Consider the following 115,343-nt stretch of genomic DNA (forward strand, 5'->3'; position numbering starts at 1 on the left):
TTTCTTCGGAATCATCCGTTGTAAAAGCCTTCATAATGATGCTCATCGGCCAGATATAATTCAATCCCACATGAGGGCCTCCTACCCCTTCACCGGCTTTTCCTTTAAAGAAATAAGGATTATTGCCGCTCCATATCATTTTACGGGTATTCTGATAAATCGCATCTTTAAAAGAACAATAACCCAGATAAGGCGCAGCCAGCAAACTGGGTACATTGGCATCGTCCATACAAAGCGCGTTACCAAAACCGTCGACCTCAAAAGCATAAATACGCCCACAAACCGGATGATTGAAAGTACCATACCTACGGATAGCTGCATCCACTTCATCTGCCAATGTTATACATTCTCCGGAGAAGTCCTTGTTTCCATAAACTTTATCCTCTATCTCAGCCAATTGGCGCAATGACACAACCGCAAACATATTAGCAGGAATCAGAAAACCGTATTGTGTAGCATCATCTGACGGACGGAAAGAAGAAACGATTAAGCCGACCGGCTTTACCGGTGCTCCCCATCCGTTGTTAATCTGCGAATCTGTAGGGCGGTCGCAATCGCGCGTAAAGCTATAAGGTCCTAAGCCTTGTTTCCTCTGTTGCTCTTTAAAGGTCTTGACCACCAGCAGCATAGCTTTATGCCAATTTTCATCGAACACAGACGTGTCTTCCGTGTATTGCCAATAATGATAAGCCAGACGAATGGGATAGCACAAAGAATCTATCTCCCATTTGCGTTCATGCAGTTCCTTAGCCATATGTTGTGTATGGTCGGTTTCCCAATAGCTGCCCAACGGCCCGTCGTTGAAGGCATTGGCATACGGGTCTATTAAGATACATTCAGTCTGTCTGTTGACAAGTCCTGCCACCATCAACTGCAAGTCCTTATCTTTCTTCATCAACGGCAGATAGGGCCATACTTGCGCTGAAGAGTCGCGCAACCACATGGCATCTATATCACCTGTAATGACGAAAGTATCTGGTCTGCCATTCTTCACTCTATATCTGACAGTAGTGTCAAGCGTATTGGGAAAACAGTTCTCGAACATCCAACGCAACTTCTCGTCCTTTATTTTAGGCTTTGCTTCTTCAATGGCAGCATCTACTGCCTTCGAAATGAAGTTCCTTTTGCTTGCAGAAGGACGCAACGAAACATATCTCTGGCTGAAAGTCCCGGATGAAGATAATACGGAAGCGGGCTGAAAGGTCATTGCAGCCAAGGCAAGCCCGCCAGTCTTCAGAAATTGGCGTCTTGACATATTGTTTTTCATGATTGATTTCTTCTTTAATAGGTATGCTTACCGGATGTCACATTTATCTTTTTCTCTTTTCCACCATAGAGTACACACAGTTCAAAATCGATATTGGAATCTACTGTAATACGAGGTTCATCACTTGCAGAACGGCGTGCTTCAGCTTTTAAGGAGATAAGCCCTTCGGGACCAAAAGGATAGCGTTCTATGCCGTTAATCTCCGTCAAATTCATATCCCAGATAATCTGCTTTTTGGCATAATCTCCCCGAATACCGATAATAAATTCTATCAATTCAGCAATAGGAGGAAGTCCTGCCCAACCCACAAAATTATCCCTTGCCATAAATCCCGGCTCAGCACTTTCCGGAGCATAATATTCCCAAAAAGTTCCAGTCTTCTTATAGACCTCAAACACCTGGGCATAATGATTCAAACAAATCTCCCGTGCCAGTTTACCATAACCTTTCTGCACAAGGCCCTGCATCACCATGTAATTAGTTCCCGGCCATACGCCACCCTGCCAATAACGGCCATTCTCCTTGTACTTGGGATTATCGGCAGACAAAGAAGGAATACGGTGTTTCCGGTTGAATGTGGCAGGATTATCCAATTCCTTCACCATACGGTCCAACTGTACAGAATCCAATACATCAGTAAACAGAGCCCAATAGGCACCTATTCCCTTGGTTGTACAGAGCGTACCGTCAGCATACTGGTCATAAAGGAAACCGGTCTTTTCATCCCAAAGATTGTCATGGATATATTTTCCCAGCATTTTGGCTTCGTCTTCAAACTCTTCTATCTCTTGCCAACGTTCCAGATAAAAGCCCATCTCAAGTAGTAAATTGGCAGTAAATAATTGCTGTAGGTTTGTATCTAACCAAATCATATGCCCGTGACTGTAGATAGGGCTGTATTCCGACGGAACACGGGGCATATTATCCATGCCGGTCCCCCATCCGCTTGACCAGTAGGTTCCATTTCTCCAAGTATGGTTCAATTTCAACCACTTATAATAAGCACAAAGTACCGGAAATATCTTGTGCAGGCGTTCCGTATCACCAAACTGATGGAAATAGACCATCTCACACCAAGGCATCAAATTCGGTCCGGTACTCACCGGATCATAGCGTTCAAAGCAATCGGCACCATCCGCCTTTATTTCACGGCAAATGAAACCGTCGGGATGCTGCTTGGCGTAAAAGTTGTTCAGCGTATTCTGGAAAGGAAAGAAACGGGTACCATAGCGGGCAAACATCAGAATGAAAGAGGAATCCCACATAAAGATATTACCATTATAAGCTGTATCCAAATAGCTTGAGACAAAACCCGAGCCTGCTTGAGGAGCACGAATATTGCCGATAGCTATTTCCCATGCCTTCCAATACATTTCAAGTTCCTTGTCATGTCCACCCCAAATGGGATTGGGAAGAATCTGCCGAGCTTCTTCGAAGCTTTTCGGCACAATCGTCTCAGGTTTTGCCACACGATACTCATTTTCAGTGACCAGCGGTTCCTTTACATATGTATTTTTATAAGGCAAATGATACTTTTCATCATTGCCACAGCTCTGAGCTTTCAGCAAAGGGAGAGTGGAAAAAGAAAGCAAGCTTACCAATAAAATGTGTTTCAACATAGGAAATAGTTATTTTTTAAATTACAAATTGAGCAGTTTTTTTATCTTGTCAAAGATAGCAGTATTTTCAAAAATCCCTGTAAACTCCTCTGCACCGGGACCAAAAGCATACACTGGTACCATTACACCGCTATGACCACCGGTAGAGAACTTACATACGATTCTGCCTTCTGCCAAATCTCCATCAACCAACGTAAGTCCACCAGTCTCATGGTCTGCAGTAACTACTACCAATGTTTCTCCATCCTTGGCAGCCCATTCATAAATGGCACCGATAGTACGGTCAAAGTCATGTGTTTCCTGCATCAGCAAATCAATGTCATTGAAGTGTCCGTAGTCATCCAGCTGCGAACCTTCTATCATCATAAAGAAACCGTTTTTATTTTGGTCCAGCAATTCGATACCTTTCAATGAAGCACGTGCCAAAAGGTCGCCACGTTCAGCAGGAAGAGGAGTATCGACGGGATAAGGTACGGCAAATACCTTACCACTCTTTATGCCAGCCAATTCATCCCAACTGCGAGGAGTCTGAAATCCTTTATCGCGTAGTTCCTTAAACAAGTCACGTCCATCTTCACGGTTTTCGAAAAGCTTGGCACCTCCACCGAATACATAATCGGCACTGCAATTAACGTAATCTGCTACGATTTCAGCTTCCGCATCCCTATCCTTGTTATGGCAACAAAAATCAGCAGGAGTGGCATCCCACAGACGGCAAGTCACCGCTATACCGGTCGATTTACCTTTAGCAGCAGCCAGGTCTACCAATGATTTCAAAGGACGTCCTTCGGTATCTACACCCACAGAATGATAGTTTGTCTTCTGCCCCGTAGCTATGGCTGTTCCACCCGCTCCCGAGTCTGTAATCAGCTTGTTGGCACAATAGGTTTTAGACAAACCCACTACCTGGCAGTTATCCAAAAACAACTTGCCTCGATTGGCTGTCCAGGCAGAATATACGTGCATAAGACTCATGCCATCACCAATCATCAAGATGACATTCTTTATCTTCTTGCCCTGGGGAGGGGTAATCTTTGTCACCTCATAAGGTTGGTCCAAAACATAGGTCTGTTCTTTATCACGGCGGCTTTGTGCCGATAACTCTACCGGCAGTAGCAAGACTGCCAAGAGCATAACGATACATATTCTTAATATCTTAGTCATAATTATTGTTTTATTATTCAACCGTTACTAAAATAGGGGCATGGTCGGAGAGGAAAGCATTATTCTCTGTTTCAGCCAATACACCATACCTCAAAACTTTCAGTCCATTACGTACAAAAACGTAATCAATCAGCGGACGTTTATCGTAAGGAATCTTTCCGAAATCATGGAAACTCCATGCCGGACCATAAACAATTGCCGATGCCTGGCGTGCATCTGTCAAGTGTTCCGGATTGGAAGGGTCAGTCACGTGTTTGATGACATCCGATTCCGGACTAGCATTAAAGTCGCCCGTTACTACTACGGGTAAGTTACCACTCAACTCATTTACTTTATCCAGCATAAGGCTTATACCTTCACGACGTGCAGCAACACCTACATGATCCAAGTGGGTATTCAATGCGAAGAACTCCTTGCCACTTACTTTATCTTGCAGTTTTGCCCATGAAGCGATACGCTCACAAGCTCCATCCCAGCCCTTGGAACCGGCAACTTCAGGAGTCTCGCTCAACCAGAAATAGCCAGAATCCAGCAAGTTGAAACGATCTTTCTTATACCAGAGTGCACTATATTCACCCTTTTCCTTTCCATCTTCACGACCTACACCGATGACTCCGTATTCCGGCAATCGTTGTTTAAGGTCTTCCAACTGATTATGAAGTACTTCTTGCGTACCCAATATATCCACATCATAAAAACGGATGGCATTTGCCGCGCGGTCTTTACGGTATTGCCAGTTGTCCAAGCTATCTTCCGGATTGTCATAGCGAATATTGAAACTCATGACATTAACGGGCTCTGGTGCAGGTGCCTGCTGCTTCACCTGTCCGCATGATGCAGCGAACAAAGGTAAAAATAACAAAAATAACTTTCTCATAGCATATATATTAAACTATTATTTCACAAATAAAGCCGATGCAGGAATGGGTGCCAACTTCTCGGCAGAAGGCAGTTTCCAAGCCCAGCTCAAATACTCACCTTCATAATCTTCAAAGTAATAGAGCTTGTAAGGATGAAAACCTTTCTTCAGCGCGACCATTCCGGTAGCAGGAATTGCAGCATGGGAAGCATCATTATTGACTACCTGCTCATCGTGAATGTACAAGACACTGCCATCGTCCGAACGGGTCTGGAAAGTATAGACTCCATCTTCGGGAACATTTATCAATCCAGAAAAGATATAACCGAAATGATCCTCCTGCTTAGCACCCTTAATAGAAGGTTCGGGCATGACACCAGACTCCAGCAACGGTGACTTTTCTACATCAGCCACTTTCTGGTAAGTGCCTTCAAAGTACTTATAAGATGTACCATTCTGAGTAGGATTTACAGAAAGAGCAGCCTTCAATTCAGCTTTCGTTGCCGATATGGATAATGTTCTGCTTGAGCGGAGACCTTCCTTGAATCCTTTGGCTTTTATTAAAGTGGTCTTGTCCAGTTCAAAAGGCTGCTCGTACAATACCGATTGCTCTGTGGGCTCGCTGCCATCCAATGTATATCTGATTTCGGCATCCTTGGTTGTTGTGGCCAATGCAACCGTTACCTTATCCATAAACAAGTTCAAATCCTTATCCACATAGGGAATGGAAACGACTTCATCTTTAGTATAGGAATAAGGGGATGCTTCAGAGGAAACACCTCTCTCCATATTCGGCTTGTCGGACAAAGTAAAACGAAGTTCTCCACCTTCCATCAACTGTGCATAAGTAATAAAATTTACATCTATCGGTTGTCCGTTCAATTCTACTTTTGTGATATAGACATTCTTCTTCGGATTGTTGGCAAGGATGGTCAAAGTCTTTCTATTTGCCAGGTTGACAACCGCTTTCTCAAATAGAGGAGTAGTCAGTGCAAATTCATTGCTTCCCGGACAAACTGAATAAATACCCAAGCAGGATAATATATACCAACCGGACATCTGTCCACAATCTTCATTACCAATGATTCCTTCAGGCGTAGGAGCGTACATTTCATGGAGCAGACGGCGTGTCATTTCCTGCGTCTTCCAAGGCTGTCCGACGTAATCGTACAGATAGGCGATATGATGGCTCGGCTCATTGCCATGAACATATTGACCTATCAGTCCGGTAATATCCACTAAATCGCCATGTACACCCGACTCTACTGTAAAGATAGAATCGAGTGCGGTAATAAACTCTTTCTTACCACCAAACAGTTGTGCCATACCGCTTACATCGTGAGGTACAAAGAAGCGATACTGCCAGGCTGTGGCTTCCGTATAGGCACGACCTACCTCAATAGGATTGAAGGGAGTTTCCCAGTTCCCATCCATCCGCTTGGGGCGGAAGAATTTTGTATTACCATCAAAAACATTGATATAGTTCTGGGAACGTTGAATATACTTTTGATAAATATCATCCTTACTCATTTCCTGAGCCATACGTGCAATACACCAGTCATCATAGGCAAACTCCAGCAAACAAGAGATGGACTCTTTCTTTATATTAGAAGGAATAAAGCCATTCTGAATATAGTAATCAGCTCCCTTTTTGTTCTTTTCAGAAGAAACTACCATAGCTTCCAACGCCTTTTCCGCGTCAAATCCTCTAATACCCTTCATATAAGCATCTGCTATAACGGACACTGCATGATAACCAATCATAGTTCCCGTCTCTCCGGCAGAAAGCGGCCAGATAGGAAGTTCACCCGAAGATTCGTAAATGTCCAGAAAGGAATTTATCATATTATTGACCAAAGTTGTATCAATCAAAGTCATCAACGGATTCCATGCACGGAAAGTATCCCAAAGCGAAAATGTAGAATATTGCACTTTGCCTTTTGGCAATTGCCCAATTTCCATATTATGACGGCGGTACTCACCATTGATATCACTCACGACATTGGGTACAACCATAGAATGATACATGGCTGTATAGAAATTCTTCAAGTCGTCCGTATTGCCGCCTTTTACCGTAATAGCAGAGAGAGCTTGTTCCCAAGCGGAACGGGCAGCACTACGCACGGCATCAAAATCGAAACCTATCACCTCGGTTTCCAAATTCTCACGTGCATTCTTTTCACTGACAATGGATAATCCAACTTTGGCTATAACCGGCTCTCCATTACTATTATCGAAGGACAAGCAAGCCTGCAAATCGGTACCGTTCAACTTAACTCCTGCAGAAACCATCTTTTTATTCTGTATAAAGTCTATGGCCTGAAAAGGTTTCGAGAACTGGGCTACAAAATAAACGTACTGATTGTCCGTCCATCCCCTGGTTCTGCGCATACCTGTTATTTCGTTGGCGGCAGTCTGTTCAAGTTCAGCCTCATAAATATATTCGTTATCAAGCAAATGAGTCAAATCTATAATAATAGATGCTTCTTTGCCGGAAGGAAACGTATAGCGGTGCATACCGGCGTGTGCCGTTACCGTCAATTCAGCTTTTATTCCTTCTTCTTTCAGAACAACCGAATAATATCCGGCAGAAGCATCTTCGTCTTTATGGGAAAAAGCCGCTGGCTGGTAAATGCTTTCCGTAGTCAAATCCGGTTTCAGCGTAGTAGGACGAAACAGTATATCCCCAAGATCAATGCATCCGGTCCCACTTAAATGTGTGTGTGAAAAACCTTTTAGAGTCGTATCATTATAATGATACCCCGAACAAGCATCCCAGTTTCCGGCACGCGTGTCAGGACTTAACTGTACCGCCCCGAACGGAACGGTTGCCCCCGGATAAGTATGCCCATGAAAGCCGGTACCTATAAAAGGGTCTACATAGTCTACGGGAGATAGTTCACCGGATGTACAAGAGCAGCAAGCCCAAAAGGCAGTAGTTGCACATATAAGAGTTTTTAATTTCATCAGACTGTATATTTGAAGAGCGCTGCAGACTGTCGGGAATGCCGTCTCTCCGTATATTAAAATGATTTTATGAATAGCCTTTGCAAATGAAAGAAAAAGAAGAAATATCTGCAAGGATCAATACCCGAAAATACCAACCCCTGCAGATTAGACCAATGGCAATGAGGTCTTTTTTTATATTTTATCTCTTTCAGAGAAAATATCAATCATAATGAGGATTCTGTTTTAACTTACCATCAGATTTGGTAATCTGAACCGAAGGATAAGGGAATACGATCATGTAATCCTGATAAGCAATCTTATCCGTATAATCCTCATACTCACCTACAACGAATGTGGAAGCAGGGTCCTGGCGGTTGGCATAATGACGTACGCGCGGACGGGCATTCAATTCGGCAGCAGCCAAAGCCTTTATTTCAGTATTGCCTGAGCGATACCAGCGTTTCAAATCATATAAATGGTCTGTAAACTCAAATGCCAATTCACAACGGCGTTCATGATATAGGTCAGCCATAGTAGCAGTGCCCGTCAATAATGCAACATTGGCACGTTTACGAATGCGATTCAAATCAGCCGTAGCCAAGTCCGCTTTATTAGTCATCAAATAAGCTTCCGCACGGAAAAGTAACATTTCTGCAAAACGGATAACCGGGAAATTAATACGTACCGTCGGCCAGTCTCCGTTTGTATTGATATACCCCTTATTGGCTGCATCTTCATACTTAAAGGGATCCATGTATTTATTAATCATAAAACCGGATTCAATATCCGAGCTTGAATAAAAAGCACGGGATTCACCCAAGAATTGAAATTCCTGACCATACTCTAAAACCGTACGAACCAAACGGTCATTACCAGCTCCGTCTTTCAACATCTCTTCGTAAATATCATAAGACGGCTTGTTCTGTCCCCAGCCATTATATTGTCCCCAGCCTTTGTTCTCAAGGACAACTCCCGGAAACTCCGAACCGCCACCTTGAGAGCCACCATTTCCAGGAATAGTCCAAATATACTCTTTATTCCACCATTTAGAGAAATCAGAAGAGAACAACTCTTCATAAGTACCGGCTAAATCACGTCCGTAAGCAGTTTCCAGTTCATTGACCATACTGATTACATTTCCCCATTGTGTAGCATCCCAAGTTGCCCAATAAGCATAAACTTTAGCTTTAAAAGCTACTGCAGCCGCATCGTGCGCGCGTCCTCTATCATTATCTCCATACTCTTCAAAACGGGGCAAATACTCTATTGCCTTGTCCATATCCGAGATAATCAATTTATAATTATCGATGACCGAAGCTTGCTGAGGAGGAATAGAATTGTCATAGCCACCTTCAAAATCTTCATAACGGACAAAAGGTACCCCTTGTGTATCAAGACCGTAACGATAAGCGATCAAGAAATGAGCCCATCCACGAGTGAAGTAAGCTTCACCGAGACTTCTCTTTTCAATATCACTCAAAGTGGTGCTTTTCCCTTTCTTAAGCAACTCTTGTATTACCCAGTTGGAACGTGCCATCACTTTGTACATAGTATCAAAAATAGTACGCAAAGGGGATTCGTCTCCTGTATATTTCAATGTAGCAAGTGTTGGAAAATCACGGGTCTTTCCCCACACAACGTCGCACGCGGCACCTTGTTCCCAAAACAGTTCGCGTCCATATACAGCTTCCTGATGAAATCTTTCATACAATGCATCTACAGCATCAATAGCCTGCAGGTCATTGGTAAAATAAGTCGTTGTAGTAGCATCTCCCTCTGGTTGCACATCAAGGAAGTCACTGCAAGAACTCATAAGCAATGTGGCAGACATCGCAAAAAATAATATATTTTTTTTCATAATCATTCTTCTCTATTAATTATTAGTAAGTCAATTTTACACCAACAGATAATACGCGAGATACCGGATATTTCAAAGCATCCCAGCCACCACATTCAGGATCCATACCAGAATATCCAGTGATAGTAGCAAGATTTTCACCACTGAAGTACACAGACAAACGGCTGTTACGGTCATTCAAATGAGACCACTTGCGGAATACATCGCTTAAATCATAAGAAAGGGTTACATTCTTCAAACGCAGATAAGAAGCATTCTCCAAATACCAATCAGATGCAGTCGTAAAGTTTCCATTCGGGTCATTCTTTGACAAACGAGGAATATCAGAACCGGTATTTGTAGGACTCCAAGCATTCAATATCTCGCTGGAACGGTTAAAGTTTCCTTCTACATCACTCAACAGCATGTACTTTCCTACATATAAAGCTTTTGCTCCACCTACTCCCTGGAACATGGCACTGAAAGAAAGTTTTTTCCACGTCATTCCCAATGTAAAGGCAAAAGTCGTCTTCGGAGTCGCACTACCCATATACTGACGGTCTGCATCCGTAATTTTACCATCGCCATTATGATCCACAAACTTCAAGTCACCAGCCTTGGCATTCGGCTGAATACCTACCCACTCTTTTTCACCATTATCATTGGTCACATATGTTCCATGTTTAGCATTCCACTCGGCAACTTCTGCATCACTTTGGAACAAACCATCTGTCTTAATCAAGTAGAAGGAATTCAGAGGTTCCCCTTCCGTACTCTGCATCATATAAGGGATGCTACGGAACCTTTTATCATTAGGCCACAAACCCGGATTGCCATCCGCATCCTTCACACCTATATCTGATACCCAGTTCTTTAAATACGAGAAGTTACCCGATACGAAATAAGAAAGGTTTTTGTTAATCTTATCGCTCCAATTAGCTTGAATCTCAAAGCCACGGTTACGCACTTCACCTTGATTGATTAACATGGCATCGAGTCCCATAGTAGAAGGCCACCCCATTGATTGTGTCTGAATCAAATTGAAAGTACGTTTATCAAAATAGTCTAATGATACCGACAAACGGTTTTTAAACATCTCAACATCCAAGCCCAAGTCAGTCTGTTCTGAAGTTTCCCAGGTCAAATCAGGATTTAACGCAGAGCCGTTGTAAATCAAAGTATTCCAGATATTATTTGCCTCAGGACCATATTGTGCTTGTTCTGTCCACGAGCTTTTCTTCAACAAAGCAGACTTATAATTAAGCCCTATAGAGCTCAAATTACCTACACGCCCCCAAGAAGCACGCAATTTCAGCAAACTGATAAAATCACTCTTCTTAAAGAATTTTTCATTAGATATTTTCCATCCAAGGGTCACTGCAGGGAAATCACCATAGTTATTTTCCTTAGGCAAACGTCCAGCATAATCACGACGCCAAGATGCAGTAGCAAAATAACGGTCATTATAAGAATAAGCCAAACGGGCAATCAACGACACATTGGCATCAGGTCCAGTCAAATAGTCAGATGCTGTCACTGATCCTGCATACGCCATGTATTGTAAAAATTCCGATTCATCCGCAAAATCCTTACCCGTCACTTCCAGTCCACGCGTTTCAGAATGATCTGCCGTAGTCGAGAACAAGGCACCAACCGTATGTTCACCGAATGTCTTATCATAAGTCAGGGTATTTTCCGTCTTCCAAGCATCTCTACGGTAAGTAGTTTCTTGAAGATTATTCGACAAAGCCGGTTTACCTACTTCATCACGAATAGGATTGAACTTCTTGTAATGATTAGTCTTCATATTATAAGTAAAACGACTCGTAAACTTCAATCCAGGAAGTACATTAGCTATCTCCAAGCTGGTAGTGCTCCATATGTCACTTATCTTGTCATACAAATTCTCTGCTTCCAATAGACGTACCGGATTTACAGCATCCCCGTGGATATCAGAGAAATTCGAACCATATTTTTCAATATAGGCAGGATCTTCCGTAGTCACACCACCATAACTTCCGTCCAACGGATTATAGACAGTGGCACTTGCCGGCATGTAGATAGCCGAAAGGATAGGTCCTGTATAAGCATCGTTATCCGTAGCTTTGGAACGTTGGGTAGTGTTCTGCCATACAAAATCCTCACTGACGCTCACCCACTTGTTCAGCTGCATTTTACCATTATAACGTAATGTAAGATTCTTCTTGAAAGTATTAATCAAAACACCTTCATCATTATCGTAAGCAAAAGATATACGATTTGAAAAATTATCAGAACCTACATTCAACGCTACGTTATGACGTTGGTAGAAGGCAGTGCGGAAAATCTCATCCATCCAATCAGTACGAGTCGTACCTATCCATGGATTTTTGGTAACATCCCAACCGACTGGAAGCGAAAGTCCTGCATTTTGATGAGATATCTTACGCATCTCAATCTGCTGCTCCGCATTCAGTGGTTCTATCAAATTGGTAGCCTGACGAATACCAAAAGTGCCGTCATAAGTCAACGAAGGAGCACCTTGTTTCGCTTTTTTGGTAGTTACCAACACAACACCACCTGCACCAGACTGTGCGCCATAGATAGCAGCAGAAGCAGCATCCTTCAAAACAACGATACTTTCAATATCATTCATGGATGAGATAGGTGCACCGGGAACACCGTCCACAACCCAAAGTACATTGTCTCCATCTTGTGAGCCTTGACCACGAATCACAATGTTAGGAGAAGAAGTTGGGTCGCCACCATCGGCCGTAATGGTAACACCTGCCAGCTGTCCCTGCAGCATGCCTTCGGTAGAAGTTACCGGGCGAGCAGCCAATTCTTCAGTATTACTTACTACACCCACTGAAGCAGACAAGTCCTGCTTACGTGTATTCGCACCATACCCTAATACAACAACCTCATCCAGAAGTTCTGTATCCTCTTTAAGCACAATTACCATTTGTTTTTCTGCCACTGGTACTTCCTGAGTCACATAGCCGACAAAACTGATTACCAATACGCCGTTTTTATCGGCCGAAACATTAAAGTTTCCGTCAACGTCCGTAATCACTCCATTAGTCGTCCCCTTTACTAACACATTGGCACCAATCACAGGTTCGCCAGTCTGATCCTTTACTGTTCCTTTCACAGAAATCTGCTGTGCATAAGCACCTGCCGACAAGAACAGTCCCAACAATAGGGTCAGAATCGTTCGATAGATTCTAAGATTTACTTGTTTCATGCATTCAAAATTTAAAGTTTATAATATAGAAAATTATAATTCCGCCACAAAGGTCAGAAAGCAGAATTACATAGTTATTACAAAAGGAACAATTCCCTAACAGTCCTTATTTATGCGTAAAATAATATAACTGCAAAATATTTATTATTTTCAATCAAACCGTATAGGGATTATTACTCAAGAAGAGCGGCAGCACCCAATAAACTGGAATCCTTTTGATGCGAAGCCACCACACTCACATTATCCGATATAATCTTGTAGGGAAAACTTTGCATTGTTTGTTCCATAGCATTTTTAAAGAAAGGAAAAGCCGATACAATACCGCCTCCTAAAACAATAGCCTGGGGAGCATAGGCAAAAAGAATTGCCTTTATAAGATTACCCAAATGCCTCCCAAACTCTTTCCAAATCTCCAATGCAGCTTGTTCTCCTTGCTGGGCTTTTTCAGCTACTACCGCACCGGTAGTGCCATAACGTTTAAACAAGAAACTACTGCAATAGTGTTCAAAATCAGAGTCCAAATAAGGAAATGAGCCTATCTCACCGGCTCCCATATATTGCCCACCATACAAACGACGGCCAATGACAACGCCAGCTCCAATTCCGGTCCCGATAGTAACGCCTACCATGTTGGTATAAGATTTTCCTTCGCCGTATAGGCTCTCCCCCAAAGTGAAACAGTTGGAATCATTATTAATGGCAACTGCCACCTTGAATTCGTTCTCCAAAATCTCCTTCAAGTGTATTTCTTTCCAAGAAGATATATTTGCTACATTATATACAATTCCTTTCTCCGGATCAACAATTGAAGGGACACCGATACCGATACCATCTACCTGCTCATTCATCATATTCCGAATAAGCTGGGAAAGCTGGTTTAGCACAGTAGAAGCATCTTGCTGAGCTAAACATGGAACCGACACTTTATTCAAGCAGTTCCCTTTTTCCACTTGGGCTATTCGAATATTGGTTCCTCCTAAATCTATTGACAGTTTCATAGTATATAACATTAAGGTGTTCAACATGTGCAAAATTAAGAAAATGCTTTTTTTTCAGTATTCCCAATTGCGCATATAAATCTTCATTTTGCGCAAACATTACTGCCAATCAAATATTCCACCAAATCTTTTCCTCCAGGTTCACTGACAAAATCGATAAAAACAATACCGCAATTCCGGCTATTCTTTTGTTTTAAATAGTCAGCAATAGGCTTGTTTACCTTATCAGCAAAGACTTTAGGGGTTCCCAAGGGCAGCCCCGTCGCACTTACAAAAGTAATTCCCCACCGACGTGAGGAAACCGGCTCAGCAGACATCCCTTCAATATTACGGACACAAACCCCTACCTTCTTCCCGGCCTCCTCACCCGATTCATATTGATATTCATCTTCGAGCAAAGCCACTCCTTCCTTACCATCTTTATTGCGAAGAGTGAGCAGGCAAGTACTGTCATCCTCCCAACCTACACATGCTGCTCCAGGATAATTATCCATAGCATGATCCCTATGCAGGAAAAGAATCTTTCCACGGCAATCTTTCAGCGTCAATTCAGGGCGAAAGTCCATCACGAAATAACTTTGATACTCAGGGCTGCTTAAAGAAACGGACAGCAGAGAAGCATAATCCCGCAATTCTCCCCCTTCCTTTTTCAAGGAAACAATCAAAGTCTCAGAAGGATATGTTTGCAGAAAGTGTATAAAAGCAGGTAAAACATCATCTTCCCAATATATATCCTGAAAGGCATGACTGTGAAACACCCCCAGTTTATTACCTTTCTTTTCCAAACGGATATCGAAAGCACGGATGCCTTGCCGTAATTGAGCAGGAATATCTGTTGCTTGTGTTTTCAACATATGCCCTCCTTTGATACTACCGCTATCGTGTGAACCAGGAATAGAAATCTTACATATAGGAAGCGTATCATGGAGAATCCTCATCCACTCAGGCCGCAGTGCAACCTCATCCCGCGCCTCCGCACAAGTATCCTGCAATCTGGAAGCTGTAGCACAAACCGGAGCATTCAATAGAAATATGGTCAAAGCTAATACAACAACTGTTCTTAATCCGTTTCTCTTCATAGTATATTGCTTTTAAGTTTACTGCATGCAAATGTAGAGGGTTCATTCTTTTCCCTCATCCTAAATTGCGTATTTAGTTCTTCATTTTGCGCAAACATCGAAAGCAACATATAGTAACATCTGAGCCAAACGTAATGTACCTTTTCATTACATAAATGTACCTAACGAAAAATGCCATACATTCTCCGTACTGCGTATCTCATCCCAGACGAAGCCCTCCCAAGAAAAGGATTTCAACTCCTCAGGACACTCCAGACGGTTCTTGACAATAAAACGCGTCATCTCTCCGCGACACATCTTGGCATAGATAACGACAGTCTTCGGCTGTCCGGCCTTCCAAACTTGAAACTCGGGCGTAATAACACGCACCTCTTGCTCCACCCGCTTCCAGTCGAACAAATCTTTCATTTCAGCACTTGCCAAATTAATGAGAACACCGCCACAGTTTTTAATTTCCTCTATGAAGTAATCCGTCAACAAAGGCTTCCAATAATCAAACATGGATATTCCACCTTTTTCGGGCAAACGGACATCTCCTTCCAAACGATAGGGTTTGATACCGTCCAGCGGGCGAAGCAACCCATAAAGAAAAGAAGTGATACGTAGATGTTCTTGCGCATAACGAAAATCCTCCGCTGAAAAATCTTTCGGAAGAATGCGTTTAAAAACAGCTCCCGTGTAGGCGCAAACGGCTGGCATCGAACGATTCTCCTCCGAACAGAAATCATGAAAACGCAAACGGTTCTCGGCAGCAATTTTGGTATTCACCCGAAGAAGCCTTTCCAATTCGGATACTGAATACTGCGACATTTCCAACGCATTCCGCACAGCCTCCGTTTCGAATTTCGGGACTGTGACTTCGGGCACGACAACAGAGCAGCGCGCTGCCATGGTCTTTGCACAAGAGATAAAAACAAGCATAGCGATATTTTTTAATGGATACAAAAATAAAGTTTTTTAGTGGAGAATACATATACTTATAAAGTTTTTCCGCAGAATTCACCTCCGTTTCAAGAGTTTTTCATACCTTTACACCTTGTTGGAGAAAAGTGCACGTATTGAACCCCTCTACTCCCCCAACATCTTGAGATAGAAAAAGAAAAAATAATATATAAAATGACTCACAAATGGAATTATCAACCCATTACACCCGAACAGGCAGAAGCAAGCCAACAACTGGCCCAAGAATTGGGAATTAGCCCAATATTGGGAAAATTGCTGGTGGAGCGGGGAATAACAACGGCAGCGGATGCCCGGAAGTTTTTCCGCCCCCAACTACCGGACTTATACGACCCATTCCTGATGAAGGATATGGATATAGCCGTAGAGCGCCTGAACAAGGCAATGGGAAAGAAAGAGCGCATTCTTGTTTATGGAGATTATGACGTAGACGGTACCACGGCTGTGGCATTGGTCTACAAGTTTATTCAACAGTTCTATTCGAACATCGACTACTATATCCCCGACCGTTACAATGAGGGGTATGGAGTTTCAATCCAAGGAGTAGACTATGCCGCAGAGAGTGGTGTAGGTTTGATTATTGTATTGGACTGCGGTATCAAAGCCGTCGAAGAAATCACATACGCCAAGGAGAAAGGCATTGATTTCATCATCTGCGACCATCATGTCCCCGATGATGTACTGCCCCCTGCTGTAGCCATTCTGAATGCCAAACGGGAAGACAACACCTATCCTTATGAACATCTGTCCGGATGCGGTGTAGGCTTTAAGTTCATGCAGGCATTTGCCCTCAACAACGGTATCGAGTTCCATCACCTTATCCCTTTACTGGACCTCTGCGCCGTCAGTATCGCATCGGATATTGTCCCCATTATGGGTGAAAACCGCATTCTCGCCTACCACGGTTTGAAGCAGTTGAACAGTAATCCCAGCGTAGGCCTGAAAGCAATCATTGATGTCTGCGGACTGACGGACAAGGACATCACCGTCAGTGACATTGTATTCAAAATAGGTCCCCGCATCAACGCCTCCGGACGTATCCAGAACGGGAAAGAAGCTGTTGACTTGCTTACTGAAAAAGATTTCTCTCTTGCCCTGGAGAAAGCCGGACAAATCAACCAATACAACGAGACACGCAAGGACTTGGACAAGACCATGACCGAGGAGGCCAACAAGATTGTAGCTGACCTGGACGGACTTGCCGACCGACGTTCCATCGTATTGTACAATGAAGACTGGCATAAAGGCGTCATCGGCATCGTAGCCTCCCGGCTGACGGAAATCTATTACCGGCCGGCAGTAGTACTGACACGTACGGATGACATGGCAACCGGATCTGCCCGTTCCGTCTCCGGATTCGATGTCTACAAAGCCATTGAATACTGCCGCGACCTTCTGGAAAACTTCGGAGGTCATACCTACGCCGCCGGTCTTTCCATGAAGGTGGAAAATGTACCGGCCTTTATCGAACGCTTCGAAGAGTTCGTATCACAAAATATCCTGCCGGAACAGACATGCGCCGTCATCGACATCAATGCCGAGATTGATTTCAGAGACATCACTCCGAAATTCTTCAGCGACTTGAAGAAATTCAATCCATTCGGACCGGACAATGCCAAACCCATTTTCTGTACGCACAATGTCTATGATTATGGTACCAGCAAAGTCGTAGGCCGCGACCAGGAACATATCAAGCTAGAACTGGTGGACAATAAATCGAACAATGTAATGAACGGCATCGCTTTCGGGCAAAGTTCCCACGTACGCTTCATCAAGACCAAACGTTCCTTCGACATCTGCTATTCCATTGAAGAGAATACCCATAAGAGGGGTGAAGTGCAGTTGCAGATTGAAGACATAAAGCCGAACTGAAAGCCTCTCCCCTAACCCCTCCCCCACAGGGAGGGGAATAAGAATAGTCTCCTTATATTAAGGAAATGATGAAAATTGGTTGATGCTATAAGATAAGTAATCACTACTATTAGCATAGAGAAGGAAAGAATATCAATTCAACGATAAGAAGTAGCAAGAAAGTTCAATAAGACCATGAGCAGCAGTAGTAACTTCAAAACTCCCCTCCCTATGGGGGAGGGATTGGGGGTGAGGCTTCTGAAGCAATACTGGGGATACGATACCTTCCGGGGAATCCAGGAAGACATCATCAACAGCATTACCGAGGGACGGGACACTTTGGGACTAATGCCCACGGGAGGAGGAAAATCCATCACTTTCCAAGTTCCGGCTCTTGCCAAAGAAGGACTTTGCCTGGTCATCACTCCGTTGATTGCCCTCATGAAAGACCAGGTACAAAACCTGAAAAAACGGGGAATCAAGGCGCTTGCTATCTACTCAGGCATGAGCAGGCAGGAAATCATCGTCACACTGGAGAACTGTATATTCGGCAATTTCAAGTTCCTCTATATCTCCCCCGAAAGGTTCGATACTGAAATCTTCCGCACCAAACTGCAGAAGATGAAAATCAGTATGATTACGGTAGACGAAAGCCACTGCATATCGCAATGGGGCTACGATTTCCGTCCCGCCTATCTGAAGATAGCCGAAATACGCGAACTTCTGCCCGGCGTACCCATCCTGGCATTGACAGCCACCGCCACTCCGGAAGTAGTGAAAGATATCCAGGCCCGTCTGCATTTCCGTGAGGAAAATGTGTTCCGCATGAGTTTCGAACGCAAAAACCTTGCCTATATCGTCCGCAAGACGGAAAACAAGACGGGAGAGCTGTTGCACATCCTGCGCCGTATGCCCGGAAGCGCCATCATCTATGTGCGCAACCGTCGCCGTACCAAGGAAATTACCGAACTGCTGCACAACGAAGACATCACCGCCGATTTCTACCATGCCGGACTGGATGACGCCACCAAAGACATCCGCCAACAACGCTGGCAAACAGGAGAAAGCCGTGTCATGGTCGCCACCAATGCATTCGGTATGGGTATCGACAAACCGGATGTACGGATTGTCATCCACATGGATCTGCCCGATTCCATAGAAGCCTACTTCCAGGAAGCAGGACGTGCCGGAAGGGACGGACAAAAAGCCTACGCGGTCGTCCTTTACGCCAAGTCGGATAAGGCAACACTGCACAAACGCATTCCCGACACCTTTCCTGAAAAAGAATATATAAAGGAAGTATATGAGCATCTTCAATACTATTACCAGATGGCAATGGGAGATGGACAAGGCTGTGTACGCGAGTTCAATATAGAAGACTTTTGCCGAAAGTTCAAGTACTTCCCCGTTCCCGTGGACAGTGCCTTGAAGATTCTGACACAAGCGGGATACTTGGAATATACAGACGAACAAGACAATGCATCCCGGCTACTGTTCACTATCCGTCGAGACGAACTTTATAAACTGAGAGAGCTCGGCGAAGATATGGACAAACTCATCCAAACCATTCTCCGCTCCTATACCGGGGTCTTCACAGACCATGCTTTCATCAATGAAGATTCACTGGCCATACGCACTGGACTCACACGCCGGCAAGTGTATGAACAGCTCATCCACCTAGCCAAGCTACGTATCGTCAGTTACATCCCCCGCAAAAAGACACCATATATAATATACACGCGAGAGAGGGTTGAAATGCGCCACCTGCAAATCTCTCCCGCCGTGTACGAGGAACGCAAAGAGCGGTATGAGAAACGCATAAGTGCCATGCTGGATTACGTGAGCAGCGATACCGTGTGCCGTAGTCGAATGCTGCTACACTACTTCGGAGAGAAGAACGAGCATAACTGCGGGCAGTGCGACACTTGCATCAATTTGAAGAACAAGAAACCTTCCGGCCACCTTTCGGAAAAGGAACTTTCTGAAAAGATTCTTCAAGCCCTATCTGATAAACCACAAACTCCAGCCACTTTGGCAGAACAGATACCGGACGATAAAAACATGCTCATCGATGTGTTACATGAATTGTTGGACGAAGGTAAGGTAATTGCTGTCAACGGAATGCTTCAAATCAAAAAATAATTCATTACTTTTGCCGTTGGAAAAGAATGTCCTGCCGCTGAGAGGAACATCTCTTATCAGCCATGCCCCTCCTTTTCCTTTTTAATTTTTAATTCTTTAATTTTTAATCACCTATGGGATTCTTTAAATCTTTTTTCTCCGGCAAGTCAGACAGTCCGGCAAATGAGAAACAAAAAAACGAGCAGAAGAATTTTGAGATATTCAAGTATGACGGTATGCGTGCACAACGCATGGGCCGTACAGACTACGCCATCAAATGCTTCACTGAAGCCCTTGCCATTCAGGAAGACTTTGAGACCATGGGCTACCTTGCCCAAGTCTACACCCAGACCAACGAACTGGACGAGGCACACAAACTGCTGGAACGTATGACCGAAATAGAGCCGGAACATACCTCCACCTACCTCAGTCTAGCCAACGTATGCTACATGCAGGAAGACTATCCCGCCATGGCAGGAGCGGCAAAGAAAGCTATCGAAATAGAAGAGGGCAACGCCATGGCACACTACCTGCTCGGCAAAGCAGACAATGGGCAAGGGGACGGCATCATGTGCATCGCTCATCTTACGAAAGCCATCGTACTGAAAGATGATTTCATCGAAGCACGTCTGCTTCGTGCCGAAGCACTGGTCCAAATGCAGCAATACAAGGAAGCGATGGAAGACATAGACACCATTCTGGCACAAGACCCGGAAGACGAAAGTGCCATCTTGCTCCGCGGAAAGATAGAAGAAGCTACGGGAAACAAAGAAAAAGCAGAAAGCAGTTATCAGAAAGTGACAGAGTTGAATCCCTTCAACGAACAAGCCTTCCTCTACTTAGGACAGCTTTACATCACCCAAAACAAGCTGGCAGAAGCCATCGAGCTCTTTACGGAAGCCACAGAACTGAACCCTAATTTCGCAGAGGCCTATCATGAGCGCGGACGTGCCAAGTTGCTGAACGGAGACAAGGAAGGCTCTGCGGAGGACATGAAGAAAGGACTGGAACTCAATCCTAAAGAGATACAGAACTTTAACGGACAATATGGTAACCAACCGGGGGGAAGTACCGGTAATATCCTAGGATTATAACAAATTCAATTATTGCCGCCAATGAAACGAAATTTATTTCTATCAGTACTTTTTGTACTGATGTTCGCACCTGCCCATGCACAGCAAGTGAACATATTGTCCTATAACGTACATAATTGCATCGGTATGGACAAGGAGTACAATTACCGACGCATTGCCAATGTTATCAGTCAAACTTCTCCGGACATAGTCGCCCTGCAGGAACTTGACAGTGTAACGGTGCGCAACAAAGGAATCCATGCTCTCGGAGAACTAGAAAAACTGACCGGAATGCACGGGACTTATGCAGCAGCCATTCCTTTTCAGGGTGGAAGCTACGGCATCGGAATCCTCTCCAGAGAGATACCCATAAAATACAAAATCATTCCAATGCCCGGACGGGAAGAAAAACGTACCCTCATTATTGCAGAATTTAAAGATTATGTATTTTGTGCCACACACCAGTCCCTCACTCCAGAAGACCAGCTCCTTGCCGTACCATTGATAGAAAAAGCCTTGCAAAACGTCGATAAGCCCATCTTTATGGCAGGCGACATGAACTCTGCACCAGCAAGCGCTCCCCAGCTGGAATTGGCAAAACATTTTGCCACCCTCAATGACACAACCTCTTATACTTTCCCGGCAGACCGTCCCAACCGATGTATAGACTACATCTACGGCTATTCCAAGAATGGGTATCGGTTTGACGTACAATACCGGAAAGTCATAGAAGACACCATTTCATCCGACCATCGTCCGGTTCAAGTCATTGTACAAGTTAAAGGGAAATAAGTTAAATTGCTACTATCCCTAAAAAAAACATTGTTTTTTGTTTGTATATAAAAGAAAAGCATTACTTTTGTCACGTAATTCAAAAACAGAGAATACAAGTATGAAGTCATTTACTTATGCATATTACTTCTTTTTTTACTTTTACTTTAGCCAGAAAGTAGAGCGGGAGTTTGTATGTATCAAGTGACAGTGATGCTTAAGGACTGAATAGAGAAACAAGTAAATATACAGAATCCCGCTCCATCGTATGGAAGCGGGATTTTTTTTATAGCATAACCAAGAAAATAAAAATAATGAAAAAGGTAGCCATTCAAGGAACATTAGGCTCGTATCACGACATCGCCGCACACAAGTACTTCGAAGGAGAAGAAATAGAGTTAATCTGTTGCGCCAACTTTGAAGACGTGTTCGGTGCCATCAAAAAAGACAGTCAGACCATAGGAATGCTGGCGATAGAAAACACCATTGCAGGTAGTTTGCTGCATAACAATGAGCTATTACGCCAAAGTGGCGCACAGATTGTCGGCGAGTACAAGCTGCGTATTTCCCATAGTTTTGTCTGCCTGCCCGATGAAGACTGGGATGATATTACCGAAGTCAACTCCCACCCTATCGCCCTGATGCAATGCCGTGAATTCCTGGGACAACACCCCGGAATCAAAGTGGTGGAAGGCGAAGATACCGCCCGCAGTGCCGAAATCATCCAACAGGAACATCTGAAAGGCCATGCAGCTATCTGCTCCAAAGCTGCTGCAGAGCGTTATGGCATGAAGGTCCTGCAGGAAGGTATCGAAACCAACAAACATAACTTCACCCGTTTCCTGGTCGTAGCCGACCCTTGGCAAGTAGATGAACTGAACCGGCATCGCAGCAAGGACGTCAACAAGGCAAGCATGGTATTCACACTTCCCCATACTGAAGGAAGCCTTTCCCAAGTATTGTCTATTTTGTCTTTCTACCGCATCAACCTGACCAAGATACAATCACTGCCCATCATCGGGCGTGAATGGGAATACCAGTTTTACGTAGATGTCGTCTTCGACAATGTACTGAGATATAAACAATCCATTGCGGCCATCACACCGCTGACCAAAGAACTGAAAATATTAGGAGAATATGAAGATGGAAAATCAAACGTGTAGAATAAAGCCTGCCGACCGCCTGGCAAGCGTAAGCGAATACTACTTCTCGAAGAAGCTGAAAGAAGTGGCACAAATGAATGCCGAAGGAATGGATGTCATCAGCCTGGGAATCGGAAGCCCCGACATGCCGCCTTCCGAAAAGACAATCCGAACACTTTGCGAAGCTGCCTGCAATCCGGACGGACATGGTTACATGCCCTACGTAGGTATCCCCGAACTGCGCCGCGGTTTTGCGGACTGGTACAAAAAATGGTACGGTGTAGCATTGAATCCCAACACAGAGATACAACCGCTCATCGGCTCCAAAGAAGGCATCCTGCACGTGACGCTGGCCTTTGTCAACCCCGGTGAACAAGTATTGGTTCCCAATCCCGGCTATCCCACCTATACTTCATTAAGCAAGATTCTGGGTGCCGAGGTCGTGAACTATAACTTGAAAGAAGAAAACGGCTGGATGCCCGACTTCGACGAGCTGGAACGGATGGACATGAGCCGTGTAAAACTGATGTGGACCAACTATCCCAATATGCCCACCGGGGCGAACGCAACACCGGAACTGTACCGGAAACTGGTGGACTTCGCACGCCGCAAGGACATCGTCATCGTAAACGACAACCCCTACAGTTTCATCCTGAACGAACATCCCATCAGCATCCTCAGCATTCCGGGTGCCAAAGAGTGCTGCATAGAATTCAATTCCATGAGCAAAAGCCACAACATGCCGGGATGGCGTATCGGCATGCTTGCCTCGAATGCCGACTTCGTGCAATGGATATTGAAAGTAAAGAGCAACATCGACAGCGGTATGTTCCGTGCCATGCAACTGGCAGCCGCCACTGCCCTGGAAGCAGAGCAAGACTGGTATGACGGCAACAACGCGAATTACCGCAACCGCCGTCAGTTGGCAGGAGAAATCATGCATACCCTGGGTTGCACCTACGACGAAAACCAGGTAGGCATGTTCCTCTGGGGCAAGATACCCGACAGCTGTACAGACGTGGAAGAACTGACTGAACACGTGCTGCATAAAGCCAGAGTGTTCATTACTCCCGGATTTATCTTCGGAAGTAACGGGAAACGGTATATCCGCATCTCCCTCTGCTGTAAGGACAATAAACTGGCAGAAGCATTGAAGCGTATCAAGGACATGAAATAAATGCTTACAAGTAAGAGATGAACACCCTAAAGCCGGAATCCCGTTTACTAAAACTCCACCGGAGATTTACTAAAACGGGAGGAACGATTTAGTAAATCTTCTCCGACGTTTTACTAAATCTCCGGGACCTTGCTCAGAAAGTCTTCTGAAAAGGAGGAAACGTCACAAGGAAGAAAAAGCATAATTAAAGAATATTATTAAACAAATAAAGAATATGGAACTCGAATTAGAACCTATCACATTACCTGGTGTTGAAGACAAACGCCCTATGGTAATAGCCGGCCCCTGCAGTGCCGAAACCGAAGAACAAGTAATGAGCACAGCCAAGCAACTGGCAGACAAAGGCCTCAAGCTATTCCGTGCCGGCATCTGGAAACCGCGCACCAAACCGGGCGGCTTCGAAGGAGTAGGCGTAGACGGCCTTGCATGGCTGAAGGAGGTAAAGAAAGAAACCGGCATGTACGTTTCTACCGAAGTCGCTACAGCCAAACACGTATACGAATGCCTGAAGGCCGGGGTAGACCTGCTTTGGGTAGGCGCACGCACCACCGCCAACCCTTTTGCCGTGCAGGAAATTGCCGATGCGCTGAAAGGTGTGGATATTCCGGTACTGGTAAAGAACCCGGTAAATCCTGACCTGGAGCTGTGGATTGGAGCTTTGGAACGTATCAACAATGCAGGCTTGAAACGCCTGGGTGCCATCCACCGCGGATTTAGCAGCTATGACAAAAAGCTCTACCGTAACTTGCCCCAATGGCATATCCCCATTGAGCTGCGCCGCCGAATTCCCAACCTTCCTATTATCTGTGACCCCAGCCACATAGGTGGAAAGCGCGAACTGGTTGCTCCACTCTGCCAGCAAGCTATGGATTTGGGTTTCAACGGACTGATTATCGAGAGCCACTGCAACCCGGACTGTGCCTGGAGCGATGCAGCCCAGCAAGTCACCCCGGATGTGCTGGATTACATCCTCAACCTGCTGGTCATCCGCAAGGAAACACAAAGCACCGAGAACCTCAGCGAATTGCGCAAGCAGATAGACGAATGCGACAACAATCTTATTCAGGAGCTGGCCAAACGGATGCGTGTGGCACGTGAAATCGGTACATACAAAAAAGAGCATGACATGACCATCCTGCAAACCGGACGCTACAACGAAATCCTCGAGAAACGCGGCTCGCAAGGCGCATTGTGTGGCATGGATGCCGAATTCATCAAAAAAGTATTTGAAGCGATACACGAGGAAAGTGTGAGGCAACAAATGGAAATTATAAATAAGTAATTATTCAATGTGCTAATGTGATTAATGTGCCAATGTGCTAATTGCCATGCGGCATCACAGCGCAGCCAATTAGCACATTGGCACATTAATCACATTAGCACATTGGCACATTAATCACATTAGCACATTGGCACATTAGCATATTAGCACATTAAACATCATGAGAATATTAATACTTGGAGCCGGGAAAATGGGCTCCTTCTTTACAGATATATTAAGTTTTCAGCACGAGACGGCCGTATTCGACGTCAATCCGCACCAACTGCGTTTTGTCTACAACACCTACCGCTTCACCACACTGGAAGAAATCAAGGACTTCGAGCCGGAGCTGGTCATCAATGCCGTTACGGTGAAATACACGCTGGACGCTTTCCGCCAAGTGCTGCCGGTACTGCCCAAAGACTGCATCATCAGCGACATCGCTTCGGTAAAGACCGGACTGAAAAAGTTCTACGATGAAAGCGGCTTCCGCTACGTGTCGACGCATCCTATGTTCGGTCCCACTTTTGCCAGCCTCAACAATCTGAATACAGAGAATGCCATCATCATCAGCGAAGGCGACCACTTGGGGAAAATCTTCTTCAAGGACCTCTACCAGACCATGAAGCTGAACATCTTTGAATATACATTCGACGAGCACGATGAGACTGTGGCATACTCCTTATCCATTCCGTTTGTATCCACTTTCGTGTTTGCAGCGGTAATGAAACACCAGGAAGCTCCGGGCACTACCTTCAAAAAGCATATGGCCATTGCCAAAGGCCTGCTGAGTGAAGACGACTACCTGCTCCAGGAAATTCTCTTCAATCCACGCACCCCCTCACAAGTGGAGAACATCCGTCTGGAACTGAAGAACCTGCTGGAAATCATCAGCAATAAGGATGCGGAAGGCATGAAGAAGTATCTGACTAAAATCAGGGAAAAGATTAGATAAACAATCAACAAGTGTGTGCCCCGATGCCAGAGCACACTCTTGTATCCCAACTAAAAGCTACATCTTTGCCTCCCGAAAGCTGTATCAGAACAACAGCACAATTTTATTCACTTTAATTTTTTTATTCATGGCATCTATCAAGAACAGACCAAAGCTTGCCGCCACGCAAAGCAAGCAGGCAAAGAACAGCACTTCGCCCAAAGCAACCCTACAACCGTTCATGCAAGAAAACATCGACCGTATGCACCGGCTGGGCAAGGTGCGCACCGGCGAGACCTACACTTGTACGCTCAACAGCTTCATGCGTTTCCGCCAGGGAAAGGATGTATTTTGGGAAGACTTCGATGCAGACCTGATGGCTTCCTATGAGGCTTACCTCAAATCGACCGGGGTGGGCATGAACACCATTTCCTTCTACAACCGGATTCTGAGGGCTGTGTACAACCGGGCGGTAGAAAAAGGCTTTACGAAACAAGTGTTCCCCTTCAAGCATGTCTATACGGGCGTAGAGAAAACCATCAAGCGAGGACTACCCATAAACACCATCCGTAACATCCGAAACATGGACTTGTCGCACTGCTGGACATTGGATTATGCACGCGACATGTTTTTGTTCAGCTTCTACACCCGGGGCATGTCATTTGTCGATATGGCTTATCTGAAAAAGAACGACCTGAAAAACGGAGTCCTCATCTATCGACGTAAGAAAACCGGACAACAACTTTGCATACGATGGGAACGGCACATGCAAGATATACTTGAAAAATATCCCATGTCCCAAGAATCGCCCTATCTGCTCCCTATTATTCTAAAAGCAGGAGAAGAAGAAAGGAAACAGTACAATAATGCGCTACATCTTGTCAACAAAAAGTTAAAATTTATCAGCAACTCATTGCAACTTACCATACCGCTCACCATGTACGTCGCCCGCCATTCTTGGGCCACTGTGGCCAAAAGCAGAAACATTCCGCTTTCTGTCATCAGCGAAGGAATGGGACACGACTCCGAAAATACAACGCTGATTTATTTGGCCTCACTCAATACGGAAATCATAGACAAAGCCAACAAGCTCATTTTAAACCTACTTTAAACTTACAGAGGCAAGTACATCTCTTCCCAAGAGATGGATTTGGGCTGCAAAAGTATGATAAGCAGTGGTAAATTCCAAACATTTTCCAAGTTTTTTATTTGAAATCCATGAAATTGTGGAATTGTATATTGAAATGTATATCGGAATGTGGCTTTGTATTTGTGCCATCGCTACATGTTATCATCAATTATCACACTATCCATCTCTTGGGAAGAGATGAATCCTGAAACTACAGTCTGACAGCGCAGACTGTAAATAATATAGAAACTTGAAATACTATTACGCATTGTAATTATACAACAAAAAAACAGTGAATAGTAATTCCGGCAGTATCTATATTTTTGCTGAATACTCTTCATTGTAACTACCAGCGGTATATAGGCTGGGCATACGGAATTTTGTTTGATTCCTTTTAGGAATTTATTGGTAATTTGATAAATCTTTCTCTACAAATAGAGAATAAAATATTAATGACACTAACAAATCTTAAATAATGGGAAAAATGACTTTAAAACTTTATGCGGTTTTGTTTTTAGGTCTTTTCAGCATGGGAGCCAAATGTCAGGAAGTGGCTCTGAAAAGTAATTTGCTATACGACGCCTTTGCTACACTGAACGCAGGCGTGGAAACCGGGTTGGCAGACAGATGGACGCTCGACGTATCCGTCAACTACAACGGATGGACACTCTCGCACGACCGGAAGTGGAAGCATTGGCTTCTGCAACCCGAAGCTCGCTATTGGTTTTGCGACCGATGGGCAGGACACTTCGTGGGAGCACACCTGCTCGGAGGCCAATACAACGTCGGCGGGCTGAAAAACGACTTCTCTTTTCTGGGAAGCGACTTCTCCAAACTCTCCGACCGGCGTTACCAAGGATGGTTCCTGGGCGTGGGCGCGGTATACGGGTATTCCTGGATTCTGGACAAGCATTGGAACCTGGAAGCCGAAATAGGCTTCGGATATGTCTACACGCGATTCGACGCCTACCCTTGCGCCAACTGCGGAACAAAACTCGAGAAAGACAAACCGCACCACTATGTCGGTCCTACCAAGGCCGCGGTAAACCTTGTATACACATTCTAAATTCATCCGGTGGTTATGGACACTATGAACAAATTAGCTAAGAAAATGATTTCTGGCTTGTTATGCCTATGTTACGCACTGGGAGCTGACGGCCAGACACTGACGGACGGACAGATAGCGGTACAAAACCTGGCCGTCTCAAAGCAAGAAGACAAACTATTCGTGGCGATGGACCTCGACATCTCCGCACTCAAGCAAGGAAGCAACCGTGAAGTACTGTTCACCCCTTCGCTCACCCTTGAAGACGACAGCCTCAGCCTGCCCGCCGTACGCATCGCGGGGCGCAACCGTTATTACCACCACCTGCGAAACGCCTCCGACACCGAACGGCTCTATCGCAACGGCGAACGCGATTTGATAGAATACCGCGTGACGGTGCCCTACGAAAAGTGGATGGGAAGAGCCCGGCTCAGCGCCACAGAAACCACTTGCGGATGTTGCGACGCCCCCTTGACCAGCACCGCTACGCCCCTGAGCAAGCTACGGCTGGAAAAGCGCGTGCCGACACCTTTCGTACCCGCGTACGCCTACATACGCCCCAAGGCCGAGCAGAAAATCAACCGGATTGAAGGCTCAGCCTACATCGACTTCCCCGTGAGCCGTACCGAGATACATCCCGACTACCGACGTAACCCGGAGGAGCTGAAGAAGATTCTCTCTACCATCGACGCCGTGAAGAATGATGCGGACAGCAAGATCATCAGCATCAGCATCAAGGGGTACGCCTCGCCCGAAGGGTCGTACAGCAACAACATACGCCTGGCCAAGGGACGTACCGAAACCCTGAAAGAATATGTACGCAAGCAGTACGCCTTCCCCCAATCACTCTTCACCACCAGCTTCGAGCCCGAAGACTGGGAAGGACTGGAGCGCTTCGTGACCTCCTCGCAGCTGAAGAACAGAGAAGGCATTCTGGCACTGATACGCGGCGACCTGGACCCTGACGCGAAGGACCGGAAAATCAAGGCGGCCTATCCCGCCGACTATGCTTACCTGCTGAGCGAAGTCTATCCCGGACTGCGTCATTCCGACTATGCCGTACAGTACGAGGTACGTGCCTATACAGACCTTGCAGAAATCAGGCACCTGCTCAAGAACCAGCCCCAGAAGCTGAGCCTGAACGAAATGTACCTCGTTGCGCAGGAGATGGAACCGGGCAGCGACGAGTATAACGCCACCTTCGCAACCGCCGTGCGCATGTTCCCCGACGACCCCGTGGCAAACCTCAACGCCGCCAACACCGCCCTGCGCCTCGGCGACCTGAAAGGAGCCGAGACTTATCTGGGCAAGGCGGGCGATGCTCCCGAAGCCGTCTACGCACGCGGCATACACGCCGCCTTGCTGAAGGACTATGACGCAGCCCAACCGTTGCTGAAGCAAGCGCTACAGCAGGGAGTGGCACAAGCGGAAGACGCGTTGCAACAGATAGACCGCATAAGACAAGAACTGGCGGAAGACGCGGAATAAAGGAAAGAAAGCAACAAAAACATAACACCCGAATATAAATAAACTCTTAATAAATTATACGCTATGAAAAGAAAGAACTGGAGTATTTTTTTCATTGGTATGCTGGCAATGTGCACCATTGCAGGATGCAGCGGCAACGAACTGAACGGCAGCAATGAACCGGAAGTATACCCGGGACATCCCGAAGATGCCGTATACATGAATGTGAACATACAACTGCCCGTGGGAGGGAAAAATACAAGAAGCTCGACCGACTCCGATTCCGACGACGATTATGGAACCAGTACAGACGGCACGGAAGTAGGAAAGGATTATGAGAACAAGGTGAATGGTGTCCTGATTGTATTGGCGGATGCAAGCAACAACTTCATCGCCGCCGGTGAACACAACTCATTGCCGGTAGTGCGTGAAGGAATCGTCAACACCACCCAGAAAATCAATAAATCCGCATTGGCCGCTTACTATGGCAACGGGACACTTGGGACCGGAAAAGACCAAGTCAATCTTTATGTATTCTGTAATCCGACAATGGAGTTGAAAACAATCTTCGAAAAGTCCGGTGCCGACAGCGAATGGATTGACGAGATTGCCACTCTTGAAGAAGAGCCTGACGGAACTGTCAAAGGAGCAGCTGTTTGGGGAGGAAACGACCACAAGGCAGGCTTCCTGATGGCCACGGCAAGCAGCAAAGACATAAAAAAGTATATTCCGAAGAATTTTACCGATTGGGACAACTTTACGAATGAAAAGAACGCCTTCGATTTCTCGGGCAAAAACACCTTGAGCAACGGCACCAAAATCGGAAACATCGGAAATATCCATGTGGAACGTGTCGTGGCACGCTTCGACTTCAAAGACGGCAGTCCCAGCAAGGACCAAACATACGTCATAGCAGAAAAAGACGACAAGCCTACGCTAAAAGTCAAACTGAACAAGATGGCGTTGATTAACATGAGCAAGCATTTCTACTACCTGCGCCGTGTATCCGATAACGGTCTGGCCGACAACGTGGAAATCTGCGGAACCGAATACGACAGCGGACAAAACTGGAACTTCGTAGTAGATACCGATGCCGAACAAAAGAACGGAGCCATCGACGCAAGCTATCCTTTTGCCGACTACTTCAATTTCTGCCTCGGACACCAGGAAAACAACACTTGGAGTATTGACGAGACAGCCCGCGACCAGTGGTACACCAGTCTGATCAAAGACGTTATCGACAACCAAAATGAAGAAGATAACGATGACGAATGGAACAGCGACCACACGCGAAACGGTTACCGCATCTGGCGTTACGTCACCGAAAACACCATCCCCGGCATAAACAACCAGGAGAACGGCATCAGTACCGGCATCGTGTTTAAAGGGAAAATCCAGGCAACAACAGATGCTCCCCAATCATTGCAAGACGCTATCAACGGAGCAACTGGCGATTCTGACGCCGATGCCATCCTTTACGCTTATTCCAACCAACTTTATGTAAGTTGGAAAGAAGTACGCAAAGCCGCACTTGACGCAACGGCAAACGAGGAATTCAAGAAAGCGGTATTCGGAACACCGAAAAACACTCCGTCAGAAACCGTCTATAGCGATGATGCCGGCAGCCCCGACTACATGTGGAATATATGGTATAATGAAAAGGACCACAAAGATGCAGCCGCCTTGTCGGCTTTCAAGGAAGTAGCCACCAACAATGAACATCAGTTCACCCTCTACCAGTCGAGCAGGGACGAGAATGACGGTGCAGGCTACTACTGCTACTACTTCTACTGGAACCGTCACAACGACAACGGCAACAACGGCGTAATGGGCCCGATGGAGTTTGCCGTGGTGCGCAACAACGTGTATAAACTGTCTGTGGTCGACATCAACCGCCTTGGCCATCCGCGCCTTAGCGAAAACGACCCCGACCCCGTCGACCCCGGAACTCCGGACGAAAAGGGCGACATCTACCTGAAGCTCTCTGTCGAGGTGCTTCCCTGGGTGGTTCGCATAAACGACATTGAATTCTAAAAACACAACAAGTATGCAAAGCAATAAGCGAAATAGATTTTCAAGGTTCGCAGGCAGGGTGCTCGTCGCCCTGCTGGCAGCCGTTGCCTTATCCTCGTGCGAGCGCATCTTTGAAGACCTCGACCCGTGTCTCCACGGCGTATCGCTGCGCTTCGTCTACGACTACAACATGGAGTACGCCAACGCGTTCCCCAACCAAGTGGACTGCCTCACCCTCTATATCTACGACGAGAATGACGACTACGTGGATACCAAGATTGTGACCGGAACAGAGCTGCAAGACGAGAATTACCGGATGAAGCTTGACCTGCCTGACGGCAAATACCATTTTGTGGCATACGGAGGAATCGCATGCGAAAAGAGTTCTTTCACCGTAAACACAAGTACCAAACGCACCGAGCTCAAGACCCGGCTGAACGCCGACTGCCTCAGCCTGCCCGAACGGAAATTGCTGCACGATATGTTTTGGGGAGAACTCACCATGGAAACGGCCGAGTCTTACAACGAAGGCACGGTAAAGATGATGAAGAACACCAACGGCATACGCATCGTGCTGCAGCAAGTGGCGGGAGGCATTGTCAATGCCGAGGATTTCGACTTCGAGATTACGGACGACAACACCCTCTTCGACTACGACAACGACCTGCTGCCGGTGACCGACGTCACCTACACCCCGTGGGTGAAAGGACAGGCACGGACAGGAGCATCCGTCATAGTACCCGGCGTAGCACCCGAACCCATCGAAGTGGCATACGCCGAACTGAGCGTGCCGCGCCTGATGGCCAGGAATTCTCCCAGGCTGGTGGTGAAACGGCATGCCGACAAAGCGACCGTGATAGACATCCCCCTCAACAAATACCTGCTGCTGATGCAGAGCGACCGTTACGACATGGGCGACCAAGAGTATCTGGACCGCGAAAGCCGCTGGACCCTCTTCTTCTTCCTAAAGAACAACGACGGCAACGACAGCTGGTTGAATACATGTATTGTGGTAAACGATTGGGTGGTACGCATCAATGACGTGGAACTGTAACAACTACGGCATGCGTGGCACATAAAAACCGGACTACCCGGCAAACGACTTTCAACAAACCAAGAACAGCTTTTCAAATGGAATTGAAGCATCGACATATCATCGGAATTTGCCTCCTCTGCGGCTTACTGGGAGCTACTTCGTGCAACGATGAATCCATCGTTCAGCAGCCACCCGCCGAGGAGGACAACACCGTGTATCTGGCCTTCCACACAACCGTAGTGGGAGCCTCTACACGTGCCGACGGCACCCCCGATGACGAAAACATCAACCAATTGCGAATCGTCATCGCTTCGAAAGCGAGCGACGATACAGCCGGCGCAAGTGCATGGGAGGTGGAAGAAAACCGACTCATCACCGAGACAAACATACAACTATCGGACGAGTACACTTTCCGGGTGAAAGCCGACTGTCAGAAACGTATCTACCTGCTGGCCAACTGCAACGGACTGGAAGACACGGACGGCACGCCGCTAAACTTCACAAGCACCGGTGCATTCTTGCCCGACGCAAATGGGAAAGCGCTCGTAGACAGCTATGTCTTCGGACTGGGAGACAAAGACGGCGGCTACCAATATGCCACAGCCCTCGAAGCGGGAAACGGCATACCGATGACGTCAGTCTACGAGATAACGATTCCCCCAAAAGACGAGGCGCACGAAGAAGACTTCGCAAACGGCTTTTACCAAGGCATGCCCGAAGTGTTGTACGTGGTACGCGCCGCCACCAAGTTCTCCTTCGCATTCGGCAAAACCGCAAAACGGGCCATCAACGTGACCGGATTCAGCCTGAAGAAAGCCGTCAAAGACCGGATGTATCTGATGCCGCACGCCAACAAAGACGCGAGCGGAAAATACTGGGTGGCAGATACCGGAGACAAGGATAATCCTTCCAAAGCGACATTGACCGGAGAAGGTACCGCCCAAGACTGGATAACATGGATGGTAGCGGAATCGGAAAAGACGGAAAGCGAAGCGATCCAATACCAATGGCTGACCGACTACGAAGTGCCACAGCCCGAAGAAGGAGAAGAGGACGGAGATGTCGCCTATTCATTCAGCAAGGCCATAGAAGTATCTTCCCTCAAAGCAGGAGAAGAAGCAAAATTCACCACACCCGTCTACCTGCCCGAAAGCGACGGCACATTGGCACAAGGCAAGGACGCAAACCTGAAATTGCAGGAGTACGAAGTGACCATCCACACGGAAGAGGGCTTTGATGAAGAGGCGACTGCTCCGGACAGCCCTAAAGTGGCAAGAAGCTACACCGCCACATTGCCGAATCTGGCCTCGCTCTTCCGCAACACGCACGTCAAGGTAAAGGTGAATTTCAAGAACCTTTCCGAGGCGGAACTGGAGTTGGAAGTGGACGTAGAACCTTATTGGGAAGTAGTGCTCGACCCCGTATTCGGGCTGGACGAGAAAGACGACCCGAAGAAACGCTAAACACCGAAGGAGCCTCCTCCGCTTGGAAAAATACCGGAAGGGTTCATTCTTAAACATACATACAAAAAACAGCAACGGATATGAAACGCAACTTTTTGACCTACATACTTTTGTGCATATTGCTCCTCGGCAGTGCCGCCTGCCAGGACGACCCGCTCTACAACGGCGGCGAGACAGGCGAAGGCGAAAGCCTCGTCAGCGCAACCGTGAAGTTCAAGCCCCTTACTCCTGCATTGAATGGAAATACGCGTACGGCAGGGAATGTGATAAAGAATATCGAGGACTTGTGCGTGTTGCTGTATAATGAAAAGGGAGAGTTGCTGAAGTCATATCCGCTTACCGAAGGAACAGGCGAAGGGCAATATCAATTGTCGGAAGATAAAGACAGACCGGATAATAATCCTGACTCGAATCTTCCTCCCGCCGAAGCACAGACGCCCCATGCCGACTTCAAACTGAAAATCCCCTACGGACGCTATCGGATTTATGCGGTGGCCAATATGGAGGACTTGCTTACGAATGGTGACTATTCCGAAGCCATAAAAACCGCAGACGGCCTGAAAAGCATTTCCCTCCAATGGGATAAGGATGAAGTAGCCAACAACAACCAGATGTTCGGCTATTTCACCGTTACCGGAAGCGTGCAGAACGATGAAGTGGCAGTTATAAACCGGGCATCCGTCAAATTGCACGCCTGGCTACGCCGTGCCGCTTCCAAAGTAACCATTGCATACGACGGTTCCAACCTTCACGAGAATGTGTTTATATACCTCAAGTCGGTTACCATCAAGGACATACCTACGGAATGCTATCTGGGCAAGAGAAGCACCATCAACACGGACCCCAAGGATGACATTGAAGATTATGGAGGCCTTATGGCAGATGGCGAAAGCATTACGTATGCCGAAGGAACAAACTACGATGAACATTGGCCGGCACGTATCACGAAAGGCCAATCGTATTATTACTACATCGACAATGCCCAAAAAGGAGTCTCTGTATTGAATACGGAATATGACAGCAAGAAAGCGGAGTATGCCAAACTGGCTCATGGAGAAACCAACGAGGCACTCTTCTTCTATGAAAACATGCAGGGAGAAGGAAAAGACAAACGACAGGACGCAGACGGTGATAAAGAACTGGATGCACCGGGACTGAACAACAAGCCCGAAGATAAATTCTATAAAGACCAAAAGCCCTATGGCACATACATCGAAGTAAAAGCCTACTATGTTTCCAATGTTGACGGCCGAGTGGGCAATGGTGATATCATTTACCGCTTCATGCTGGGCAAGGACGTCTATAAAGACTACAACGCCGAGCGTAACCACCACTACAAACTGACACTGAAATTCAACAAATATGCCAACGACGTGGACTGGCACATCGAATACGAAGAACCTGAGCCCGGTATCGAAGTGCCCAACCCCTATTATATATCCTATTTGTATAATCACTCAATGATGCTCCCACTTAAAATCAGAACGGGGGGACAAAAAATAAAACAGATAGAAGCACGAATCTTAGATAACAGATGGGGTCCAAATAATCCTGCATCGGATTTCGTCTATTGGAACAAGATGGATTTAGCATACCAAAATCAGTGGAATGGTTTTTTATCCCTTCGACAAACAAAAGATTTGAATGTAACAACAAGTTCTAACGAGACCTATTATAAAGAAAACAAAAGAGGAGAGCGTGAGTACATACCTAATGGCAAGACGTTGCCTATGCCAGGTGAGAGCAAAGAGTATGAGACATTTGACAATCAAGGCAATAGTGATGGAAAATGTATTGTAAGGAATGAGGGCGACAGTGTGTTTCATGTCCAATTACCCATGTACACCCGTGCCAAACAATTAATTAAAACAACCGGTTACACCGGAAATAATCCATACGTGGCCTATCAACGCAGATCAGAGGTAAAAATAGTGGTAACATTTACGAATGGTAGCAAAATATCAACAGATGGTACGGATTTCAGTGGGAATCCGCTATTAAATGAAGACAATGCGAATAATCAAAATCCTATCATTTATCAAGTACGGCGTATAGTCAATCCTAAGGGAGTTTGGCGTAGCCATGACAACGACAAAGACTTTCACGTACAGCTGAAACGTCTTCCTAAAGAAAATGCAGAGAGATTTGAGACATTTACTTCAGAAGGTCCTTGGAAAGCGTATGTATATTGTGGAACAGACAATTTTATCAAATTAAGTGACGAAACAAGAGCTTCCACCGATACCATCGGAGGAGAGACTGGTTCTACGATAGATTTTCGTATCAAATTTAATGGAACCTGCAGCCCGCAGGAAAACCGTTATGCCATTATCCGGGTAGAATATCACAATTATACTTGTTATCATCTGATTTTCGTCAGACAAGGAGATGCTCCGGATGACTTATTCGATGGAACAGGAACCAAGTGGCATGCCCATAATCTACGGACAAGTTCGAAGGAAACAGATTCTCCTTTGGAAGAAGGCTCGTTGTTCAAATTCCTGAACTTAGACCAACCGATTGATGCAATGTGCAATAAAAATTCAGAAACTCCTTGGATCGAGATAACACCGGATAAATTTAAGAATAATGCAGATAAGTTACTGATTGCCACCGATAACACGGAAAATAAACAGGAAATCACATGGAGCGCTATAACACCTCCTGACTTTAATCCTTGGGGAGATACTCCACCAGAACCCGCGTTTGACAATCTGGAAATTCACAATGCCCGCATAGCTTCTTTTGAAGATTTTTTAAATCTATACCAAGGAGAAGATATAGCGGAAGGATATGGAGTGCTATATGGGGATGAATCTCAAGAAACTTTGAATCATATAACAGAGGTCTATGGGTACGATTATGAAAATACCCGGCGTGGAATGCGGGGGTGCTTTGTCTACAATAAAAAAAATGGAAAGAACCTGTTTTTCCCCATTGGAGCTTCCGGATATGGTCATAGAAAACAAGATGACACGAAGGGGGGGAATAGCAACTCTAAAGGACCTGGAATACTAAGATATGCTAGTTATCAAAATGCATTCTTACCGGATGCTACCGCAAATAACACGCCTCTCTTTTATGATATATATATGAGGCCGGGAGCAGTTTATTGGCTTAACAAATATTCGAGAAATAAAGGTCATAGTATGGGACTCGATTTTGAATATGTAATAGGGTGGGATTTCAACTACTTTACCTTTGACTTTTTCCCGTATGGGGTGAGTGCTGCAAACACTGGTAAGGATGCTTGCTTCATCCGCTGTGTAGAAAAATAATCAGCGGACATTCAAGGGCTTGTTTAAATTTTGCTTAAAGAAGTTTTCACTCAGTTTCTTTTGAGAATGCCGGACAAAATTTAAACAGGCTCTTAAACTAACAGAGAAAGAAATGAATGACAGACTTTCAATTTTTCTGATATGCCTCATGCTTACCGCCATCAGTGGCAGCATGAACGCACAACAAAATCAGACACAAGACCTGCCCCTGCCTGCCATCCCCGCAACCCTGCGCACTCCCCACGAACGCGCCTCCAACCTCTTGGCACACTTCTGGGACAGCATGTCCTTCGCCGACACCCTGCGCAGCCGCAATCCCGGCTTCATGGAGCAAAACCTCGTCAACTACCTCTCCCTCTTCCCCCATGCACCTGCCGAAGCCCGCACCGAAGCCGTGCACCTGCTAATGCAGCGCGCCGAAGCCGACAAACCCGCCTACCTGCTACTGGCCGAACTGGCCGAGAAGTACCTCTATACCATCGGTTCGCCCATGCAGAGCGAGGAGCACTTCATCCCCTTTCTGGAAGCCATCGCCCACACCCCCCTGCTGAATGATACCGAAAAGTCCCGCCCCCGCTTCCTCCTCTCTGCCGCCCTGAAGAACCGCCCCGGCACCATAGCCACCGACTTCGCCTACTTCACCCCGGAAGGAGACCACCGGACGCTGCACACCACCCCCTCTGCCCACTGCCTGCTCCTGATGTTCTACAACCCCGATTGCACCCACTGCCGCCAGACCATCGCCCTGCTGCACGACGACCGTCTCTTCAAGCAGATGCTGCACGACGGACTGCTCACCGTGCTAGCCATCAACACCGAAAACACCCCCGAAACAGCCCCGCGTCCCGAAGCCGCCCCCCGTGCCGGAAACAGACTGCCCACAGACTGGATGGCCGGAACCGCCTCTCACACCCTCACCGACAACGAACTGTACATACTCCCCTCCATGCCCACCCTCTACCTGCTGGACAAAGAAAAACACGTCCTCCTAAAAGAAGCACTGCCGGAGCAGGTCCTCTCACACCTTGCGAAAGAAAGCCGAAATCAGTCCCTACACGGAGAATGATTTCAAACCCTCACAGCCTTCACCTTATCACACTTTCGCCCTATCTATCGGCTTTTCCGGTGAAACTTCTTTTCTTCTATGATAAAGAGAAACGGCATCAGCAACCGACAAACCGTCGACACGTGATTCTGAAACACCCTTCTTCGCATCGGACAAGTTGCCGCCTTCAGCACATCGGAGCGCTTTTATCCAAGTGAACGACCAGGGTAGTTCAGGCAGCCGACCCCAGTTATTCGATTGAACGACACCGGTAGTTCACTCGAACGACCAGGGTAGTTCACTTACAAACAGTCGACAGTTCCGAAGAATGCAGGGAAATGTACGCCACCATCTGCCGCCCTACTTCAGAATAGCATAACGATGAACTCTACTCGAAATCACCCCCAAAAAGGCAATAAACTAGAAGGGCTGATGGAAGGAAGAGAAGAAGGGAGAGAAGAAGGTATACGAGCCAGTCGTTTCGAGATAGCCCGCAATCTCAAAACAATGGGAGTAGCTACGGAAATGATTATCCAAGCAACCAAACTGACAACAGAAGAATTTGAACATTTATAGAGAAAAGTCAGAAAAAAATAGTTAAAAATTGGAATCCATTGTCGTTTGTCTTATTTTTGTATGCCGAAATTCTTAATAAATTTACGCTATGAAAAAGAGATACTGGAACATGTTTTTTATCAGCATATTGGCGATATGTACCATTACAAGTTGCGGTAACCCTACTAACCCAAAAGCAGGCGTAAAACAGATGCAATGCCGGACAAACCGGAAGATGCAGTGTACGTGAACGTACAAGTGCAACTGTCCACAACTGATAAAAACACAACAAATGAAAACAATAAAACCGACAACAACAGCACCGGCAATGCCATAACGGGAGAAGAGCACGAAAATCGGGTGAACAACATCCTGCTTGTACTGGCAGATAAAGACAACAAATTCATTGCCTGCGGCGAACAAGTATCACTGACAAACCTCAACAAAGCAAAAGGCACCGTCAGTACCGTCCAGAAAATCGACAAAGCCGCATTGGCTGCCTACTACAAGGCCGACGGGATACTCGATGAAGGAAAAGACAGAATCCACCTCTACGTCTTCTGCAACCCTACAAACGAACTGCAAAACCTCTTTAAAGAGCACTTCATGCTGAAAGAATGGATACACAAAACCGAGAATATAACTGAAGATGCCAACGGCAATGTAATAAGAGGAGAAAGCGTATGGGGAGGAAAAGACCATCAGCATGGATTCCTTATGTCCACCGCAACCCGAACGTGCATTGAAAAGAGAATTCCTAAAAACATAGAATCCTGGAAAAGCCATTTCCAAGAGAGCACACCCTTCCACTTCTCCGGAACAAACCATAAAGGCACCGGAAAAAAAGAGGTGAACAATGAAGGCACCATCCTGGTGGAACGTGCCGTGGCGCGCTTCGACTCCAAGGATGGAAGTAAAAACAAAGACCAAACCTACGTAGTGGGGAATGACGAAGGAAACGCCACCCTAAAAGTGAAACTGACCAAAATGGCTTTGGTAAACATGAGCCGCGACTTCTACTACTTGCGACGCGTGTCGGACAACGGTGCCAATGCCAACGCACAGATATGCGGAGCGGAACATAGCCACGGCCCGAAAACCAATTATGTGGTAGATACGGATGCCGCAATAAAAAGCGGAACCGCCAAAAACATCGATAAAAGTTATCCCTTCAAGGATTTCTTCAACTTCTGCGTCGGCAACTATGAAGGGGGAAACTGGGACATTGACGCCACCGCACGCAGCCAATGGTACACCTCGCAAATTTCAAAGGTTGTCAAGAATAAAGGGAAAGGGTACCACACATGGCGGTATGTAACCGAAAACACCATTCCCGGCATAGAACTGCAACAGAACGGAATCAGCACCGGCATCGTATTCAAGGGGCAAATCATGGCGACCGACAAGGCATCCCGGAAACTGAAAGATGCCATTGCAAATGCCAAGGGAAATCCGGCTAAAGACCCCATCCTTTATTCCTATGCCAATACACTCTACGTGACATGGGAGGAAGTGCGCGAAAAAGCTTTCTTGACAGAGGAGAACAGCAGGTTCTATAAAGCCGTATTCGGAAATGAGAAGAAGAATATCACCATAAAAAGCAATGGGCAAACAGCCGTCTATAGCACAGACAAAACAAGCCCGGACTATCTGTGGCAAAAGTGGCATGAACAGAACATTGGCAACGAAGCATTCCAGGCCAATTTCAGGAAAGCCGCCAAAAAGGCACAGTTCACCCTTTACCAATCGAACACGGACGACTACGACGCAGCAGGCTATTACTGCTATTACTGCTATTACTGCTACTACTTCTGCTGGAACCGGCACAATGACAACAACGACGACACCGTGACGGGACCTATGGAGTTTGCCATCGTGCGCAACAACATTTACAAGCTTTCCGTAACGGGAATCAACCGTCTGGGACATCCGCGCATTTCGGAAAACGACCCCGCTCCCATAACTCCGGACACCCCGGATGAAAAAGACAGTCACTACCTCACACTATCTGTCGAAGTAACCCCTTGGAGAGGTGCATTAATCACCGAAAATCCTAACAGTTGACACCAAAAGAGAAAAAACGCGGCACCGAACACATGGTTCGATGCCGCGTTTTTTTGTCACGTTACATTGGTAAACCTCCTACCACCTCTTTTGAACATACCGGCAATTTGCCATCTTGCCCCATGCCCACAAAAACTGTAGCGCAAAGTACTGTCCACTGGTCACCGTATGTCATCGTACTGCTATGATTGTAGCCCAAACAATGCCCATACTCGTGAAACATGGCCTGACGGGCATAATTATGCGGATTGGCTCCCGGCGCCGTGGCATCAAAGTAAACACCTTTATAACAATAATCGGCCAGACCATAAGTATTGCCTCCACCCAGGCCACCTACTCCGACCACACGTCCCAGTACAAGCCCACCGTGACCGCGGATTCTTTGCCGCAAAGCATCCAGGTCTATCGGATTTCCTCCATTGTCCTTCAGCTTGCCCTCGTAGGCATTCATTTCCACATTGAACTCTTCGGAAGCGAACATGAAAGCCATGTTGAGCGCCAACGCCACTCCGTGACGGCAAAGCAACGGATCCATGTGCCGCCAATACGCATGCCCGTTATCTGCCGAATAAGCGGAGAAACGGATAAACCACTGGCTGTCTATCCGCTCTATCTTTTTCATGAAGGGGTCTTCCGTACGGACAAGCAACGTCACGTCGTCATTGGAGAGTTCCGGCTGTGCCGGAACTGTTATCCGGCGACCGTTCTCCGCTACAAACGTACGTTCCGAACTGACCACCGGCAAGGGGAACGATGCCTCCATAAACGGATAAATGCGGTCGAAACGAGCCAGTTCGAAGAATTCCGTGCTCACCTTGTTGAAACGGCACAGTATCTTGACGCCACTGATGCCAATCGGCGAGAAGAACTTTACAAGCAGCTGATGATCATCGGACACCGACACCTGCAACGGGGCATTCACCCGAAAGGAACGGCGATTGCTATCGTAGAACACCTCGCGCGGTTCGTCGGCCAGAAACATGGTATCCGTCCGGAATCGGGAGAAATCCTCCTCGCGTACATAGAGCAAGCCTTCGCCACTTTCGGGATGGCGGTAACTGATGCGGATATGCGACACGCGTCCGGCTTCTATCTTGCAACCACTGAAGCGATAGACCTGCATAAAGGAAGTTCCGTCGCTACGCTCCGACTCAATCGTCACCCGTCCGGAAAGTGCCTCCCGTCCGGGCAACGAGTAGAATGAACGGCGCTGCGTGATGTTGTAAGCGTCCACTCCTCCGGCACCTGCGTACTCGCCACCGGCCTGAATACCGGCATACACCCCTTGGGCATCATCGAAAGAGACCTCTATGTTGCGGATAAACCGCCACATATAGTCGGACGACACATCCAAATCGACATCTACCCTGCCCACACAAGGTTCCAGGCAGACGGTCTGCATCACCGGAGCCTGCTCCCGGCCGATGTGCAACGCTATCTTCTTATAGAACCAGGCCTCATCAAGCGGTGCCTTTTCCACGTGATTCACCAGCCAGGCATCCGACAGCAGGGCCGGCTCGTCAACCGTAATATCCGATTCCGGATGGGTGGTAGCAAGAAACACCACGGTATAGTCGCCATACCCCAATCCTTCGATGGTCAGTTTGGAGAAATCGGCTTCCAGTTTCTGATACAACGGCTTGATTACTTCGCCCCGTTCGTCGGCTATGGCATACCACATACGGGCTATCGGTTCCGGCTGTTCGCTGCGGGTGCGCACCCCGGCAGTGACATCTGCCTGCAAGCCGAACCGGAAGGTCACCTGCCCTGCGCCGGCCTGTTCAGCGCTGTCGAAGCCAAGCCCGTCCGAAGAGCAGCTGGCCAGCAACGGCAGCAATCCCAAAAGCATTATAATTCTTATAATCTTCATGTCCTGCCCTCCTCTATTTCTTTACACAACGCAAGGACGCGAACGCCTCCATCTGCAATCGCTGTTCGGCAATGACGGTCGAATCTTTTCCTTCGAACTGCATCCAATAGGCCCAGGCATATCCTCCGGGACAACCGTCGCGCTGGCTAGTCCACAACACGGCACGTTTTCCGAAAGAGGGATTGTTGGAGGTCGATTTGTCGCCCTTTCCACCTGCCAAAGGTATGATGAGGTAACGGCCGGTATCTTCCGAAGTAAACTTCACGTAATGTTGTGTTCCGGTGACACCGGTAGGAGTCACCAACGTACCTTCTCCCACATGGAGCGTGGCGGTAATCCGCTCTCCGTTTCCCGCCGTATAAGTACCGGGAATCTCTTGGCCTTTCGGAAGCAAGGAGTTCAGTTCGTCGCGGGTAGGCACTCTATATCCTTCAGGGCAAGGCATGTGCGAATCATTCTGCCAAGGCATGTCGGCAGTCTGGTTGCCCAGGTTGTTAGAAGGGTTATATCCCTGCCAAGGCACATACATATACTTGCGACCGCACTGGAACAAACCGCCGACTGTATTAATCCAGCTGGTGCGGTACATGTCTTCCACCGTAGCACCGTCCAACGGATAAATCTGGTCTTCGAGGTCGCTGCTGCGTGCATTAAAAGCCATCCACACGCTTCCTGCCATCTCTACCGTTTCAATCTGCTTGTCACTCGGAGCCACGCGCACTTCCACGTAGTCATAAGAACCGCCCATAAGTGCATTCTTCAGGTGCACCATGAACGAATACCCCAACCGTCCGCTGCCTTGCGCCGGAACAGATACACTGAAGGAAGAGACAATTCCTTCGGCCTCTTCAGTCACCGCCATGTCGGTCAGCATCACGCCATCCACAACTCCTTCGGCAGATGCAATGTCTATCCGGGTGTCGGCCAGAAACGCCAGTTTCATGCCATCTACTCCCGTCATAGGCACTTCTACAATGTTGTTCTCATAATCTACCGATACCCCCTCGGGGATAACAGACCGGGAAGCATCCAGCAGGATGCGGTGGTCTGTATCGGGCTTGCCGGTCACCGTTTCGCCCTCTTCCCACGGCTTGATTTCGAAAACGCCTTCTACCGTAGCCCCTACGTTAAGTACCGACAATTCATACACCTTGTTGCGTTCTATACGCGGCAATTGCATTTTCAGCCTGATGGGTATTCCATCATACGCACCACGTAAAACTATATGAACCGGATGTATACTTTCAAAAATACGGAACACGTTCGGCTGTTCCCCTCCGAATGCCGGTTCAAACGTCTTCACATATTTCACCGTCTTGTCCGACACGGCAACGCCTTCCTGAAACGGAAAAGTTTCGGCCGGGGCATCTTCCACTATAATCTCCTCAATCCGCGTCTTATCGTCGGCCGTAGTGTTCAGGTCGATACGGGCCACCCCACGTTTCATGCCCACACTGACCTCCGGATTATTGCGCGTCTCGACATCATCTTCCAATTGAACCACCGCCGACATGAAATCCGGAGCGGAATTATCATGAAGCCCTTCGCCAATGGCCATATTACACAATTCCTCTTCGGTCAGTTTCTCTTCCTGAACGGGCAGCTTCACTTCTGAAAGAAAATATAACCGCGAGCCGCTGAGTGCAGAGATGCTGGATGTACCATCTTGTTTCGGATTCAGCAATTGCGTCCTATATAAGCTGCCGCCACTGAACTGAAAAACCGATACCTCACGCAGTTCCCCGAAGGAATCCTCTCCCGAAGCAGTGACACTTTTCACCACCAATGAATAAGTTTGCTGCCCGCTATCTTCTCCGGACGGTGCATCATCTGAGCAAGCGCCCCAAAATAATGTTCCGCACAAAAGGGGAACAAAGATTTTCTTACAAAAAATGTTCATAATACCAATTGAATTTATATAAAAACAAAAATGTCTCCGATACCATTTTCAAAAGCGGGTGCAAAAATATAACTTTTTTCAAGATGAAAATATCCTTTTCATCTTTTTATTACAATCTGTCAACTCCCTTTTCTATCTGCTCTCACCCTTGTACACACTTACCAGATAATACAAGACAGATATATGAAATAATAATTACATTAAACTTCCAGTGCATAAAACAAAAAGACGCCGTTAATTATTTTTAATTTTAGCGACTATATTTTATGATTAAAATACATTTGTATTATTTTTGTATAAATAATACGTAGCAATTAAATTGCCATTAGACAATATGTTGCTTGAAAAATCAGGTCATGAAAGTATTTTTATCTAAAAGATGCATAATTAGCTTATGTTTCATTTTTCTATATTTAAGTTCGGCGTTTGCCACAGCAACCATAGTCGGCAAACACCACAGATTACTTATTATAAACTCGTACAATGAAAGCGCACCCTGGAGCCAAGAACTTATAACTCCCATCCTGCTGCAAACATCTCCTATAGAGGACATCACAGCCGATGTAGTACACATGAACGGGACGTTCATTCGTAATGACTCATTGTATATCCGGATGGAGAATGGCATTTTCGAACGTTTCCAGGATAAGAAACCCGATTATCTTGTACTTCTCGGCAACATGGCTTTTACTTTAAGGGAACGTATTTTGAGTGAGTGGGGAAATATTCCAATAGTATTGGTCGGCAACGAAGACACGTATGCTCCACGGGAATATTATTTCACCGGACGTCCTATACACATTTCCAATGCCATCACATCTCCTCTGGTTGACCTGCGGCCGCAATACAACTTTACTTTTATCGAAACGCCGTATATGTACAAAGAGACCATCGACATGATGGTACAGATGCTGCCAAAAATGAAAACGATTGTATTCGCAGCAGATGAACTCTATCATAACCAAGACTTGGACCGGCTTATTCATGCCTATATAACGTCAAAGTATCCAAACCTCCACTATGAACGCTTAATAGGTAATGAAAGAAACCAAAACGAATTACAGGCATATCTGCTAAATGATGAACCGGAGACGGGTATGCTATTTTCCACATGGTTTTACGAGCGTAAGAATCTACTCGGTTTTCCTACACTCATCAGTGGAGACTTTCAGTTAGTTGCATCATCGCCTCAACCCGTATTTGCATTAAGGAATGCCTATGTGGGTAAAGAGGGGTTTGCGGGAGGATATTTCTATGACCGCATGGAAATGCAAAACGCGCTTTCTTCAGCCCTCAAACAGATATTTGCAGGAGAGGATGCACGGAATATCCCATTTACATATAGCAAGAAATCCTATCCCTTCATCAACTACCAGCAACTGCAGATGGACGGTCTGGACACCACACTCTGTCCTAAGGACTCGGTATTCATCAATAAACCGCTTACATTCTGGCAGAAGTATCAATGGTGGATTATTTGCGGAGTAGTGTTGATACTCTCACTACTTATCATAGCTTTAGTCATTTATCGGTTCCAGCAAAAGAAAATCACCTTGCTAAGTGCCCATGATACCCTTTTACGTAATATGCCGATATCTTATACTCAAATAGAGGTTTTCTTCGACAAAACGGGACAGATAGCAGATATGAGCTATCGATGCGGCAATATTATTTTCAACGACCAGTTTACGCCAACTACCGATGGTTCACAAAAAAATGCCTTCTCCCAAATAGAGCACCTGACACATTTCATGGAAATGGTATTCCAAGAAAAGCAAACGGTAACATTTACTCATTACTTCAAACAAACAAACAGCTTTTACGAATTCATTCTTTGCCCGGCATCCCAAAAACACACTTTGGATGTCTTTGCCGTAGATATTACAGCGCGCAAAGATGCCGAAAACACATTGCGAGAGATTAATAAAAAACTGGAAATGACATTGGGCATAGCACGCATCATACCATGGCGCTGGGATTTAAAGGAGGGTCTGATTTATTGCGAAGCACAAAAGATATTAGACCACATGAACTTTACAAAGGAGAAGAACTCCACAGTCCAAGTAGATATTATCAAGGCGTCAGAATATTTCCGAAAGATACACCCGGAAGACTTCGAACGTATGCACCATGTACATGAAAATCTCATTTCAGGCAAGTTGCAGCATATCAAAGAAGAATATCGTATTATCACCGAAGTAGAAGGGCGAAAAATAACAGATTGGATGGAAACCAACGCAGTAATTGACCAGCGCGACAAAAACGGCTGTCCAATATCGCTTGTCGGCTCCCTTTTACTGATAACAGAACGCAAGAGGCAAGAAGAAGCGCTTATCCGAGCACGAGAAAAAGCCCAAGAATCCGACCGGCTGAAATCTGCATTTCTAGCCAATATGAGCCACGAGATACGTACCCCCTTGAATGCCATCGTAGGATTCTCCAGCCTGCTGACTGCAACCGAAAACGAAACCGAACGCAAAGAGTTCATCAGTATCATAGAAACCAACAACCAGTTGCTATTGCAACTGGTAAGTGACATCCTGGATCTTTCAAAAATAGAAGCAAATACACTGGAATTCAATTATCAGAATGTCGACTTAAATCAGTTGGCAAAAGATGTGGAAAACACTGTACGAGGCAGACTGCAAACAGGTGTTGCCCTACAATTCGTTCCTGAAGTACCAGTTTGTTACGTACAGACAGAACATAACCGTCTCTCTCAAGTCCTCATCAACCTGCTGGTCAACGCTGCAAAATTTACAGAGAAAGGTGAGATTATGTTTGGATACAAAATCCGTGGAGAAGAACTCTATTTCTACGTAAAAGATACGGGCATAGGCATCTCACTAGAGAATCAGAAGAAAATATTTGAACGGTTTACCAAAGTAAACACCTTTATACAAGGAACGGGATTAGGGCTCTCAATATGCAAAAACATTGTCACAAAAATGAAAGGACGCATCGGAGTAGAATCCGAAGGAGAAGGTAAAGGAAGTACTTTCTGGTTTACAATACCTTATAAACCGAAAGAGGCTCAAAAGGAAAATAATCTAACTTTAATGCCTCTTCTGAACGAGAGAAGCAAGGAAAAGCCTATAATCCTGATAGCAGAGGACAACGAAAGCAACTATATGCTGTTCAAGTCTATCCTACAGAAAGATTATGAGTTGGTTCATGCTTGGGATGGGGAGGAAGCCGTGGAACTCCATCAGAAGTTTCATCCGCATGTGGTCATCATGGACATCAATATGCCTAAAATGGATGGATATGAAGCTACTCGCGAAATACGTAAAGTATCCAAAACGGTACCTATCATTGCAGTAACGGCATACTCCTTTGCTTCGGACAAAGAAAAGATTATGCAGAATGGCTTTAACGGATATATGTCCAAGCCGGTTGACATACAAAGATTGAAAGAAAAACTCGACTATACAATCCACGGGAATTTTATGATGATGTAGGGTTCCGGTCTGCTCTTTCCTATATGATATTTTTTGATTATCCAAGAAATATCATGTACTTTTGCACAAGTTAGAAAAGAGACAATGATAGACCAACCCACCATAGACCGCATACTTGATGCCGCACAGATATACGATGTCGTATCAGACTTTGTCACCCTGCGCAAACGCGGTGTGAACTATGTAGGTCTGTGCCCTTTCCACGATGACAAAACCCCTTCCTTCTATGTATCCCCCGCCAAAGGGCTCTGCAAGTGTTTTGCCTGCGGAAAAGGAGGAAATGCAGTGCATTTCATCATGGAGCACGAACAGATGTCTTATCCTGAGGCGCTGAAATATCTCGCAAAAAAATACGGCATTGAAATCAAAGAACGCGAACTATCCAGCGAGGAGAAGATAGCACAGAGCGAACGGGAAAGCCTCTTCATTGTGAACAACTTTGCCCGTGACTACTTCCAGAATATCCTAAAGAACCACGTAGACGGACGGAGTATCGGCATGGCCTATTTCCGCAGCCGCGGCTTCCGGGATGACATCATCGAGAAGTTCCAGTTGGGCTATTGTACCGAGAGCCACGATGCCCTTGCCCAGGAAGCTTTGAAAAAAGGCTATAAAAAGGATTATCTTGTCAAGACCGGCCTCTGCTACGAGACGGACGACCACCGACTGCGCGACCGCTTCTGGGGGCGGGTCATCTTTCCGGTACACACTCTCTCCGGTAAGGTGGTGGCTTTCGGGGGACGTGTGCTTGCCGGCGCCACCAAAGGCGTCAAGGTGAAGTACGTCAACTCGCCTGAATCGGAGATTTACCATAAAAGCAATGAACTGTACGGCATATATTTTGCCAAACAAGCCATTGTGAAACAAGACCGTTGTTTTCTGGTCGAAGGTTATACAGACGTCATTTCCATGCACCAATCGGGCATAGAGAATGTGGTTGCCTCTTCGGGCACAGCATTGACATCCGGACAAATCCGGATGATTCATCGTTTCACCAACAATATGACAGTGCTCTACGACGGTGATGCTGCCGGTATAAAGGCTTCTATCCGAGGTATTGATATGTTGCTGGAAGAAGGCATGAACGTCAAAGTCTGCCTCCTGCCCGATGGTGACGACCCGGACTCCTTTGCCCGCAAACACAATGCGACGGAGTTCCAGGCCTTCATACAAGAGAATGAAACGGACTTTATCCGCTTCAAAACCAATCTGTTGCTGGAAGATGCTGGAAAAGACCCCATCAAGCGTGCCGAGCTTATAGGAAACCTTGTGCAAAGCATTTCCATCATTCCCGAAGCCATTGTGCGTGATGTCTATATCAAGGAGTGCGCCCAATTATTGCACGTAGAAGACAAACTGCTGGTTTCTGAGGTTGCCAAGCGTCGAGAAAAGCAAGCCGAGCAACAAGCTGAGCGAGCAGAACGTGAGCGTCGGTCGGCCAATGCCGCAAGAGCCAATGCAGAAGCGGGGGTCAATGGCAGTCATACTGCAGCTACCAGCCCCGACGCACAACAAGCTGGCTATCCGTCCCAATCACTGCCTGCCGGTCTCCCTTCCGAAACACCTCCACCTTTTCCACCCGAGGAAGAATATGTATCCTTCATCCCGCAGGAGGGCAAGGAGGGCCAGGAGTTCTATAAATACGAACGACTTATTCTGAAGATGGTAGTGCTCTATGGTGAGCGGGTGATGTGCAATGTCACCAATGAAGAGGGGCAGGAAACCCCTATCACTGTAACTGAATATATAGTCAATGATTTAAAAGAAGACGAACTTGCCTTCCACAATCCGCTTCACCGGCAAATCCTGACAGAGGCTGCCGAACGTATCCACAATGAGGGTTTTACCGCCGAACGGTATTTTGTGGCGCATCCCGACCCCGTCATCAGCAAGCTGAGTGTGGAGCTTATCAGCAACCGCTATCAGTTAAGGAAATCACAGATAGAACAAATGGTGACGGACGAAGAACGCCTCTATGAGCTAATTCCACGGTTAATGATAAACTTCAAATATGCCATCGTCTGCGAAGAATTGAAGCATACCCTATTTGCGTTACAGAACCCTGCCATAGCCAATGATGAAACCCAGTGTAACAGCATCATGGAGCGCTACAACGAATTGAACAAAGTAAAAAGCATCATGGCAAAGCGGCTGGGAGACAGAGTCATCCTGAATTTTTAAATTCAATTCGGGGAGTTCTCCGTCAAGAATTATGCCTGATTAAATTCATAAATTCCTCGCGAGTCTTCGCTTGGTTGAATGCTCCGGTAAAATCGGATGTAGTGGTAATGGAGTTCTGTTTCTCTACTCCGCGCATCTGCATGCACATGTGTTTGGCTTCCACAACAACCATAACCCCCAGCGGATTCAGCGTCTCCTGAATACACTCTTTTATTTGGAGAGTCATACGTTCCTGCACTTGCAGGCGGTGAGAGAAAATATCCACTACGCGGGCTATCTTGCTCAGTCCGGTAATGTAGCCGTTAGGAATATATGCCACATGTGCCTTTCCGTAGAAGGGAAGCATGTGATGTTCGCAAAGCGAGAAGAAATCAATGTCTTTCACAATCACCATCTGACTGTATTCTTCTTGAAACTTGGCTGAACGGAGTACCTCGTGCGGGTCCATATGATACCCTTTCGTCAACGACAACATGGCCTTCGCCACCCGTTCAGGTGTCTTCTGCAAACCTTCACGTCCGGCATCTTCACCCAACAGAGTAAGGATGCGGTGATAATGTTCCTTCAATTCATCTAATGAAGGAGATACAATTTCTTCTTTTCCTAACATGATAATTCTTTATAAGGGGATGTTTATCTGCTCTTTCACGATAGAAACTTCCTTGAATACACCAGTAGCCCGCAACTGACGCATCATGGCATCCGCTTCTTCGATACTGCGGAAATCTCCTGCACGGCACAGCCAACGGGGGGGATTGAAAGAGGTATAAACTGTAAGTTCGGGAAAATGTTCCTTGATGCGGGTAGCTACCGCATAAGCTTCGTTCTTGGCCTGACGGGTATTATTCCCTGCATAAACTTGTATGCGGTAACCCGAACTTTTAATCACTTTCTGCTCATCCGAACCGGCAGGAACATACTCCGAACCTATCAATGCCGCAATGCGTGCATCTTGATGGATAGTCACCTTGCCTTGTCCCGGCACATTACGTTCCAGGCTTTTCACAATATTATTCTGCGCTACAGAAATCGTTGCAAAAGCGAAACATGCAACTAAAAGTAAACCAAGCTTTTTCATGAGTCAATATCTTTATATAACGGAAAATGGAAAGCTGAAAATGGAAAACAGTTATGCAGATACGACATGCAATCCATTTTCAACTTTCAGCTTTCAACTATTTAATTAAAGGCATCGATGATACCCTTGAAGTCAGAAACCTTCAAAGCAGCACCACCAATCAGACCGCCGTCAACATCCGGGTTGGCAAACAGTTCCTTTGCATTAGAAGGCTTACAGCTGCCACCATAAAGGATAGAGCAGTTGTCAGCAATTTCCTTACCATACTTTTCAGCAATCAAGGAACGGATGAAAGCGTGGATTTCCTGTGCTTGTTCTGCAGTAGCAGTCTTACCGGTACCGATAGCCCAAACCGGCTCGTAAGCCAAAATAATCTTAGAGAAATCTTCGGCAGACAAAGAGAATACAGAAGCCAGCTGAGCGGCTACCACTTCATTCTGCTTGTTTGCTTCGCGTTCTTCCAGTACCTCACCGATACAGAAAATCGGAGTCAGACCGTTAGCCAAAGCCAATTTTACTTTTTCTTCCAGAATAGCAACTGTTTCACCATAGTAAGCACGACGTTCAGAGTGGCCCAGAATGACATATTTTGCACCAGTAGAAGCAACCATAGCAGCTGATACTTCGCCGGTATATGCGCCTGACTCCTTGTCTGCACAGTTTTCTGCACCTACACCAATCTTGGCAGCATCTACCAAAGGAGTAACAGATGCCAGGTGGATAAACGGAGTACAGATGATTACATCACAGTTAGGCTTTTCGTTAGCCAATGTTTCATTCAGTTCTTTTGCAAGAGCAATACCCTCTTGGAGGGTTTTGTTCATTTTCCAGTTTCCTGCAACAATGTTTTTTCTCATTTTGTTTTATTATTAAAAGGGTTAATGTATTTACTATTTACTATTTGATACTATTGTTGTCTGAGGCGTTGTTTCTCCCGGCGCCTTACGACTAAAATATCGACACAAAGCACCATCATCAGAGGAAGGATGAACCACAGCAACACATAGCCTATTGTTTGTAAGTCACTTTCCTGCTTCTGCTTGCCCAATTCCAACTTGTCCAGGCTATCGGTCAGCACATATTCATCAGGCAGCCGGTTGTCACTCCATTTGTTCAAAATCGTTCCGTCCTTTATCAACAACAAACCGGGATTTGAACGGATAATGGTCTTCAGCGTAATATCATCTGTCTGGCAGAAAGGATATTCCGCTCCGGTCTTGTCACGCCACAACTCTATCTCGTCTTCCGGAGATGAAGTCAAGGCATAAAAGCCATAACCATGCTCCACACTGTAATCGTATATTTCATTGATAAGGTCGATGTTACTGTCGTCCGCTCCTTCTATCCGATGGGCAACCAGCAGAAACGTATATCCTTTATCCGACAGTACGCTGTCCGTTATATCTTCCCATGTATCCAGGCTCATCATGGAAAAATCGTGAATGGGAGGTTCATAACCTTTTTCCTTCAGTATCGTACGCGATTCTACAAACGTCCATGTACTGTCCGGATAGTTGTCCAATGTAAATTCCTGACGCTTTCCTCCTTTTTCCAAAATGAACCGGCTTTCAAACACGCTTGGTTTAGCACCTTCCGGAATTTCCATGCCCGCCTTGATATTCGCTCCAATTCTGTAAGGTCGGAAATCAAGTATCGGCAAATTCTCCAGGCAATAGAAGGACAACGCAAACACAAATAGAAACGTATACATGGAAATCATCCACTCCATCTTCGGAGTAATGAAACGCACCAGTAAATCCTGCCACTTGAATACAGATACTGCCGCCACCAACAATACTACGTTCTTGCCGAAAGTCTGCCAATTGGTCAATATCCACGCATCACCGAAGCATCCGCAGTCGGATACCGGATTCGCCAAAGCCAGATAAAGTGTTAGCGGAGTCATTACAACCATCAGCAATAATGCCAATACAGATGCCACCTTCCGTCGTATACCCAAAAACAAGAAAACACCTACACTGAACTCTATGGCAGACAACGCTATCCCTACCAGCAAGGGCGCATAAGAAGGAAACCAGGAAATCATGCCGAAAGCCGTCAGGTAATCTTGAATTTTATAGAAGAAACCCAACGGATCAACAGCTTTCACAAATCCGGAAAATATGAACAAAGCCCCCAGCAGAAAACGGCAGAGGTTCACCCAAACTTTCCCGACAATATGTTTCTTGTCAATCTCCAAATTCAATCTTAATTAAGCCGAATACGGAATAGTTAATCATATCCATATAATTGGCATCAATACCTTCCGAAACCAAAGTCTCCCCGGACAAGCTTTCAATCTGCTTTGTCCGGTAAATCTTCATCAATATCAAATCCGTATACGAACTGATACGCATACTACGCCAAGCCTCATCATAGTCATGATTTTTGGCAAGCATCAGCTCCAAAGAGGTTTTGGCATATTTGTCATACAGCACCAATGCCTCTTCATTGGTCATATCGGCAGCTTCGGCATAACCAAGTTCCAACTGTATCAATCCTACAATTCCATAGTTGACAATAGCTATGAATTCAGAACGGATGCCTTCGTCTACCAAAGTCACCCCTTTCGTTTCAATACTTCTGATACGGTTGGCTTTGATGAATATCTGATCTGTTACGGAAGACGGACGAAGAATGCGCCACGCCGGACCGTAATCATGAAGTTTCTTAGAGAACAAGTCACGGCAAACCGCAATGACATGTTCAAATTGTTGCTTGGTATCTTTCATTTCCTTTTTTCACAGTGCGCTGCAAAGATAGGAATAATTAAAGAAAAAGAAAAAGAGGGCACTCTAAAATCTATTAAAGTACCCTCTTCTATAGAGATTGTTTACGTTTTTATGAGCAGCGCAATACTTGTCCCGGTCTCAGGATTGTTTTACGCGTAATTCTGTTCAGTTTGCAAAGCTTGTCGATGGAGGTTCCCTGACGTGCTGCAATCCGTCCCAATGTGTCTCCCTTCTTTACCTTATAGAACAGACCTTCACCCGATGCCATGCTACGCGCCGTACCGGAAGAGCCTTTTGTCTTATGGAAAGTATAGGAATCAGCTACGATATCCTGCTTTTCAAAATCAAACATAAGCGCAGGATTGATGGGAATACCCAAGAAACGGGTTTCAAAGTGAAGGTGTGAACCGGTAGAACGTCCGGTATTTCCTCCCAATGCAATCGGTTCGCCGGCTTTTACCAACTGGTTTGTATCAACTAATTGTTTAGACAAGTGTCCGTAAACTGTTTCCAAGCCATTGTCGTGACGAATAACGACGTATTTGCCGTATCCACGACGACCTTGATTCTTGACAACGCGTACTTTTCCATCAAAAGCCGCACGGATTGTATCGCCTACATACACCTTGATATCCAAACCATAATGAGCTCTTCTTCTCCGGGGACGGTAACCGAATACATCTGTGATACGGGTATTGGGAGTAGGCATACAGAAACCGGTCAAATCAAATGTATAGCTCTCAGGCACAATCGCATTGCCATAGGCTTGTACGAATTCGTTGTTCCAGTTGGGATACAAATCCAAACCCGGATACAATGATTGTTCTGCACGTATCTGTTTTTGCAAAGCCAGTGAATCAACACTCTTAAGTTTTCTGTCGATGGGGGCCTGGCGGGCAATCAGGTCTTGCGAGAAAGAATTCAAGCTAACCATTGCCGTCGCAGCCAATAAAGCAGTTTTTATCCAATTAAAATTCATCCGTTTCGTCATTCATTTTGATATCCGTTGCAAGCATCTCGGCAAATCAAACACCACTTGTTCTACGCGAATATCCAGATTGATTTTCAAAAATTCTCCCAAAGGTAACATTTCTCTCTGAAAAACGACATCAGTCATTAACTATTTTTTCGAAGAGGAGAAAACTGTAAAGCTCGCAAAGATGTCTTAATCCCCTATAGATAGGAGATTTACAAGCAAACATGTTTTACAACATAAAATGCAATAAAAGTGCATGTTTAACCGTTTTTTCAGCTAATGGCAGCCCAATTAACGTTCGTTTTTCTCAACGCTTTCAGTTGTCGCCACAAGACCTCGTTCTCAGGCAACATGCCATGTGGATCTGCATCCACCACCGTTTGCGCTACTTCACGGACATATTGCAGCAGTTGTCCGTCACGGGCTATATCGGCAATCTTCAGATCGAAAGCAATGCCGCTCTGCTGTGTCCCTTCCAAATCTCCAGGACCACGTAGTTTCAAGTCTGCTTCCGCTATTTCAAAGCCGTCATTAGTCCGCACCATTATCTCCAAACGCTTCCTTGTATCCTCCGCCAACTTGTAGCCGGTAACCAGAATACAATAGGACTGGTCAGCTCCACGTCCTACACGTCCCCGAAGCTGATGAAGCTGGGACAGCCCGAAACGCTCGGCGTTCTCAATCACCATCACCGAAGCATTGGGCACATTTACACCTACCTCAATCACGGTGGTAGCCACCATTATCTGTGCCTCGCCGGATACGAACAATTGCATCTGAGCATCCTTTTCAGCAGGTTTCATCTTTCCATGTACCTTGCAAACCCTACACTCGGGAAACTCTTCACAAACATGCAGATACCCTTCTTCAAGGTTCTTTAAGTCAATCTTTTCGCTTTCCTTAATCAGCGGGTAGACAATATAGACCTGCCGGCCTTCGGCAATCTGCTTGTGCATGGACTGATACAAGCTTATCCGACGGCTATCAAACTGATGAAGAGTGACAATCGGTTTACGTCCGGGAGGCAATTCATCGATGACAGACACATCCAAATCGCCATAAAGCGTCATTGCCAATGTACGGGGAATCGGGGTTGCCGTCATCACCAATACATGGGGAGGTTGTACATTCTTTGTCCACAACCGTGCCCGTTGGGCCACACCGAAACGATGCTGCTCGTCAATCACAACCAAACCGAGCGAAGCAAAATTCACCGTATCTTCAATGACGGCATGGGTACCTATCAGTATATGTATGTCTCCCGTCAACAAACCGGCAAGGATAGCTTCGCGCCGCTTGCCCTTAACAGAACCGGTCAACAGTTCCACACGTACCTCCATTCCATACAGCAGCTCACGGATGGTTTCATAGTGCTGGTTTGCCAAAATCTCGGTAGGTGCCATCATGCATGCCTGAAAACCATTATCGAGCGCCATCAACATACTCATCAGTGCGACAAGCGTCTTTCCACTTCCCACATCCCCTTGCAGCAAGCGGTTCATCTGCTTTCCTGAGCCTACATCCTTACGGATTTCCTTCAATACCCGCTTCTGTGCATTGGTCAGTTCAAAAGGAAGATTACGGGAGTAGAAAGTATTAAACACTTCGCCCACCCTTTCAAAAATATAACCGCGATATTTCCGCTGACGGTCTTTTGCATACCTCAGGATATTCAACTGTACGTAAAAGAGCTCCTCAAACTTCAGGCGATACTGTGCCTTACGCAATAAATCCGGATTAGCGGGAAAGTGTATATTGACCAAAGCTTCCGTCAACGGCATCAGATGATGCTCGGCAAGTATAGCGGGAGAAAGGGTCTCGGGCAACGGCTCACGCAACTGCTGCACCACCGTATTCATCATCTTCTCGATGGCATGCGAATTGAGAGAACTCCGTTTCATCTTTTCAGTCGTATTATAATAAGGTTGTAACCCCATGGACGACAATTTCAAATCCGAAGCAGAGTCTATATCCGGATGAGCCATATTTATTCTACCATTGAAGAAGGTCGGTTTTCCGAACACAATATATTCCTGATGCACTTTATACTTCCCTACCAAATATTTGATGCCCTGGAACCAAACCAGGTCCACCACCCCCGTACCGTCCGAGAAATGAGCAATCAACCTGCGCTGGCGCCCTTCTCCAGCCGTCTCAAAACTTAGTATTTCACCTTTCAGCTGAATATAGGGCATCGTCCCATCGATCTCCTGAATATAATAAATCCGACTGCGGTCTACATATTTATATGGAAAGTAATATAGCAAATCGTGCAAGGAGTAAATGCCCAATTCCTTATTGAGCACCGAAGCACGCTGCTGCCCGACGCCCGACAAATATTTTATGTCACGCGTGGCTAAATCGAACATGAACCTATCAGAGCTGTGGCTATTTTTAAATCAAAAGGAGTGGTTATTTTAATGTTTTCCCGGTTTCCCGGCGTCAAAAAGACAGATACACCCAATGCCTCCACCACAGAAGCATCATCGGTAAAATGGGGTGTATAGGGCTGCTCGTATGCCGCTTTCAGCAGTTCCGCATCAAAAACCTGGGGAGTCTGCACCAATCTATAATCATCCCTGCCGACAGTCACACTGCTTTCCCCTTCCATACGGCGAACGGTCTCCACCACACCGATTACCGGAATTACGGCCTTTTTCTCGGCCGCCAAGTCATAACAGCGTGCAATCACTTCCCGGGCCACGAACGGACGCACCCCATCGTGCACACCGACCAAAGCAGGTGTCTTGACCAAAGCCAAACCGTTCTTTACGGAGTGGAACCGCGTCTCCCCTCCATCTGCAATGGCATGCGGCAATGAAAAACGGTACTCCCTGCACAGCTGCCTCCAGTAATCCTGCTGGCTGTGGGGAAGCACCAATATTATCCGTATCTCAGCATTGTAGTCATAAAACGCCTCCAGAGTGCGCATCAAAACAGGTTTCCCCCCTATCGGGAGAAACTGTTTGGGGAGTTCGGTCCCCATGCGCAAGCCCTTGCCACCGGCAACAATCAGAGCATACTGAACCATTTATGATTTATGATTTATGATTTATGATTTATGATTTATGATTTTAAATCATAAATCCGTTACGCACATAGCTTCTTTCAGTTCCTGCACCTTCTCTTTGCCTTGCAACAGCTCCACTACGGCCAATGCAAACTCCATGGCAGCGCCCGGTCCTTTACCAGTGATGATATTGCCGTCTCTTTCTACCGGAGCACCCGTACATTCGGCACCTTCCAAATACTGTTCAAAGCCGGGATAGCAAGTAGCCTTCTTGCCTTTCAGCAATCCCAGCTTACCCAATACCATAGGAGCCGCACAAATAGCAGCAATCGGTTTCTGCTCTTGGGCAAAACGCAGTACCAGATTACGCAGTTCTCCACACTTCTCCAAAGTGGACGCACCCGGCATACCGCCAGGCAATAATACAAGCTCTGCATCAAAGAAGTCGCAGTTCACTACATTCTTATCGCACAAGACCGGAACATCGTGTGCTCCCGTCACTATTTCATCAGGGGTTACCGTCACCATTTCTACGTTCAGTCCGGCGCGTCTCATCACATCCACAGAAGTAAAAGCTTCTATTTCTTCAAATCCGTCGGCAAAAAAAACATAAACTGTACCCATAATTGTTCCTCCTCTTATTTTAGATTAAAATAATACGTTATTGTTCCCGTCTGATTGTTCAAGCCGCTTACCGCATTGAAACGGGCTTTCTTGGCAGCATCCTCTGCCGCTTTCCGCAATGCGGGATTGACGGTATTGGTCTGGCGGTTGATGCTGGTTGCTATCACATGTCCGGCAGGGTTCACTGTGATGGTCACCACAACCCTACCTTCATCCTGCACATTATATACCGGCCGCGGCAATCCGCCCTCACCAAGAGAACGTCCGCCCAAATTAAACGAGCCGTAGCCTCCCGTACCCGAAGTGGCTCCGGACGGAGCATTTCCCGTAGGACTTCCTTGAATACCTTCGCCTTCCGTATCGCCTTTACTACCCATTTGGGCACCTTTGCCAAAAGCGCCAGCTACCCGTTTACGGGCAGCTTCCTCGGCTTCCTTACGTTCCCGTTCGGCTTTTGCCGCTGCCAGTTTGCGGGCCTCTTCCGCTTTTTCGGCTTCCGTCTTTTCCGGTTTCTTCACCTCCTCCTTTTTCTTGGGTTCGGCTTTGGGCTTTATGGCAACGGTTTCTTCAGTTTCCTGCGTAATGATGTCCTGCTCCACCGTTTCCTGCACCTGAGGAGCGGTTTCCTCCGGCATGACATCCACCTTTACTAAAGAAGGGTCGGCAGCGCCCAGTGCATCGGGCACCTCTCCCAGCATAACGGGTACACCGCCTTCTTCCGAGGGTTCCGGCGGTGTGAATCCTACCAGTATCAGAAGGGCAATAATGGCAACATGCACCACAAGTGCACCTGCCATACCTATATATTTTCCTTTCTTCTTCCGATTCACCATTGCATTTACAATTTAGCCATGTACAATGTACGATTTAGTTTTCCGGTGGTCGTGTAGCCAGCACCATCTTGAATTTATTCTCGTTTGCAATGTTCAGCACCTTCACGATTTCCCGGTAAGGCACTGTTTCGTCAGCATACAAAGCTATATACATTTCAGGCTCCCTCTCCGCACACGATTGTAGGAAAGGAGTCAATTCTTCAAGCGTCAGAGACAGTTCCTTGTCATTGCCAAAAGCAGCATAATAATTCAGATTCTTATCTATGATGACTCTTGTCAAAGGCTTTGCAGAAGTCTGTTGCTTTCCCTGCGGCAGCAGTACCTTGATAGCATTGGGCGATACCATGGTAGATGTTATCATAAAGAAAATCAGCAGCAGGAAAATCAGGTCCGTCATGGACGCCATACTGAAATTGGGTGATATTTTAGCTCTACGTTTTAACACGCCTTTAAGTTTTAATTCTTAATTCTTTAATTAATCATTTCGCCGGTTCGTTCAACAAATCCATGAATGCCATTGTCTTGGCTTCCATCTTGTTGACCACGCCATCTATCAATGTCACCAGGTAATTGTAGGCAAACATAGCTATGATACCGACTATCAAACCGCCCACCGTAGTAATCATCGCCTCATAAATACCACCGGAAAGCAACGTTATATCAATATTATTTCCGGCATTTGCCATTTGCCAAAATGCACGTACCATACCCGTCACCGTGCCAAGGAAGCCTAGCATAGGAGCGCCACCGGAAATCGTGGCCATAATCGTCATTCCCTTCTCCAGTTTGGCAACCTCAATATTACCCACATTCTCGATGGCAGCCTGCACATCGTTCACCGGGCGTCCCAAACGGCTGATACCCTTTTCAATCATACGGGCCGAGGGAGTATCCACACTGCGACAATAAGCAATGGCAGCTTTCAATTCCCCACCCAAAATATAATCCTTTATTTTATCCATGAACTGAGGGTCTTCTTTCCCCGCCTTCCGGATAACATAATTACGTTCAAACAAGATGTAGAAACAAAGTACGGACATCAAACCCAAGACAATCATAATCCAGCCACCTTTGATGGCCATGCTCCATAAATTCATTTCGTCGGAAGCGTTTACTTGTGTCAGTACCGGATTGGCACCTGCAATAGAGTCAGTCAGTGCCGGAGCCACTTGGGCCAATAACAACATTACATTCATCAGCGAAGACAGTTTTTATATTCCTTGACCGTACGCTCCAATCCCAGATACAACGCGTCACTAATCAGCGCATGCCCGATGGATACCTCGTCCAGCCACGGAATGTTTTGATAAAAATAATTCAGATTCACCAGACTCAGATCATGTCCGGCATTCAGCCCCAGACCTAAGCTGCGGGCCACCTTGGCAGCCTCGACAAAAGGAGCTACAGCCGCTTCCCGTCCTTTGGGATAAGCCGTAGCATAAGGTTCCGTATATAGCTCCACGCGGTCGGCACCGGCTTTGGCAGCATATTCTATCATTTCGGCATCGGTGGAAACAAATACGGAAGTACGGATACCAGCATTGTTGAACTCATCCAACACTTCGTTCAAGAAGTCAAAATGGGTCTTGGTATCCCAGCCTGCGTTTGAAGTCAGCTGTGTAGGGCTGTCGGGCACCAAAGTTACCTGATGCGGTTTCACCTTCAAGACCAAATCCATAAATTCGGGTGCAGGATAACCCTCGATATTGAACTCTGTCCGCAGCAACGGCCGCAAATCATATACATCCTTACGGCGGATATGCCTCTCGTCAGGACGGGGATGCACCGTAATGCCATCAGCACCAAAGTCTTCACAATCCAGCGCTACCTTCACAACATTCGGGACATCACCTCCACGGGCATTGCGCAGCGTTGCCACCTTATTTATATTAACGCTTAATCTAGTCATAATTCGGTTTATAGTTTGGGACAAAAGTACAAATAATAGTTATATATTGGCAGCATTCTGAGAAAAAAATAGCATCTTTGCACTTCAATCCAACAGAATTGATTATGAAATTTGCCATATTCGGAAATACCTACCAAGCAAAGAAATCCTCGCATGCAGAAAACCTCTTCCGGTTGCTCGGACAGCATAATGCACAGCTCTGCATCTGCCGGGAATTCCATCACTTCCTGACTACCGATTTACATTTAAACATACCTGACGCCGAATTGTTTGACGGAGATGATTTCTGTGCCGACATGGTTATCAGCATCGGTGGCGACGGCACTTTCCTGAAAGCAGCCAGCCGTGTAGGAAAGAAGAATATCCCCATATTGGGCATCAATACCGGCCGGCTGGGTTTCCTTGCCGACATCTCACCGGAAGAGATGGAAGAGACCTTCGATGAAATCTACAACAACCACTATAAGGTGGAAGAGCGTAGTGTACTGCAACTGAGGTGCGACGATGAACGCTTGATGCAATCCCCTTACGCCCTCAATGAGATAGCCGTATTGAAGCGGGACAGTTCGTCCATGATCAGTATCCACGCCGCCATCAATGGCGCTCCGTTGACCACTTATCAAGCTGACGGCCTAGTTATCTCCACACCTACCGGTTCCACCGCCTACTCACTCAGCGTCGGCGGTCCGGTCATTGTGCCCCACAGTAAAACCATTGCCATCACCCCGGTGGCTCCACACAGCCTCAACGTCCGTCCCATCGTCATTTGTGACGACTGGGAAATTACACTTGATGTGGAAAGCCGCAGCCACAACTTCTTGGTTGCCATCGACGGCCGTAGCGAGTCCTGCAAAGAAACGACCCAGTTGCACATCTCACGTGCCGACTATAGCATAAAGGTAGTGAAACGGTTCAACCATATTTTCTTTGATACCCTTCGCAATAAACTAATGTGGGGGGCGGACATCAGATAAGCCTATATCACTTCATTCACTCCAGCAGGATAACTTATTTACCTCAGTGGGGAACTCCATTTACCCCAGGATGTAACTACCTTTACCCCGATATGTAACGGCCTTTACCCCGGTGTGTAAAGAGTCTTTCCCCGGCATGTAACGTCTTTTACATAAGGATGTAACAACGCTGTAAATGTAATGTATTGACAATAAGCCCCTAAACCCATCCATCAGTTTACCACTTCTTATACTGCAAATGACTATTTCTGCCATCCTCCTTCATCGTGGAATATAGAATTAAATAATAATCACACAAAGTATATTTTCAGCAAAAAACTTTTAAATAAATAATAAAAACACCACCTTTGTAGTTCATTCTTTCAGAGTCTATGTGGAATAGTACTTTACTATACAAAGACACTACCATTCAGAATGCGTAAATGTAAGATGAATCAATATGCAGAAAGAAAATGATACTTTATTGGTAGCCAAGTTGAGAGAAGGCAATAAATTTGCCTTTGAAGCATTGTACGAAAAATACAGTGCCAGGCTGTACAACACCATCGTCCTTCTCGTATATGACAAATCATTAGCCAAAGACATCACCCAAAGCAGCTTCATGACGATATGGGAAAAACGCAGTAATCTGGATACCGAGAAAAGTTTTCCGGCATATCTATGCACCATCGCACGCAACATGGTATACAAAGAAACCGAACGAAGATTATTACACAACAAATTTGTAGAAAACAAGCTGAAAACAGAAGCAGAGGCTATCGAGGAAGATACGATGGATATGGACGTCTCCATCATTGAAAAACAGATAGAGCAACTTCTGCAAAGCCTGCCAGAAGTTTCACGGGAAGTCTTTCAGCTGAAAAGAGCAGGAAAACTGTCCAACAAGGAAATCGCCTCACAGCTAGATTTGACGGAACGTGCCGTAGAGGCTCATTTCTACCGTACTATGAAACTACTGAAAGAAGAATTACGCAAATTCATCATGCTTTTCCTCTCCTTCTACTTTCTAAATAATTGTTAAAGCACGAAAATCCGTGAGTGTTTTGGCAGGCATACAGATATATACTACAGAACATGGATAAAAAAGACAGTCATATTGAACTTTTGGATCGTTTCTTTCGAGGACTGACCAGCCCTGAAGAAGATGTACAGTTGAAATCATGGATTAAGCAACCGGATTTTCAACAGAAATTTTCCGCATACTATCAGCAATGCTGGGCACTGGCTCCGGACACGATGGACAAAGCCGTACAAAATGAAATGTTCACCGAACTTTTAAGCCAGATAGACGCAAGTTCCACCACGGAAACGAAGGTCCTGAAAACAAGGAACCGTTTCCTGCGTCAGATTGGGCGCTATGCTGCAGTTGCCTGCATCATATTGGCAGTGGGAAGCGGAGCCTATTATGCAGGAGTCAAACGACCGGCCGATGACGCCAATACAGAAGTCACCATGTCCGTATCCAACGGGCAGAAGGCCGACATCATTTTGGCTGACGGCACAAAGGTCTACATCAATTCCGATTCAAGAATTGTATATGACAACGCTTACAACAAGAAAACACGTATAGTCTCCCTGGAAGGAGAGGCCTATTTTGAAGTTGCAAAGGACAAGGAAAAGCCTTTCATCGTGAAAGCAAATGGCATCAATGTACAAGCTTTAGGTACAAGCTTCAACATACGTGCACATAAAAACGATAAATCAGTAGCTGTAATCCTGATAAGTGGAAAAGTTAAAGTAGACGACGGCAGACACGAGGCATATATGAAGCCAAACGAAAGGCTCGTTTGCAACCTGACCAATGGACAGTTCGAAAAAAGCGAGCTTCATCCTAATGCAAACAACTTACTGTGGAGAAGCAACGAACTGGCACTCTATGGTGAATCCTTTGAGGAAATTTGTACCATGCTTACTCGAATGTATAATTGCAAATTTATATTCAAAAACGAAAAAGCCAAACAATATACTTATCATGGCATCATTAAAAACGGCAGTTTAAACAATGTATTGGAATACATCAGCCAAGCTGGCGGCATTAATTACAAAATAGAATCTGACAATACGATTATAATATATTAGCAGTGTAAAAATAGCCCTTTGTATCAACTAAAAACAAAAAGTATATGGAATAGATTTTATAAGATTTCTACCTCAGACACACGACTTCTGGCAGCGACAATAAAATTTAGACATTCGAGAAATATAGTTTCAATACACTCTAACGGCTTAATTAGGGTCAGTCTTTGTCGTGCCTTTCTTAAAGTAAAAAATAATTAACCTGATATGATAAGACATGAGACAAAATAAAATAATTACGCGATTTTCAATATTACTGGGAGTATTGTTCTTCTGGGGAAATAGCTTTGCCCAAATCAGTTTATCTATAAACAAGCAGACTGTCAAGCAGATTATACCTCAAATTGAAAAGACCAGCGGCTACAATGTATTCTATACCGACAAACTACCCAATCTTGATACCCGAAAAGATTTGCATGTATCCAATGTCTCACTTGAAACCACCCTAAAGAAATTGTTCAAAGGGACAAAAATTGCTTTCGAAATAAAACCCAATAAGCAGGTACTACTATTCCAACAAAGCTACAAGCCCTCAGGCAGTAAGAAACAAATACCCAGCAAATTATTGGTGGAAGCAGAAAACTTTGAAAGAAAGGGAGGTTGGGTAGTAGACCAGCAATTCATGGACCTTATGGGATCCCCCTATCTAATGGCTCATGGTATGGGAGTCCCGGTTGAGGATGCTTCCACTACCATATCTTTTCCCGAGAGCGGTACATATTATGTATATGTACGTACCTATAACTGGACTTCTCCCTGGTATGGCGGCAAAGGACCAGGAAAGTTCACTCTAAAAATCGGTAATAAAAAGCTGCCTATAGTTTTAGGGGATGAAGGCAACCAATGGATGTGGCAACCCGCCGGAAAAATTTCAGTAAAGGCTGGGAATAGTAATCTAACATTAAAAGATTTGACCGGCTTCAATGGCCGTTGCGATGCTATTTATTTTACAACAGAAAAAGAGCAACTACCTCCTAACGAAACTGTACAACTGACAGATTTCCGTAAAAAGATGCTGAATATTCCCGCTGAACTGGAACTATACTCCTATGATGTAATTGTGATTGGCGGTGGTATAGCCGGTATGTGTGCAGCTGCAGCCGCTTCCAGATTGGGATGCAAAGTGGCATTAATCAACGACCGTCCAGTGCTTGGCGGCAACAATAGCTCTGAAGTCAGAGTTCACTTGGGGGGCAATATCGGAGTAGGCCCCAATTCCGGACTGGGACGTATGATAAGAGAATTCGGACATTCTAAAGAAGGAAATGCCAAACCTGCCGCAAACTATGAAGATGAAAAGAAGGAGCTTTTTATCGCCAATGAAAAGAATATCACCCTTTATGCCAACTACCGTGCCATATCTGTAAAGACCGATGGCAACAGAATAGAATCTGTCATCATCAAGCATATAGAGAATGGAAAAGAAGTGGAACTGAAAGCACCATTGTTCTCCGACTGTACCGGAGACGGCACCATCGGGTATCTGGCCGGTGCAGACTACAACATGGGACGCGAATCCCGTACCGAATACGGAGAAGAGCTTGCACCGATTCAACCGGACAAAATGACAATGGGTTCATCTGTACAATGGTACTCTGCAGACAAAGGTAAACCTACCCGTTTCCCTATTTTCTCGTATGGTCTGCAATTCAATGAAAAGAATTGTGAAAAAGTGACGATGGGTGAATGGAAATGGGAAACCGGCATGAACTTCAATCAAATCGACGACTTCGAACGTATACGTGATTATGGCTTAATGGTCATCTATTCTAATTGGAGTTTTCTGAAAAATAAATTAAAGGACAACAAGAAATATAAGAACCGCGCATTGGACTGGGTAGCCTATATTGCCGGAAAACGCGAGTCACGCCGATTGTTGGGCGATTATATTCTAAAGCAAGATGATATAGATAAAAATGTCTATCACGAAGATGCCTCCTTCGTCACAACCTGGAGCATCGACCTGCATTTCCCGGATTCGCTCAATGCATCACACTTTCCTGATGCGCCTTTCAAAGCAGCAACCAAACACATCCATATATATCCTTATGCAGTGCCCTATCGCTGCCTATATTCCAGAAATATCGAGAATCTTTTTATGGCGGGCCGCAATATCAGTGTTACCCATGTGGCACTGGGCACTGTCCGCGTAATGCGTACCACCGGAATGATGGGCGAAGTTGTCGGGATGGCAGCTTCCTTATGTAAAAAGTACAACACCACTCCGAGAGGAGTATATCAGAAACACCTACCGGAATTGAAAGCACTGATGAAAGAGGGAGTAGGAAAAAAAGAAGGGATTCCCGATAATCAGAAGTTCAATGAACAAAAATTATTAAAAAAGCCTCGTATATTTGCCATTGAAAAAAACAAGAAGTAAGAAACACGTTGATACTACAATTTAAGTATTAATAAAACACGCATATCATGAAAAATATTCTAACATTATTATTTGTCCTTTTCGGAGGATATTCGTTACACGCACAAGATACCTGCTACGGCCTTCTGAGAAATGACACTTTAACCATCGGGAACAATTTGGTCGAACGTACCTTTTTGTGGAACGGGGGAAATATCATAACTTACCGCCTGACCGACAAGAGTAATGGAAAATCATGGAAGAACCACAGCCTTACTCCAGATTTCAGAGTAACGAAAGATTTGCCGCAACCATCAAACGGTTCACTCAAAGTAGTTCCCGTAAAAGAGACTAAAATATTTCCCGCTTATCTGAAAGTAGAAGTTTCTTTCAGCCTGGAGAAGCTAGATATAAAACGGGTATATCGTATTTATGATGATTGTCCAGCCATAGCCTGCGACACCTATTTAAGAGGAACAGTAAACAGTATTTTCGGAGGCAGAGAAGTTAGTGCAGCCGACCGGAAGAATATTGAATTCGCCGAAGACATGAAATCTAAAGAAGTAACCGCTGTACTAGACCAGTTCCATTTCCAAGGACAACATTGGCACGCTCGCAGCGTGGAATTTTCCGATGTTACCGACTGGCACAACAACCTGGTTTTCGAGAAAGAGATTATTTCCTACCGCAAACTGGGATATCGCGGCAATCTGCTGTTTGCCTTTAATGGCGAGGACAACTGTGGCATCTTCTTTTTAAAAGAGGCTCCCTGCTCTTCGATACAATTAGCCTATCAAGGAAAGGATTTTCTGACCGATTTCGGGAAGTTTACAGTAACCGGCCTGGGCATTACCGAGAAAGACGTGACTCCCGACCGTTGGACCAAAACATACGGATGCGTATTGGGAATATACGGAGAAGGTGAACTGAGCCGACTACAAGCGCTTCGTTCATATCAGAAGAATATACGTACTTACCGGGCCGACCGCGACGAGATGATTATGATGAACACCTGGGGAGACCGTAGCCAGGACTCAAAAGTAAACGAATCCTTCTGTTTGAAAGAACTGGAACGCGCCGCCCGTCTGGGAATCACCCATTTCCAGATTGATGATGGCTGGCAAATAGGTAAAAGTCCTAATTCAGCTGTAGCCCGCGGTTCATTCAAGAACATTTGGGACAATAAAGACTACTGGAAACCCGATCCGCAAAAGTATCCACGTGGTTTGCATCCCATCGTAAAGCGTGGCAAGGAATTAGGTATTGAAATCGGTCTTTGGTTCAATCCCAGCATACAAAATGATTTTGCCGATTGGCAGAAAGATGCGCAAGCACTCATCAGCCTCTATCGCGAATACGGCATCAAAGTATTCAAGATAGACGGGCTCACCATTCCCAGTAAAGAAGCCGAAACAAACCTGTACCGCTTATTCAACAAAGTGCTGGAAGAGACGGACGAGGAAGTGATTTTCAACCTTGATGCGACAGCCAGCCGCCGCGGAGGCTACCACATGTTCAATGAATATGGAAATATCTTTCTGGAAAACCGTTATACCGACTGGCAGAACTACTATCCTTACTGGACTTTGCGTAACCTCTGGATGCTTTCCAAATATGTTCCGGCAGAAAAGCTGCAAATAGAGTTCTTGAACAAATGGAGAAATACGGATAAATATAAAGGAGAAGTCTTCGCTCCAGAAAACTATTCATTTGAATATCTGTTTGCTACGACTTTAGCAGGACAGCCGCTTGCCTGGATGGAAGGTACCAATCTACCCGAGGAAGCATTTACATTACGAGAACATACAGAAGCCTACAAGAAATTTCAGCATGACATGCATTCCGGCACTATCCTACCCATAGGAGATGAACCATCGGGACGCTCTTGGACCGGCTTCCAGTCTCTAAAGAAAGATAGAGGATACTTGATTGTGTACCGTGAAAATCATCCAGAAGGGACTACAGAAGTCGATACCTGGCTGCCAGAAGGTGTCACAGTAAGATGTATCCCATTGATGGGACACGGCAAAGCGATGACAGCAGTAACCGGAAAGAAAGGAAGGCTGGAAATCTCTCTGCCATCAATCAATGACTATGTTGTCTACAAGTATGAAATTAAAAACAAACGCTAAAATAAAGACTGACATGAAAATCACAAGGAGTATACTCTTAATCGCCTTCTTGATGCTGTTTTACCGAGCCTTCGGACAACCTGCCGAACGGCTGATTCGGATACAGATCACTCCCAATCATACAGACTGGCTATATAAGCCAGGCGAAAAAATAAAATTCAGCATTACGGTACTGAAAAACAACGTACCAATTCCTGACACAGAAATTCGGTACGAGATTTCAGAAGATATGATGAAGCCTCACAAAGAAGGCATATTGCAAGCTGAAAAAGGGACAGCCACGGTGGAAGCCAAAACAATGGAAAAACCTGGCTTTCTCCGTTGCCAAGCCTTTGTTAAATATGGAGGACGTGAATACCAAGGGATAGTAACCGTTGGAATCAATCCAGAAAAATTAAAACCTATCACATCATTGCCCGAAGACTTTCTAAATTTCTGGGAAACAGCAAAACTCCAGGCTCAAAAGACACCAATGGATGTACAAATGACCCTTGTACCCGAACGTTGTACAGAGAAAGTGAATGTATTCCATGTGAATATACAGAATTATGAATCCCATACACGCTTATACGGCATGCTGGCTATGCCTAAAGCAAAAGGTCGATATCCCGCAGTTTTAAAGCTACCAGGTGCAGGAATACGTTCTTATGCCGGAGATGTGGAACATGCTGCCAATGGCTGGATTGTTTTCGAAATAGGAATACACGGTATTCCGGTCAACATGTCAGGACCGGTATATACCAATCTCTATATGGGAGCATTAAAAGGGTACCACACGTTCAATCTGGATAATCGGGATAAATACTATTATAAACGTGTATATCTAGGCTGTGTACGTGCCATTGACTTTATTTATTCCCTACCACAATTCGATGGGAGCAATTTGATAACATTCGGCAGTAGCCAAGGAGGAGGATTGTCCATCGTGACAGCTGGACTTGATTCACGTGTCAAAGGACTGGTAGCCTTTTACCCTGCTCTTTGTGACATGGTCGGCTATATACATAACCGTGCCGGAGGATGGCCACACATGTTTAACAAGCAAGAAAATCAGACTGCAGAAAAGGCAAATACAGCACGTTATTATGACGCAGTTAATTTTGCACGCCAAATAAAAGTTCCCGGATTCTACTCATTCGGATATAATGATATGGTCTGTCCACCCACTACTACCTATTCTGCCTACAATGTAATTCAAGCACCCAAACAAATATTAGTATCCGAAGAAACGGCTCATTATGCCTACCCAGAACAATGGGCAGCCGCATGGAAATGGGTCGCTGATTTCTTTCAACAAAACAAATAAAAACTATAAGAATCATGAGAATACTTTTTTTTATTACAACACTGCTTTTCATCATCCCGAACATGTTCGGACAAAAGGAATATCGTCTGAACTCACCGGACGGCAAGTTGGAGGTTACCTTATATATAGGTGACCGGATCACTTACGAGCTGACGGAAGAAGGGCATACATTGGTAGCCCCCTCTCCCTTATCAGTACATCTGGATAATGGGACAGTCTGGGGTAACGGCTCCCATCTTAAGAGAGTCAGTCATCGCCAGGCAAATGAGGTGATTCCCTCTCCTTTCTACAAACGCAGTGAAGTAAAGGATGTCTATAATGAAATGACGTTAAGTTTCCGGGAACATTTCAACCTCATTTTCAGAATGTACAATGAAGGAATGGCATACCGGTTCGCAGCGACCGGAAACAGACCGTTCAGAGTTACAAACGAAGAAGCCGCCTTCAACTTCAACAAGGACTACAAATCGATTGTCCCTTATGTAAAAGATGGCGATAAACAACCGATAGAGGCCCAGTTCTCCAACTCTTTTGAAAACACCTATACACATATAGAGCTATCCGGACTGCCCCCCCAAAGACTGATGTTTACCCCCGTGGTAATAGAGCAGGAAAACGGCCGTAAACTTTGTATTGCCGAATCCGACGTGGAGAGCTATCCGGGCATGTTCCTCATCAACAGGAACGGGGGAACAGCACTCACTTCCGCTTTTGCCGCCGTCCCCAAAACAAAAAAACAAGGCGGGCATAACCAACTGCAAATATTAGTCACAGAGCGTGAAAACTACATTGCTTCCTGCCAGCCGAAAGCCAAACTGCCCTGGCGCATCATTGTTGTGGCAAGAAATGACAAGGAGCTGGCAGATAACGATATGGTTTATAAGCTGGCTGCTCCATCACGCATGAAAGACATCTCATGGATACGTCCGGGCAAAGTGGCCTGGGAATGGTGGAACCATTGGGGAATCAAAGGCGTGGATTTCGAAGCTGGAATAAACAATGAAACATACATGCACTATATCGACTTCGCCTCCCGGCATGGCATCGAGTATGTGATTCTGGATGAAGGCTGGGCTGTCAACCTCAAGGCTGACCTTTTCCAAATTGTACCGGAAATTGATTTAAAAAAGCTCACGGCCTATGCCAGGCAAAAGAATGTAGGACTCATCCTTTGGGCAGGTTACCATGCCTTTGCCCGCGACATGGAACATGTATGCAAGCACTATTCCGAAATGGGCATCAAAGGATTCAAGATTGACTTTATGGATAGGGATGACCAGGAAATGGTAGACTTCCACTACCGGGCTGCCGAAATTGCCGCTAAATATAAGTTGATGGTAGACTTTCACGGCACGTACAAACCTACCGGGCTGAACCGCACTTATCCCAATGTCATCAACTATGAAGCCGTTCACGGGCTGGAACAGATGAAGTGGAGTGACATCCATACCGACCAGGTAACCTACGATGTCACCATGCCATTCATCCGTATGCTGGCCGGACCGGTGGACTATACACAAGGCGCCATGCACAATGCCAACAAACGGTGTTACCACTCCTCAATGGATACCCCAATGAGCCAGGGAACCCGTTGCCGCCAATTAGCTGAATATGTAGTATTTGAATCACCATTGAACATGTTGTGCGACAGTCCCACCAATTACGACCGTGAAGAAGAATGCACGGAATTCATCGCTGCCATCCCTACCGTCTGGGAACAAACAATAGCCATGAACGGAGAAATTGGAAAATACATCACAATGGCGCGCAGGAAAGGAGATGTCTGGTATGTCGGCTCCCTGACCAATTGGGATGCACGTACTCTGACACTGGACCTTTCTTTCCTCGGTGCAGGCAGATGGAAAGCGGAAATGTTTCATGACGGAGTGAATGCCAACCGCCTGGCTTCCGACTACCAAAAGACCGTCACAGACATTCCTGCATCCCGTAAACTGACCGTCAAAATGGCACAAGGAGGCGGATGCGCATTGAAAATATACAAAGAATAATTCATAGGCTTTTTAAACGTTAACTGATACATACGATTTATGAGAATTAAAAGATTAATGATTACTTGTTTGCTCGCAGTGTCTGTACTGGGAGGCAAGTCACAAGCACAAGACTTATTGTCCAATGTTTACGGACGCGACTACCGGCTACTGAATGGGAAGTGGGGAGCCATTGTAGACCTTTATGACCAAGGGGAAAGGATGCAGGTGTACAAAAATAGAAAACCTCAGGACAACAAGCAATTTTACGAATACTCTTTCGACGGAGGTTTGGTCCTGAATGTACCTTCCGATTTCAATTCACAAATGCCCGAATTGAAATTTTATGAAGGAACAGTATGGTACGGACGCTCTTTCGATACCCCAAAGACTGACGGCAAACGTTTGTTTCTCTATTTCGGTGCGGTAAGTTACCGTAGCAAAATATATCTGAACGGGGAGAAAATAGCCAGTCATGAAGGCGGATTCACTCCCTTCCAGGTGGAAATCACAGATAAGGTAAAGCAAAAGGACAACTTCCTGGTGGTGAAAGTCAACAATACCCGCACCACGGATGCCATCCCTGCCATGTCCTTTGACTGGTGGAATTACGGCGGCATCACGCGCGATGTAATGTTGGTAAGCGTTCCACAAAGCTACATCAAAGACCATTTCATCCAGTTGGACAAGGTACAATCCAACCTGATTCGTGCCAAAGTAACCTTATCCGAAGCAAAGCCTGGCATCAACGTGCAAGTCGCCATCCCCGAATTGGGCATCAGACAGAACATGACTACCGATGCCAACGGAATTGCCCGGGCCACTATCAAAACCAAAAAACTGCAACGTTGGTCACCGGATGCTCCAAAGCTGTATGATGTGACCATCACTTCGGAAAGTGACCGGCTCAACGAGCAAATTGGTTTCCGTAACCTTTATGTAAAAGGCGAAGATATCTATCTGAACGACCGGCCCATCTTCCTGCGCAGTGTCAGCTTCCACGAGGAAATTCCGCAACGCCGCGGGCGTGCCTTCTCAGAAGCGGACGCAACAATGCTGTTGTCCGAAGCCAAAGAGCTGGGTGCCAACATGATTCGTCTGGCACATTATCCACAAAATGAATATACTGTCCGCCTGGCAGAAAGAATGGGATTCCTTTTATGGGAAGAGATACCTATCTGGCAAGGGATTGACTTCAAGAATACCGCTACCCGTGAGAAAGCAGGCAGAATGATTAAAGAGATGGTGATGCGCGACAAAAACCGTTGTTCCGTTGCCTTTTGGGGGATTGCCAATGAAACAGCCACTTCCACCCCGCGCAATGAATTTCTGAAACACATGAAACAATGTTGCCTGGACATCGACTCAACCCGTCTGATTACGGCCGCCTTCGATTTGGTACGCTTCAACCGCGAAAGCCGGAACTTTGAGATGAATGACTCCATTATCAACATCCTGGACATGGTAGCCATCAACAAATATATGGGATGGTATCATGACTGGCCACTGGCTCCGGACCAGGCTGTCTGGAATGTAGCTCCCGGCAAACCTCTTTTCATTTCCGAGTTCGGAGGCGAAGCGCTCTATGGCAAACATGGCGACGCGGAAGTCAAGAGTTCTTGGAGTGAGGATTATCAGGCACAACTCTACAAGGACAATCTGGAAATGTTTAAGCATATCCCCAACCTGCGCGGAACATCGCCGTGGATTCTTTTTGATTTCCGTTCTCCCTTCCGTTTCCATCCACACCAGGGAGGGGAATGGAACCGTAAAGGACTGGTTTCCGACCAGGGACAACGCAAAAAAGCATGGTACATCATGCGTGATTACTATAACCAAAAGAAAACAGAACAATGAAGCACAAAATAAAACACTACATGGCTGCCCTCCTCCTGACCTCTATGGTCTGGAGCGGGCATGCCCAAGAAAAGAATGAAATGGACTTGTCCGGTGAATGGGCATTCCAGACAGATGTCATGGACTTCCGGAGAGGTTCACTGGACGTACGTTACTGCCATCGCCTGCAGGAAAGCATCGTTCTGCCGGGAATTACGGATGACTATAAAATAGGCTACAAATCTCCTTACCGCCACCTGGATAGGCTGACCCGTGTCTACGAATATATGGGCCCCGCATGGTACCAGCGGGAAATAGAGATTCCTGCGGCATGGAAAGGCAAACGCATTTTCCTCTATTTTGAACGTACACACTGGCTCAGTTCGGTATATGTAGGCAAAGAAGAAGTGAGTAAAATAGACTACATCAGTATTCCCCACAACCACGAACTGACCCAATGGCTACATCCAGGCAAAAAAGAACTGATAACTTTCTGCATAGACAACCGCTACCAGTACGATACCCATAAATGGGACCATGCCCACTCCGAATTTACCCAAATAAACTGGAACGGAGTATTGGGCGAAATTAAACTGGTAGCTGTAGACCCGGTCTATGTAGATGACATGCAGGCCTATCCGGACATCAAGAACAAAAGCATCAAAGTCAAAATGACTGTCCGCAACTGTACAGAACATACCGCCAGCGGCAAAATATCCTTCCACGTGACAGGAAAGGACTATAGACTACAAAAGGAAGTACCGGTAACAGTGACCGATTCCATTACTTATATCGAGGAAGAGATGTTTTTGGGTAAGGATATCCATTTGTGGAATGAGTTCCATCCCAATCTTTATACGTTGGACTGTAAGCTGACTTCCAGTGTAGATGGCCAATCCTATGCGCATGAGAAAAGCACAACTTTCGGTATGCGCGAAGTAGAGGCCGGTGAGGACCATATCATCCTTAATGGCGAACCCATACACCTGCGCGGTACCGTTGAAAACGCAGTGTTCCCCAAGACCGGCTACGCTCCCGTGGACGATGCCTCTTGGGAACGTGTACTCCGTATCCTGAAAGAATATGGCATGAACCATATGCGCTTCCACTCCTGGTGTCCTCCTGCCGCTGCGTTCCGTATGGCAGACAAGCTGGGTGTCTATCTGGAGGTGGAAATGCCGATGTGGGGTAAAGATGCCCAACCCGATGAGAAGCGCTGGAATTTCTTCCGTCGCGAGCTGCGGGGTATCTTGAAAGAATATGGGAATCACCCTTCCTTCATTCTCTACTGTAACGGAAACGAAATTACCGGCGATTTCAGTTTCATAGAAGAGCTTACCGCCACGGCCCGCCAGTTGGATAACCGCCGTCTATACAGCGGTTCCACAGCCCGCACACGTGTCAAATCAGACCAGTTCTACATTACCCATCAGACTACCAAAGGACACATGGCCATCTACGAAGGACGCCCTTATACAAACTGGGACAAAAACAAGGAACTGGGAGTAGGCCTGCCCATCATCTCGCATGAATCCGGACAGCGGTGCATCTATCCCAATTTCGAGGAAATGAAGAACTTCACCGGCCCCGTACAAGCGCGTAATTTCGAGATATTCCGTGAACTGCTGGACAAGAACCACATGCTCGACCAGGCACATGACTTCTTCCGTGCTTCTGGAGCCTTGACCGCCATAGAGTACAAGGATGTCATAGAAGCCCAGTTGCGCACTTATCTGAAAGGCGGTTTCCAATTACTGTCTCTGAATGATTTTACCGGACAAGGATATGCACCGGTAGGCATTCTCGATCCTTTCTGGAATACCAAAGGGCTCATCACACCGGAAAAGTGGCGCGAGTTCTGTGCACCGACTGTCGCATTGCTCCGTTTCGACAAACGCGCACTTTACAATGATGAAGTATTTGAAGGAAAAGCGGAAATATACAATTATGGACCTGCCCTATTGAAAAACGCAAAAATCAATTGGAGGATCACCGACAGCAACGGTAAAACCCTTAAGAGCGGAAAACTGAAAACACAAACTGTCGGAAAGAACGGGGTATTTCCACTTGGCAGTTTCAGTTATGCATTGGACAATATCACTGAACCACAGAAGCTGACGGTCCATCTTTCTGTTGCACACGTAAAAAACAGCTGGGATATCTGGGTATATCCCCGTCATAGCAACTTAATGCAGTCCACTAGTGAAGTGCTCTACACCACAGTATTCGATGAAAAAGCAAAACAACACCTTGCCGATGGCAAGAAAGTGGTACTCTGCCCCAAACCTTCCAAAGTAAAAGGTCGTAAATCCGTGTTCCACAATCACTTTTGGAATCCGATAATGTTCAAATGGCCTCCTATGACCATTGGCTGTCTGATTCATGACGACCAGCCTATATTCGAGCATTTCATAACTTCCTACCATACTGACTGGCAGTGGTGGGACATTCTGGAAAATGCCAAGGTTATTGAGATGAAAGATGCTCCGGTAGCACTGCGGCCTTTCATACAAGTAATAGACCATTACGACAATAATGAAAAGCTCGGTATTGGTTTCGAAGCAAAAGTGAAGAAAGGCAGTCTACTGGTACTGGCCGTAGATACCCAGAAAAACATCAACGAACGTCCTGCCACCCAGCAATTGCTGGAAAGCATTGACCGCTACGTAAAGAGTGACAAATTCGCTCCGCAAATTACCGTTGACGAGTCCTACATTGAATCATTCTTAAAGAAATAAATAAAGGAAATATGATGAAATTATTCTTGCTTTGGGCTCTTTTGTTGCTGCCGGTCGGGCTGGCAGCAGCACAAGAGATAAAAATGTCACAAACAGCTCCATTGGAACAAGTTTATGGAGAAACAGTAGAAGATGATGCCTTACTGCCCATGAATGAACTGGATATGGATTTCGGCTATGCCCTCTATGAGACAACCGTTGATGTGGAAGAAGAGAATCCCACACTAACTATTGAAAACGTACGGGATTATGCTGTGGTCTATGCAGACGGCAAACTGCAAGGATATTTAAAAGATAGCAGTAAAAGTCTGAAAACCAATCTACCGATAGGTATACACAAACTTAGTATCTATACTGAAAATATCGGACGTATTACCTATGGCCCTGAAATTCTGGACAATTCAAAAGGTATCTACGGCAGCATAACATTGGGAAAGAAAGATTTAGAAGGCTGGAAGATGACCCCATTGGAAATTAAGGAATGCGATGTGGCCGGAATAACTTTCAAAGAAGGCGCCTCCTCCATCCCCTGCTTCCGTAAAGGTTGTGTCACAGTAAGCAACCCGGCACAAGAGACCTTTCTTGACGTGTCCGGCTGGGGAATGGGAGAAGTCTGGATAAACGGGCAATACTTGGGTGCCTACTGGGAAGAAAATGCAGAAAAGACCCTGGAGATACCTGCCGGTGCTCTGATAGCAGGTAATAATGAAATAGTGGTATTTGAACTAAAAAATAACGAACAAGCTTCCATGACACTAACCGATAAGCCTATTTTCAAATAAGCCCTTGCATGTACTTGTTTATATTCCTTAAAAAAACGACCTTTGTGTAGGAGCAGATTCCGAAAAACGTGTCTTATTTAATGAGAATAGCATAATTATATATATCATGAAGAAACTAACATTTATCAGTTGCCTCCTTTTAAGTGGTTGCCTGGCCGGAGCAATGGCTGCAGACAAAAAGCAACCCATCTACAAAGATGCCAAAGCTCCCATTGAGGAGCGTGTGAATGACCTGGTCAGCAGAATGACGCTGGAAGAAAAGGTACAACAACTCAACCAGTACACTTTGGGGCGGAATAACAACGAGAACAATCGTGGTGAGGAAGTAAAAAAAATTCCTGCCACACTAGGCTCCCTCATTTATTTTGATGAAGATGCCAATCTGCGTAACGAGGCTCAGAGAAAAGCAATGGAAGAATCACGTCTGGGTATCCCCATCCTTTTCGGATACGACGTCATTCACGGGTTCCGTACCATTTATCCCATCTCTTTGGGACAAGCATGTTCTTGGAATCCCCAATTGGTAGAACAAGCATGTGCCGTTGCCGCCCAGGAAGCACGCATGTCCGGGGTAGACTGGACTTTTTCCCCTATGATTGACGTGGCAAGAGACGGACGCTGGGGACGTGTTGCAGAGGGCTATGGCGAAGACCCTTATACCAATGCTGTATTCGGTGTCGCATCCATCAAAGGATACCAAGGTGAAGACATGTCCGACAGCAAGCGAGTAGCCGCCTGCCTTAAACATTATATCGGATACGGCGCTTCTGAAGCAGGACGTGACTATGTTTATACGGAAATCTCCAATCAGACTCTGTGGGACACCTATATTCCTCCCTATGAAGCTGGCGTAAAAGCCGGTGCCGCTACTTTAATGAGTTCATTCAATGACATCAGCGGCACTCCCGGAAGCGCCAACCATTACACGATGACAGAAATTCTGAAGAACCGTTGGAAACACGACGGCTTTGTTGTTTCAGACTGGTCTGCAGTACCGCAACTTATTGACCAGGGCCATGCTGCCGACCGCAAAGAAGCTGCCCGTCTGGCTTTCAACGCCGGCCTAGAAATGGACATGATGGGGCATTGCTATGACAGGCATATGGCAAAGCTGGTGGAAGAAGGTAAAATAAGCATGCAACTGGTGGACGATGCAGTAAAACGCGTGCTCCGTATCAAATTCCGCCTTGGACTTTTTGACAATCCCTACACCCCGACATCTACAGAAAAAGAGCGCTTCCTCCTTCCACAAAGCCTGGCTATTGCAGAGAAACTGGCAGAAGAGAGCATTGTTCTACTGAAGAATGAAAACAAGGTACTCCCTCTGGCAAACGGGAACAAGCCAACTATCGCCGTCATGGGGCCTCTGGTAGAAAACTATGCCGAGCTCCTGGGGTCATGGTATGGACATGGACATGCAGAAGATGTCCTCCCCATCAAAAAGGCACTGGATGCAGAATTTGCAGGCAAGGCTGAACTGATTTATACCGAGGGTTGTGATTTCGACGGTAACGACACTTCCAAATTCAGTGAGGCACTGGCTGTAGCCCGGAAAGCAGATATCATTCTACTCTGTATGGGTGAAAAGAAAAAGTGGAGTGGCGAAAACGCATCGCGTTCCATCATAGAACTGCCTGCCATTCAAGAGGAATTCATTGCTGAAATGAAGAAAGCAGGCAAACCGATTGTTCTGGTACTGGCTAACGGACGTCCTTTGGGACTCTCTAAAGTGGAACCTCTCTGTGACGCCATCGTTGAAATGTGGCAACCGGGAGTACCTGGCGGTAAACCATTGGCAGGTGTCTTGTCCGGCCGGGTAAATCCTTCGGGCAAGCTTTCCATTACTTTTCCACGTTCCACCGGACAGATTCCAATCTATTACAATCAGCGCAAAACAGCCCGTCCACAAAGTGGCAAATATCAAAACATCCCCTCTACCCCACTGTATGAATTCGGATACGGCTTGAGTTATACCACCTTTAATTATGGTAATATCAACTTGCCCAAAGAAACCATCAGACGCGGTGAAAAGTTGGTAATGGAAATCCCAGTCACCAATGTAGGCAAACGTGACGGTGCAGAAGTGGTGCATTGGTTTATCTCAGACCCATTTAGCACGATTACCCGTCCATGCAAAGAGTTGAAGCACTTCGAAAAACAACTAATTAAAGCAGGTGAAACACATATATTCCGCTTTGAAATAGACCCGATGCGTGATCTTGGTTTTGTAAATGCCAATGGTGAACATTTCCTTGAAAATGGAGAATATTATGTAATAGTGAAAGACCAGAAAGTAAAATTCACGGTTATAGATTAATCTTCTTTTTATATTGCAGGCCATCCTCCTTTCATCATTCTAAAAGACAGATGGCCTGCAATTTCTATTTTAGAACAAATAAGTATACTGTTCTCCTAAAAATTTCTTGATATGCTTCAAGGCTTTGGTTATTTGGGCCTCCACCGTCTTGACAGAAATACCCATTTCCCCGGCAATTTCTTGATTAGTCTTCCCTTCCTCCCTACTTTTGCGATAAACCTGCCCACATTTGTCTGGAAGGGAACAAACAGCTTCTTCAATCAATCGATTCAGTTCTTCCATCTCCACCGAAGTATCAGCAGCAAGAGCATATCCATATTCTTCTCCTCCCTCGATGGGAACCGTATCCTTTTCATCGCGTAAAGCATTCAGGCAACGATTACGTGCAGACTGGAAAAGATAAGCCTTGAATGAGATTTTAAGAGTCAAGTCGGCCCTACCCTCCCACAAATTCATAAAGATAGAAAGGGCCAGTTCTTCTATCTCCTGCTTGTCTCTCAGATAAAGGGACATGAAGCGGCAGAGTGAAACAAAATAAGTATCGAAAAGGTGCTTGAAAGCCTTCTCGTCATCTTGTTTGATTAACTGTAACAATAGGATATCATCTTCTGCAGGCATATCGAAGTTATATTAGATAAGGGCTTCTTGAGCGGCAAAGATACTAATATTATTTGTTCCTCGAAATTTATTAAAAAAATAATTGGAATCGGAATAAGGGTTAAACTCAAGTGATGTGTCATATAAGTGAAGGCCTATAAAAACATCGTGATCATGAAAAAAAGTGTTCCTTGGAATTTAATCATTCCTAAGTTGAAACAGGAAATTTCCGCAGACGAAGAGCGGCAATTGGAGACTTGGTTACGCAGCAGTAACAACGAAGCGTTATTCAAGGAATTGCAACTGTTATGGGAAAAAATTCAGGCAAATGTAGAAAACTACACGCCCAATACCGAATATTATTGGAATGAACTTGTCAACCGTATGCACGCCAGCGAGCCTAAGCAGACTGCAAAACCTGCAAAGAAACGCTTCGAACTGAAACGGATATACCGCTACGCAGTAGCTGCATGTATAGCTGTTGCCATCGGTTGCTCATTCTACATAGGATTCCTTAACGGACAGCCTGAAGCCATGCCGCAGTTATACTCTAATTTGTCGGGTAAGTCTAAGGTTCTCCTTCCTGACGGAAGCGAAGTATGGATGCATACAGAGACCTCTTTGCAATACGAATCACAAATGAATAAGGATGAGCGTATCGTAAATGTAACTGGTGAAGCTTACTTCGATGTAGCACACGATGCAGACAAACCTTTTATCGTGCAGACAGAAGGTATGCGTATCGTAGTTCACGGAACCAAATTCAATGTCGATGCATTCCCCGGTTCGGAAAATACATTGGTGAGTTTGGTAGAAGGGTCCGTCTCTTTGGAAACCGAGACAGAGAACCGTTTCCTCAAACCGGGCGAAACAGCTACTTTTAATCGGAAAACCCTGACACTTAAGGTAGAAAAAGATGATGTACATTTTGCCTCTTCGTGGGCAAATACACAACTCGTATTCAGAAACCGTTCATTGGGAGACATTTGCAAACTGCTTTCTAAATGGTATCGGGTAAAGATAGACGTGGATCCTACATTATCCAATAAATATTTCTATACGTTTACGTTGCGTAGCGAACCGCTGGACGAAATACTCCGCATCATGGCACGCATCCAACCTATGAAATATACCTTTAACGAAGAGAATGAGTTGACAATTTCGTTTGCAGACACAAAACAAAAAGTAAAATGAAACAGTAACAAAATTAAAAACTTATGCCAAACAAATGAGAAATGCACATTATTTAATAATTAACGAAAAGTAAACACCTACATTAATCTTTAAATTTAAGACAATTATGAATATAAGAAAACAACTCATCATTCTTATACTGGTATTTCTATGTGCCCCGGTTTCTGCACAAAAGAAAGAGAAACTGATCACACTGAAGTTCACAAATATCCCATTATCAGAGGCTATGCCAAAAGTGGAAAAGCAAAGCGGATACACTTTCTTCTATGAATCGCAGCAAATAGACATCAAACAGAAAGTCAGCTTGAATGTTAAGAATGAAACTATTAATAAGACAATAGCAGCCTTATTGAAAGGGACCAATGTTAAATTTGAAATCGACGCAACACACATTATTTTATATACCGGAAAGAATAACAAGGCAATATCCGGACAACCACAGAACATCTCTGGTACAGTAATTGACGAAAGTGGTGAACCGATTATCGGAGCAAATGTCATGGTGGAAGGAACCAGTACTGGTGTCATTACAGATCTTGACGGAAAATACACAATCAACGCACCGGCAGGGAGTAATCTCAAAATCTCCTATATCGGTTATGTGACACAGACTGTAAAAGCTGGTAGAAACAGTACCGTAAAGTTAGTGGAAGACAGTAAAACACTGGCAGAAGTCGTGGTAATCGGCTATGGTACACAGCGTAAGTCCGACCTGACTGGAGGTCTGGTATCAGTAGACCAGAAGAAACTGAACATGATAAATAGCAGTAACTTGATGGACCGTCTCGCAGGACAAATTCCGGGCTTAAGCGTAACTACTGGTGATGCGAAACCGGGGGCAGACCAAACCCTCCGTGTACGTGGTGAAAACTCATTAAGTGCTGACAATGCACCGCTCATTGTATTGGACGGTATTCCTTACAATGGTTCTTTGAGTGATATTGACCCAAACATCATCGAAAGCCTTAGTGTCTTGAAAGATGCTTCCGCAGCAGCTATCTACGGCTCACGCGGTTCCAATGGTGTTATCTTGATTCAATCAAAGAAAGGCAAGAAAGGTGCACCCCAAGTTACATACAAAGGGCAGTTCAGAATGTCGCAACCCCAACAGACTATTGATGTGATGACTCCAGACGAATACATCACATTTAAACAAGACATTGCACGCCTGAAAGATGGATGGAGCGGAGACCAATTGGCTCCTGAGAATATTCTGAGTGCCAGCGAACTTATAAATTACAAGAAAGGCGTTACAAACGACTGGCAGGACTATATTTTCCGCAATGCATTTACCATGGAACATCAAGTAGGCATTTCCGGAGGTACTGAAAGCACCACTTATATGGGGGCAGTTTCCTATCTGGATCAAGAAGGTGTAGTCTACAATTCTGCGATGAAACGTTACAATATCAATTTGAATGTCACACAAGTATTAAACAAATGGCTGACTATTGGTATACAGACCCAATTTATTCAAAGAGATGGCGGTGGTATAACCCCGAATATTGAACATGCTGTAAAGCAAAGTCCTTATGGTATCTACAAAGATGAAAACGGCAAGTATTATGAAGAACCTATGGACCAATCCCTGATTATTAACCCGATGGCCAATGTCAATGCCGACCAAGATCAAACAAGACGTAACTTCTTCATCAACACCTATGCTGACATTCTGTTGCCGGTAAAAGGTCTTTCAGCCCGTACAACCTTTGGTTACAACTATCGTAGCGACTTTACCGGCACATACTATGGCCGTGACACCAAAGACGGTAGAACAGCCAGCGGAAAAGCCAGCATCAACAATGAACACTACTGGGATTACACTTGGGAAAATCTGCTCAAATATAATCGTGAATTTGGCAAGCACCGTTTCGACGCTACAGGTTTGTTCAGTGTACAACAAACTCAGAAAAAGACTTCCAAGTCAAGTGCCGAAAGTTTTGTAAACGATGATTCCAGTTATCATAACATCAATGCAGGTGAAAAGAATAAAACCGTAAGTTCTGGTTTATCAGAAACCTCGATGCTGTCTTATATGCTTCGCTTGAATTATTCATATGCAGGAAAATATATGTTGACCCTGACCGGACGTTCCGACGGTTATTCTGCCTTCGGTGCAAACAACAAGTATGCATTCTTCCCGTCAGTGGCTGCTGCATGGAACATTGCTTCCGAAAGTTTTATGGAAAATACACAAAACTGGCTGGACCAATTGAAGCTCCGCGTATCTTATGGTTCTAACGGTAACCAAGCCATCAACCCCTATCAGACATTGGACCGTCTGCACCTCACAAACTATATCTGGGGTGACGGTGGAGCAGGTGTCAACGGTGCTTATCTGGCCAACGACGGTGTCGGAAATCCGAATCTAAAGTGGGAAACAACCCAAACATTCAACGTCGGTATCGACTATTCATTCTTCAACGGCCGTATCAACGGTAACATTGAAATGTATGTCGCCAACACAAAAGACTTGCTGATGAAACGTACTGTTCCTATCATGAACGGCTATAAAACCATTTGGGATAATGTGGGTAAAACACGCAATAAAGGTGTTGAATTTACCTTGAACACCGTCAACATACGTAATAAGGACTTCGAATGGAGCACCGGAATCATCTTTTCACTGAACCGTGACAAGATTGTAGACCTACGTGGTGACAAAAAAGATGATATCACCAATAAATGGTTCATCGGCAAACCCTTGCGAGTTTACTACGACTATGACGTCGACGGCATCTGGCAGGAAGGTGACAAATTCACCTATACCGCAGCAGACGGTACAGAAAAAGAGATCCAAAAAGGTGCCAAACCAGGTTCTGCCAAAGTGAAAGATGCAGACGGAAACGGTTATATTGACTCCAATGACAAAGTTATCATCGGTTCAAAGAATCCAAGCTTCCTCATGTCTATGAGCAATACATTGACTTACAAGAACTTTTACTTGTCATTCCTACTGAATGGAACCTTCAAAGTTACACGTGAGTTGAACGAAGCCAATATCGGAAGTTGGAGTTACAACTTATACAACTATCTGCATAATGCCGATTACTGGACACCGGAACACACCAATTCCAAATATGCTTCTCCAGCATATAACAACTTCGACGGACACAGCTATTACAAAGACTTTACATACATCCAAATAAAGAATATCACTTTAGGATACAATTTTGAAAAGAATTTTGTAAAGAAATTGGGACTGAGCGGTTTGGGAGTCAATATCAGTGTGGAGAATCCTTATACATTCTGTGACATACGCAGCGTATTGAACTATGACAACAGTTGGTTTGCCTCTTACCCGACTGCACGTTCCTACGTACTTGGACTGAACTTATCATTCTAAACTTACTTAAATATATATACAATGAAAAATTATATATCAAAAGCAACTCTAGCTCTGTTAGTAGCTCTGTCTGCTACCGGTTGCTCTGACTTTCTGGATGAGAAACTGAAAAGTGAACTAGCTCCGGACAACACATATACAAGTTCCTATGGTTTCGAAGTAGGTTCTACCGGACTTTATGCCGAAGCACGCTCTGAATACAACACTTGGGGTGAAAACGGTGCCTTCATGCACAATGCCGCTTGCCCTTACGAAGCATTACAGATTGCCACTGACCTTGCTACCATGGGTACCAAAGACGGTTCTATCCAACCGTTCGGTTTCTTGACATTAACTCCAAATACCGGTATTGTAGGCTCCTACTGGAACTGGGCTTATAGTCTGATTGCAGGAGCCAATGAGATGTTGAAATACTCGGAAATAAACACGAACTGGGATAATAGCACAGACAAGGCGCTCTATCAGGCAGAATCACGTTTTTTCCGCGCCTATGCATACCGTACATTGGTTTATCTGTATGGAGACGTTCCTTATGTAGACAAGATTCAAGATCAGTTCAGAATCGATTTTACCCGTACACCGAAGGAAGAGGTTATTGCCCACATGGTAGAAGACCTTCAGTTTGCTGTCGAGAACCTGCCTACTGACCCTGATGCCGTAAAAGTCGGCAAGCTGACCAAATGGGCGGCAGAACACTTACTAAGTGAGGTTTACTTGATGCAGGGTGATTATGCAAAGGCTGAAACTGCTGCAGAGAATGTCATCAACAGCGGATATTTCCACTTGATGGAAGACCGCTTCGGTGAAAAGGCAAAAGCAAACGGCGATGTGTTCTCCGACCTATTCGTTGAAAACAACCAAAATCGCACATCCGGCAATATGGAAAGCATTTGGGTCATGCAGTTTGAATATAACACTACTGGTGGCGGTACAAATTCCGATGACTGGACACGCCGTGCCTGGGAACCCAAATACTTCGAGATTACCGGTTTTGTTTTGGCAGACTCACTGGGTGGCCGCGGCTTGTCGCAATTGGTACCAATGAAATGGTGGATTGGAGAAGATACCGGTTTCTTTGATGAAGAAGACATTCGTAATTCCGAATACAACATCAAACGTAACTGGTATTACAACAACGAGAACATGCCCGACCTTTATGGTAAAAAAGCCACGATTACAGACGAAACATGGTTTACCACCTTCCGTCTTTATCCGGCTCTGACAAAATTCTTCTATGGCCGTTCCGAAAACCTTTCTTTGACCGGTTCCTACCGTGACCGCATGAAGTTCCGTTTGTCCGAGACTTATCTCTTACTCTGCGAAGCAAGGTTGGGGTTGAACGATATTTCAGGTGCCCGCGAAGCAATCAATGTTGTACGCCGTCGCGCACATGCTCCTGAAATTACGGACAGTGAAATGACCATGGACTTCTTGCTGGACGAACGTATCCGCGAGTTGGTAGGTGAAGAATCACGCCGCTTTACCTTATGCCGTACCGGCAAATTATTGGAGCGTACCCGCAAATACAATACAGAATCGGGGCCCGTTATGCGTGATTACCACACATTATGGCCGATTCCTCAGAGCATAATCGATTCAAATACGGGTGCAGAATTCCCGCAAAACGAAGGATATTAACAGCACAAAGACAAAATAAAACACGAATAAAGGTAAAAAGATAGTTTTCAAGATTCTCATAAAGGGAATTGTCCGCGTCCATTGAGAACAAAGGCAATTCCCTTAATTTTATCAATAAACAATCATGAAGATACACAGACAATTAACAGCAGCAGCCTTTCTGTTTATCAGTATGGCAATCATGGCACAAGTGCCATTCAGCAAAAAGGAAGTAAAAGAGAAAATGAAGCAAGTGGCAGACTGGCAAATTTCCAATCCTAACACTGCCCACGAACACCACGACCTGGATTGGACCAATGGAGCACTTTATGTAGGTATGGTAGATTGGGCTAAACTGGCAGAAGAGGAGTACAATGACAGCACCTACTATCAATGGCTCTATAAAATAGGAAGACGAAACTGCTGGCAACCCCATCAGCGGTTGTACCATGCAGACGATATAACCGTTTCCCAATCATTCATTGACTTATACCGTAAATATAAAAAAGAGGAAATACTGGCTCCTACCCTGGCACGTACGGAATGGATTGTCAACCATCCATCCAACGGTACATTCAAACTGGAGTATGGTGACAACAAAACCCTAGAACGCTGGACCTGGTGTGATGCCTTGTTTATGGCCCCCCCGGTTTATGCCAAGCTATACCGTGAAACCAACAACCGGAAATACCTCCAATTCATGGACAATGAATACCGGGCTACCTACGAATACCTATTCGATAAGGAAGAGAACCTTTTCTACCGCGATTGGCATTATTTCGGTAAAAAAGAAGCCAATGGCAAAAAGGTGTTCTGGGGACGTGGAAATGCCTGGGTACTGGCCGGTCTGGCAGAAGTATTGCAGGAGTTGCCCAAAGGCTTGATGGAACGCGCTTATTACGAAGAACTGTTTATCCGGTTATGCACACGTATCGCCGGATTGCAGAACGAAGACGGTTATTGGCATGCCAGCCTTCTGGATCCGGCTTCTTATCCTTCTCCCGAAACCAGTTCCACCGGTTTCTTTGTATATGCGTTGGCCTATGGCGTAAATGCGGGACTCTTGAGTGAAGACGATTTCATGCCAGTCATTATAAAAGGCTGGAAGGCACTGACCGATGCTGTAGATGCAAGCGGTAAACTTGGCTGGGTACAGCCTATCGGTGCCGACCCCCGTAAAGTGACGCGTGACATGACAGAAGTTTACGGTGTCGGTGCGTTTCTTGCAGCAGGATGCCAGATATACAAGATGGCTGTAGATACGGAAGCTGATTATATAAAAATCTGGCCAGACAGAAAAACCATGCAGGGAAACCCTTTAAGTGGTTGGGTTGTTTATGCAAATGAGAATGTCAGCGATGACTTCTGGAAGAAATACGACCATATCTATGTACCGGAAAAAGGAACAACCGTGAAAATCTCCGATTATGCACGCGCACTCTATATCCGTACGCATTGGAGTACCTTCAATCCCGCCGAAGGAGTCTACGGCTGGGATACCAACGAAAAGTTGAAAAAAGTAATTCAAGGGGCACTCGACAGAGGTATGCGTCTCTCTTTCCGTGTAGTTGTCGACAGCCGCGACCGAAAAAATGAAGCCACTCCGGCCTATGTATTCGATGCAGGAGCCAAATACTATACAGACAATGGAAAACGCTCTCCCTATCCTGATGACCCTATCTTCCAGGAGAAATATGCAAAGTTCATAGAAGCATTTGCCCAAAAATACAATGATCCTGACCTGGTGGAATTTATAGACGGCTACGGTCTTGGCAAATGGGGTGAGGCACACACTATGAAGTACATTGACCCCAAGAACCGGGAAGCTGTGTTCAATTGGATTACAGACCTCTACGTCAAACACTTCACCAAAGTACCTTTAGTTATCAACTACCATCGTTGGATGGGTGCAGGCAAAGACTGGGCAGGTGAGGAGAATTTTGATCCCGATAGTAAACGCTTGTTGGACAGCGCTTGCGAGAAAGGCTTTTCCTTACGTCATGATGCTTTCGGAATGAGAGAGTATTACGGCCAGTGGGAGCGAAACTATGTGAAACCTTGGATTATGAAACGCCCGGTTCTACTGGAAGGTGGATGGATTGTGAGCAAGCACCCTTATCACAATGACCCGAGCGGTTACAAAACAGCCAAAGATGTGCGTATCGGAGAATTTGAAGACGGTCAGGAAGCTCATGTCAACATGATGGATTTCCGTGTAGGAGACGAAACCATGAGTTGGTTCCGTGATGCCTATCCTTTGGTTGAGCGTTTCATCTCCGAAGGAGGTTATCGTTTATATCCCGATTCCATTGTAGTTCCCAAAGAAATGAAGAGTGGTTCAAGAATAAAGATAGTACATCGCTGGAACAACTTAGGCTGGGGATATTGCCCAACCAATATACCACAATGGAACCAAAAGTATAAAGTAGCTTTCGCATTATTGAACCAAGACAATCAAGTAGTCTACTCTTATCTGGACAACAATACTGATTTATCCGTCTGGATAAAAGGCTATCCCACTTCCTATGAGTTCACTCCCAAACTTCACGGGGTAAAAAAAGGAACCTATACCTGGGCAGTAGCTTTAGTCGATACAACCAAAGGCAATGGAAGCAATGTTAAGGGGCTGGATATCTCTGCCAAGGGAACCTTCACTAATTCTGGTTGGTTAAAACTGTCAGAAGTAACTGTAAAATAAATAAGACACCCCATCGACTTTATAAACAAGAGGCTGAATTCAAGATTGAATTCAGCCTCTTGTTTATAAAGTCCAATCCATCTATTTCTTTTGCGGCAACCTCTTCAGCAAGTGGTCCACCGCCGCTTTCAGCTGTGCATCTTCTCCCTTCAAAACAGCTTCCGGTTCATTATAGACCAGGATATCAGGCTGCAACGTGCGGTTCTCCAGATAGTTGCCCTGCATATCCATGCAACCTACCTGCGGAATACCGAATACAATACTTGGATCGATCTGGCTTTCCCACCAGACAGCAGTCATGGTTCCTGCCACGGGAGCACCTATCAGCTTACCGATACCCAACGTCTTGTACACAAAAGGAGTACCGTGGGCATTGCTGTAATTATCCTCGCAAACCAACATACACGAAGGTTTCAGCCATCTATCAAAAGGATCGCTGCCGATGTACTGGCCGCGCGGCACAAAGCGTTCATACTCCTTGCCGCTAAGTAACGTCGCTACTTGTTCGTGCAGCCATCCGCCTCCGTTATGGCGGGTATCCACCACAACAGCCTCTTTCTTACGACTGCTTTCGCTCAACAAATCGGAGTAAATCTTACGGAAGCTCGGACTATCCATACCTTTGATGTGAATATAAGCAATGCGCCCACCGGAATATTCATCCACCTTCTTGCGACAGTTTTCCACCCAGCGCTTATACAACAGCTCATTCTGGGCACCGTAAGATATGGGCTTCAAGGTTTCTTCAAACCGCTTGCCGGTAGCAGGATCATAGACCGAGAGAATCACCTTGCGCCCTGCCTTACCTTCGAGTAACGGGAAATAATCGGCACCTGCCTTAATGGCAACACCATCCACTTTTTCGATAATACACCCCGATTTGACATCCGTCTTTTTCTTCGTCAATGGACTTTGAGCTATAATTTCTTTAATCTTCAATCCATCGCCCGCATAAGCTTCATCATAGAATACACCCAAAGCAGCCGTAGGAAGTGCTGCGCCCGAAGCATAATAACGTGCTCCCGTATGAGAACCGTTCAATTCACCCAGCATCTCACTCAGCATTTCCGCAAAATCGTAGTTATTGTTGATATACGGCAAGAAGCGCTTATAGGTTTCTTTGTATCCGTTCCAGTCCGTACCCTGCAAGTCTGCCACATAGAACTTATCATTTACCTGCTGCCAGATGTGGTCGAAGATATATTCACGCTCACCGTAAGGACGGTAATCGAAGAAAGCCTCAAATTCAATTGGAGAAATCTTGCTGCCTTCAATCTCTATCTTCTTCATTCCGTCGCGGGCACAAAGGAAGATATTCTTCCCTTCCTTGTCAGGCTGCAAAGCGCCTGCACCTACTTTCTTCAAAAGAACTTTTGTAACATTCTCTTTCAGATTGTGCTCCCAAAGATCGTACCCATCCTCAAAAACAGACAGATAATAGAGTTTATCCCCTTTAGCAGAAAGCATGGCATCTGCCATATGCGAGGAATTGACGGTCAGGCGTACAATACGGTCAAAGCGGTTTGCGAGATCGAACTTCAACGGCTCTACCTTTTTCTCCTTATCTTTGTCGGCATCCTCTTTTTTCTTCTTGGCATCCTTTTCGTCTTTCTTCCCGGCTTTTTCCTTCTCTGCCTTCTCCACTTCCTCAAGCAAAGTGGTTTCTTCCTTGTTCATCAAGAAACGGTCGTATGCTTCAGCATCAAAGAACATGATATAAGTATCGTCTTCGGCTCCCCAACTGCCGTGGCTGCGATACCCCGCACGGTCACTGGTCCAAATCATGGCTTTTCCACCCAATACCCATTTGGCATTGCCATCGTTGTATCCGCTCTCGGTCAGGTTCACCATTTCACCCTTGCCATCGGCATTCAGCAGCACAACATCTTTGTTGTTCCATCCACCTACACCGATATAGTCCGAAAGAATCCATTTGCTGTCCGGACTCCACTGAAACCACTGGTCACCGTCCGAATAAGAGTATTGATACTTGCCATCCATAACGGTACGCACATCCTTTGTCTTCAAATTGATGACACGGATGGTGCTGCGGTTTTCGAGAAAGGCAATCTCTTTACCGTCAGGGCTGTATTGGGGTTGGAAAGAAGCGGCATCCGAGTTTGTCAAGCGTTCTTCCTTCAGCTCTGTGGCATAGGTAAACAGCTTTTCATCCTTACGCACAATCGTCGAAGTGTAAAGTTGCCAAAGCCCGCCACGTTCGGAAGCATAAACCAGTGTCCGCCCATCGGGGGCAAAGTCTACGGTACGTTCCTGACAAGGAGTATTCGTTATCTGCTTCGTAGTCTTATATTCCACTGAAGTGACGTAGACATCGCCGCGCAAAACGAAAGCCACTTCCTTACCATCCGGAGACACTGCCATTTCCGTGGCACCGCTACTCTTAATCTGGCGGATAATATCCTTGTCGTTTCTGTCGGAAACAATGCTGATGTTCACCTTTTGCGCTTCTCCACCGGGAAGCAGGGTGTAAATCTCACCATCAAATCCATAGCACAACCTTCCGTCCGTAGCGGCACTGAGATAGCGTACCGGATTTTTGGTATAGTGCGTCAACTGCACGGCCTTCGCATCTCCGGGAGTACGTCGGTAGATATTGAAAGAGCCGTTTTCCTCACTCAGATAGTAGAATGTTTTTCCATCAGGAGCCCAAACCGGTTCACGGTCTTCTCCTCCGAAAGTGGTCAGCTGGCGGTACTGCGGTTCTTTTCCCGGAGTATACATCCAGATGTCACGGGCAATGGGCGATACGTGATGTTTACGCCAGTAGTCCTCGTAACCTTTCTTATCTTGATACAACATCGCTCCCTCCTTATTGATGGAGATGCACTCCATAGGCATGGACGAAATCATCGTCGGGCGCCCTCCCTCCACTGATACTCGATAGACCTGATTGAACTGCCCGTTAGAGGGAAAGACAACAGCCTCGGCAGACGGCATGATGCCCGCAGAGAACAAGACATGTCCGGCTTCTGTAAAAGCAAGCGGCGTTTCGCTTCCCGAGTGGGTAGTCAGCCGTCGTGGTTCGCCTCCGTCTTTGGCCACAATGTAGACGTCCAGGCTTCCCATACGGTCCGAAGCAAAAGCAATCCGCTTACTGTCCGGACTCCATACCGGAGCCGTATCATATGCAGGATTGGTAGTTATCTGCATGGCACGTCCACCGGCAACCGGCACCGTATAGATGTCTCCTTTATACGTAAAAGCAATGGTGGTCCCATCGGGAGAGATGACACTATGACGCATCCACAGCGGAGCATCCTGCGCAAAAGTAAAACCAGCCAGGCAAACGGCAGCAATACCTAATAGTAGTTTTTTCATAATGATTCTTGTTTTTGGAGAATAAAAAAAACCTCACGACTTTTCCTTTCGGAAAAAGACCGTGAGGTTTGCTTATCATTTTAAGTTACCCTCAATTAGAGAGCACCTACTTCCTTCAAAGCGGCATTTGTCTTGTGAACGGCAGCAGCGCTGGCAGCAAATTTAGCTTTTTCGTCAGCAGTCAGTTCCAGTTCAACGATTTTCTCGATACCGTTCTTGCCAAGGATTACGGGAACACCGATACAGATGTCTGATTCACCGTATTCTCCTTCCAGATATACTGAACAAGGAATCATCTTCTTCTGGTTGTGGATGATAGACTCAACGACATAAGCGCCTGCCGCACCCGGAGCATACCATGCAGAAGTACCCAGCAACTTAGTCAGTGTAGCACCACCTACCATAGTAGAAGCTACCACTTCGTTCAGTTTTTCTTCGCTCAGCAGTGTGCTTACCGGCTGTCCTTTGTAAGTAGCCAGACGAGCCAACGGAATCATGGTAGTATCACCGTGACCACCGATAACCATGCCTTCCACTTCGTTGGCGTTGCAGCCCAAAGCCTGAGACAAGAAATATTTGAAACGAGAGCTGTCCAAAGCACCACCCATACCGATGATACGGTTCTTCGGCAAGCCCAGAGACTTCAATGACAGATAAGTCATGGTATCCATCGGGTTGGAGATAACCACAAGGATAGCATTCGGAGAATATTTCAAGATGTTCTGTGCAACCGACTTAACGATACCTGCATTAACACCGATCAATTCTTCACGAGTCATACCCGGTTTACGGGGAATACCGGAAGTAATCACTACAACGTCGGAGTTGGCAGTCTTCTCATAATCGTTGGTACAACCTACAACAGTGGTGTCGAAGCCCAGCAGTTGAGCAGTCTGCATCATATCCATTGCCTTACCTTCTGAAACGCCTTCTTTCACGTCCAGCATTACCACTTCGTCAGCCACTTCATTAAAGGCTAACACATTAGCGCATGTAGCACCTACGTTACCTGCACCTACTACGGTTACTTTTGACATAATTTCTAAAGTTTTTTGTTTATAAGTGTTCTTTAAAGATGACGCAAAAGTACAGCGAACTTCGTAATTAGAGAAATATTTCCGTAATAATTTTAGTTAAATACACATTTAGCCAATGATTAGTGGACGATGATTAATGATTAATGATTAATTTTGCGGACGATTAATGAATGTAGGACGAATAATCAGCCACCAACCATTAATCACTTAACCATTAATCATTATCAAAAATGGCAGTTAAGAAGAATACACTTCTCATCGTGGCAGGCAGCCTCCTTATCTTATTATTAATAGGAGTTACCATTCTGCTGATTTCCGAAAAGCAAACCAACAAGGAACTGGTGATGGAATTCAATCTGGATAAAGAAGACCTTGAAAATCAATACACAGACTTCGCCAGACAATATGACGAACTGAAGTTGACAGTCTCCAACGACTCCCTCTCCGTACTCTTAGAGCAGGAACAATTGAAGACCCAACGTTTATTGGAAGAACTCCGCACCGTGAAGAGCAGCAATGCCACCGAGATACGCCGTCTGAAGAAGGAACTGGCCTCTCTCCGCAAAGTCATGATAGGCTATATCAACCAGATTGACTCGCTGAACCGCCTGACTGCTCAACAGAAGGAAATCATAGCCGATGTCACCAAGAAGTACAACGCCGCTTCCCGGCAAATCAGCAACTTGTCCGAAGAGAAGAAGAACCTTACCAAGACCGTGACACTTGCCGCCCAACTGGACGCCACCAACATCTCTGTGCAGCCCACAAACAAACGCGGCAAGACTGCCAAGAAGGTGAAAGACATCGTGAAGTTCAAAATAAACTTCTCCATCGTGAAAAACATCACTGCAGAGACCGGCGAACGTACCCTCTACATCCGCATCACCAAACCGGACAATGACGTGCTGACCAAAAGTTCCTCGAACACCTTCCCATACGAGAACCGGGAACTGGTATATTCCATCAAGAAGTATATAGAATACAACGGAGAAGAGCAAGCCGTCACCGTATATTGGGATGTAGAAGAATACCTCTATGCAGGCACCTACCGCGTAGACATTTTTGCTGACGGTACCCTTATCGGTTCGCAATCATTCAGCTTGAATTAATACAAAAAAATCTAAATTATTTTGCAATATCATTGAAAGCCTATACATTTGCATCGTTGTTTATGCAATTATTGTTGCTGTATAAACAACAGATTCATCACCTTAATTAATGTATAGCCCAATGAAAAAGTTCTTCTGTTTCATCTGTTTGGCATACCTATCCTTCCCCATGAAGGCCCAGGAAGCATTAAGCTTGGATAGTTGCCGTGCATTGGCAATCTCCAACAACAAAGAACTGCTGATAAGCCAGGAAAAAATCAACGCCGCCCACTATCAAAGGAAAGCGGCATTTACTAATTACCTTCCCAACATTTCGGCCAGCGGCGGATATATGCGCAGTCAAAAAGAGTTGTCCATCCTCAGCGACGCTCAGAAAGGAGCCTTGTCCGGTTTGGGTACAAGTCTCAGCGGACCGTTACAGCAGGCTGCCCAAGTCATCGTACAGCTTCATCCAGAACTGGCAGGCCAATTGCCGGCTTTAGGACAAAGCCTGGTAGGTGCCCTCGACGGTGCAGGCCAATCCTTGGTTGACGCCTTTCGTACAGACACCCGCAATATGTATGCGGGCGCACTGACCTTGACCCAACCCCTATATATGGGCGGCAAGATACGTGCCTACAACAAAATTACCAAATACGCCGAAGAGCTGGCCCGCCAGCAGCACAACACCGGTATGCAGGAAGTAATCCTGAGTACAGACCAGGCATATTGGCAGGTAGTGTCCCTTGCCCATAAAAAGAAGCTGGCAGAAGGTTATCTGAAACTACTGCAGAAGCTCGACAGCGACGTTGACAAAATGATTGCCGAAGGCGTTGCCACCAAAGCAGACGGACTCTCCATCAAAGTAAAAGTGAATGAGGCCGAAATGACCCTGACCAAAGTAACCGATGGCCTGAGCCTTGCCCGGATGCTGCTGTGCCAATTGTGTGGTCTCGACCTTTCCACTCCCGTCATGCTCACAGACGAACAGAAGGAAGACCTGGCTCCCACTACTCCGGAAAACGGTGCCATCGACATCAACAATGTTTATGCTACCCGTCCCGAAGTGCGTAGCCTGGAACTTGCCACGCAGATTTATAAGCAGAAAGTAAATGTCACCCGTTCGGAATATCTTCCTTCCATAGCACTAATGGGCAGCTATATGGCAACCAACCCTTCCGTCTTCAACAGTTTTGAGAAGAAGTTCAAGGGGATGTGGAATGTGGGTGTCATGGTGTCGGTACCCATCTGGCACTGGGGCGAAGGCATCTATAAAGTAAAAGCAGCCAAATCGGAAGCACGCATCGCCCAATACCAGTTGGATGACGCCAAAGAAAAGATAGAGCTGCAGGTCAACCAGTCGGCTTTCCAAGTGAACGAAGCTGCCAAGAAACTGACCATGGCCGAAAAGAACCTGGAAAAAGCCAACGAGAACCTGAGATACGCCACACTTGGCTTTGAGGAAGGCGTTATACCTGCCAGCAATGTGCTCGAAGCGCACACCGCATGGCTTTCTGCCCAATCGGAAAAGATAGACGCACAGATTGACGTAAAACTGACGGAAATCTATCTGAGAAAGGCAACGGGGGAATTGACAATTGATAATTGATAGTTTCTTCAATCGTAAATAGTAAACAGTCAAATAGTAAATAATATGTTGGATACAAAATCACAAAACAGTAACATGTTGTTGGCATTCCTCACGCTGACGGGAGTGATTGCCATCGTTGCCCTTGTAGGTTTCTTCATGTTGCGTAAAGGGCCGGAAATTGTGCAAGGACAAGCAGAAGTAACGGAGTATCGAGTATCGAGCAAAGTGCCGGGACGTATTCTGGAATTTCGTGTAAAAGAGGGACAAAGCGTACAAGCCGGAGACACCCTTGCCATTTTGGAGGCTCCGGACGTGCAGGCCAAACTGGAACAAGCACGCGCCGCCGAATCGGCAGCCCAAGCCCAGAACGAAAAAGCTCTGAAAGGCGCCCGTCGGGAACAGATACAAGCTGCCTATGAAATGTGGCAAAAGGCACTGGCCGGACTGGAGATTGCCGAAAAATCCTACACGCGTGTGAAGAACCTGCACGACCAAGGCGTGATGTCTACACAAAAGCTTGACGAAGTTACCGCCCAACGCAATGCAGCCCGGGCTACAGAGAAAGCCGCCAAAGCCCAGTATGATATGGCCAAGAACGGTGCGGAACGCGAAGACAAAGCCGCTGCCGCTGCCTTGGTGGAACGCGCCAAAGGAGCTGTGGCCGAAGTTGAATCGTACATCAAGGAAACTTACCTGATTGCACAGACTGCCGGTGAGGTATCCGAGATATTCCCAAAAGTAGGCGAGCTCGTGGGCACGGGTGCTCCCATTATGAACATCGCCATTCTGGACGATATGTGGGTAACCTTCAATGTACGCGAGGACTTGCTGCAAGGGTTGGGTATGAATACCGAATTCGAGGCGTTCATCCCTGCACTCAATAAGAATATCCGCCTGAAAGTGTACTATATGAAAGACCTCGGCACATATGCCGCCTGGAAAGCGACCAAGACTACCGGCCAGTTCGACCTGAAAACATTCGAAGTAAAAGCCGCTCCGCAAGAGAAGGTGGAAGGACTGCGTCCGGGAATGAGTGTTGTATTGAAGAAGTAAAGGAGTTATGAGTTATTGGAGAGGATGATGGAAAGAAATAAGAAACATACGGCTTTGTGGAATGTAGCAAGACGCGAATGCCGCCGTCTTGTTTCCCGCCCGCTCTATCTGTTCTGTATGGTGATAGCACCGTTGTTCTGCTACATATTCTTCACCACGCTGATGGACTCCGGGCTTCCTACGGACATGCCCGTAGGTGTGGTGGACCAAGACATGAGTGCCACTTCACGCCAGCTGATACGTAACTTGGACGCTTTTGAGCAGACAGCCGTCGTCGCCCGCTACCCTACCGTCAACGAAGCCCGTACCGCCATGCAGCGCGGAGAGATTTACGGTTTCTTCTACATTCCCGAAGGTACCTCTGCCAAAGCGCAGGCCGGACGGCAGCCCAAACTCTCTTTCTATACAAACAATACCCTGCTCATCGCAGGTTCACTCCTCTTCAAGGACATGAAGATGATGAGCGAATTGGCATCCGGTGCCGCAGCACGTAGCACCCTATATGCCAAAGGAGCTACCGAGGAACAAGCGATGGCCTTCCTCCAACCCATCGTCATAGATACGCATCCACTCAATAACCCGTGGCTGAACTACTCCGTATATCTGTGCAACACCTTTGCACCGGGCGTATTGATGCTGCTTATCTTCATGGTAACCGTCTATTCCATCGGAGTCGAGATAAAAGACCGCACCGCCCGCGAATGGCTGCGCATGGGCAACAACTCCATCTGGATTTCCCTTGCCGGCAAACTGCTGCCGCATACCGCCATCTTCTTCCTGATGGGAATATTATATAATGTATACCTCTACGGTTTCCTCCATTTTCCCTGCAACAGCGGCATCCTGCCGATGCTGCTTGCCACCCTTTGCCTGGTGCTGGCATCGCAAGGCATGGGAATATTGATGATAGGAACCCTGCCTACCCTGCGTCTGGGACTCAGTTTCGCTTCCCTATGGGGCGTACTCTCTTTCTCCATGTGCGGATTGTCATTCCCTGCCATGGGCATGCACCCCGTATTGCAGGCATTGGCAAATCTGTTCCCCCTGCGCCACTATTTCCTGATTTATGTGGACCAGGCACTGAATGGATACCCCATGATTTACTCGTGGGTCAACTACGTAGCGCTGCTTATTTTCATGATGCTCCCGTTCCTTATAGCCCATAGGCTGAAAGGAGCGTTGGTTTACTATAAATACATGCCCTAATGAAAGACCTGACGTTCAGACAGAAAGTGATACAAGGCATTCATGACTTGTTCTATATATGGAAACGGGAATTCGGCACCACCTTCCGCGACCAGGGCGTGCTCATCTTCTTCGTGCTCGTTCCGTTGGTCTATCCGTTGATATACGCTTTCATCTATACCAACGAAACTATCCACGAAGTGCCCACTGTCGTGGTGGATGACTCACGCTCCTCGTTGAGCCGCGAATACCTGCGGAAAGTGGACTCCAGTCCCGAAGTGAGCCTCGTGAGCTACTGCGCTGATATGGAAGAAGCCAAACTGATGTTGAAGGACCGCAGGGCATACGGTATTATCTACATCCCCTCCACCTTCAGCGACGACATTGTACGCGGTAAGCAGACGCAGGTCAGCATCTTCTGCGACATGAGCGGACTGCTGTATTACAAAGCCTTGCTGACTGCCAACACCAACGTGTCGCTCGCCATGAACGCAGACATCAAAGTGGAGCGAAGCGCCAATACCACCGACCGCCAGGACGAAATTACCGCCTACCCGATAGAGTATGAGGATGTCGCCCTCTATAATCCGACCAACGGATTTGCCGCTTTCCTGATTCCGGCAGTATTGGTATTGATTATCCAGCAAACGCTGCTACTCGGCATCGGCTTGTCTGCCGGGACGGCACGCGAGCAGAACCGCTTCCGCGACCTGGTGCCTATCAACCGCCACTACAACGGCACACTACGCATTGTGATGGGAAAAGGGCTGAGCTACTTCATGGTATATTCACTGGTATCGGTATATATACTGTGTGTGGTTCCATGGCTTTTCAGCCTCAACCAAATAGCGATACCCGGTGTCCTGACTCTGTTCACCCTGCCCTACCTGGCCGCTTGTATTTTCTTTGCCATGACAGCATCCATTGCCATCCGCAACCGCGAAACGTGCATGCTGCTGTTCGTGTTCACCTCCGTGCCGCTGCTGTTCCTCTCCGGCATTTCATGGCCGGGAGCTGCTATGCCCGCTTTCTGGAAGTACTTCTCGTACATCTTCCCTTCTACCTTCGGCATCAACGGCTACGTACGCATCAACAGCATGGGAGCCACACTCAATGAAGTCTCTTTCGAGTACCAAGCACTATGGATACAAACGGGCTTCTACTTCATCACCACGTGCCTGGTATATCGCTGGCAGATATTGCAGAGCAGGAAACATGTGATTGAAGAGTATAAGAAGCATAAGAGTATAGAAGCGTAACACATTGTTCCAAGCCTACGAAACAAAGTGTTCACATGCGTTTGAACACTTTGTTTCAGCGTATCAGAACAATTTGTTCCAATATATAAAAACAGTTTGTTCACCATATTGAAACAGTCTGTTCCCTTATAGGAAACAGACTGTTTTGTTAAAGGAAACAAATAGTTGCCCTACAGCATCGGCAAGGCAGCAAACAGACAAACGGTTGTAATACCTAATTACGGTCGCATGTGTTTCTCCAATATCGGGTAAAGTATCTCAGCATACCTCATAAAGCCCAAATCGGTAAAATGAATGCCGTCTACTGTAGCCTCCCCGTCGTGGCCGATGATGTCACGGGAAGCAAGGAAATAGATGTTTTTCTCTCCACGTTGCTTCAAAGAACGGAAAAAGGCATTCAATGTCTCATTCTTGCCCTTTACCTCCTTGGCAATCCTGGTGTCAAAAGGAGAGTGGGTAAAGAGAGGGTCTTCCACGAAAAGGACAGGCGTATCGGGATGCTTGCTGCGGATGATGGTATAGAATTTGTCAGCACGCTCCTTCATCTGCTCTACAGTGGCATTGGGTACGAAGTCAAGGACAAACATGGAAGCATCTACGCCAGCTATGACATCAGCAATCTCCAAATCGAGCAAGGCATTGCCACTAAAGCCCAGATTGATACACTCGCGATTGAGCCAACGTTCCAGAATATTGGTATGTGCCATACCCGGACGAGAAGCACAACCACCCTGCAAGATACTGGTACCATAGAACACCACCGGTTTCTCGCGTTGCGGCAAGTCCACTGCCGGTTGAGTAATCTCGGCAAGAGAATCCACTCCGATAGAAAGTGAAGTAACCCCGTCATATAAAGAAAGGTACAAGAGATATTCACGCTCCTCAGGCAACATATTGCTTACAATAGTTGCCTTGTTGACTTTGCCCTGCGGACGCCCGCTACCGGCAAATATCCACTTGCCGTCTTGCAAGCAGTAGAGGTCGAGGCCTTTAATGCCGGTCGGTGTCATGTGGTTCATACTCATATTGTTCCTTACTTCCCATTTGGCGGAAATGCTTGTAGAGTTGGAACGGAAGCGCACGGCGAGTCCGGCACTGTTGCGGCCTAAGTCCCACAATGGCTTGCGGGAGATGTTCTGCAGAGAGTCCGGCAGACGCTCATAGCGGGTAAGGGTAGATTCTGTTGCTTTGCCCAGAAGGGGGAAGGTGGAAGCATCATGATAAACAGTCTGGGCATTGGCAACAGCGGCCAACAACAAGCCCATCAGAAGAATTCGGATTCTCATATGACAAGATATTAAGTGTTAAGTATTATGTGGCAAAGATACAAGGTTTCTTTGAAAAATGGAGAAATAGGAGCATTTTACATCAATTAACTCCCACATGCTTGTTTCTTTACGAAACATTCGTAATTTCGCAAAAAACAATTCATATGAGACACATCCATTTCATCTTAGCAGGCTTCCTACTGTGTATCTGCTGTACCCTGCAAGCCAAAAACCGAGTGATTGACCAACCACCGTTTATCGTAAGAAACACGACTTCCATCGAAGTGAGTAAAGTAGTCATCAGTGACACGGCAACCGTGCTCCATATCTATGCTAAGTACCGTCCCAAGAACTGGATACAGATTGCACCCGACAGCTACTTGACAGACAATAACGGAGAAACCTACCAACTGCGTTCCGGCATAGGCATCACACCAGGCAAGGAATTCTGGATGCCCGAATCGGGCGAAGCGGAATTCCAACTGGTCTTTCCTCCCCTATCCGACAATGCTACCTCCTTCGACTTCACCGAAGGCGAAAAGGTGGAAAACGGATTCAGCATCTGGGGAATACAACTGAAAAGCAAGAAACTGCCGGAACTGGCACTTCCCCAGAACGCCGTAGTGCACAAAGCCGACCCTAATGCCGAACTTCCCGAACCGGCCATCCAATACGGAAAAGCCATGCTGAAAGGAAAACTCCTGGATTCACGCCCCAATATGGGAATGCCAATCAGTATTGCCGTGTGGGAGAATATCAAAGGAGACATCACGGACATACCACTCGACATCCAGCCTGACGGCAGTTTCACCAAAGAAGTAACGTTGCCCGGCACTACCCCATGTACCATGTATCTGGGCAGAGAACATATGCTCCAATTCTTCATGGAACCGGGCAAGACAACAGAAATATACGTCAATCTACGCGAAGCTTCCCGACGCAAATCTAAATTCCACAGCGAGGGGAAACCCTATGGAGAAATGGTATACATCAACGGGCCGCTGGAAACCGTGGCACAAGAGTTGAACGGAAACCACCTCAGCATCGACATGCAAGACAAGCTCTATCAAAACATAGCTGCACTGGCTGGCAAGGATATTGATGCAGCCAAAGCATACGTACTTCAAATATCCGACGAAACACAAGAAGCAATAGACAAGTTGCCTTATAGTGCTTCTACCCGACAACTTTTGACTATCAATAACAAACTGATTACAAATGCCATGCTGTCTTCCGTTGCCAGCATCTTGACATCGGCTGCCCTACACGCCAATCTCATCAAACGGGAGGAAGCAAACAACTACTATCAGGAACTTGCCCGGAAAGTACCCGCCAACTACGTGTCCGACGAAGATATGAGTATATTGAATGTGCCGCAGGCAGTCTTGTCCAACCAGTATGTACAAATGGCTTCAAGGAATGTCGAACGGAGTGGAGAATTGGCCAAAGCCTGGGGAACCGACAAAGGTATCTTCTTCGATATAGCCCGTAATGTCACCCTCTACCGGGGTATCAAGAACTTCACCCCGCTCACCGACGAGCAAAAGGCCACCGTTGCCGCCATGCCCGCCGCATACCGTGAAATGCTGACTGCCGCCAATGACGAACTGCTGGCACAACTCGAAGCCAACAAGAAAAAGACGGGCTACACCATCAACCAAGTGGACACCAACGTCAGCAACGAAGATTTGTTCACTTCTATCATCAGCAAATTCAAAGGAAAAGTATTGTTAGTAGATTTCTGGGCCACTTGGTGCGGTCCATGCCGTATGGCAAACAAGACGATGACCCCCATGAAGGAGGAACTGAAAGACAAGGATATCCTATATCTGTACATCACCGGCGAAACCTCCCCCTTGAAGACCTGGGAGAATATGATTCCCGACATCCACGGCGAACATTTCCGTCTGACAGATGCCCAATGGAAATACCTATCGGATGCATTCAAGATAGAAGGGGTACCGACTTATCTGATTGTAGACCGCGAAGGAAACACCACGTTCAGACAAACCGGCTTTCCGGGAGTAGAGAAGATGAAGGAAGAGTTGCTGAAAGTGACTAAATGACAAACTGATAAAACAAAAAAACAGCAGGCTTATCACCTGCTGTTTTTTTGTTTTATCAGTATACCGCTATTACTTTTCAGCCCATTCCTTGGCTCCCTGCTCTTTCAGTTTAGCAGTAAATGCCTTTGCCTTCTCCATAGCAGCCGCTTCCTCTTCCGGAGTTGCATATGCATGCTTGTAGCCCTTCACCACATTCCATTCACCACGGGTGAAATCGGGGAATGCCACAGCCGCACAACCGTTGTCCATAGAAAGTTCTCCCAATTCTGCAAGGCAGCACCACTCAGCAAGGTCGTATACATCCATATCCAAAGGAAGACCGTTTTGCAGGCAATATACCAGACGGCTGTCCATCACGAAGTCCATGCCACCATGACCTCCTACTTCCTTCGCCATCTCACCGTACTTCTTCAAAATGGGATGCTGGTATTTCTCCACGAGTGTCTCCATCTCCGTCTCCGGCAGGAAACCATGTGAATTCAAATCATCCACTTTGGGCTGAACGCCCGATGCACTCAGCTGGTCAGCGTCAAGCGCATACCCTTCTACCGGATATTTGTTGGCGAATCCCTTGATACCCGTAAGCTGATACAAACGGTTATAAGGCTGTGGTGTCATTACATTGTGCTGAATCTCAATCACCTTTCCATTGGCTGTACGAATCATGGTCGTGGTATGGTCACCGTTACGGAATTCCTTGCACTCCTCGCCGGTTCTTTTTTCTACCAGCTCCTTGCCCACTACAGACTTGGTATCCATGGCTACCAACGTTTCCATACGGTCACCACGGTGAATATCCAGTGCTTGCGCCACCGGGCCAAGGCCATGGGTGGCATACACGTCACCACGATGCTTCATGTTGTAGTCCAAACGCCAGCCCAGCTTGTCATTTTCTCCATTCTTCCAATAATGGTCCCAAAACGGGCTCAAATTATGTATATAAGCACCCTGCGCACGGATAACTTCACCGAACACGCCATGCTGCGCCATGTTCAGCGTATTCATCTCGAACCAGTCATAGCAGCAGTTCTCCAGAATGAAGCAATGCTTACGGGTAGATTCACTCAAGTTAATCAAATCCCAGCATTCCTGCAGATTCATGGCCGAAGGCACTTCTATCGCTACATTCTTTCCATTCTCCAACGCACACTTGGCAACGGGGAAGTGATGCAGCCAGTCTGCAGCAATATAAACCAAATCTATATCATCACGTTTGCAGAGTTCCTCGTATCCTTTGTCACCGGAATAGACGGCGGCCTTGGGCATGGATGCCTTCTTCAAGAGCTCCTGACATTTATCTGCACGGGCCTCTTCATAATCACAAAGAGCCACTACCTGCGTACCCGGAATATAAGTGAAACGCTCCACTGCTCCGGGGCCACGCATACCCAAACCAACAAAACCCACACGGACTGCCTCCAACTTCGGAGTAGTCAGTCCCAATACACTCTTCTGTCCTGCCGGACGCTCGGGAGTTTTGACAACAATGGTACCATTCTGCCATTCCCATTGAGTTCCCTTCTCTGTGGTTTGCACAGTAGAAGTCTGGCTTGTGCATGCACCCAATACGAAGCACATTCCCAGCAACAACGATTTAACTGTTCCCATATTTCTGCTTTATTTAAGGTAAAAGAATTCATTGCAACAAAGACAGCGCAAACCGAATGCAGAATAAAATGAACCCGTTCATTTTATTCTGCTGAGGTGCCGCCAGTCTTCGCTTCTTCTGCAAAGATAGACAATCTTAGCCAAAAGAAGATTATCAACAGCCATGTTCTTTTCAATCTGGCAAAAGAATATACACACAGCAGGAACATTTAGATTAATTAACTCACTGTTTGATGTTTACTTACGAAATATTCGTAGATTTGCATTGAATTCATTTAAATACTTTATCCATGGAAAAGTTAACGATACAAGAAGAAGAAGCAATGTTGTACATTTGGGAACTGGGCAGTTGCTTCGTAAAAGACATTGTTGCCAAATATCCCAAACCGGCGCCTCCCTACACAACTGTAGCATCTATTGTGAAAAACCTGGAGCGCAAGCAGTATATCCGTGCCGCACGTGTAGGCAACACTTACCAGTATACCCCGCTTATACGCGAAAGCGAATACAAACGTACCTTTATGAGCGGTTTTGTGCGCAACTACTTTGAAAATTCTTATAAGGAAATGGTTTCGTTCTTCGCCAAAGACCAGAAGATTTCGGCCAATGACCTGAAAGACATTATAGACATGATAGAGAAAGGAAAGGAGTAAACATGTTAGCCTATTTTCTGAAAGTGAATGTAGCGATAGTACTGTTTTATGCATTCTATCGGCTGTTCTTCTACAAAGACACGTTTTTCGGCTGGCGCAGAACCGCACTGCTCTGCTTCTTTGCCGTTTCTGCCGCCGTACCTCTGCTGAACATACAAACGTGGATTACGGAGCAGGAACCGATGGTGGCCATGGCAGACCTCTATGCTAGCGTTGTGCTACCGGAACTCACAATAGGCACCGAAGCGGCTCCTACCGACTGGAAAAGCATCCTTTCAGAATATGCCAATATCGCCTATTGGGGAATAGTGGCATTGCTGATGATACGCCTCATCATGCAACTGGCGGGCATCATCCACCTGGCATGCCGATGCCGCAAGGTACAAATAGGCAACACAAATATACATCTGCTTCCCAAAGCAGACGGGCCTTTCTCCTTTTTCCACTGGATTTTTATCCATCCGTCCTCGCATACGGAAGAGGAATTCAACGAAATATTGACCCATGAGCAGACACACGCCCGGCAATGGCACTCCATTGATGTCATCATCAGTGAACTGGTGTGCATTTTTTGCTGGTGCAATCCCTTTGCCTGGCTCATGAAACGGGAAATCCGCACCAATCTGGAATATATGGCCGATGCCCGCGTATTGGAGAACGGCTATGACTCCAAAACCTACCAGTACCATCTGCTAGGATTGTCACATCAAAAGGCTGCAGCAACTATCTATAACAGTTTCAATGTTTTACCTTTAAAAAAACGCATCAAAATGATGAACAAAAAGAGAACAAAAGAAATAGGAAGGACCAAATATCTGATGTTCCTTCCTTTAGCGGCCTTACTTATGATTGTCAGCAATATCGAAGCAGTGGCACGTACCACAAAGAAGATTGCAGCGGAAGTCATAGAGGCTGTAGACGCCAAAACCGGACAAGCGGTACCGGAAGTTCAAGCCCCTCAAGTAGCTCCCCTACCGGAACAAGATACGAAAACAGTGACTTACAAAGGAAAGGTAGTGGATAAGGATACTCTCGACAATCCGATTTTTGAGGTAGTGGAACACATGCCCGAATTCCCCGACGGAGGCATGTCTGCACTAATGGAATACTTGAGCAAGAACATCAAATATCCGGAAGCAGCCATGAAGAAAGGTACGCAAGGACGGGCTACCGTGCAATTTGTAGTGGAGAAGGATGGCAGTATTACCAATGTAAAAATACTGCGCGGCATTGACCCGGAATTGAATAAAGAAGCCGTACGCGTAATCAGTGCCATGCCCAAATGGAAACCCGGCACACAAAAAGGAGAAGCCGTGCGGGTAAAATATACAGTTCCCGTGATGTTCCGTCTGACGGAAAACAATACACAGGTTAAGTATGCTCCCATTGAAAGCAAAATAGATGAAATGGTGGTAGTGGGTTATGCTCCCGAAGAGGCAACCTACCCGGAGGAAGTAACCGTTTTCGAAGTCGTAGAAAAAATGCCGGAATATCCCGGCGGCATGTCCGCAATGATGGAATTCATCGGCAAAAATATCAAATATCCGGTAGCCGCACAAAAAGCTAAGATTCAGGGAAGAGTGGTCATACAGTTTATAGTGGATAAAGAAGGGAACATCATCTGCCCCAGAGTAATCCGTGGTGCCGACCCACTGCTAGACGCTGAAGCAATCCGTCTGACTACTATCATGCCCAAGTGGAAGCCCGGCATGCAAAGAGGACAAGCTGTAAACGTAAAATATACAGTCCCCATCATGTTCCGTCTGCAAGAACCGGAGAAAAGCCCTGCTGTCCAGAATGCCACTGTTACTCCAACTAAATAAACTAATTTTCTCTCTAAACAAGTCTAAATGAAAAAGGAGCAGTTACCCGTCGCCGGGTAACTGCTCCTTTTTCATAAGGAAAATATCCATGTTTATTTATGCACTTCCACAATCCGTGTCGGCGCCATTTCCATATTTCTGCGGTCTACCTGACGGACTACGGCAGCAGCCAGTTGCAGGAAAGCGCGCCCGGTCACCGTATTCTCATCCAAAGCAACCGGAGTCCCCTTATCACCGCTCTCGCAGATACTCTGCACGATAGGAATTTGTCCCAGCAAGGGTACGTTCATTTTCTCAGCCAGTCTCTTTGCGCCTTCTTTCCCAAAGATATAATACTTGTTTTCCGGCAATTCGGCAGGCGTGAACCAAGCCATGTTCTCCACCAAACCGAGAATGGGCACATTCACCTTATCATTGGTAAACATATTGATGCCTTTGCGGGCATCTGCCAGCGCCACAGCCTGCGGCGTGCTAACAACGATAGCTCCTGTCAGTGCCAAAGTCTGCACCACTGTCAAGTGAATGTCGCTCGTTCCGGGAGGAAGGTCGATAAGGAAATAATCCAGTTCTCCCCAATCGGCATCACCAATCAGCTGCTTCAAGGCATTGCTTGCCATACCTCCCCGCCACAAAGTGGCCTGGTCGGGGTCTACAAAGAAACCGATGGAAAGCAACTTGATGCCATACTTCTCTATCGGAACAATCAAGTCACGTCCACCAATGTTCTCTGCCACCGGACGGGCATCTTCCACTTGGAACATCTTTGGAACAGAAGGCCCGAAGATATCAGCATCCAGCAGACCTACTTTATAACCCAACTTTGCCAAAGACACGGCAAGGTTGGCAGCAACCGTGGACTTACCTACCCCACCTTTTCCGGAAGACACTCCGATAACATTCTTCACCTGGGGTAATAGCTTACCCACTTCCGGACGTGCCGCCTGACGGCTTTCAGTCGTAATCACAACCTCCACCTCGGGAGAGACATACGTATGTATAGCTGTCTCGGCAGCCTTCACCATTGACTTCATGAACGGATCAGTCGGTTTCTCGAATGTCAACGAGAAGCTGACCTTCATCCCGTCAATCCGCATGTTATCGGCCACCATCTCAGCCTCAACAAGATTCTTTCCGGTGCCGGGATAACGCACTGTTGCCAATGCATCAAGGATTAATTTTGGATATAATGTCATTGTATGTACTATTTGACGATTTACTATTTACTATTTTTATGCGAATCAGTAGTATTTTTAACCACTGATTCGCATCATTTACTGGTTTGTAGTCCACTACGCTTACTACGGTTATAACTGCGGTACTCATCCAGCTCTATCTCCACATCCGGCTCCTGCAACTCGCCCTCTTGCGGAAGATGGAACTTGATGTACTTGATATTCAAACCACGATCCAGCCATTGTTGTTCATAATAGGTCTTGATGCTGAGTATCTCATCAGCCATGCCGGAGTGGTACAAGTCTTCCGTCATCACATCCACCGGCAGCCGGTTTCTTTCAATCATGTACCGGGTATAGGTAAACATGAAGTTGCTGTCCGTCTTCAGATGGACTATGCCGTCATTCTTCAGGAACTTGCGGTAGCGCTCCATGAAATAAGTGGAAGTAAGCCTTTTGGTCGCCTTCTTCATCTGCGGGTCCGAGAAAGTGAGCCAGATTTCGCTCACCTCATCTGTAGCAAAAAAGCGGTCGATGATTTCGATATTCGTACGCAGAAAGGCCACATTCTTCATGCCCGACTCCAGCGACTCGGTGGCTCCCGTCCACATGCGGGCACCCTTTATATCCACTCCGATGAAGTTCTTTTCGGGAAACATGCGTCCCAATCCGACAGTATATTCTCCCCTACCACAGCCCAGTTCCAGGACAATGGGATGGTCGTTCTTGAAAAACCGCCCGTGCCAGTTCCCTTTCATGTCAAACGGCACATTATCCACCGCGGAATACGGATACTCGAAAACATGCGGATAACTCGCCATATCGGCAAACTTCTCTAACTTATTTTTTCCCATAATTACTTGGTCCTATATATATTATGCAGTGCCCCGAAAACAGAAGTGCACACAGATGACACAGATTAGACAGATTTCACAGATTATTTTTTTCTCTTTATCTGTGGTCATCCGTTTAATCTGTGTCATCTGTGTGCCATCTTGGTTTCGGGAAACTTTCACGGCACAAGAGAATCTCTAATTATTCAACGATAGTCACCCAGCCATGAGTATCGGGTTCATCGCCATACTGGATGGCACGCAGCTTGTTGTAGAGCTTCGTACATACCGGTCCCGGTTTTCCATCCTTGGAGATAACGTATGACTTGCCGTTCTCTACGTCGTCAATACGTTCGATGGGGCTGATAACGGCAGCCGTACCGCAGGCACCCGCTTCCTCGAAAGTCAGCAACTCTTCTTCGGGAACCGGACGGCGCTCCACCTTCATGCCCATATCCTCTGCCAGCTGCATCAGGCTCTTGTTGGTGATGGAGGGCAGGATGGAAGTGGACTTCGGAGTGATATACGTATTGTCCTTGATGCCGAAGAAGTTGGCAGCACCACATTCGTCCATGTATTTCTTTTCCTTGGCATCCAGATAGAACTCACAGGCATAACCCAAATCGTGCGCTTTCTTGTTGGCACGCAAGCTGGCTGCATAGTTACCACCTACTTTATAAATACCGGTACCCAATGGGGCAGCACGGTCGAATTCGCGGATAATGACATACGGATTGGTTGAGAATCCACCCTTAAAGTAAGGACCTACCGGGGTCACGAACACCACAAACAGATATTCGCTGGCAGGATGTACGCCTACTTGTGCACCGGTACCCACCAGCAACGGACGGATATACAGAGAAGCACCCGATTCATAAGGCGGAATGAAACGCTCGTTCAGCTTCACCACCTTCAGAATAGCTTCTTTGAAACGCTCCGTAGAAAGTTCCGGCATCAAGATGCCACGGCAAGTGGATTGCAGGCGGGCTGCATTCTCCTCCAAACGGAAGATACGCACTTTACCGTCTTTGCCACGAAAAGCCTTCAAACCCTCAAACGCTTCCTGACCGTAGTGCAAACAAGTGGCAGCCATGTGCATAGGAATGGTTTCCTCACTGCAAACTTCCAGTTCGCCCCATTGTTCGTTACGATAGTAAATTCTCACATTGTAATCTGTCTTCATATATCCGAACGGCAGATTAGCCCAATCAAGTTCTTTCATATCTCAAAGTATTAGTTACTTCTATTACGTACATTTTGCAACAAAAATAGCTTTTATTCTTCAGATTCCCACTTCTCCGACAGTAATTTTTCAATTTCCTTGTCAGCTTTGGTCAATTTATCGCTGCAAAATGCTATAATTCCGTTTGCTTCCTTTATTTTTTCAGCAAGCACATCTATCTCCAGTTCGTTGTTGTCTATCTGGCTGACAATTTTCTCCAAACGTGCCATGGCTTCGGAGTAGGTCTCTTTTTTCTTGGTTACCGGCATAATTGAAATTAATTAATCGTTGTACTTCTCAAGCCGTTTGTCAGAATTCCCGTCTTTGGGCGATGCGTTCTCCCACTTCATATCCTTGGACGTCAGTTTCAAAATATGATATTGTTCAGTATAATGTCCCTCTTTATCATACAACGTAATCAATTTTTCATCAAGACTTATGATATAAGTTCCACGAAAAGGGACTCCGTTAGATAACGGGCTTCCGGTATAAACTTCATAGGTCTTGTCTGCATTAAACGTATAGCAGGTCACAAAATCGTCCTGCAGGACTGGTTCTTTCACAATCCACTTACCTACCAGTTGAGGAATTTCGACCTTATCATCCTCATCCGTACATGAAATAAAACTAAATGTCATACTTATCAGTATCAGCATAAAAAACAAATTTTGTGTTTTCATCTTTGTTCATTTTAAATGATTTAAGCAATATTCATAAAATACAGAGATTTGCAAAACACTGCATGAATAAGAGTTAAATATGTACTATTGAAACCACTTCACCATTCTGCAGACGGGTTGTTATCATATCATTCTCCTGCAGTTCATCTGCATTCTTCACTACTTTCCCATCTTTCAACGTAATGCTGTAACCGCGAGCCAACAACTTTTCCGGTGAAGCATCTGCCAATCGTTGTTGCAACAATTCCAGGCGATGGCGATGGCGGAACAAAGAGGAAGTCACAGCCTGCATCACATCTTTCCGCACAGTCAGCAAAGCCATTTTTGCATCAGATATACGATGGTATGCGGCAGAAGGAATCCGGTTCTTGTAACCAGAGAGTCTGCGCTGTTCCTGCTGCAACAGATTCTTGACACCCTCATGCAAGCGGGAAGCAAGCATTTCCAGTTCATCAGCAGCGCTGTCCATGGACTCTATTAAGAATTCGGCAGCCGCCGTAGGGGTCTTTACACGGGTATGTGCCACAGAATCCAGCACCGTGTCATCCCGCTCGTGACCGATGCCCGTTATGATAGGCAACGGAAACTGTGCACAAGCAGCAGCAAGCAGGTAAGTATCGAAACCGGATAAGTCGGACGTGGCGCCTCCACCACGAATAATGACAACCACATCAAACTCGGACAAGCGTGCATTTACCCGGTCGAGAGCAGAGAGGACAGACTCCTCCACACGGTCACCCTGCATCAGGGCAGGAAACAGTTCCGTATAAAAGTAGAAACCCCGGGAGTTGTTTTCCAGCTGATGACAGAAGTCACCATAGCCCGCCGCCGTCGGTGAGGATATGACGGCAATACGTTGCGGCAGGCGGGGCATATCCAGTTCTTTATTAAGAGTGAGTACTCCCTCCTCCTCGAGCTGCCTCAATATTTCCCTACGACGACGCGCCATATCGCCCAACGTATAAGTGGGATCTATGTCCTGCACCGTCAGACTGTATCCATAAAGTTCGTGGAAACTGACAGTGACCTGAACCAGCACTTTGATGCCCGAAACAAATGCCTGCCCCGTAGCCTCCTCAAAATAGGGTTTCAGCAGCCGAAACACATTTGCCCAGATGGTACCTCTCGCCTTAGCTATCAGACTATTGCTGCGGGGATCTTTCTGCACAAATTCCAGATAGCAATGCCCCGTGCTATTGGTACGCACATCACTCAACTCCGCCTGCACCCAACACTCGTCAGGAAGGCATTGTTCCAGACTGCGGCGCACAAGGGCGTTGAGCTCATACAAAGACAACGATTCCATATGGCTATCTTTTGAGCAGATAATCCTGATATGCTTTCCACATATCGGGCACACCATAACCGTATATATTATCGGGATAATCTTTACGGTCACCGGAGCGGCGTACCAGTTCTATCACCTCTTTAGCCGTAAGTTCAGGGCAAGCCTGCCACAAGCAAGTCACCATGCCACACATGATAGGAGAAGAAAACGACGTACCGTTTGCCTTACCCTGGTTACCATCCGTACGTATGACATCAGCCCCCAAGCCGACAGCCACCACATCCGGTTTTATCCGGTGGTCCGCCGTATTCCCGATAGATGAGAAAGGAGCCAGTACGGCTTCCTTGTCAATAGCGCCCACGGTCAGCACGTTCTCCGCATCTCCCGGAGGTGTGATTTTCTTCCACGAACCCATACCGGAATTGCCGGCACTGCACACCAGCACCATTCCTTTGTCCGCAACGTGTGAAGCCTGACGGGACATCAGTGCATGGCGTCCGTCCAAATCACGGAACCTATAATCTTTCGACTTGTCGTCAAAAGTGTAATATCCCAATGAAGTATTGAGTACATCCACCCCTACACTATCGGCAAACTCCACCGCTGCAGACCAATAGTCCTGCTCGACCAAATGCTCGGAATACTCGTCTTCGCTACGCAGCAACCAGAAAGAAGCCTCAGGCGCCGTACCGGTCATAATGCCGGGCTGGTTCATGCCGATGCAGGACAGTACCATCATGCCATGACTGCTCTCTGCAAAGATGTCTGCCTGCTGATTTACAAAATCTTTGGTTCCCAACACCCGGATGTTCTGCATGGCGGTTATCTTATCGGCATTATGAAAACCGGCATCGATAACTGCAATCGTCATGCCCTGCCCCTTGAACCCTTCCTGGTGCAATTTATCACCATTACTCATCTGTATCTGGCTAACGGCAAGTCCATAGATACTGTCAGGATGTACACTCGGCTGGTTAATCAAAGAATCGCGTCCGGTAGACATCATCGGACTGTCACCTTTGGGAGCTATCCAGACTTTTTCCGTAGCGCAGACAAAAGGTAGTGCGGCAATACGGTCTATCAAGGTAGAGTCATTGCAAGATACCGTGACGAAGTTCTCCCATTTACCGGTAACCACAACATTTACGCCCTGATGGCGAATTTCGTCCACGTACTTGCGGCACACCGGCAAGTCGGTAGAATCTATCGGCAGGTTCTGCTTATGCCGACGGGCAATCGCCTTTTCAGAAAGAAACGCTTCCGGGTGTTCCAAGGAATACGTGGTGGCAGCCTTATCCTTCAGGCTGATGCGATACTTCAATGTATCTTGTTGTGCCGATGCTCCTGCCGCAAGCAGGACAAAGGCGGAAAGGAGTAGAAGTCTTTTCACAATTATAAACTAAAAATTAAAAATTAAAGGAACATCCCGATGCCTCTTTGGGAAGCGATAAAGGAACCGCCCACTACCCTTCGGCCTATATAGAATACGGCAGACTGTCCCGGAGCTATGGCAGAGGCTTCCGTCTGGAAGTGTACCAGCAGACGACCGTCCTCCAGGCGCTTCACGTCGCAAGGAATCGGTTTACTGCGGTAACGGATACGTACGGTTAGCTCCTTGCTTTCAAAAAACTCTCCCTCATCCACCAAATTCTCATGTTCGGCAAGCATATATCCCGTCTTCAGCTGTTCGGCGTCTCCCAGCATCACCGTATTCTTCTGAGGATTGATTTTCAAGACGTAGGCAGGTTTGCCCAAGGCTATTTCGAGTCCCTTGCGCTGCCCGATGGTGTAATAGGGAAAGCCTTTGTGTTCACCCAGCTTAACGCCTTCCGAATTGACAAACCATCCCGGTCCCACCTCGCGGTCTATCTCCGGAGAGTGTTCGCGCAGGAAATCACGGTAATCACCTTTAATGAAGCAGACCTCCATGCTCTCGCCTTCTTCCGCCTTGACGGTATAACCTTTGTCGCGGAGGTATTCGCGGACTTGCTGCTTGGTATAGGTGCCTAAGGGGAAGATACAACGCTTCAGCAACTCCTGCCCCAGTCTCCACAAAAAGTAGGACTGGTCTTTCTTGTCATCATCCCCGGCTATGATATAAACCTTACCGTTCCGTTCCTCCAGACGGGTGTAATGTCCGGTAGCAATATAGGCACACCCCAGCTTGTCTGCCCACTCCGCAAGAATACGGAACTTGAACAGCGGATTACACATCACACAAGGGTTCGGAGTCCGACCCTGACAATATTCATCTATAAAAT

General features: G+C 46.2%; 80 protein-coding genes and 1 pseudogene (2 of these 81 cut by a window edge). 43 read left to right on the top strand and 38 right to left on the bottom strand.

The window, feature by feature from the left end; all coding sequences use genetic code 11:
• The 10 genes from DWZ03_RS17080 to yaaA form a co-directional block, all read right to left on the bottom strand.
• Positions 1-1,267, bottom strand: partial view of a glycoside hydrolase family 125 protein gene (locus tag DWZ03_RS17080; RefSeq protein WP_005833321.1) — the 5' portion only. The gene continues 185 nt to the left of window position 1, outside the view; 1,267 of the gene's 1,452 nt are visible here — the first part of the coding sequence; its start codon is at positions 1,265-1,267; the stop codon falls past the left edge of the window.
• Between the two features lie 14 nt (positions 1,268-1,281).
• Entirely contained in the window at positions 1,282-2,886 is a 1,605-nt protein-coding gene (locus DWZ03_RS17085; protein ID WP_005830037.1) for an MGH1-like glycoside hydrolase domain-containing protein, read from the bottom strand.
• Positions 2,887-2,907: 21 nt separating this feature from the next.
• Positions 2,908-4,050: an alkaline phosphatase gene (locus DWZ03_RS17090; RefSeq protein ID WP_008664179.1), complete on the bottom strand. Its 1,143-nt coding sequence runs from the start codon at positions 4,048-4,050 to the stop codon at positions 2,908-2,910.
• A 13-nt stretch (positions 4,051-4,063) separates the two neighbouring features.
• Positions 4,064-4,927 carry an endonuclease/exonuclease/phosphatase family protein gene (locus tag DWZ03_RS17095; RefSeq protein ID WP_005830032.1) on the bottom strand — a complete coding sequence of 288 codons (864 nt, stop codon included), beginning with the start codon at positions 4,925-4,927 and terminating at the stop codon, positions 4,064-4,066.
• Positions 4,928-4,945: 18 nt separating this feature from the next.
• Positions 4,946-7,876: a GH92 family glycosyl hydrolase gene (locus DWZ03_RS17100; RefSeq protein ID WP_098032158.1), complete on the bottom strand. Its 2,931-nt coding sequence runs from the start codon at positions 7,874-7,876 to the stop codon at positions 4,946-4,948.
• A 202-nt stretch (positions 7,877-8,078) separates the two neighbouring features.
• A complete protein-coding gene (locus DWZ03_RS17105) occupies positions 8,079-9,716 on the bottom strand; it encodes a RagB/SusD family nutrient uptake outer membrane protein (RefSeq protein ID WP_005833325.1) in 1,638 nt (545 codons plus the stop codon).
• A 22-nt stretch (positions 9,717-9,738) separates the two neighbouring features.
• On the bottom strand, positions 9,739-12,921 hold the full coding sequence (locus DWZ03_RS17110) for a SusC/RagA family TonB-linked outer membrane protein (protein ID WP_005833326.1): 3,183 nt from the start codon (positions 12,919-12,921) through the stop codon (positions 9,739-9,741).
• Between the two features lie 173 nt (positions 12,922-13,094).
• Positions 13,095-13,919, bottom strand: a complete 825-nt coding sequence (locus tag DWZ03_RS17115) for an ROK family protein (protein WP_005833328.1) — start codon at positions 13,917-13,919, stop codon at positions 13,095-13,097.
• A gap of 83 nt (positions 13,920-14,002) precedes the next feature.
• Complete coding sequence (locus tag DWZ03_RS17120) at positions 14,003-14,998, bottom strand: phosphatidylinositol-specific phospholipase C (RefSeq protein WP_044468795.1); 996 nt, start codon at positions 14,996-14,998, stop codon at positions 14,003-14,005.
• 147 nt (positions 14,999-15,145) lie between these two features.
• Entirely contained in the window at positions 15,146-15,919 is a 774-nt protein-coding gene (gene yaaA / locus DWZ03_RS17125; RefSeq protein ID WP_005830017.1) for a peroxide stress protein YaaA, read from the bottom strand.
• 195 nt (positions 15,920-16,114) lie between these two features.
• Here yaaA and recJ point away from each other — a divergent pair, with 195 nt between their 5' ends.
• The 18 genes from recJ to DWZ03_RS17215 all read left to right on the top strand — a co-directional run bounded on the left by recJ (position 16,115) and on the right by DWZ03_RS17215 (position 41,383).
• Positions 16,115-17,830 carry a single-stranded-DNA-specific exonuclease RecJ gene (gene recJ / locus DWZ03_RS17130; protein ID WP_005833333.1) on the top strand — a complete coding sequence of 572 codons (1,716 nt, stop codon included), beginning with the start codon at positions 16,115-16,117 and terminating at the stop codon, positions 17,828-17,830.
• 210 nt (positions 17,831-18,040) lie between these two features.
• Positions 18,041-19,951, top strand: coding sequence for an ATP-dependent DNA helicase RecQ (locus DWZ03_RS17135; protein ID WP_120130439.1), 1,911 nt, complete (start codon positions 18,041-18,043; stop codon positions 19,949-19,951).
• Between the two features lie 113 nt (positions 19,952-20,064).
• Positions 20,065-21,024 (top strand): tetratricopeptide repeat protein, encoded by a 960-nt coding sequence (locus tag DWZ03_RS17140; RefSeq protein ID WP_005833337.1) that lies wholly within the window; start codon positions 20,065-20,067, stop codon positions 21,022-21,024.
• Between the two features lie 21 nt (positions 21,025-21,045).
• On the top strand, positions 21,046-21,795 hold the full coding sequence (locus DWZ03_RS17145; RefSeq protein ID WP_044468906.1) for an endonuclease/exonuclease/phosphatase family protein: 750 nt from the start codon (positions 21,046-21,048) through the stop codon (positions 21,793-21,795).
• 293 nt (positions 21,796-22,088) lie between these two features.
• The gene (locus tag DWZ03_RS17150; RefSeq protein WP_005830004.1) at positions 22,089-22,937 is read left to right on the top strand and encodes a prephenate dehydratase; all 849 of its coding nucleotides are present in this window, start codon (positions 22,089-22,091) and stop codon (positions 22,935-22,937) included.
• The gene (locus DWZ03_RS17155) at positions 22,912-24,093 is read left to right on the top strand and encodes a pyridoxal phosphate-dependent aminotransferase (RefSeq protein WP_022401362.1); all 1,182 of its coding nucleotides are present in this window, start codon (positions 22,912-22,914) and stop codon (positions 24,091-24,093) included. The genes DWZ03_RS17150 and DWZ03_RS17155 overlap by 26 nt, the downstream gene beginning before the upstream one ends.
• 214 nt (positions 24,094-24,307) lie before the next feature.
• On the top strand, positions 24,308-25,375 hold the full coding sequence (locus DWZ03_RS17160) for a bifunctional 3-deoxy-7-phosphoheptulonate synthase/chorismate mutase type II (protein ID WP_120130440.1): 1,068 nt from the start codon (positions 24,308-24,310) through the stop codon (positions 25,373-25,375).
• A gap of 160 nt (positions 25,376-25,535) precedes the next feature.
• Positions 25,536-26,309, top strand: a complete 774-nt coding sequence (locus tag DWZ03_RS17165; RefSeq protein ID WP_005829995.1) for a prephenate dehydrogenase — start codon at positions 25,536-25,538, stop codon at positions 26,307-26,309.
• A 127-nt stretch (positions 26,310-26,436) separates the two neighbouring features.
• On the top strand, positions 26,437-27,399 hold the full coding sequence (locus DWZ03_RS17170) for a tyrosine-type recombinase/integrase (protein ID WP_120130441.1): 963 nt from the start codon (positions 26,437-26,439) through the stop codon (positions 27,397-27,399).
• 502 nt (positions 27,400-27,901) lie between these two features.
• A complete protein-coding gene (locus DWZ03_RS17175) occupies positions 27,902-28,483 on the top strand; it encodes a DUF3575 domain-containing protein (protein WP_034529625.1) in 582 nt (193 codons plus the stop codon).
• 15 nt (positions 28,484-28,498) lie between these two features.
• Positions 28,499-29,950 (top strand): DUF3868 domain-containing protein, encoded by a 1,452-nt coding sequence (locus DWZ03_RS17180; RefSeq protein WP_081027252.1) that lies wholly within the window; start codon positions 28,499-28,501, stop codon positions 29,948-29,950.
• A gap of 63 nt (positions 29,951-30,013) precedes the next feature.
• Positions 30,014-31,963 (top strand): Mfa1 family fimbria major subunit, encoded by a 1,950-nt coding sequence (locus DWZ03_RS17185; RefSeq protein ID WP_165859870.1) that lies wholly within the window; start codon positions 30,014-30,016, stop codon positions 31,961-31,963.
• Between the two features lie 13 nt (positions 31,964-31,976).
• Positions 31,977-32,996 carry a FimB/Mfa2 family fimbrial subunit gene (locus tag DWZ03_RS17190; RefSeq protein ID WP_120130442.1) on the top strand — a complete coding sequence of 340 codons (1,020 nt, stop codon included), beginning with the start codon at positions 31,977-31,979 and terminating at the stop codon, positions 32,994-32,996.
• Between the two features lie 77 nt (positions 32,997-33,073).
• A complete protein-coding gene (locus tag DWZ03_RS17195) occupies positions 33,074-34,441 on the top strand; it encodes a hypothetical protein (protein WP_120130443.1) in 1,368 nt (455 codons plus the stop codon).
• Between the two features lie 80 nt (positions 34,442-34,521).
• Positions 34,522-37,719, top strand: coding sequence for a fimbrial protein (locus DWZ03_RS17200; protein WP_120130444.1), 3,198 nt, complete (start codon positions 34,522-34,524; stop codon positions 37,717-37,719).
• Between the two features lie 112 nt (positions 37,720-37,831).
• Positions 37,832-38,785 carry a DUF5106 domain-containing protein gene (locus DWZ03_RS17205; RefSeq protein ID WP_243634974.1) on the top strand — a complete coding sequence of 318 codons (954 nt, stop codon included), beginning with the start codon at positions 37,832-37,834 and terminating at the stop codon, positions 38,783-38,785.
• 411 nt (positions 38,786-39,196) lie between these two features.
• Entirely contained in the window at positions 39,197-39,340 is a 144-nt protein-coding gene (locus tag DWZ03_RS20065) for a hypothetical protein (protein ID WP_153880886.1), read from the top strand.
• Positions 39,341-39,535: 195 nt separating this feature from the next.
• Entirely contained in the window at positions 39,536-41,383 is a 1,848-nt protein-coding gene (locus DWZ03_RS17215) for an Mfa1 family fimbria major subunit (protein WP_120130445.1), read from the top strand.
• 61 nt (positions 41,384-41,444) lie between these two features.
• Here the strand turns inward: DWZ03_RS17215 and DWZ03_RS17220 are convergent, their stop codons facing one another.
• Both DWZ03_RS17220 and DWZ03_RS17225 read right to left on the bottom strand, forming a co-directional pair.
• A complete protein-coding gene (locus tag DWZ03_RS17220) occupies positions 41,445-43,253 on the bottom strand; it encodes a hypothetical protein (protein ID WP_120130446.1) in 1,809 nt (602 codons plus the stop codon).
• Positions 43,254-43,266: 13 nt separating this feature from the next.
• Complete coding sequence (locus DWZ03_RS17225; protein ID WP_120130447.1) at positions 43,267-45,153, bottom strand: FISUMP domain-containing protein; 1,887 nt, start codon at positions 45,151-45,153, stop codon at positions 43,267-43,269.
• A 356-nt stretch (positions 45,154-45,509) separates the two neighbouring features.
• Here DWZ03_RS17225 and DWZ03_RS17235 point away from each other — a divergent pair, with 356 nt between their 5' ends.
• Positions 45,510-48,614: a response regulator gene (locus DWZ03_RS17235; protein WP_120130448.1), complete on the top strand. Its 3,105-nt coding sequence runs from the start codon at positions 45,510-45,512 to the stop codon at positions 48,612-48,614.
• Positions 48,615-48,698: 84 nt separating this feature from the next.
• Entirely contained in the window at positions 48,699-50,795 is a 2,097-nt protein-coding gene (gene dnaG, locus DWZ03_RS17240; protein WP_120130449.1) for a DNA primase, read from the top strand.
• Between the two features lie 22 nt (positions 50,796-50,817).
• Here dnaG and folE read toward each other — a convergent pair whose 3' ends face one another.
• From folE to DWZ03_RS17305, 13 genes are all read right to left on the bottom strand, one after another.
• Positions 50,818-51,405 carry a GTP cyclohydrolase I FolE gene (gene folE / locus DWZ03_RS17245; RefSeq protein ID WP_005829983.1) on the bottom strand — a complete coding sequence of 196 codons (588 nt, stop codon included), beginning with the start codon at positions 51,403-51,405 and terminating at the stop codon, positions 50,818-50,820.
• A 9-nt stretch (positions 51,406-51,414) separates the two neighbouring features.
• Positions 51,415-51,873: an SPOR domain-containing protein gene (locus DWZ03_RS17250; protein WP_005829980.1), complete on the bottom strand. Its 459-nt coding sequence runs from the start codon at positions 51,871-51,873 to the stop codon at positions 51,415-51,417.
• Positions 51,874-51,974: 101 nt separating this feature from the next.
• A complete protein-coding gene (tpiA, locus tag DWZ03_RS17255; RefSeq protein WP_005829974.1) occupies positions 51,975-52,730 on the bottom strand; it encodes a triose-phosphate isomerase in 756 nt (251 codons plus the stop codon).
• A gap of 50 nt (positions 52,731-52,780) precedes the next feature.
• On the bottom strand, positions 52,781-54,073 hold the full coding sequence (locus tag DWZ03_RS17260; protein WP_044468369.1) for a BT_3928 family protein: 1,293 nt from the start codon (positions 54,071-54,073) through the stop codon (positions 52,781-52,783).
• A complete protein-coding gene (locus tag DWZ03_RS17265) occupies positions 54,063-54,605 on the bottom strand; it encodes a DUF1599 domain-containing protein (protein ID WP_005829969.1) in 543 nt (180 codons plus the stop codon). Before DWZ03_RS17265 ends, DWZ03_RS17260 begins: the two co-directional genes overlap by 11 nt.
• Positions 54,606-54,714: 109 nt before the next feature.
• Positions 54,715-55,584 (bottom strand): M23 family metallopeptidase, encoded by an 870-nt coding sequence (locus DWZ03_RS17270; protein WP_005837478.1) that lies wholly within the window; start codon positions 55,582-55,584, stop codon positions 54,715-54,717.
• Positions 55,585-55,853: 269 nt separating this feature from the next.
• Entirely contained in the window at positions 55,854-57,950 is a 2,097-nt protein-coding gene (recG, locus tag DWZ03_RS17275; protein WP_120130450.1) for an ATP-dependent DNA helicase RecG, read from the bottom strand.
• Complete coding sequence (locus DWZ03_RS17280) at positions 57,938-58,612, bottom strand: 2-C-methyl-D-erythritol 4-phosphate cytidylyltransferase (protein WP_005833354.1); 675 nt, start codon at positions 58,610-58,612, stop codon at positions 57,938-57,940. Before DWZ03_RS17280 ends, recG begins: the two co-directional genes overlap by 13 nt.
• A gap of 48 nt (positions 58,613-58,660) precedes the next feature.
• Positions 58,661-59,215, bottom strand: coding sequence for a DJ-1 family glyoxalase III (locus tag DWZ03_RS17285; RefSeq protein WP_005829959.1), 555 nt, complete (start codon positions 59,213-59,215; stop codon positions 58,661-58,663).
• 14 nt (positions 59,216-59,229) lie between these two features.
• Complete coding sequence (locus DWZ03_RS17290; RefSeq protein ID WP_005829957.1) at positions 59,230-60,048, bottom strand: TonB family protein; 819 nt, start codon at positions 60,046-60,048, stop codon at positions 59,230-59,232.
• Positions 60,049-60,082: 34 nt separating this feature from the next.
• Positions 60,083-60,493, bottom strand: a complete 411-nt coding sequence (locus tag DWZ03_RS17295) for an ExbD/TolR family protein (RefSeq protein WP_005833355.1) — start codon at positions 60,491-60,493, stop codon at positions 60,083-60,085.
• A 34-nt stretch (positions 60,494-60,527) separates the two neighbouring features.
• Positions 60,528-61,244 carry a MotA/TolQ/ExbB proton channel family protein gene (locus tag DWZ03_RS17300; protein WP_005833356.1) on the bottom strand — a complete coding sequence of 239 codons (717 nt, stop codon included), beginning with the start codon at positions 61,242-61,244 and terminating at the stop codon, positions 60,528-60,530.
• Positions 61,244-61,957, bottom strand: coding sequence for a pyridoxine 5'-phosphate synthase (locus DWZ03_RS17305; RefSeq protein ID WP_005829949.1), 714 nt, complete (start codon positions 61,955-61,957; stop codon positions 61,244-61,246). Before DWZ03_RS17305 ends, DWZ03_RS17300 begins: the two co-directional genes overlap by 1 nt.
• A gap of 104 nt (positions 61,958-62,061) precedes the next feature.
• Here DWZ03_RS17305 and DWZ03_RS17310 point away from each other — a divergent pair, with 104 nt between their 5' ends.
• The 11 genes from DWZ03_RS17310 (at position 62,062) to DWZ03_RS17360 (ending at position 80,465) form a co-directional block, all read left to right on the top strand.
• Entirely contained in the window at positions 62,062-62,931 is an 870-nt protein-coding gene (locus DWZ03_RS17310; protein WP_009037868.1) for an NAD kinase, read from the top strand.
• 439 nt (positions 62,932-63,370) lie between these two features.
• On the top strand, positions 63,371-63,952 hold the full coding sequence (locus tag DWZ03_RS17315; protein ID WP_005829818.1) for an RNA polymerase sigma factor: 582 nt from the start codon (positions 63,371-63,373) through the stop codon (positions 63,950-63,952).
• Between the two features lie 53 nt (positions 63,953-64,005).
• Complete coding sequence (locus tag DWZ03_RS17320; protein ID WP_120130451.1) at positions 64,006-65,010, top strand: FecR family protein; 1,005 nt, start codon at positions 64,006-64,008, stop codon at positions 65,008-65,010.
• A gap of 214 nt (positions 65,011-65,224) precedes the next feature.
• The gene (locus tag DWZ03_RS17325) at positions 65,225-67,387 is read left to right on the top strand and encodes an FAD-dependent oxidoreductase (protein WP_120130452.1); all 2,163 of its coding nucleotides are present in this window, start codon (positions 65,225-65,227) and stop codon (positions 67,385-67,387) included.
• A gap of 47 nt (positions 67,388-67,434) precedes the next feature.
• A complete protein-coding gene (locus DWZ03_RS17330; protein ID WP_120130453.1) occupies positions 67,435-69,498 on the top strand; it encodes an alpha-galactosidase in 2,064 nt (687 codons plus the stop codon).
• 13 nt (positions 69,499-69,511) lie between these two features.
• Positions 69,512-70,804: an acetylxylan esterase gene (locus DWZ03_RS17335; RefSeq protein WP_005833368.1), complete on the top strand. Its 1,293-nt coding sequence runs from the start codon at positions 69,512-69,514 to the stop codon at positions 70,802-70,804.
• Positions 70,805-70,818: 14 nt separating this feature from the next.
• Positions 70,819-72,813, top strand: a complete 1,995-nt coding sequence (locus DWZ03_RS17340; protein ID WP_120130454.1) for a glycoside hydrolase family 97 protein — start codon at positions 70,819-70,821, stop codon at positions 72,811-72,813.
• A gap of 39 nt (positions 72,814-72,852) precedes the next feature.
• Entirely contained in the window at positions 72,853-74,649 is a 1,797-nt protein-coding gene (locus DWZ03_RS17345; RefSeq protein ID WP_120130455.1) for a glycoside hydrolase family 2 protein, read from the top strand.
• Positions 74,646-77,366, top strand: a complete 2,721-nt coding sequence (locus DWZ03_RS17350; RefSeq protein ID WP_120130456.1) for a sugar-binding domain-containing protein — start codon at positions 74,646-74,648, stop codon at positions 77,364-77,366. Before DWZ03_RS17345 ends, DWZ03_RS17350 begins: the two co-directional genes overlap by 4 nt.
• An 11-nt stretch (positions 77,367-77,377) precedes the next feature.
• Positions 77,378-78,148 (top strand): hypothetical protein, encoded by a 771-nt coding sequence (locus tag DWZ03_RS17355; protein ID WP_034522819.1) that lies wholly within the window; start codon positions 77,378-77,380, stop codon positions 78,146-78,148.
• Positions 78,149-78,254: 106 nt separating this feature from the next.
• Positions 78,255-80,465 (top strand): glycoside hydrolase family 3 N-terminal domain-containing protein, encoded by a 2,211-nt coding sequence (locus tag DWZ03_RS17360; protein ID WP_120130457.1) that lies wholly within the window; start codon positions 78,255-78,257, stop codon positions 80,463-80,465.
• A gap of 69 nt (positions 80,466-80,534) precedes the next feature.
• Here the strand turns inward: DWZ03_RS17360 and DWZ03_RS17365 are convergent, their stop codons facing one another.
• Positions 80,535-81,083 (bottom strand): RNA polymerase sigma-70 factor, encoded by a 549-nt coding sequence (locus DWZ03_RS17365; protein WP_005829791.1) that lies wholly within the window; start codon positions 81,081-81,083, stop codon positions 80,535-80,537.
• 153 nt (positions 81,084-81,236) lie between these two features.
• Here DWZ03_RS17365 and DWZ03_RS17370 point away from each other — a divergent pair, with 153 nt between their 5' ends.
• From DWZ03_RS17370 to DWZ03_RS20290, 4 genes and pseudogenes are all read left to right on the top strand, one after another.
• A complete protein-coding gene (locus DWZ03_RS17370; RefSeq protein ID WP_057087273.1) occupies positions 81,237-82,256 on the top strand; it encodes a FecR family protein in 1,020 nt (339 codons plus the stop codon).
• 106 nt (positions 82,257-82,362) lie between these two features.
• Positions 82,363-85,602 carry a TonB-dependent receptor gene (locus DWZ03_RS17375; RefSeq protein WP_120130458.1) on the top strand — a complete coding sequence of 1,080 codons (3,240 nt, stop codon included), beginning with the start codon at positions 82,363-82,365 and terminating at the stop codon, positions 85,600-85,602.
• A 21-nt stretch (positions 85,603-85,623) separates the two neighbouring features.
• Positions 85,624-87,240, top strand: coding sequence for a RagB/SusD family nutrient uptake outer membrane protein (locus DWZ03_RS17380; RefSeq protein ID WP_009037857.1), 1,617 nt, complete (start codon positions 85,624-85,626; stop codon positions 87,238-87,240).
• Between the two features lie 124 nt (positions 87,241-87,364).
• Positions 87,365-88,474: pseudogene (locus DWZ03_RS20290) on the top strand (glycoside hydrolase family 105 protein); the annotation flags it as partial.
• 1,524 nt (positions 88,475-89,998) lie between these two features.
• On the opposite strand, the gene DWZ03_RS17390 reads toward DWZ03_RS20290, so the two are convergent.
• Positions 89,999-93,256: a S41 family peptidase gene (locus DWZ03_RS17390; RefSeq protein WP_120130460.1), complete on the bottom strand. Its 3,258-nt coding sequence runs from the start codon at positions 93,254-93,256 to the stop codon at positions 89,999-90,001.
• 95 nt (positions 93,257-93,351) lie between these two features.
• On the bottom strand, positions 93,352-94,293 hold the full coding sequence (gene mdh / locus DWZ03_RS17395) for a malate dehydrogenase (RefSeq protein ID WP_005829779.1): 942 nt from the start codon (positions 94,291-94,293) through the stop codon (positions 93,352-93,354).
• A gap of 230 nt (positions 94,294-94,523) precedes the next feature.
• Here mdh and DWZ03_RS17400 point away from each other — a divergent pair, with 230 nt between their 5' ends.
• From DWZ03_RS17400 to DWZ03_RS17420, 5 genes are all read left to right on the top strand, one after another.
• Entirely contained in the window at positions 94,524-95,402 is an 879-nt protein-coding gene (locus DWZ03_RS17400) for a hypothetical protein (RefSeq protein WP_005829777.1), read from the top strand.
• Between the two features lie 121 nt (positions 95,403-95,523).
• On the top strand, positions 95,524-96,990 hold the full coding sequence (locus DWZ03_RS17405; RefSeq protein ID WP_117703932.1) for a TolC family protein: 1,467 nt from the start codon (positions 95,524-95,526) through the stop codon (positions 96,988-96,990).
• Between the two features lie 45 nt (positions 96,991-97,035).
• Positions 97,036-98,025: an HlyD family secretion protein gene (locus tag DWZ03_RS17410; protein WP_120130461.1), complete on the top strand. Its 990-nt coding sequence runs from the start codon at positions 97,036-97,038 to the stop codon at positions 98,023-98,025.
• 24 nt (positions 98,026-98,049) lie between these two features.
• Positions 98,050-99,231 carry an ABC transporter permease gene (locus tag DWZ03_RS17415; protein ID WP_080650777.1) on the top strand — a complete coding sequence of 394 codons (1,182 nt, stop codon included), beginning with the start codon at positions 98,050-98,052 and terminating at the stop codon, positions 99,229-99,231.
• Entirely contained in the window at positions 99,231-100,469 is a 1,239-nt protein-coding gene (locus DWZ03_RS17420) for an ABC transporter permease (protein WP_005829766.1), read from the top strand. Before DWZ03_RS17415 ends, DWZ03_RS17420 begins: the two co-directional genes overlap by 1 nt.
• Positions 100,470-100,687: 218 nt before the next feature.
• On the opposite strand, the gene DWZ03_RS17425 is transcribed toward DWZ03_RS17420, so the two are convergent.
• Positions 100,688-101,755 carry an SGNH/GDSL hydrolase family protein gene (locus tag DWZ03_RS17425; RefSeq protein ID WP_120130462.1) on the bottom strand — a complete coding sequence of 356 codons (1,068 nt, stop codon included), beginning with the start codon at positions 101,753-101,755 and terminating at the stop codon, positions 100,688-100,690.
• 146 nt (positions 101,756-101,901) lie between these two features.
• Between DWZ03_RS17425 and DWZ03_RS17430 the strand changes: the two genes are divergently transcribed.
• Positions 101,902-103,803, top strand: coding sequence for a TlpA family protein disulfide reductase (locus DWZ03_RS17430; RefSeq protein WP_120130463.1), 1,902 nt, complete (start codon positions 101,902-101,904; stop codon positions 103,801-103,803).
• 69 nt (positions 103,804-103,872) lie between these two features.
• On the opposite strand, the gene DWZ03_RS17435 is transcribed toward DWZ03_RS17430, so the two are convergent.
• On the bottom strand, positions 103,873-105,411 hold the full coding sequence (locus DWZ03_RS17435; RefSeq protein WP_016273132.1) for a Gfo/Idh/MocA family protein: 1,539 nt from the start codon (positions 105,409-105,411) through the stop codon (positions 103,873-103,875).
• A 290-nt stretch (positions 105,412-105,701) separates the two neighbouring features.
• Here DWZ03_RS17435 and DWZ03_RS17440 point away from each other — a divergent pair, with 290 nt between their 5' ends.
• A complete protein-coding gene (locus tag DWZ03_RS17440) occupies positions 105,702-106,064 on the top strand; it encodes a BlaI/MecI/CopY family transcriptional regulator (protein ID WP_005829755.1) in 363 nt (120 codons plus the stop codon).
• Positions 106,065-106,066: 2 nt separating this feature from the next.
• A complete protein-coding gene (locus DWZ03_RS17445) occupies positions 106,067-107,887 on the top strand; it encodes a M56 family metallopeptidase (RefSeq protein ID WP_005829752.1) in 1,821 nt (606 codons plus the stop codon).
• Positions 107,888-107,979: 92 nt separating this feature from the next.
• Here the strand turns inward: DWZ03_RS17445 and DWZ03_RS17450 are convergent, their stop codons facing one another.
• The 8 genes from DWZ03_RS17450 to mnmA all read right to left on the bottom strand — a co-directional run.
• Entirely contained in the window at positions 107,980-109,080 is a 1,101-nt protein-coding gene (locus DWZ03_RS17450; RefSeq protein WP_005829749.1) for an Mrp/NBP35 family ATP-binding protein, read from the bottom strand.
• A gap of 74 nt (positions 109,081-109,154) precedes the next feature.
• Positions 109,155-109,913, bottom strand: a complete 759-nt coding sequence (trmB, locus tag DWZ03_RS17455) for a tRNA (guanosine(46)-N7)-methyltransferase TrmB (RefSeq protein WP_009037846.1) — start codon at positions 109,911-109,913, stop codon at positions 109,155-109,157.
• 181 nt (positions 109,914-110,094) lie between these two features.
• Positions 110,095-111,114, bottom strand: a complete 1,020-nt coding sequence (locus DWZ03_RS17460) for a branched-chain amino acid aminotransferase (RefSeq protein ID WP_005833410.1) — start codon at positions 111,112-111,114, stop codon at positions 110,095-110,097.
• Positions 111,115-111,167: 53 nt separating this feature from the next.
• Positions 111,168-111,383, bottom strand: a complete 216-nt coding sequence (xseB, locus tag DWZ03_RS17465; RefSeq protein WP_005829741.1) for an exodeoxyribonuclease VII small subunit — start codon at positions 111,381-111,383, stop codon at positions 111,168-111,170.
• Between the two features lie 12 nt (positions 111,384-111,395).
• Positions 111,396-111,794 carry a lipocalin family protein gene (locus tag DWZ03_RS17470; protein WP_120130464.1) on the bottom strand — a complete coding sequence of 133 codons (399 nt, stop codon included), beginning with the start codon at positions 111,792-111,794 and terminating at the stop codon, positions 111,396-111,398.
• Positions 111,795-111,867: 73 nt separating this feature from the next.
• Complete coding sequence (gene xseA / locus DWZ03_RS17475; protein WP_057087128.1) at positions 111,868-113,100, bottom strand: exodeoxyribonuclease VII large subunit; 1,233 nt, start codon at positions 113,098-113,100, stop codon at positions 111,868-111,870.
• Between the two features lie 4 nt (positions 113,101-113,104).
• The gene (locus tag DWZ03_RS17480) at positions 113,105-114,475 is read right to left on the bottom strand and encodes a S8 family peptidase (protein ID WP_373153406.1); all 1,371 of its coding nucleotides are present in this window, start codon (positions 114,473-114,475) and stop codon (positions 113,105-113,107) included.
• 20 nt (positions 114,476-114,495) lie between these two features.
• A protein-coding gene (gene mnmA / locus DWZ03_RS17485; protein WP_016273142.1) for a tRNA 2-thiouridine(34) synthase MnmA crosses the window boundary here: on the bottom strand, positions 114,496-115,343 show its 3' portion. It continues 220 nt past the right edge of the window; the window shows 848 of its 1,068 coding nt (coding positions 221-1,068); the start codon falls outside the window, past its right edge — the gene reads right to left on this strand; its stop codon occupies positions 114,496-114,498.

Origin of the sequence: Bacteroides sp. AF29-11 (assembly GCF_003602895.1) — a bacterium.
Classification (GTDB): domain Bacteria; phylum Bacteroidota; class Bacteroidia; order Bacteroidales; family Bacteroidaceae; genus Bacteroides; species Bacteroides uniformis.

What these genes read in the sequence shown, in the direction of transcription:
- DWZ03_RS17085 (WP_005830037.1), bottom strand. Translation starts at nt 2,886, where the DNA reads ATGTTGAAACACATTTTATTGGTAAGCTTGCTTTCTTTTTCCACTCTC.
- DWZ03_RS17090 (WP_008664179.1), bottom strand. Translation starts at nt 4,050, where the DNA reads ATGACTAAGATATTAAGAATATGTATCGTTATGCTCTTGGCAGTCTTG.
- DWZ03_RS17095 (WP_005830032.1), bottom strand. Translation starts at nt 4,927, where the DNA reads ATGAGAAAGTTATTTTTGTTATTTTTACCTTTGTTCGCTGCATCATGC.
- DWZ03_RS17100 (WP_098032158.1), bottom strand. Translation starts at nt 7,876, where the DNA reads ATGAAATTAAAAACTCTTATATGTGCAACTACTGCCTTTTGGGCTTGC.
- DWZ03_RS17105 (WP_005833325.1), bottom strand. Translation starts at nt 9,716, where the DNA reads ATGAAAAAAAATATATTATTTTTTGCGATGTCTGCCACATTGCTTATG.
- DWZ03_RS17110 (WP_005833326.1), bottom strand. Translation starts at nt 12,921, where the DNA reads ATGAAACAAGTAAATCTTAGAATCTATCGAACGATTCTGACCCTATTG.
- DWZ03_RS17115 (WP_005833328.1), bottom strand. Translation starts at nt 13,919, where the DNA reads ATGAAACTGTCAATAGATTTAGGAGGAACCAATATTCGAATAGCCCAA.
- DWZ03_RS17120 (WP_044468795.1), bottom strand. Translation starts at nt 14,998, where the DNA reads ATGAAGAGAAACGGATTAAGAACAGTTGTTGTATTAGCTTTGACCATA.
- yaaA (WP_005830017.1), bottom strand. Translation starts at nt 15,919, where the DNA reads ATGCTTGTTTTTATCTCTTGTGCAAAGACCATGGCAGCGCGCTGCTCT.
- recJ (WP_005833333.1), top strand. Translation starts at nt 16,115, where the DNA reads ATGACTCACAAATGGAATTATCAACCCATTACACCCGAACAGGCAGAA.
- DWZ03_RS17135 (WP_120130439.1), top strand. Translation starts at nt 18,041, where the DNA reads ATGGGGGAGGGATTGGGGGTGAGGCTTCTGAAGCAATACTGGGGATAC.
- DWZ03_RS17140 (WP_005833337.1), top strand. Translation starts at nt 20,065, where the DNA reads ATGGGATTCTTTAAATCTTTTTTCTCCGGCAAGTCAGACAGTCCGGCA.
- DWZ03_RS17145 (WP_044468906.1), top strand. Translation starts at nt 21,046, where the DNA reads ATGAAACGAAATTTATTTCTATCAGTACTTTTTGTACTGATGTTCGCA.
- DWZ03_RS17150 (WP_005830004.1), top strand. Translation starts at nt 22,089, where the DNA reads ATGAAAAAGGTAGCCATTCAAGGAACATTAGGCTCGTATCACGACATC.
- DWZ03_RS17155 (WP_022401362.1), top strand. Translation starts at nt 22,912, where the DNA reads ATGAAGATGGAAAATCAAACGTGTAGAATAAAGCCTGCCGACCGCCTG.
- DWZ03_RS17160 (WP_120130440.1), top strand. Translation starts at nt 24,308, where the DNA reads ATGGAACTCGAATTAGAACCTATCACATTACCTGGTGTTGAAGACAAA.
- DWZ03_RS17165 (WP_005829995.1), top strand. Translation starts at nt 25,536, where the DNA reads ATGAGAATATTAATACTTGGAGCCGGGAAAATGGGCTCCTTCTTTACA.
- DWZ03_RS17170 (WP_120130441.1), top strand. Translation starts at nt 26,437, where the DNA reads ATGGCATCTATCAAGAACAGACCAAAGCTTGCCGCCACGCAAAGCAAG.
- DWZ03_RS17175 (WP_034529625.1), top strand. Translation starts at nt 27,902, where the DNA reads ATGACTTTAAAACTTTATGCGGTTTTGTTTTTAGGTCTTTTCAGCATG.
- DWZ03_RS17180 (WP_081027252.1), top strand. Translation starts at nt 28,499, where the DNA reads ATGGACACTATGAACAAATTAGCTAAGAAAATGATTTCTGGCTTGTTA.
- DWZ03_RS17185 (WP_165859870.1), top strand. Translation starts at nt 30,014, where the DNA reads ATGAAAAGAAAGAACTGGAGTATTTTTTTCATTGGTATGCTGGCAATG.
- DWZ03_RS17190 (WP_120130442.1), top strand. Translation starts at nt 31,977, where the DNA reads ATGCAAAGCAATAAGCGAAATAGATTTTCAAGGTTCGCAGGCAGGGTG.
- DWZ03_RS17195 (WP_120130443.1), top strand. Translation starts at nt 33,074, where the DNA reads ATGGAATTGAAGCATCGACATATCATCGGAATTTGCCTCCTCTGCGGC.
- DWZ03_RS17200 (WP_120130444.1), top strand. Translation starts at nt 34,522, where the DNA reads ATGAAACGCAACTTTTTGACCTACATACTTTTGTGCATATTGCTCCTC.
- DWZ03_RS17205 (WP_243634974.1), top strand. Translation starts at nt 37,832, where the DNA reads ATGAATGACAGACTTTCAATTTTTCTGATATGCCTCATGCTTACCGCC.
- DWZ03_RS20065 (WP_153880886.1), top strand. Translation starts at nt 39,197, where the DNA reads ATGGAAGGAAGAGAAGAAGGGAGAGAAGAAGGTATACGAGCCAGTCGT.
- DWZ03_RS17215 (WP_120130445.1), top strand. Translation starts at nt 39,536, where the DNA reads ATGCCGGACAAACCGGAAGATGCAGTGTACGTGAACGTACAAGTGCAA.
- DWZ03_RS17220 (WP_120130446.1), bottom strand. Translation starts at nt 43,253, where the DNA reads ATGAAGATTATAAGAATTATAATGCTTTTGGGATTGCTGCCGTTGCTG.
- DWZ03_RS17225 (WP_120130447.1), bottom strand. Translation starts at nt 45,153, where the DNA reads ATGAACATTTTTTGTAAGAAAATCTTTGTTCCCCTTTTGTGCGGAACA.
- DWZ03_RS17235 (WP_120130448.1), top strand. Translation starts at nt 45,510, where the DNA reads ATGAAAGTATTTTTATCTAAAAGATGCATAATTAGCTTATGTTTCATT.
- dnaG (WP_120130449.1), top strand. Translation starts at nt 48,699, where the DNA reads ATGATAGACCAACCCACCATAGACCGCATACTTGATGCCGCACAGATA.
- folE (WP_005829983.1), bottom strand. Translation starts at nt 51,405, where the DNA reads ATGTTAGGAAAAGAAGAAATTGTATCTCCTTCATTAGATGAATTGAAG.
- DWZ03_RS17250 (WP_005829980.1), bottom strand. Translation starts at nt 51,873, where the DNA reads ATGAAAAAGCTTGGTTTACTTTTAGTTGCATGTTTCGCTTTTGCAACG.
- tpiA (WP_005829974.1), bottom strand. Translation starts at nt 52,730, where the DNA reads ATGAGAAAAAACATTGTTGCAGGAAACTGGAAAATGAACAAAACCCTC.
- DWZ03_RS17265 (WP_005829969.1), bottom strand. Translation starts at nt 54,605, where the DNA reads ATGAAAGATACCAAGCAACAATTTGAACATGTCATTGCGGTTTGCCGT.
- DWZ03_RS17270 (WP_005837478.1), bottom strand. Translation starts at nt 55,584, where the DNA reads ATGAATTTTAATTGGATAAAAACTGCTTTATTGGCTGCGACGGCAATG.
- recG (WP_120130450.1), bottom strand. Translation starts at nt 57,950, where the DNA reads ATGTTCGATTTAGCCACGCGTGACATAAAATATTTGTCGGGCGTCGGG.
- DWZ03_RS17280 (WP_005833354.1), bottom strand. Translation starts at nt 58,612, where the DNA reads ATGGTTCAGTATGCTCTGATTGTTGCCGGTGGCAAGGGCTTGCGCATG.
- DWZ03_RS17285 (WP_005829959.1), bottom strand. Translation starts at nt 59,215, where the DNA reads ATGGGTACAGTTTATGTTTTTTTTGCCGACGGATTTGAAGAAATAGAA.
- DWZ03_RS17290 (WP_005829957.1), bottom strand. Translation starts at nt 60,048, where the DNA reads ATGGTGAATCGGAAGAAGAAAGGAAAATATATAGGTATGGCAGGTGCA.
- DWZ03_RS17300 (WP_005833356.1), bottom strand. Translation starts at nt 61,244, where the DNA reads ATGAATGTAATGTTGTTATTGGCCCAAGTGGCTCCGGCACTGACTGAC.
- DWZ03_RS17305 (WP_005829949.1), bottom strand. Translation starts at nt 61,957, where the DNA reads ATGACTAGATTAAGCGTTAATATAAATAAGGTGGCAACGCTGCGCAAT.
- DWZ03_RS17310 (WP_009037868.1), top strand. Translation starts at nt 62,062, where the DNA reads ATGAAATTTGCCATATTCGGAAATACCTACCAAGCAAAGAAATCCTCG.
- DWZ03_RS17315 (WP_005829818.1), top strand. Translation starts at nt 63,371, where the DNA reads ATGCAGAAAGAAAATGATACTTTATTGGTAGCCAAGTTGAGAGAAGGC.
- DWZ03_RS17320 (WP_120130451.1), top strand. Translation starts at nt 64,006, where the DNA reads ATGGATAAAAAAGACAGTCATATTGAACTTTTGGATCGTTTCTTTCGA.
- DWZ03_RS17325 (WP_120130452.1), top strand. Translation starts at nt 65,225, where the DNA reads ATGAGACAAAATAAAATAATTACGCGATTTTCAATATTACTGGGAGTA.
- DWZ03_RS17330 (WP_120130453.1), top strand. Translation starts at nt 67,435, where the DNA reads ATGAAAAATATTCTAACATTATTATTTGTCCTTTTCGGAGGATATTCG.
- DWZ03_RS17335 (WP_005833368.1), top strand. Translation starts at nt 69,512, where the DNA reads ATGAAAATCACAAGGAGTATACTCTTAATCGCCTTCTTGATGCTGTTT.
- DWZ03_RS17340 (WP_120130454.1), top strand. Translation starts at nt 70,819, where the DNA reads ATGAGAATACTTTTTTTTATTACAACACTGCTTTTCATCATCCCGAAC.
- DWZ03_RS17345 (WP_120130455.1), top strand. Translation starts at nt 72,853, where the DNA reads ATGAGAATTAAAAGATTAATGATTACTTGTTTGCTCGCAGTGTCTGTA.
- DWZ03_RS17350 (WP_120130456.1), top strand. Translation starts at nt 74,646, where the DNA reads ATGAAGCACAAAATAAAACACTACATGGCTGCCCTCCTCCTGACCTCT.
- DWZ03_RS17355 (WP_034522819.1), top strand. Translation starts at nt 77,378, where the DNA reads ATGATGAAATTATTCTTGCTTTGGGCTCTTTTGTTGCTGCCGGTCGGG.
- DWZ03_RS17360 (WP_120130457.1), top strand. Translation starts at nt 78,255, where the DNA reads ATGAAGAAACTAACATTTATCAGTTGCCTCCTTTTAAGTGGTTGCCTG.
- DWZ03_RS17365 (WP_005829791.1), bottom strand. Translation starts at nt 81,083, where the DNA reads ATGCCTGCAGAAGATGATATCCTATTGTTACAGTTAATCAAACAAGAT.
- DWZ03_RS17370 (WP_057087273.1), top strand. Translation starts at nt 81,237, where the DNA reads ATGAAAAAAAGTGTTCCTTGGAATTTAATCATTCCTAAGTTGAAACAG.
- DWZ03_RS17375 (WP_120130458.1), top strand. Translation starts at nt 82,363, where the DNA reads ATGAATATAAGAAAACAACTCATCATTCTTATACTGGTATTTCTATGT.
- DWZ03_RS17380 (WP_009037857.1), top strand. Translation starts at nt 85,624, where the DNA reads ATGAAAAATTATATATCAAAAGCAACTCTAGCTCTGTTAGTAGCTCTG.
- DWZ03_RS17390 (WP_120130460.1), bottom strand. Translation starts at nt 93,256, where the DNA reads ATGAAAAAACTACTATTAGGTATTGCTGCCGTTTGCCTGGCTGGTTTT.
- mdh (WP_005829779.1), bottom strand. Translation starts at nt 94,293, where the DNA reads ATGTCAAAAGTAACCGTAGTAGGTGCAGGTAACGTAGGTGCTACATGC.
- DWZ03_RS17400 (WP_005829777.1), top strand. Translation starts at nt 94,524, where the DNA reads ATGGCAGTTAAGAAGAATACACTTCTCATCGTGGCAGGCAGCCTCCTT.
- DWZ03_RS17405 (WP_117703932.1), top strand. Translation starts at nt 95,524, where the DNA reads ATGAAAAAGTTCTTCTGTTTCATCTGTTTGGCATACCTATCCTTCCCC.
- DWZ03_RS17410 (WP_120130461.1), top strand. Translation starts at nt 97,036, where the DNA reads ATGTTGGATACAAAATCACAAAACAGTAACATGTTGTTGGCATTCCTC.
- DWZ03_RS17415 (WP_080650777.1), top strand. Translation starts at nt 98,050, where the DNA reads ATGATGGAAAGAAATAAGAAACATACGGCTTTGTGGAATGTAGCAAGA.
- DWZ03_RS17420 (WP_005829766.1), top strand. Translation starts at nt 99,231, where the DNA reads ATGAAAGACCTGACGTTCAGACAGAAAGTGATACAAGGCATTCATGAC.
- DWZ03_RS17425 (WP_120130462.1), bottom strand. Translation starts at nt 101,755, where the DNA reads ATGAGAATCCGAATTCTTCTGATGGGCTTGTTGTTGGCCGCTGTTGCC.
- DWZ03_RS17430 (WP_120130463.1), top strand. Translation starts at nt 101,902, where the DNA reads ATGAGACACATCCATTTCATCTTAGCAGGCTTCCTACTGTGTATCTGC.
- DWZ03_RS17435 (WP_016273132.1), bottom strand. Translation starts at nt 105,411, where the DNA reads ATGGGAACAGTTAAATCGTTGTTGCTGGGAATGTGCTTCGTATTGGGT.
- DWZ03_RS17440 (WP_005829755.1), top strand. Translation starts at nt 105,702, where the DNA reads ATGGAAAAGTTAACGATACAAGAAGAAGAAGCAATGTTGTACATTTGG.
- DWZ03_RS17445 (WP_005829752.1), top strand. Translation starts at nt 106,067, where the DNA reads ATGTTAGCCTATTTTCTGAAAGTGAATGTAGCGATAGTACTGTTTTAT.
- DWZ03_RS17450 (WP_005829749.1), bottom strand. Translation starts at nt 109,080, where the DNA reads ATGACATTATATCCAAAATTAATCCTTGATGCATTGGCAACAGTGCGT.
- trmB (WP_009037846.1), bottom strand. Translation starts at nt 109,913, where the DNA reads ATGGGAAAAAATAAGTTAGAGAAGTTTGCCGATATGGCGAGTTATCCG.
- DWZ03_RS17460 (WP_005833410.1), bottom strand. Translation starts at nt 111,114, where the DNA reads ATGAAAGAACTTGATTGGGCTAATCTGCCGTTCGGATATATGAAGACA.
- xseB (WP_005829741.1), bottom strand. Translation starts at nt 111,383, where the DNA reads ATGCCGGTAACCAAGAAAAAAGAGACCTACTCCGAAGCCATGGCACGT.
- DWZ03_RS17470 (WP_120130464.1), bottom strand. Translation starts at nt 111,794, where the DNA reads ATGAAAACACAAAATTTGTTTTTTATGCTGATACTGATAAGTATGACA.
- xseA (WP_057087128.1), bottom strand. Translation starts at nt 113,100, where the DNA reads ATGGAATCGTTGTCTTTGTATGAGCTCAACGCCCTTGTGCGCCGCAGT.